Source organism: Kitasatospora sp. NPDC088861, assembly GCF_044750105.1.
GTDB lineage: Bacteria > Actinomycetota > Actinomycetes > Streptomycetales > Streptomycetaceae > Kitasatospora.
This window is the reverse complement of the sequence record NZ_JBIVJF010000016.1, coordinates 54937-149380: the sequence shown is the minus strand read 5'-3', so window position 1 is coordinate 149380 and position 94444 is coordinate 54937. Positions and strand designations below refer to the sequence as shown.

Annotated in this window: 77 protein-coding genes (1 of these 77 cut by a window edge); 32 read left to right on the top strand and 45 right to left on the bottom strand. The window is 74.7% G+C overall.

The window, feature by feature from the left end; translation table 11 throughout:
* Window positions 1-84 precede the first annotated feature (84 nt).
* From ACIP37_RS24960 to ACIP37_RS24895, 14 genes are all read right to left on the bottom strand, one after another.
* Window positions 85-2841, bottom strand: a complete 2757-nt coding sequence (locus ACIP37_RS24960) for a BTAD domain-containing putative transcriptional regulator (protein ID WP_400810248.1) — start codon at window positions 2839-2841, stop codon at window positions 85-87.
* Window positions 2842-3057: 216 nt separating this feature from the next.
* Window positions 3058-3900, bottom strand: a complete 843-nt coding sequence (locus tag ACIP37_RS24955) for a hypothetical protein (RefSeq protein ID WP_400810220.1) — start codon at window positions 3898-3900, stop codon at window positions 3058-3060.
* Window positions 3897-5777 carry a GMC family oxidoreductase gene (locus ACIP37_RS24950; RefSeq protein WP_400810218.1) on the bottom strand — a complete coding sequence of 627 codons (1881 nt, stop codon included), beginning with the start codon at window positions 5775-5777 and terminating at the stop codon, window positions 3897-3899. The genes ACIP37_RS24955 and ACIP37_RS24950 overlap by 4 nt, the downstream gene beginning before the upstream one ends.
* Window positions 5774-6133 (bottom strand): hypothetical protein, encoded by a 360-nt coding sequence (locus ACIP37_RS24945; RefSeq protein WP_363585548.1) that lies wholly within the window; start codon window positions 6131-6133, stop codon window positions 5774-5776. The genes ACIP37_RS24950 and ACIP37_RS24945 overlap by 4 nt, the downstream gene beginning before the upstream one ends.
* Before the next feature lie 305 nt (window positions 6134-6438).
* On the bottom strand, window positions 6439-7485 hold the full coding sequence (locus tag ACIP37_RS24940) for a TIGR03617 family F420-dependent LLM class oxidoreductase (protein ID WP_363585549.1): 1047 nt from the start codon (window positions 7483-7485) through the stop codon (window positions 6439-6441).
* 83 nt (window positions 7486-7568) lie between these two features.
* Window positions 7569-8726: an NADase-type glycan-binding domain-containing protein gene (locus ACIP37_RS24935; RefSeq protein WP_400810215.1), complete on the bottom strand. Its 1158-nt coding sequence runs from the start codon at window positions 8724-8726 to the stop codon at window positions 7569-7571.
* Window positions 8727-8729: 3 nt separating this feature from the next.
* Window positions 8730-9338, bottom strand: coding sequence for a phage tail protein (locus ACIP37_RS24930; RefSeq protein WP_363629714.1), 609 nt, complete (start codon window positions 9336-9338; stop codon window positions 8730-8732).
* A complete protein-coding gene (locus ACIP37_RS24925; protein ID WP_363585552.1) occupies window positions 9335-11296 on the bottom strand; it encodes a putative baseplate assembly protein in 1962 nt (653 codons plus the stop codon). Before ACIP37_RS24925 ends, ACIP37_RS24930 begins: the two co-directional genes overlap by 4 nt.
* Window positions 11296-11751, bottom strand: coding sequence for a GPW/gp25 family protein (locus tag ACIP37_RS24920; RefSeq protein WP_350881814.1), 456 nt, complete (start codon window positions 11749-11751; stop codon window positions 11296-11298). Before ACIP37_RS24920 ends, ACIP37_RS24925 begins: the two co-directional genes overlap by 1 nt.
* Complete coding sequence (locus ACIP37_RS24915) at window positions 11748-12059, bottom strand: PAAR domain-containing protein (protein WP_363585553.1); 312 nt, start codon at window positions 12057-12059, stop codon at window positions 11748-11750. The genes ACIP37_RS24920 and ACIP37_RS24915 overlap by 4 nt, the downstream gene beginning before the upstream one ends.
* Before the next feature lie 60 nt (window positions 12060-12119).
* The gene (locus tag ACIP37_RS24910) at window positions 12120-13901 is read right to left on the bottom strand and encodes a VgrG-related protein (RefSeq protein ID WP_400810212.1); all 1782 of its coding nucleotides are present in this window, start codon (window positions 13899-13901) and stop codon (window positions 12120-12122) included.
* Window positions 13898-14617 (bottom strand): peptidase M23, encoded by a 720-nt coding sequence (locus ACIP37_RS24905; protein ID WP_363585555.1) that lies wholly within the window; start codon window positions 14615-14617, stop codon window positions 13898-13900. Before ACIP37_RS24905 ends, ACIP37_RS24910 begins: the two co-directional genes overlap by 4 nt.
* A gap of 58 nt (window positions 14618-14675) precedes the next feature.
* Entirely contained in the window at window positions 14676-15104 is a 429-nt protein-coding gene (locus ACIP37_RS24900) for a phage tail protein (RefSeq protein WP_363373130.1), read from the bottom strand.
* Window positions 15105-15171: 67 nt separating this feature from the next.
* Window positions 15172-15447, bottom strand: coding sequence for a hypothetical protein (locus ACIP37_RS24895; protein ID WP_363585556.1), 276 nt, complete (start codon window positions 15445-15447; stop codon window positions 15172-15174).
* Between the two features lie 2368 nt (window positions 15448-17815).
* Between ACIP37_RS24895 and ACIP37_RS24890 the strand changes: the two genes are divergently transcribed.
* Window positions 17816-18349: a hypothetical protein gene (locus ACIP37_RS24890; protein ID WP_400810209.1), complete on the top strand. Its 534-nt coding sequence runs from the start codon at window positions 17816-17818 to the stop codon at window positions 18347-18349.
* Between the two features lie 582 nt (window positions 18350-18931).
* Here the strand turns inward: ACIP37_RS24890 and ACIP37_RS24885 are convergent.
* From ACIP37_RS24885 to ACIP37_RS24850, 8 genes are all read right to left on the bottom strand, one after another.
* Window positions 18932-19090: a DUF6760 family protein gene (locus ACIP37_RS24885; protein ID WP_347878560.1), complete on the bottom strand. Its 159-nt coding sequence runs from the start codon at window positions 19088-19090 to the stop codon at window positions 18932-18934.
* A complete protein-coding gene (locus ACIP37_RS24880; protein ID WP_363585558.1) occupies window positions 19087-19575 on the bottom strand; it encodes a hypothetical protein in 489 nt (162 codons plus the stop codon). Before ACIP37_RS24880 ends, ACIP37_RS24885 begins: the two co-directional genes overlap by 4 nt.
* Window positions 19572-20012: a phage tail protein gene (locus ACIP37_RS24875; protein WP_063346012.1), complete on the bottom strand. Its 441-nt coding sequence runs from the start codon at window positions 20010-20012 to the stop codon at window positions 19572-19574. Before ACIP37_RS24875 ends, ACIP37_RS24880 begins: the two co-directional genes overlap by 4 nt.
* A gap of 38 nt (window positions 20013-20050) precedes the next feature.
* The gene (locus ACIP37_RS24870) at window positions 20051-21598 is read right to left on the bottom strand and encodes a phage tail sheath family protein (RefSeq protein ID WP_400810206.1); all 1548 of its coding nucleotides are present in this window, start codon (window positions 21596-21598) and stop codon (window positions 20051-20053) included.
* Window positions 21599-21794: 196 nt separating this feature from the next.
* Window positions 21795-23945: an AAA family ATPase gene (locus ACIP37_RS24865; protein ID WP_400810204.1), complete on the bottom strand. Its 2151-nt coding sequence runs from the start codon at window positions 23943-23945 to the stop codon at window positions 21795-21797.
* Window positions 23942-24685: a DUF4255 domain-containing protein gene (locus ACIP37_RS24860; RefSeq protein ID WP_400810202.1), complete on the bottom strand. Its 744-nt coding sequence runs from the start codon at window positions 24683-24685 to the stop codon at window positions 23942-23944. The genes ACIP37_RS24865 and ACIP37_RS24860 overlap by 4 nt, the downstream gene beginning before the upstream one ends.
* Window positions 24682-27942, bottom strand: coding sequence for a hypothetical protein (locus tag ACIP37_RS24855; protein WP_400844556.1), 3261 nt, complete (start codon window positions 27940-27942; stop codon window positions 24682-24684). The genes ACIP37_RS24860 and ACIP37_RS24855 overlap by 4 nt, the downstream gene beginning before the upstream one ends.
* Before the next feature lie 135 nt (window positions 27943-28077).
* Complete coding sequence (locus tag ACIP37_RS24850; RefSeq protein WP_400844553.1) at window positions 28078-28803, bottom strand: LuxR C-terminal-related transcriptional regulator; 726 nt, start codon at window positions 28801-28803, stop codon at window positions 28078-28080.
* Between the two features lie 239 nt (window positions 28804-29042).
* Between ACIP37_RS24850 and ACIP37_RS24845 the strand changes: the two genes are divergently transcribed.
* Together ACIP37_RS24845 and ACIP37_RS24840 are read left to right on the top strand one after the other, a co-directional pair.
* The gene (locus ACIP37_RS24845) at window positions 29043-30359 is read left to right on the top strand and encodes a hydrolytic protein (protein WP_400844540.1); all 1317 of its coding nucleotides are present in this window, start codon (window positions 29043-29045) and stop codon (window positions 30357-30359) included.
* 420 nt (window positions 30360-30779) lie between these two features.
* Window positions 30780-32246 (top strand): carboxylesterase/lipase family protein, encoded by a 1467-nt coding sequence (locus tag ACIP37_RS24840; protein ID WP_400844537.1) that lies wholly within the window; start codon window positions 30780-30782, stop codon window positions 32244-32246.
* Between the two features lie 109 nt (window positions 32247-32355).
* Here the strand turns inward: ACIP37_RS24840 and ACIP37_RS24835 are convergent, their stop codons facing one another.
* From ACIP37_RS24835 to ACIP37_RS24825, 3 genes are all read right to left on the bottom strand, one after another.
* Window positions 32356-32811 carry an archease gene (locus tag ACIP37_RS24835; RefSeq protein WP_363621797.1) on the bottom strand — a complete coding sequence of 152 codons (456 nt, stop codon included), beginning with the start codon at window positions 32809-32811 and terminating at the stop codon, window positions 32356-32358.
* Between the two features lie 100 nt (window positions 32812-32911).
* Entirely contained in the window at window positions 32912-34216 is a 1305-nt protein-coding gene (locus tag ACIP37_RS24830) for a styrene monooxygenase/indole monooxygenase family protein (protein WP_363629705.1), read from the bottom strand.
* Between the two features lie 105 nt (window positions 34217-34321).
* Window positions 34322-35074, bottom strand: a complete 753-nt coding sequence (locus ACIP37_RS24825) for an alpha/beta fold hydrolase (protein WP_350881847.1) — start codon at window positions 35072-35074, stop codon at window positions 34322-34324.
* 229 nt (window positions 35075-35303) lie between these two features.
* On the opposite strand from ACIP37_RS24825, the gene ACIP37_RS24820 reads away from it, so the two are divergent.
* Window positions 35304-36254 (top strand): SDR family NAD(P)-dependent oxidoreductase, encoded by a 951-nt coding sequence (locus tag ACIP37_RS24820; protein WP_363629703.1) that lies wholly within the window; start codon window positions 35304-35306, stop codon window positions 36252-36254.
* A gap of 77 nt (window positions 36255-36331) precedes the next feature.
* On the opposite strand, the gene ACIP37_RS24815 is transcribed toward ACIP37_RS24820, so the two are convergent.
* Complete coding sequence (locus ACIP37_RS24815; RefSeq protein WP_363585569.1) at window positions 36332-36994, bottom strand: AAA family ATPase; 663 nt, start codon at window positions 36992-36994, stop codon at window positions 36332-36334.
* A 175-nt stretch (window positions 36995-37169) separates the two neighbouring features.
* On the opposite strand from ACIP37_RS24815, the gene ACIP37_RS24810 reads away from it, so the two are divergent.
* Together ACIP37_RS24810 and ACIP37_RS24805 are read left to right on the top strand one after the other, a co-directional pair.
* Window positions 37170-38711: an AMP-binding protein gene (locus ACIP37_RS24810; RefSeq protein ID WP_400844534.1), complete on the top strand. Its 1542-nt coding sequence runs from the start codon at window positions 37170-37172 to the stop codon at window positions 38709-38711.
* 151 nt (window positions 38712-38862) lie between these two features.
* Window positions 38863-39042, top strand: a complete 180-nt coding sequence (locus tag ACIP37_RS24805; RefSeq protein WP_363621809.1) for a hypothetical protein — start codon at window positions 38863-38865, stop codon at window positions 39040-39042.
* Window positions 39043-39088: 46 nt separating this feature from the next.
* Here ACIP37_RS24805 and ACIP37_RS24800 read toward each other — a convergent pair whose 3' ends face one another.
* The 3 genes from ACIP37_RS24800 to ACIP37_RS24790 all read right to left on the bottom strand — a co-directional run bounded on the left by ACIP37_RS24800 (window position 39089) and on the right by ACIP37_RS24790 (window position 46342).
* On the bottom strand, window positions 39089-40078 hold the full coding sequence (locus ACIP37_RS24800) for an ABC transporter ATP-binding protein (protein WP_363621811.1): 990 nt from the start codon (window positions 40076-40078) through the stop codon (window positions 39089-39091).
* Between the two features lie 142 nt (window positions 40079-40220).
* Window positions 40221-43025 (bottom strand): hypothetical protein, encoded by a 2805-nt coding sequence (locus ACIP37_RS24795; RefSeq protein ID WP_400810193.1) that lies wholly within the window; start codon window positions 43023-43025, stop codon window positions 40221-40223.
* Window positions 43022-46342 carry an ABC transporter permease gene (locus ACIP37_RS24790; RefSeq protein ID WP_400810191.1) on the bottom strand — a complete coding sequence of 1107 codons (3321 nt, stop codon included), beginning with the start codon at window positions 46340-46342 and terminating at the stop codon, window positions 43022-43024. The genes ACIP37_RS24795 and ACIP37_RS24790 overlap by 4 nt, the downstream gene beginning before the upstream one ends.
* A 394-nt stretch (window positions 46343-46736) precedes the next feature.
* Here ACIP37_RS24790 and ACIP37_RS24785 point away from each other — a divergent pair, with 394 nt between their 5' ends.
* Entirely contained in the window at window positions 46737-47462 is a 726-nt protein-coding gene (locus ACIP37_RS24785; RefSeq protein WP_400810189.1) for an ABC transporter ATP-binding protein, read from the top strand.
* Window positions 47463-47592: 130 nt separating this feature from the next.
* Here ACIP37_RS24785 and ACIP37_RS24780 read toward each other — a convergent pair whose 3' ends face one another.
* The 4 genes from ACIP37_RS24780 to ACIP37_RS24765 form a co-directional block, all read right to left on the bottom strand.
* Window positions 47593-47868, bottom strand: a complete 276-nt coding sequence (locus ACIP37_RS24780) for a hypothetical protein (protein ID WP_400810187.1) — start codon at window positions 47866-47868, stop codon at window positions 47593-47595.
* A gap of 57 nt (window positions 47869-47925) precedes the next feature.
* Window positions 47926-49548: an FAD-dependent oxidoreductase gene (locus tag ACIP37_RS24775; RefSeq protein ID WP_400810185.1), complete on the bottom strand. Its 1623-nt coding sequence runs from the start codon at window positions 49546-49548 to the stop codon at window positions 47926-47928.
* Window positions 49549-50019: 471 nt separating this feature from the next.
* Window positions 50020-51639 carry an alpha/beta hydrolase gene (locus tag ACIP37_RS24770; protein ID WP_363585578.1) on the bottom strand — a complete coding sequence of 540 codons (1620 nt, stop codon included), beginning with the start codon at window positions 51637-51639 and terminating at the stop codon, window positions 50020-50022.
* A gap of 302 nt (window positions 51640-51941) precedes the next feature.
* The gene (locus ACIP37_RS24765; protein ID WP_400810245.1) at window positions 51942-52181 is read right to left on the bottom strand and encodes a hypothetical protein; all 240 of its coding nucleotides are present in this window, start codon (window positions 52179-52181) and stop codon (window positions 51942-51944) included.
* A 142-nt stretch (window positions 52182-52323) separates the two neighbouring features.
* Here ACIP37_RS24765 and ACIP37_RS24760 point away from each other — a divergent pair, with 142 nt between their 5' ends.
* From ACIP37_RS24760 to ACIP37_RS24725, 8 genes are all read left to right on the top strand, one after another.
* The gene (locus ACIP37_RS24760; RefSeq protein ID WP_363373080.1) at window positions 52324-52845 is read left to right on the top strand and encodes a MarR family transcriptional regulator; all 522 of its coding nucleotides are present in this window, start codon (window positions 52324-52326) and stop codon (window positions 52843-52845) included.
* Between the two features lie 124 nt (window positions 52846-52969).
* On the top strand, window positions 52970-53452 hold the full coding sequence (locus ACIP37_RS24755; protein ID WP_400810182.1) for a hypothetical protein: 483 nt from the start codon (window positions 52970-52972) through the stop codon (window positions 53450-53452).
* Window positions 53449-54315: an NmrA family NAD(P)-binding protein gene (locus ACIP37_RS24750; RefSeq protein WP_363585580.1), complete on the top strand. Its 867-nt coding sequence runs from the start codon at window positions 53449-53451 to the stop codon at window positions 54313-54315. Before ACIP37_RS24755 ends, ACIP37_RS24750 begins: the two co-directional genes overlap by 4 nt.
* A gap of 438 nt (window positions 54316-54753) precedes the next feature.
* On the top strand, window positions 54754-58680 hold the full coding sequence (locus tag ACIP37_RS24745) for a Pls/PosA family non-ribosomal peptide synthetase (protein WP_400810179.1): 3927 nt from the start codon (window positions 54754-54756) through the stop codon (window positions 58678-58680).
* The gene (locus ACIP37_RS24740) at window positions 58677-60041 is read left to right on the top strand and encodes a M1 family metallopeptidase (RefSeq protein WP_363585582.1); all 1365 of its coding nucleotides are present in this window, start codon (window positions 58677-58679) and stop codon (window positions 60039-60041) included. The genes ACIP37_RS24745 and ACIP37_RS24740 overlap by 4 nt, the downstream gene beginning before the upstream one ends.
* Before the next feature lie 233 nt (window positions 60042-60274).
* Entirely contained in the window at window positions 60275-61654 is a 1380-nt protein-coding gene (locus ACIP37_RS24735; RefSeq protein ID WP_400844529.1) for a serine hydrolase domain-containing protein, read from the top strand.
* A 350-nt stretch (window positions 61655-62004) separates the two neighbouring features.
* Complete coding sequence (locus tag ACIP37_RS24730; RefSeq protein WP_363585584.1) at window positions 62005-62841, top strand: GNAT family N-acyltransferase; 837 nt, start codon at window positions 62005-62007, stop codon at window positions 62839-62841.
* On the top strand, window positions 62838-63650 hold the full coding sequence (locus tag ACIP37_RS24725) for a lysophospholipid acyltransferase family protein (RefSeq protein WP_363585585.1): 813 nt from the start codon (window positions 62838-62840) through the stop codon (window positions 63648-63650). Before ACIP37_RS24730 ends, ACIP37_RS24725 begins: the two co-directional genes overlap by 4 nt.
* A gap of 50 nt (window positions 63651-63700) precedes the next feature.
* Here ACIP37_RS24725 and ACIP37_RS24720 read toward each other — a convergent pair whose 3' ends face one another.
* Window positions 63701-65371: an MFS transporter gene (locus ACIP37_RS24720; protein ID WP_400810176.1), complete on the bottom strand. Its 1671-nt coding sequence runs from the start codon at window positions 65369-65371 to the stop codon at window positions 63701-63703.
* A gap of 170 nt (window positions 65372-65541) precedes the next feature.
* Between ACIP37_RS24720 and ACIP37_RS24715 the strand changes: the two genes are divergently transcribed.
* From ACIP37_RS24715 to ACIP37_RS24705, 3 genes are all read left to right on the top strand, one after another.
* Window positions 65542-66219 (top strand): TetR/AcrR family transcriptional regulator C-terminal domain-containing protein, encoded by a 678-nt coding sequence (locus ACIP37_RS24715; RefSeq protein WP_363585587.1) that lies wholly within the window; start codon window positions 65542-65544, stop codon window positions 66217-66219.
* A 119-nt stretch (window positions 66220-66338) separates the two neighbouring features.
* Entirely contained in the window at window positions 66339-67292 is a 954-nt protein-coding gene (gene pip, locus ACIP37_RS24710; protein ID WP_400810173.1) for a prolyl aminopeptidase, read from the top strand.
* A gap of 94 nt (window positions 67293-67386) precedes the next feature.
* On the top strand, window positions 67387-68385 hold the full coding sequence (locus ACIP37_RS24705) for a YdcF family protein (protein ID WP_363585589.1): 999 nt from the start codon (window positions 67387-67389) through the stop codon (window positions 68383-68385).
* Window positions 68386-68505: 120 nt separating this feature from the next.
* On the opposite strand, the gene ACIP37_RS24700 is transcribed toward ACIP37_RS24705, so the two are convergent.
* On the bottom strand, window positions 68506-69090 hold the full coding sequence (locus ACIP37_RS24700; RefSeq protein ID WP_400329178.1) for a PaaI family thioesterase: 585 nt from the start codon (window positions 69088-69090) through the stop codon (window positions 68506-68508).
* Window positions 69091-69290: 200 nt separating this feature from the next.
* On the opposite strand from ACIP37_RS24700, the gene ACIP37_RS24695 reads away from it, so the two are divergent.
* Window positions 69291-70733 (top strand): PHB depolymerase family esterase, encoded by a 1443-nt coding sequence (locus ACIP37_RS24695; protein WP_400844526.1) that lies wholly within the window; start codon window positions 69291-69293, stop codon window positions 70731-70733.
* A 23-nt stretch (window positions 70734-70756) separates the two neighbouring features.
* Here the strand turns inward: ACIP37_RS24695 and mca are convergent, their stop codons facing one another.
* Window positions 70757-71710, bottom strand: coding sequence for a mycothiol conjugate amidase Mca (gene mca / locus ACIP37_RS24690; RefSeq protein ID WP_400810169.1), 954 nt, complete (start codon window positions 71708-71710; stop codon window positions 70757-70759).
* 126 nt (window positions 71711-71836) lie between these two features.
* Here mca and ACIP37_RS24685 point away from each other — a divergent pair, with 126 nt between their 5' ends.
* From ACIP37_RS24685 to murQ, 4 genes are all read left to right on the top strand, one after another.
* On the top strand, window positions 71837-72604 hold the full coding sequence (locus ACIP37_RS24685; protein WP_363585593.1) for a helix-turn-helix domain-containing protein: 768 nt from the start codon (window positions 71837-71839) through the stop codon (window positions 72602-72604).
* 96 nt (window positions 72605-72700) lie between these two features.
* Window positions 72701-73381: a DUF6445 family protein gene (locus ACIP37_RS24680; protein ID WP_363629678.1), complete on the top strand. Its 681-nt coding sequence runs from the start codon at window positions 72701-72703 to the stop codon at window positions 73379-73381.
* A gap of 157 nt (window positions 73382-73538) precedes the next feature.
* Window positions 73539-74156 carry an HAD family phosphatase gene (locus ACIP37_RS24675; RefSeq protein WP_363621849.1) on the top strand — a complete coding sequence of 206 codons (618 nt, stop codon included), beginning with the start codon at window positions 73539-73541 and terminating at the stop codon, window positions 74154-74156.
* 170 nt (window positions 74157-74326) lie between these two features.
* On the top strand, window positions 74327-75229 hold the full coding sequence (gene murQ, locus ACIP37_RS24670) for an N-acetylmuramic acid 6-phosphate etherase (protein WP_363629676.1): 903 nt from the start codon (window positions 74327-74329) through the stop codon (window positions 75227-75229).
* A 25-nt stretch (window positions 75230-75254) separates the two neighbouring features.
* Here the strand turns inward: murQ and ACIP37_RS24665 are convergent, their stop codons facing one another.
* Window positions 75255-75902, bottom strand: a complete 648-nt coding sequence (locus ACIP37_RS24665; RefSeq protein WP_363585597.1) for a TetR/AcrR family transcriptional regulator C-terminal domain-containing protein — start codon at window positions 75900-75902, stop codon at window positions 75255-75257.
* A 122-nt stretch (window positions 75903-76024) separates the two neighbouring features.
* On the opposite strand from ACIP37_RS24665, the gene ACIP37_RS24660 reads away from it, so the two are divergent.
* A complete protein-coding gene (locus tag ACIP37_RS24660) occupies window positions 76025-77335 on the top strand; it encodes an MFS transporter (protein WP_400810165.1) in 1311 nt (436 codons plus the stop codon).
* A gap of 38 nt (window positions 77336-77373) precedes the next feature.
* Here the strand turns inward: ACIP37_RS24660 and ACIP37_RS24655 are convergent, their stop codons facing one another.
* Window positions 77374-77901: a YcxB family protein gene (locus ACIP37_RS24655; RefSeq protein ID WP_400810163.1), complete on the bottom strand. Its 528-nt coding sequence runs from the start codon at window positions 77899-77901 to the stop codon at window positions 77374-77376.
* A 207-nt stretch (window positions 77902-78108) separates the two neighbouring features.
* Here ACIP37_RS24655 and ACIP37_RS24650 point away from each other — a divergent pair, with 207 nt between their 5' ends.
* Complete coding sequence (locus tag ACIP37_RS24650) at window positions 78109-78573, top strand: hypothetical protein (RefSeq protein ID WP_400810162.1); 465 nt, start codon at window positions 78109-78111, stop codon at window positions 78571-78573.
* Window positions 78574-78660: 87 nt separating this feature from the next.
* Here ACIP37_RS24650 and ACIP37_RS24645 read toward each other — a convergent pair whose 3' ends face one another.
* Window positions 78661-80130 (bottom strand): glutamate synthase subunit beta, encoded by a 1470-nt coding sequence (locus ACIP37_RS24645; RefSeq protein WP_363585601.1) that lies wholly within the window; start codon window positions 80128-80130, stop codon window positions 78661-78663.
* Window positions 80131-80367: 237 nt separating this feature from the next.
* Between ACIP37_RS24645 and ACIP37_RS24640 the strand changes: the two genes are divergently transcribed.
* Both ACIP37_RS24640 and ACIP37_RS24635 read left to right on the top strand, forming a co-directional pair.
* Complete coding sequence (locus tag ACIP37_RS24640; RefSeq protein ID WP_363585602.1) at window positions 80368-81048, top strand: response regulator transcription factor; 681 nt, start codon at window positions 80368-80370, stop codon at window positions 81046-81048.
* Complete coding sequence (locus ACIP37_RS24635) at window positions 81045-82436, top strand: HAMP domain-containing sensor histidine kinase (protein WP_363585603.1); 1392 nt, start codon at window positions 81045-81047, stop codon at window positions 82434-82436. The genes ACIP37_RS24640 and ACIP37_RS24635 overlap by 4 nt, the downstream gene beginning before the upstream one ends.
* A gap of 130 nt (window positions 82437-82566) precedes the next feature.
* Here ACIP37_RS24635 and efeB read toward each other — a convergent pair whose 3' ends face one another.
* The 3 genes from efeB to ACIP37_RS24620 all read right to left on the bottom strand — a co-directional run bounded on the left by efeB (window position 82567) and on the right by ACIP37_RS24620 (window position 86495).
* Window positions 82567-83895: an iron uptake transporter deferrochelatase/peroxidase subunit gene (gene efeB / locus ACIP37_RS24630; protein ID WP_363585604.1), complete on the bottom strand. Its 1329-nt coding sequence runs from the start codon at window positions 83893-83895 to the stop codon at window positions 82567-82569.
* Window positions 83895-85964, bottom strand: a complete 2070-nt coding sequence (efeU, locus tag ACIP37_RS24625; RefSeq protein WP_400810159.1) for an iron uptake transporter permease EfeU — start codon at window positions 85962-85964, stop codon at window positions 83895-83897. Before efeU ends, efeB begins: the two co-directional genes overlap by 1 nt.
* A 207-nt stretch (window positions 85965-86171) precedes the next feature.
* On the bottom strand, window positions 86172-86495 hold the full coding sequence (locus ACIP37_RS24620) for a hypothetical protein (RefSeq protein ID WP_363585606.1): 324 nt from the start codon (window positions 86493-86495) through the stop codon (window positions 86172-86174).
* A 395-nt stretch (window positions 86496-86890) separates the two neighbouring features.
* Between ACIP37_RS24620 and ACIP37_RS24615 the strand changes: the two genes are divergently transcribed.
* The gene (locus tag ACIP37_RS24615) at window positions 86891-88513 is read left to right on the top strand and encodes a cytochrome bc complex cytochrome b subunit (RefSeq protein ID WP_400810243.1); all 1623 of its coding nucleotides are present in this window, start codon (window positions 86891-86893) and stop codon (window positions 88511-88513) included.
* Between the two features lie 78 nt (window positions 88514-88591).
* Here ACIP37_RS24615 and ACIP37_RS24610 read toward each other — a convergent pair whose 3' ends face one another.
* On the bottom strand, window positions 88592-88990 hold the full coding sequence (locus ACIP37_RS24610) for a cytochrome C oxidase subunit I (RefSeq protein ID WP_350881931.1): 399 nt from the start codon (window positions 88988-88990) through the stop codon (window positions 88592-88594).
* Window positions 88991-89246: 256 nt separating this feature from the next.
* Here ACIP37_RS24610 and ACIP37_RS24605 point away from each other — a divergent pair, with 256 nt between their 5' ends.
* The 3 genes from ACIP37_RS24605 (at window position 89247) to ACIP37_RS24595 (ending at window position 91943) form a co-directional block, all read left to right on the top strand.
* Window positions 89247-89858: a TetR family transcriptional regulator gene (locus ACIP37_RS24605; protein ID WP_363585607.1), complete on the top strand. Its 612-nt coding sequence runs from the start codon at window positions 89247-89249 to the stop codon at window positions 89856-89858.
* A gap of 27 nt (window positions 89859-89885) precedes the next feature.
* A complete protein-coding gene (locus ACIP37_RS24600) occupies window positions 89886-91436 on the top strand; it encodes an FAD-dependent monooxygenase (protein ID WP_363585608.1) in 1551 nt (516 codons plus the stop codon).
* Between the two features lie 69 nt (window positions 91437-91505).
* Window positions 91506-91943, top strand: coding sequence for a YchJ family metal-binding protein (locus ACIP37_RS24595; RefSeq protein ID WP_363585609.1), 438 nt, complete (start codon window positions 91506-91508; stop codon window positions 91941-91943).
* A 27-nt stretch (window positions 91944-91970) separates the two neighbouring features.
* On the opposite strand, the gene ACIP37_RS24590 is transcribed toward ACIP37_RS24595, so the two are convergent.
* Entirely contained in the window at window positions 91971-92894 is a 924-nt protein-coding gene (locus ACIP37_RS24590) for a polysaccharide deacetylase family protein (protein WP_363585610.1), read from the bottom strand.
* Window positions 92895-93159: 265 nt separating this feature from the next.
* Between ACIP37_RS24590 and ACIP37_RS24585 the strand changes: the two genes are divergently transcribed.
* The gene (locus tag ACIP37_RS24585; protein ID WP_363585611.1) at window positions 93160-93681 is read left to right on the top strand and encodes a GNAT family N-acetyltransferase; all 522 of its coding nucleotides are present in this window, start codon (window positions 93160-93162) and stop codon (window positions 93679-93681) included.
* An 8-nt stretch (window positions 93682-93689) separates the two neighbouring features.
* Here the strand turns inward: ACIP37_RS24585 and ACIP37_RS24580 are convergent, their stop codons facing one another.
* Window positions 93690-94444: the 3' portion of a carbohydrate kinase gene (locus ACIP37_RS24580; protein WP_363585612.1), read on the bottom strand. The gene runs 136 nt beyond the window's last position; the window shows 755 of its 891 coding nt (coding positions 137-891); its start codon lies off the right edge, out of view — the gene reads right to left on this strand; the stop codon is at window positions 93690-93692.

Below are 94444 nucleotides of genomic sequence, written 5' to 3'. Positions count from 1 at the left end.
CCCCGGGGGAGCGCACGCGGGGGGCTGGTGCCGGGGCCGGCGGTGTGGCGGCGGGGGGGGGCCGCCCCCCGGGGCCGGCAGCCGCTAGCCGTTCCCGCAGGTCCGTACCGCGGCGGCGCGCGCGTAGTAGTCGGCGGCGTCGGCGGTGAAGCCGTCCTGTTCCGCTAGGCGGCCCGCGCGGTCGAAGTGGTGCCACGCCTCGCCGTTGCGGTCCAGGGTGGCCAGCGCCCTCCCGCAGATGTCCAGGAGCATCGCGCGGCGCGCGACGACCTGGTCCTCCGGGGCGAGGTCGAGCGCGTGCCGCGCGAGGGTGAGCGCCTTCGCCGGTCGCTCGTTCAGCAGGTGGTACCGGGCCAGGTAGTAGGTCGTGAGCATCTCGGTCTGCGGGCTGCCGGCCCTGCGGGCGAGCTGCGCGGCCCGCTCGTAGCCGAGGCCGGCCAGGTTCGTGTCGCCGAGTGCCTCCCGGGCCTGGGCCAGGTTGGCGGTGGCGATCGCCTCGCCCTCGGTGTCGTCGGCGCGCCGGGCAAGGTCGGGTGCGCGCAGCAGGTGCGGCAGGGCCTCCTCGTACCGGCCGTTCTGCCCCAGGACCCAGCCGAGCAGGCTCCTGACGCGGGATTCCGCGTCGGCCTCGGCCAGTTCGACGGCGGAGCCGAGGGCGTGGCCGAGCGGAGCCTCCCAGTCGGCTCCGGGCTGCTGGACGACCAGGGGCCACAGCAGCAGGGCGAGTCGCCACGCCCGGTGGTGGTGCCGGCCGGCGGCGGCCGCCGCGGTGGCGGCGACGAGGTTGCGCCGTTCCCTGGCGTACCAGGCCATGGCCTCCTCCCGGTCGGCGAAGACGGGCGTCGACACCGGCGTCCGGAAGTCCTCCGGGAGCCGGCAGCAGGGTTGGCTGCCCGCCACCGCCGCGCTCGCGGCGGCCAGGGCGGCGTACAGGTAGTGGTCGAGGAGCGGAAGGAGGCGGTCGCCCCCGGGGGCGGGGCCGAGCGAGCGGGCGAACAGCCGGATGAGTCCGTGCAGGGCGTAGCGGTCGTGCCCCCGTTCCTCCACCAGGTTGGCGGCGACGAGGCGTTCCAGCACGGCGCGGCTGCCGGCCGGGCTGTCGTCCGCCAGCGCGGCGACCGCTGCCACGTCGATGTCGGGGCCGAAGTGGTGGGCCAGCAGCCGCAGGACGGCGACCGCGTCGGGCGGGAGGTGGTCCACGCTGACGCGCAGGACGGAGGCGAAGTCGATGCCGTCCACCGCGAGGAACGAGATCCGCCGCTGCCCGTCGCGGAGTTCCTCGACCGCGTCGCCGAGCGAGCGCTCGGGCCGCACCGCCAGCCGGGCCGCCGCCAGTCGCAGGGCCAGCGGCAGCCCGTCGCACAGCCGCACCAGGCGCCCGGCCGCGTCCGGCTCCGCTCCGACCCGGTCCGGGCCGAGGATGCGGGCGAACAGTGCCTCGCCCTCCCCCGGCCCGAGCCGGTCCAGCAGCAGCGGGCGGGCGCAGTCGCCGGCGACCAGGCTCTCCAGCCGGTTGCGGCTGGTGACGACGGTGGCGCAGCCGTGGGCGCCGGGGAGCAGCGGGCGGACCTGGTCGTAACTCAGCGCGTCGTCGAGGATGACCAGGAGGCGGCGGTTCCGGAGCAGCGAGCGGTAGAGCGCCTCGGCTGCGGCGGTGTTCTGCGGGATGTCGTCGGGCTGGATGCCGAGCGCGCCGAGGAAGTCCCGGATGACGAAGGCGGGGTCGGCGATCGGGGCGGTGTCGACGAAGCCGCCGAGCCGGGCGAAGAGCACGCCGTCCGGGAAGTCCGCCGCGGCCTGTTGGGCCCAGTGGGCCACCAGCGCGCTCTTTCCGATCCCGGCCGGCCCGGTGACCAGACAGATGGGCGAGTCGTGTGCGGTGTGCCGCACGGCCGCGTCGAGGGCGGCGAGTTCGCGCTTGCGCCCGGTGAAGCCGGCCGGCCGACGGGGCAGCAGGAGTGGTCGCCGCAGGTCGTTCGCGCCCGGCTGGACCGCGCCGCGGTATGCGTCCGCCTGACGGTGCGCGTCAGCTCGGCGGTGCGCGTCCGCCTGGCGGCGGGCGGCCTCCTGCCGGCCCGCGGCCTCCTGTCCGTGGGGGTCCCCGGGCCGGTGCGTGTCCTCCCGTCGGCGTGCGGCGCGTGGCGGGCCGAGGATCCGGTCGTAGGCCTCGACCATCGCGGGGCCCGGGTCGACGCCCAGTTCGTCACCGAGCAGTCGGGCCGTCCGGTGGTAGAGCTCGATGGCCTCGGCCTGCCGGTTCGTCGACAGCAGGGCGTCGAGCAGGAGCGCCACCAGGGACTCGCGCAGCGGATGCCGGTCCGCCGGGCCGCGCAGCACCGCGACGGCCTCTTCGGCGCGCCGGTCGGCGGTCAGCGCCTGGCCGAGCTCCTCCACCGCGCCGAGCCTCGCCTCCTCCAGTTCCGCTGCCGCGGCGACGACCGGGGGTGTGCCGCAGAGTCCGGCGAGCGCCGGGCCGCGCCAGAGCGCGAGGGCCTTGCGCAGCGCCGGGATCCCGGCCGGTGCGCCGTCGCCGGTGCGCGCTTCGGCGACGGCGGCGCGGAACCGCTCACCGTCGATGTGGTCGGACGGTACCTGGAGGAGGTAGCCGTCACAGGCGGTGGCGATGGTGACCGGGCCCACGGGGTGCAGCAGCCGGCGGAGTTGGGAGACGTGCCCCTGGATCACGGTCTTGGCGTGTCTGGGCGGCTGCTCGCCCCACAGGGCGTCGGTGAGGCGGTCGTTGGTGACCAGCGCGTCGTTGGCGAGGAGCAGCATCGCCAGCAAGGTCCGGCGTTTCGGTGGCCCGATCTCGACGAACTGCCCGTTGCACCGGACTTCCACTGGTCCGAGCAGCCGGAATTCCAACAAGGGTCCCTCCCCACTGCCGATCACCTGCGCAATGGGTAAGGCTACCCTTGTCAGTGGACACTCACGAGCACACCCCCAGCTGCGGAGGAGCGGTCAGGGGTGCACGCGAGAACGGCGCCAACGGTCCGCTGCCCGCCCACTCAGGTGGTGTCGACCCTGACCGTAACCCGCCCTCGGCGGGCGGGCACATCACCGGACGTAGTAGGCGCGGTTGTGGGCGGCGACCGGCGGGGATTGGTAGGTCCAGACCCCGGCGGCCGGGGCGTCGGCGATCAGGTGGGCGAGGTCGCGGGCGGACTCCTCCGCGGGGTTGCCGAGGTCGAGCCGGACGCGGTCGGCGGTGCGGTCGTCCAGGGCGTAGTAGCGGTAGGGGTGGTAGACGTTGAGCGGGCCGGCGAGCAGCTTGCCCTCGTCGTCGGTGCCGTAGCCGGTGATCGGGGTGTTGTTGACGGATTCGGCGGTGAGGCCGATCAGGTTCACGTCGAGGGCGAGGAGTTGCTCGTCGTGGCGGCGCAGCCCGTCCGCCCCGAGGGTGGCCCGGCGACAGGAGACGGACCAGCGCTCACGCACGGCGGGGGCGTTGAGCGAGGGCAGCGCGGTCTCGAACCAGCCGGGGTGCTTGGGCTCGGCGTACAGGCGGCGCCCGGCGTCGATGGCGAGCGGGTTGTCGCACAGGACGTGCAGGCGGGCGATGCCGAGCAGCTTGGTCTGGTCGTAACCCCGGGCGTACTGGCCGTAGTTGAGGACCGGCAGGCGGTCCCCGGCGAACATCGGGTGGGCGACCAGGTTGATCTCCAGCTCCTCGGTGATGCCACCGCCGTTCGGGTACTGGGCGAAGTACAGCTGGTAGTTGAGGGACACGCAGGCCCCGCCGTCGAACACGGCGGCGGTCAGGCCGGAGTGGCGCTTGCCGAGCAGCTCGCGCGCCCGCTCGGGCTGGACCAGGTAGTCGACGCCGATGTTGTGCAGCGCGCCGTAGTGGAAGGGCAGGTGGTACGGCTCCGGTACGGGCGGGAGCGGCAGGCCGGTCATGGTGTCTCCGGAAAGGCGGGCGAACGGGTGGCGGGCGAACGGGTAGCAAGCGAAGGAGCGACGCACGAAGGGGTGCCGGGCGAAGGGAGCACGGGCGAGCGAGGCGGGCCGGGGGTCGGCAGCCTGGTGCCGACGGACACCGGGCGGTGAAGGTCCAGCAGGTCCTGGTGGATCCGGTCGGCGCTGCGCAGGGCCAGGGCGGCCATGGTGAGCGAGGGGTTGGAGGTGCCGAGCGAGGGCATCGAGCCGCACCCGACGGCGTACAGGTTGGGGTGGTCCCAGCAGCGCTGCCAGTGGTCGACGACGGAGGTGGCGGGCGAGTCGCCCATGACGTGGGTGCCGCCGGCGTGGCCCGCGCCCCGGTAGCCGTAGGCGGTTCCCAGGTGTTCGAGGCGGCCCGGCCACTGCGGACCGGCCGGGTAGGAGGTGTGGTCCTCGGCGCCGAGCAGGGCGAACAGCTGGTCGGAGACGGCCCGGGCCGAGACCATGCCCGCGCGGACGTACTCGTCGAGGTCGTAGCGGACGGCCGGGCCGGGGAGGCCGAGCGGATCGCGCCGGTCCGGGTCGAGGGTGACCCGGTTGGCCGGGTCGGCGGGCTGCTCCAGTTCGAACTGGAGCGAGAACTGACGGCCGAGCCGGTCGCCGAGGCGTGCCCGCAGCTCCTTGCCGCGCAGCCCGGCGGCCAGCAGTGCGGCCGTCTCCGCCTCGGGGGAGCCACCGGCCCAGGACCAGCCCCAGTTTCCGATCTCGATCCGGAACGGGGCCCGGCGGGCACGGGCCGGGCCGAAGCGGAAGGCCTCCAGGCCGCTGGTGGAGCCGGGCCCCCGGTAGGGGCCGACCTGGCCGGGCATGAGCCCCCAGGTGAGCAGCGCCGGGTGGTCCATCAGGTTGCGGCCCACCTGGTCGCTGCGGTTGGCCAGGCCGGACAGGAGCAGCAGCCTGGCGTTCTCGACGGCGTGCGCGGCGAGGACGACCAGGTCCGCGTCCACCCGGTGGGCCGCGCCGCCGGCCAGGTACTCCACCCCGGTGGCGCGCCCGGTCACCGGGTCGGCGAGCACCCTGGCCACCACGGCCCCGGTGCGCAGTTCGACGCAGGGCGCCCAGCGGGCCTGGGTGCGCAGCGGCGTGTACTTGGCACCGGTCGGGCAGACCGGGACGCAGCTGGCGCTGCCCGCGCAGGGCTGGCCGAAGCTGTCGCCGGGCCGGGTGGGCAGGCCGTTGCGGGCGTGCGGGGTGCCGGTGACGGCGAGCCGGGCGGGGCCGGGCATGGCGGGGTCGCGGACGGTCCGGCCGTCGAGGGTGTGGGCGAGCCGGCGGTCGAGGTGGCTGGCCGGGATGGCCCGCATGGGGAAGGCGTAGTCGTCCGGGATCGGCAGTCCGACGGCGCGGCGCTGCTCCCCGGCGTCGGCGGCGACGCCGAGTTCGTGTTCGGCTGCGCGGTAGTACGGCTCCAGGTCGTGGTAGCCGATCGGCCAGTTGCGGCCGCGGCCGAGGTCGCCGGTGCGGAAGTCCTCGGGGTGCATGCGCGGGGTGAGGCCGGTCCAGAGCAGTCCGGTGCCGCCGTTGGCGCGCAGGTAGCCGCTGGCGTAGGGCAGCGGGCCGTCCTGCCGGAGGTGTCCCGTGGCGGTGAAGCCGCCGCCGGGGAGCCCGGTGAGGTCGGTGACGTCGAGGGACGGGGCGTCGGGGTCGTGCGGGTAGGGCGAGGTGGGCGGGCCGCCGCCCGCCGAGCGGAAGGCGGCGGCGGTCTCGGGCCCGGAGGGCGCGGCCCGGCCGGCTTCGAGGACGAGGACCCGCCGGCCCTGCGCGCCGAGGCGGTGGGCGACCAGCGTTCCGGCGAAGCCTGCGCCGACCACGACGACGTCCCAGCGGGCGGTCACCGTTCCTCAACCCCTCGGGGGGCCTCGGCCCAGCTGCCGTGGCCGGGGGCGGCGGCGCCGGGTGGGTCGGCGCGGAAGGTCCGCCAGGCCAGGCCCTGGTCGTAGGCGCGGGCGGAGCTGGGGGTCTCGCCCGGCCAGGCGCCGACGTACCAGAGGTGGACCAGGGCGTGGTCGTCGCGGACCCGGTGGGCCAGGGTGGTGCGGTGGTGTTCGTGCGCCATGCCGGTGGCGCGCAGCTCGGGCTCGTCGAATCCGGTCAGTTCGGCGCAGACGCGCAGGAACTCGTCGAAGTCGGCGAGGTCGTCGGGCGCCCCGAACTCGGCGAGGCAGTCAACGGCAGGATGGTCGTCTGGCACGGACAAGCGGGCACCCCCACGGTCGTCGACGGTGGCCAAGACATGACAGACCGTGGGGTGGGTGGAAACGGCGGCCCGTCACGGTCTGCCAGCGCGATCCTGCCGCCCGCCGTCGCCACCGGGAACCCGTTGCCCGAATGTGCCCGGTCTTGGCCGTCTCCTGCCCGATCTGCCGCCCACCGCGTTCGGTCGGCGGCTGTTTCCGGTCGGGCTACGGGGGCTGGCGCGGGTACGGCGAGGGGTCCGGCGGGACCGGGCGGAGGTCCGGCGAGGGTCGACGAGGGTCGATGAGGGTCCGACGGAGCTCAGCCGAGGGCGCGGACGGCCGCCAGGACGTCGAGGCCCAGCTCCGGGTCCGCCTCCTCCGGCAGGCTGACGGACAGCCGGTCGACCAGGCCCGCGTACCGCCGGGTCAGCTCGCGGGCGACGTCCTCGACCGGACCGGACACCGCGAAGGTGTCGAACACCTCGTCGTCGATCAGCGCGGCCATCTCCGCCCAGCGGCCGCGCACCGAGTGGGTGTGCAGTTCCTCCTGGAGCCCCTCCCACCCGTGCTGGGCCAGCACCGGGCGGTAGGCCGGGGTGGAGGCGTAGAACGCCAGCCGCTCCCGCACCCCCGCCCGGTTGGCCGCCAGTTCCTCCTCCGTCCGGCCGGTGGCGGTCAGCACGCTGCCGGCGACCTCGAACGGCCGCGCCGTCCACGGGGCGCCCTCGGCCTCGGCCTGCGCCCGGGCCCCGGTCAGACCGGGCAGCACCTGCTCGGCCAGGTAGGCGGGCGACGAGAACGGGTGGCTGAGGAACCCGTCGGCCACCGCCCCGGCCGTACGGGTCATCAGCGGCCCCACGCCGGCCAGCAGGATCCTCGGCACCCCGGCGGGGACGGGGTCGGGCGAGAAGACCGGCGTCATCATCGTGTGGGTGTAGAACTCGCCCCGGAAGCGCAGCCGTTCGCCGGTCTGCCAGCTGTGCCAGATCGCCCGCACCGCGTGCACGTACTCGCGCATCCGCGCGGCCGGCCGGTCCCAGGGCATCCCGAAGCGCTTCTCGATGTGCGGCTTGACCTGCGAGCCCAGCCCGATGACGGCCCGTCCGCCGGAGGCCGCGTGCAGCCCCCAGGCCTGGTAGGCCAGCGTCATCGGGGTGCGGGCGAAGGCCACCGCGATGCCGGTGGCCAGCTCGATCCGCTCGGTCCGGTCGGCGGCGCGGGCCAGCTGGAGGAACGGGTCGTACGCGGTCTCGGCGACCACCAGGCGGTCCATGCCCCGGCTTTCGGCCCGCTCGGCGGCGTCGAGGATCCCCGCCGGGTGCCCGGAGGCGGTGGCGTCGAGACGGAAGGCGGGGGGTCGGTGCATGGCGGTGCTCCTGGGCGCGGGCTGCGGCGGTACCCGGGTAGCCTCCCACGCCGGCGCCCGGGCCCACCCCCGCAGCCTGCCCCTCAACGCTTGAAGAACTCCACCTCGGCCAGCGCGATGGGGATTCCGGGCCCCGTCCCGGCGGCGGCGCGGACGACCAGCGTCACCTTCACGACGTCGCTGACGCCGGTCAGCACCGTCTGCGGGCCCGGCTTGTCGTTCAGTGTCACCTTCTGCTCGTGCACCTTGCCGTCCGAGGTCGTCATCCGGAGGTCCAGGGCGGTGGGCCGTGCCTGCTGCTGGAACTGCTGCGGCTCGGTGGAGGAGCCGGTGTGGATGATCACGTCCACCAGCCGGAACGGTCGGGCGAAGGGGAAGCTGATCGAGTCCCCGACGTTCGGCGCCGCCCAGTAGGTGTTGCTCAGCCCGTCGACGGTCAGTTTCGCGGGATGGCCCTCGACCTCCGCGCTCGCCGCCGCCCCGGTGGGGGAGATCGCCGAGGCGTCGCGGAGCTTGTCCAGCACGTCCTCGTAGATGTTCCGCCCTGCCGGGTAGAACAGCACGCCCGCGACCACCAGCGCCGCCAGCACGAGCAGCGCGATCATCCGGCGCAGGGTGCTGCCGGAGCCGCCGATGCGCACGCGGCGGCGGAACGGCCAGCGGGTGCGCCACCACGGCAGGGCCGCCACGAGTTCGGTGGGGGTCAGCGGCTCCGCGCACCGCCGGCAGAACTTCCGGTCGGGCCGGTTGGGCGTGCCGCACCGGGGGCAGGGTGGGCCGACCTGGGCCTCGTCGGCCGCGGCCGGGCGGACGGTCGGGCGGGGCGCGACGGGCTTGGCGGGCTGCACCGCCACCGGGTCCGCCGCCGGCTGCCGGGCGGCCGTGGGCTGCGGCGGCACCGCGCCGGGGCGGACCGGCGGCACCTCGGAGGCGGGTGCGGGCTTGGGCGCGGGCGCAGCAGCGGGCGCGGCGGCGGACGGCCTCGCCGGCTCGGCGGGCCGCGCGGCAGGCGGTTCGGCGGGCGCCGCGGACGGCCGCACGGGCGGTTCCTCGCGGGCCGCCCCGGCGGGCGGAGCAGCGGGCGACGCAGCGGGCGGAGCGGCGGCAGGGCCGGGTGCCGCGGAGGCGGGAGCCGCCGAGGTGGCGGCAGCCGTCCCCGACCAGCCGAGGTAGGCACCGCAGTTGCCGCAGAAGTCGTCCCCGTCCTCGTTGGCCACTCCGCACTCGGGACACGTACGCATTGCTCAGCTCTCTTCCGCACCGAGTGGACCGAGTGGACCGGATGGACCAGGTGAACCGGATGGACCAGGCGGTCCGGGCAGGACCTCCACCCGGCAGGTGAGGTGGACCGGGCAGGACGCCCGGACGACCGCCAGCACCTGCTCCTCGTCCACCGCCGGGGTGCGCTCGGGCCAGACCCGCACCAGCAGTTCCCCGGAGGGCGCGGGCGGCAACTCCGCGCCCGCGGTGGTGGACCAGGCCACGCCGCCGCCGTCCACGATCTGCGCGCCGACGCCGAGGATCAGCCGCAGCCGTTCCCGGAGCCCGCGCCGGGTGCCCCGCCACCGGTGCAGTTCGACCGCGCGGCCGACCACGGCCCGGCGGACCTCCTCCGGCCAGGCCGGGTCGGTCTCGACGGCGACCCAGTCCGCCAGCCACTCGACGAAGTCGGCCGGGGCCAGGCGCGGTTGGAAGTAGGCGGGCAGGTTGTCCAGGGTGGCGAAGACCGGGGCGAGGACGGTGTCCAGGCCCGCGGTGAACCGTTGGGCGAAGTCGTCCTCGGCGTAGAGCGCGGGCAGGAGTTCGCCGATCGGATGCGGGCTGGGCAGCCCGGGGACGGCCGCTCTGCTCATCGCGGACCGTCCGCCGGGAGCGCGGCGACCACGACCTGGTGCTGGTGCGAGAAGACCAGCGCGTCCGGGGCGACGTCGACCCGTTCGGCGGGCGCGCCCCGGCGCCCGGTGATCGGATCCGCCGGGAAGAGCCGCAGTTCCTCGACCGCCGTGACCCCGGCCACCTGCTGGAGCACCGCGAACACCTCCCCGTACTGCACGGCCCGGCCGAACGGCCAGCCCCTTCCGTCGGCGCCGCCGCGCAGCGGGTTGAGGTGCCGGAACAGGGCCGCGAGCGCCGCCTCCCGGACCCGGTCGCCGTCCGGGGAGCGGGTCGCGAGCCGGGCGACCACCGTCACCCCCTGGTAGTCGGGCGGTTGGACGACGAGCCGGGTGCCGACGAGCCGCCGCTCGTCCAGGGCCGTCGCGATGGCCGACAGCACCTGCTCGCCGGGGATCAGTTGCTCGAACCGCAGGCGGTCGCCCTCGTCCGCGACCGCGTCGGGGACCACCAGCACCCGCACCGCGCCCGCCTCCCCGGCGACGGCCGGCGCGCAGCGCACCCGGGCCGCCGAGGGGGCGGCCTGCCGGGCGATCAGCTCGAAGTCCCCGGCCGTGACGGCCCGTTCCTGGAGCCGCAGCAGGTGGGGGGCGCGCACCTTGGCGTTCTCCACCGTCTCGCCGTCGACCCCGCCCCTGGCCGCTTCCCGGTTGTCGACCCTGGCCACGTACGGGACGGAGCTGCGCAGCACCGTGATCGTCGCCCGGGCGACGTTCCCGGCCGTGCCGCCGCCCGTGCGGTAGCGCGGTACCCGCAGGTGCGCGCCCTTGGGCGGCACCGCGCCGAAGGCGTGCAGGCCGCCGTCGGGTTCCCGGACGGCGGGCGGGAACGCGAACTCGCCCGTGGTCGCGTCGATCACCACGTGCCGGTCGGTCGGCGCCGAGTCACCGAAGTGCTCGACGGCCGTCCACCGCTCCCAGCCGTCGCCGGCCGCGACCTCGACCACCGGGGGCCCGCCGTCGAGCAGGACGGGCGGCCTGGCGAGCCGGAAGCGCTGGCCCGCGACGCCCTCCGAGGTGCCGAGCGGCGCGTCGGTCACGGTCTGGGCGTGCACGACGGTCGCGGTGCCGCCGACGGTGAACACCTCCGCCCGGCGGATCGTCGGGGACTCCGCGTAGAACGGCTGGCCCGGCTCCGGCGCGGACACCCGGCAGCGCAGCCAGCCCGCCCGGCGCCCCGCGACCACCGAGGCGACCTGCCCGGCGGGCACGAACACCACCACCTCGCCGGGCCGGTTGAGGCCGCCGGTGGTGTCGGAGCCGGTCTCGCAGGCGATCCACCGCGCGCCGTCCCACACCTCCCACGCCAGCGGGGGCTGGCGCGGGTCGACGCCGACGCCCTCGACCCGGCTGTCCAGCCGGACGACGAGGATGCAGCGCGGCACGACGGCCGGCAGCGCGAACAGCATGGCGTCCCCGACCTGGGGGCGCGGCTGGAAGCACGGCACGTCCACGCCGTCGGCCAGCCGCGCCGTGGCGTCGGTCTGCTCCCCCGCGGCGGAGACGGTGACCAGCCGGTCGAGGGAGCTGGGGACGACGGGCAGGTCCTCGGCGGTGGAGAACACCACCGCCTCCTCGGTCTCGGTCCGCAGCGTGGACACCTCGGTGCCCGCCCGCAGCAGCACCGTCTCGGGCTGCGGGGCCGACAGCCAGAAGTCGACCTCCGCGGTCGCCGCGGCCGGCGGGAAGAGCCGGACGCCCAGCAGGTCGAGGAAGGCGGAGTAGTTCTTCTCCGGCACCCGGTTCAGCCGGTAGAGCAGCTGGTCCACCATGTACGCGAAGGTCTCGATCAGGGTGACCCCGGGGTCGGACACGTTGTGGTCGGTCCACTCCGGGGCCCGCTGCTGGACGAACCGCTTGGCCTCGTCGACGAGTTGCTGGAACCGGCGGTCGTCCAGGTTCGGGGAGGGCAGCGCCATCAGCTCACTCCCCCGGTCACGGCGCCCAGGGCACCCGGGACGTCCTGGACATCCGGGGCGTCCGGCGAGCTCGGGATGGTGTAGAAGGGGAAGACCAGGTTGCGGCGGTCGTTGGTGGACCGCACGGTGTAGTGGACGTCGATGTAGAGCGTGCCGTCGTCGACGGTGTCGAAGGCGATCACGACGTCGTCCACCTCGATCCGCGGCTCCCAGCGTTCCAGCGCGGTGCGCACCTCGCGCGCGATCCGGCCCGCCGTACCGCCGTCGCTCGGCGCGAACACGTACTCGTGGATGCCGCAGCCGAACTCCGGGCGCATCGGCCGCTCCCCGGGGGCGGTGCCGAGGATCAGCCGGATGGCCTCCTCGATCTCCCGGTCCCGGTCCACCATGCCGATGCCGCCGGTGGCGTTCACCCGCAGCGGGAAGGCCCAGCCTCGCCCGATGAAGCCGCTCACGCGACGCCCCCGATCAGCACGTTGAACGCGCCGGTGACGATCTTCGCGCCGCAGGCCGTCTGGTCGCCCACCCGCGCCGCGGGCAGCCCCCCGATCAGGACCAGGCCCCCGGCCGCCGCCTTGGGGCTGGGCATGACGACGTTGCCGGGCCCGAGTTCCACGTGCGGCACGCACACGTGCAGGCTGCCGGTGACGGCGGCCGGGCGGCCGCCGATCAGTACGGTCGCCGCCGCGAGGGCGCCTGGCGGCGGGGTGGTGATGGCACCGCCGTCGCTGGTGGTGTCACCCATCCGGGCTGCGGGGGGCATCTGCGTTCTCCAATCGGGTGGTTCGAGGGGGCCGGAGGGCCGGGCCGTGCCGACGGTGGTTCAGTTGATGCGCACGAGGGCCGCCTTGAGCACCGCCAGCGCTCCGCCCTCCACGGTGACCTCGGTGCGGCCGGTGACGTTCACCGATCCCCCGCGCAGGTTCACCGCCCCGGCGCCGGCGTCGATGGTGATGCCGGTGGAGGACAGCCGCACCGAACTCGCCGCCGCCGCACCGGCCGCGCCGAAGACGGTCAGGACGATCTCGCCGCGCTGCTCGTCCAGCCGCACCTCCAGCTTCCGGTCCCCGCTGGCCAGCCGGACGCCGGACTGGCCGCCCGGCACGTCCAGCAGCTCCAGGCGGTGGCCCGAACGGGAGACCAGCGAGCGGCGGTTGACCTTCCCGCCGGCCGGGTCGACCAGCGGCACCTCGTGCGGCGAGGGCTTGTCGACGCCGTTGTAGAGGCCGCCCAGCACGTACGGGCTGTCCAGGCTGCCCTGCTCGAAGCCGACCAGCACCTCGTCGTTCACCTCGGGGCTGAACACGCCGCCGCCGCCCTGCCCGCCCCACTGGACGGTGCGCACCCAGTCGGAGACGTAGGTGTCGTCCAGCCACGGGAACTTCAGCCGCACCCAGCCGCGTTGCGCGCCCCCCGGCTCCCGGACGTCGGTGACCACGGCGATGGCCAGACCGGGCATCCGCGGCCCGCGCGGCACCGCGCCGCCCCCGGCGACGAGCCCCGCGAGGGAGCGGTCCGGCGCCGCGCTGACCACGACGGTCGTCCGGTAGCCGCGGTAGGGCTCCAGCAGGTGGCGCACCGCGGTGGCCGTGTAGCGGCCCGAGAAGGCGGCGCCGACGTTGCCCAGGGCGACCGGAACACCCGCCCGCAGTTTCGGGTTGCCCTCGACGACCGCCTCCAGCTCGCCGAACCCGGCGGCCACCGAGGCGGCGACCGACCCGGCCGCGGCCGCCGTCTCCGCCTGCGTGCGGTACGGGGTGTCGGTGACGGTCATCCGCGCCTTCCCGGCGAAGGCGGCGGCCGCCGTCGACGGGCTCATCCCGGGCCGCACCGTCTCGCTGGCCACCGACGGCTCCGTGGCGACCAGGGCCTTCTTGGTGAGGACGTTCCAGCCGCGCACCTCGACGGTGTCCGCCCCGCCGCCGCCCGTCAGCACACCGCGCAGCTCCAGCAGGTTGCGGCCGTACTCCAGGACCATCGGGTTCTGCGGAGCGGGCGTCGAGGGGGCCGGGGCCGAGGAGGCCTGCTCGGGCTTGACGAACTCCAGCAGCCCCTCGTCGTCCGCCCGCACCTGCGCGCCGCTCTCCTGCGCCAGGTACTGGAGGAACTCCCAGTCCGAGACGTTGGCCTGCGACAGCTGCTCGTGGACGACGGGGAACGCGTCGACCCGGCCGCAGCCGAGCCCGGCGCCCGCGGCGACCTGACGGACGATGTCCGCCGTCGACATGTTGCGGAACGCCTTCACCCGGCGCCCGCGCATCAGCCGGTGGGTGATGGCGGACGCCCGCACCACGGTGAACGAGCCGGTGGTGTCCACGTCCAGCTCCAGCGCCGTCACCTCGCCGGTGAACAGCCGCACCTGCGCGTTGCCCTGCACCGTCATCACGGAGACCCGCAGCCGGGTGCCGATGGTGACCCCGGTCGCGGACAGGAAGGTGTGGTCCGCGTCGCGGAACATCAGCACGGCCGTGTCGGGCAGGCCCGTGCTCTCCTCGATGTCGCAGGAGACCAGCTGGGCCGCCCAGACCGGCGGCAACGGGCCGGGCGCCTCGACGATCGGATCCGCGGCGAAGGAGCGGCCGCCGCGTGCCTCGGGAGTGGTCATGACCGCCCTCCTCGGGTGGGCTCGTCGATCCCCGGCACGATCAGTTCCACCCCGGGGACGAGCACCATCGGGTCGTCGATGTCGTTGGCCTCGGCGATGGTGCGCCACGCCGTCGCGTCGCCGTACTCGCGCCAGGCGAGCAGCGGCAGGCTGTCGCCCGCGATCACCCGGTGGGTGCTGCGCGCCTCCATCGAGCCGGAGGTCGGGTTCTGGCCCGGCGTGTCGACACTGGCCTCGTCGATGGTGAACGAGCAGGTGGCCCGCAGCGGCTTGCCGTCGACGTCGAAGAGCGAGTAGGTGACCTGAAGGCCGGTCAGCACCCCGTTGAACGACGTCGTCGACGACGTGCCCCAGTCCAGCCGTATCCACGGGCTCGCCGGCTTCTTGCGCGCCAGGCTCGCCGGAGTCGGCACACAGGCCGTCATCAGCTGCTCCACCGCCTTTTCCACGGAGTCGTCATGGGTCGCCGTCGCATCGAGGAACACCTCCATGGACAGCGAGCGGGGCCCGCTGCCGACGAACTCGGGCAGCGCGGACTCGGCGGCCATCCGGGACGGGGTACGGCGCCACTCCGAGGACTTCCGCAGCACCAGACTCGACGGGTTGAACTGGAGCGGGAGCCGCGCGATCACCCCGCCGGGCTGGGCGCCGACCGTCGCCGGCGGCTCCATGATGGCCAGTTGGGCCCGGGTGACACTCGCGGGGACCTCTGACATCCCGCACCTCCTTCCGTTCGTCGTCCGATGGGTGGCCTGCGCCGGGTGCGACGCGCCGTCACGATGACGGGCGCAGCCCGGCGTGGGCGATCTCCAGGGACTCCGTCGCCGCCTGCGAGTTCGCCGGGTCGAACGACGGGCCCTGCCAGCGGACGGGCACGATGCCGAGCACCTGCCAGCTGACGATGGGACTCAAGTCGGGCCGCAGGGCCACGATTTCACCGTTCTTGGGCTGGACCCGCCGCACGGTCTCGTCCAGCCAGCGGGCGATCTTGACGGTGTCCGCGGTGACCGCGCGGGTGAGCGTGATGTTCGACCAGGTGATCCGGCCCGGCAACTGCCAGGAGAAGCCGTTGTTGCCGCCCTCGGCGTACTGGTGGATCTCGACCTCGGCACCCAGCCCCGAGCACGTCGTGAACTCGCCCAGGTCGTTGCCGCCGATCGTGAGCTTGAAGAACACGCTCGTCGCGAAGATGTTGTCGGTCATTCCTGCCTCCGTCGCCCTGCCCACCTGCCACCTGCCACTGCCCGTCTGCCCGCCGCGCCCCGAGCGCTCAGCGACGGCCGTCGTACGGCCGCCCGGCGCGCTCCCTCCCCCTGCGCAACTCCACGCGCAGCAGCCGTCCGACGGGCTCGATCAGGCGCCGGGCCAGTTCGTCGAGGTCGGCCCCCGACGGGGACCCGGTCGACGATCCGCCGCCCGGCTGCGGGGGCGGGGCCGCGGTCGGCGGCGGGGACGAAGCGGTCTGGACGGTCACCGGGGTGCGGGCCGGTACGGCGGTCAACGGCACCCCGGACAACCCCGCCTGCTCCGCCACCCGTTGCAGCACCCGGGCCGTCTCCGTCGAAGGCCGCGCCGGCCCGGACGGCCCTGAAGACGGGCCCGTGCCGGCTCGGGACGGCGCGGTCCACGACCACGACCCGGTGCGCAACGGCGACTCCCCGCCTGCCCCCGGTCCGCCGAAGCCGCCCCCCGCGACGCCCGGCGCCCAGGCGCCACCGCTCGGCAGCGGCGGCGTCGCGGACGCGGGCACGGCGGGGCCGGCGGGCCCGGCGACCGGCAGCCGCTGGACCATCGCCGGAGCCGCCGGGGACGCCGGGGCGCTCGGCGGGGTGAGTCGTACCAACGGCACGCTGGGAACACGGCCGCCGGAGGAGGCAGCGGGCGCGGACGCAGGACGCCCCCCGCGACCGGCGGGGACGGTGGGGACGGCGGCAGGCGCCGACGCGTCGTCGGAGAACGCCGGTCGCACGGCCGCCTCGACCGGGCCGGGGCCGGGGGCGAGGGCAGGGCCCGCGACAACAGGGCCGGCGGACACCGAGCGCTGCACGCTCGCAGCGCGCCCGACACGAGAGGCGCCCACGGCCGCCGGGCCGGCATCGGCCACGACGACCGGGGGTGCTGGACGCTCCCCGCGCCGCACCCGCCCGGCGGGAACCACGACAGGCACCACAGCACCTCGCGGCTCCGCCGACCGGACACCCGGCTCGACGGGCCTCGGGCCGCCGGAGACCGACCGCTGCACCGCCGGACCACGGCCGCCACGCTCCACAGCCGGCGGCGGCACGGGAGTCTCCCCGCGTCGCGCCCGCCCGGCCGGGGCGGTGTCCGGCGCTACGGGCTGCCCGTCCGACGCCTCCGGGCGAGGTCCCCCGACGGTCGTCGAACGCTGCACACCGGCCCGCCCCGCAGGAGGACCGCCGTGCTCCGACCGGCGCGTATCCGCCTCCATCGGGCCGGTACCGGGGCCGACGGCCACCGGACCGGTGCCATCAGTCGCCGGACCCCGCACACCCGCACGCCCCGAGGAGGCCCCACCGCGCTCCGACGGCCGCGGCCCCCGCGCCGCCGAGCCTGCCGACGCCGATGAACGCGCATCCGCCTTCACCGGGCCGCCGCCGCCGGCCGCCGAACGCTGCACGCTCGGACGCCTCACGGCAGCAGAACGCCCTACCGCGCCCGAGCCGGCAGGGTCGGCGGAGCCGCCGGACGCCGGTCCCCGCGCACCCGCACGCGCCACCACACCACCCCGCGCCGCCGGGCCGGTGCCTTCCGGGTCCGCCGGGGACGCCGGTGCCGCTGGGGACGCCGGGCGCGCAGCGTCGGGTCGGCTCGCCTGTGCCCGTCGGGGCAGGCGCAGGACGGCGGCGGCCCGGTGCCGCCAGCTCGCGGGTGCCACCGGTTCCGGGGCCTGCGGCACTTGGGTGCGCGCGGGCGGCTCCGGTGGCCAGGCGGCCCTGACGACGGGTGGGGCGGGCGTCGGCGCCGGCGCTCGGCCGGACACCGGTGCGGGCGCCGTCGCCGGTGCGGCGAGTGTGGACGCCATGCGGCGCTCGCCGAGCAGGCCCAGCGTGCGGTGGCCCGGGCCAGCCACCGGACGTGCGGCGGTGCCGCCGATCGGCGAGCGGGCCACGACCAGCGGGCCGGGCTCGCCCGGCGAAGCGATGGGCCGCACGTCCCGGGCGCCATCGGTACCCCCCGTACCACCGGTACCACCGCTGCGCCGGGCCCGGCGGCCCGCGTCCTGCGGTGCCGTCCCGGGGGGCGACTGCGGCCCGACGGCGGGGCCGGGCTCGGTGGAGCCGCCCTGCCCGCTCGTGTCAGCGCTTCGCGCGCCGGGCGCAGCCGCACGCTGGACTGCCGTGGCGCCCGGCTCGGCGGGGGCCGTGCCCGTGGCGCGAGGAGCGCTTTCCGGGCTCGGGGCCGCCGCGCTTCGGCCGGTCGGCTGTGGTCGTGCGGAAGTGACGGGGGTGGCGGGAGTCCGTGGGGTGTCGGGAGTCGCGGGGGCTCCGTGGCCCGGGGCCGTGGTCCGCCGGACGGGGCCGCGCCGGCCGTCGGCCGTACCGGCGGCCCGTGCTCCGGGTGCCGCGCCCGCCGTCGGCGGCAGCGCGGTCAGCGGCGCACCCAGGCCGCCGTGCGTGCGGGCGTTGGACGATTCGGGGCGCGCCTGCTCGGTGCGCGGCTGTGTGGCACGCCGCACGGCGGTCGGACCGCCGCCGGTCTGGACGGCGCGCTGCACAGGGGCGTCCCCGCGCCGTCCGGGCTCGGGACGGGCAGGGCGAGCCGAGCGCGCCGGGCTGCCCGGTGCCGACGGCTCCACACCGTCCGGCCCGCTCCCCGCCGGAGCTTCCTGCTGCGCGGGCGGGGAGACGATCGGCATCGGTCCGTGCCCGGCCTCGGGGCCTTGACCAGGGACGATGCCTGACGCGCCGTCGGCGTTGAGCCGTGGCGAGGCGCTGGCGGGCAGCGAGGTCAGCGGGGCACCGAGCACGGGTCGGCCCGGTGCGGCGCCTCCCCTCGCGCTGCCTCCCCTCGCGGCGCGCTGCACGGCGTTGCCGGTGCGCGGGGTCGGGGCATCGGTCGGCCGCACCGGAGCCGGCTCGGAGGTCTCGGACGGCCGCGCAGTGGCACCCGGCTCCACGACGGGCGGAGCGACGGCGGCGGAATGCTCCACCGTCGGCGCGCTCGCGGGCCGTTCCACCGGGGCCGCGCCCTCGGACCGCTCCACCGGCTTCACACCGTCGGACCGCTCCACCGACGCGACGGCAGCGGCACGCTCCACCGTCGTCGCGCTCGCGGCACGTTGCACCGGCCGGGGCGGGATCACGGCCACCGCGCGCGTCGGCAGCGACCGGGGGCGGGGTGCGGTGGTCAGCGGCTTCCCGACGCGACGCGACGGGACCGGCCTGGCAGTCCTGGCCTGCCCGGCAGACGGCACCTCGGAACCGTGAGCGGGCGCGGCGGCAGCCTGCGCGTCGCCGCCCTCGGCAGCCACCGCCCGTACGGGCAGCCGTCGCACCACGGCGCCGGACCTCTGCACCTGCCGCACCTGACCGAGCCCGCCCGTCGCGCCCGGCCCGCGCCCCACCGAATCCGAAGCCGAGGCCGGTACCGGATCCGCAGCCTCCGACGGCGCCACCGCCGGTGCGGCGTACGGCAGCACGGGCCCGTCCGCCCCGGCGGAGACCGCCGGGCCGAGGGGCCGTGCCACCGCCCGCAGGATGCCCGCCGGGGCGGACGGCAGGACCGCGTGCCCGAGTGCGCCGGTCAGCGAGGGGTTCTGCCAGGAGGCGAGCCGGGACCGGAACCGCAGGCCGTCGCTGACCCCGCCCGCCGCTCCCGCGAGGGTCGGGGTCAGAGGCGCGACCGCGCGCCAACCACCGTCCGGGGCGGGCGCGTCGGCCCGGGGCGCGGGAGCCGCGTCACCCGTGCCGCCGGCAGCACCCGAGGTACCCGGGGCACCCGAAGCGCCCGCCTCGCCCGGACCGCCGGCCTTCCGGCGCCCGAGCCGGTCCCGAATCCCCATCCCGCGCTCACCCGCCTTCGTTGACGCGGGTGTTGATCCGCGCGATCTCCCGCACCCACGCGCGGCGTTCCTGGTGGGACAGGTCGAGGATGTCCTCCCGCTGCCAGTGGAAGTGGTAGGCGATGTACGCGACCTCCTCGTACAGCCGGGTGGTCGCGTACGTCACCATTCCCCCAGGCGCCCACCAGCGAGGTCGACTTCGAAGGAGCCGTCGCAGTGCGGGCAGGTCACCGCGGCGCGGGTGTGGCCCTCGCTGTTGATCCGCTGGTAGAAGTCCTGGAGGAACGCGACGTCGGTGGCGTACATCTGCTCGACGACGCCGGCGTGCACGTCGGTGACGGTGCCGAGCCGGGTGATCACGTGGCTGAGCAGCACCACGCTCAGGTACGCCGGGTTCTCCTTGACCCGCAGGTCGATCTGGGGCATGAGTTCGTCCCGCGCGGTGGCCAGGCGCATGGCGCCGTGCCGGTGCAGGACGCCCTCGTCGTCCAGGTACCCGCGCGGGAGCTCGAACTCGAACTCCGTGTGCAGTCCGTGCCCCTGGGGGCCCCGCCCCCGCTGCGGCGCGGCGGCCTGCGGGGCCGCGGCGGGAGCGGGGGCGGCTGCCGGAGCCTGCTCCAGGAGTTCGTCGAGGCTGATCCGTCGTCTCATTCGACGGTGATCTCCTCGAACACGATGGTCACCGTCTCGGTCGCGGCGCTGGACTCACCGGCGGTGAGGGTGGGGCCCTCCCACCGGCTGGCCCAGGCGTTCATCAGCTGGATCCGCCGGAGGGTGGCACCGGTGGTGTCCTTGACCTCGATGGTGAGGTTCTGCCGCGCGGTGTTGATCGCGCCGTTGTTGAGGGTCTCGTTGATCCACTTGGTGAACGCCCCGCTCTTGTCGAGCCCGCGGGTGATCGTCACCTCGCCCGGCAGCCGCGCGCCGGGCTGTTTGCGGACGATCAGCTTGCCCTGCTGGGTCACCTGCTTGTACTCGACGACGTCCTGGTCGACGGTCAGGTTGCTGATCTCCTTGACGGACTCGACGTTGTAGCCGCCGAGTTGGACGCCGAATATGTGTGTGGAGAGCGGATCGCCTTCAGCCATGACTTCCTGTCACCTTCCGGTCTGTGCTGGCCTGCTGGTCACTCGTTGACGAGGCTCGTGCTGTCGGAGAACTGGGACAGCCGGAACACCACGAACTCGGCGGGCTTCACCGGAGCGACCCCGATCTCGCACACCACCTGCCCGAGGTCGATGGACTCCTGCGGGTTGTTCTCACGGTCGCACTTGACGTAGAAGGCCTCCGCGGCCGTGGCGCCGAACAGTGCCCCGCGCCGCCACTCCTCGGTCAGGAACGCCGTGATGTTGCGGCGGATGCTGGACCACAGCCGGTCGTCGTTGGGCTCGAACACCACCCACTGGGTCCCCAGGAGGATGGACTCCTCCAGGTAGTTGAAGAGCCGCCGCACGTTGAGGTAGCGCCACGCCGGGTCCGAGGAGAGGGTCCGGGCGCCCCAGATTCGGATGCCGCGCCCGGGGAAGGCCCGCACGCAGTTGACGCCGATCGGGTTCAGCAGGTCCTGCTCGCCCTTGCTGAGGCGGATCTCCAGGTCCACCGCGCCGCGGATGACCTCGTTGGCCGGCGCCTTGTGCACGCCGCGCTCGGCGTCGCTGCGCGCCCACACCCCGGCGGCGTGCCCGCTCGGCGGGACCATCGTGTTGCGGCCGGTCGCCGGGTCGAACACCTTGATCCACGGGTAGTACAGGGCCGCGTAGCGGGAGTCGAAGCCCGCCTCGTTGTTGCGCCAGTTGCGCACCTGCTGGGCGCTCAGCCCGGGCGGGGCGTCCAGGACGGCGATCCGGTCGCCCATCTGCTCGCAGTGCGACATCACCGCGAGCTGGACGGTCCGCACGCCCTCGGCGTCGATGTCCCCGCGCTGGTAGGCGCTCATCAGGTCGGGCACCGCGACCATGGTGATCTCGTCGATCGCCTCCAGGCCGGAGAACCCGGTGCGGGCCGAGGCGTCGCCGACGTACTCGGCGGGGCTGATCCGGGTCGTGGCGGCGGGGGCGACCGGCCCGGGCGCGGGGGCTGCGGCGAGGGCGAGCGTCTGGCGCTCCGGGCGGCTCGGCGCGGTGCCCGGCTGCTCGCTGACCGCGACGAGCTTGGACTCGCGCAGCTGGGTGACGACGTAGCCCTTGGTGTTCTTGCGGGTCGAGACGTCGTACGTCTCGGCGACCTCGGCGCCCTTGCGGAGCACCAGCCGGAACCGGTCGTCGGGGACGTTGTCGCCCTCGACGTCGGCGATCTCGACGGTCAGGTCGGCGCCCCCAGCGGGCAGGGCCGTGAACAGGAAGCCGGCGTGGGCGGTGGGCGCGGGCGCCGATCGGGCGACCGGCGGCCAGCCGCCGGCCGTCTCGCCGGCGGGCTCGCCGATCCGCACGACGTAGACGGCGCCGCCGCCGTTGGCGAAGAAGCCGTAGACGGCGTGGGGCAGGTAGGTGCCTTCGGAGAAGCCGCCGAACTGCTGGACGTACTGGTCCCAGTTGGTCACCAGGGTGGGCTCGTGGAAGGGGCCGGTCTGGGCGAAGCCGACGAGGGCGGCGACGGCCGTGCCGACACCCTCGATCGGCCGGGCACCGGACTGGACCTCCTCCACGTACACGCCCGGGGTGAGGTACGACGGCATGCTCGCTCCTTCGGGGTGGCCGATCATTCGCCACCGAGTCTGCTGCCGGGCCGCCACCCGCGACATGTCCGCAGGTCCCGGACCAGGGGCAGAGCCGCTGCCCCGGCGGGCACCCCGGCAGGGCCTCACCGGTCGTCAGCCGGTTGTCAGTCGGTCACCGGCCGACCGTCGGCCGGGTGGTCGCCCGGCCGCGCGCTCAGGCCCGCCCGGCGCCCCCGGAGGCACGCGACCACGGCCCGAACTCGCTCTCCAGGACGAGCCGGCCCAGCTTGCGGTACTCCCGCTCGACCGCGAACACCAGCTCCGCCATGCCCAGCGGGCGGCCCGTCTCGGCGGCCAGGTAGGCCGCGGTCACCGCGCAGGCCCGGATGGAGCCGCCGGCGAGTTCGAAGTGCCGTGCGCAGAACGCCAGGTCGAGGTCGTCGCCGCGGGGGATCCGCGGGCCCAGGCAGCGCTCCCACAGGGCGTGCCGCTGTTCCTCGTCCGGCACCGGGAACTCCGCGATGACGTCCAGCCGCCGGGTGAACGCCTCGTCGAGGTTGGCGCGCAGGTTGGTCGTCAGCACGGCGATCCCGTCGAAGGACTCCATCCGCTGCAACAGGTACGCCGACTCCACGTTGGCGTGGCGGTCGTGGGCGTCCTTGACCTGCGACCGCTTGCCGAAGATCGCGTCGGCCTCGTCGAACAGCAGGACGGCGTTCACGTGCGAGGCCTCGGTGAAGATCCGCTCCAGGTTCTTCTCCGTCTCGCCGATGTACTTGTCCACGACGGTGGACAGGTCCACGACGTACAGCTCCATGCCGAGTTCGGCGGCGACCACCTCGGCCGACATGGTCTTCCCGGTGCCGGACTCCCCCGCGAACAGCGCGATCACCCCGCGCCCGCGCCCTCCGCCCGGCCGCATCCGCCACTGGCCGAGCACCTGGTCGCGGTGCCTGGCACGCAGCGCGAGCTCGTGCAGTTGGCGCGCGGTGGGCTCGGGCAGCACCAGGTCGTCCCACCCGACGGCGGGCTCGATCCGGCGGGCGAGGCGGGCGAGCCCCGCCCCGTTCTGCGCCCGTACGGCGGCCCGCAGGTCGTCGGCGGTCACCGGGCGGTGTTCGGCTGCGGCCGTCCTGGTCGCGACCCCGGCGGCCCTGGCCACCTGGTCCTCGTCCAGCTGGTACGGGGCGACGGCCTCGGCCAACTCGGGTCTCAGCACGCCCTCGTACGGCCCTTCCGCAGGGCCTTCCCCGGGTTCACCCGAAGGCTCACCCGAAGGCTCGTGCGAAGCCCCGCCCAGCGCGTGCGCCCAGCGTTCCGCGCGCTGCGCCGGGTCCAGCGGAGGGGCCACGAGCACCACCGGGCTCTCCTGCGCCCACGTCGGATCCCACGGGCGCGACCCGTGCACGAGCAGCGGCACCTCGGCGAGTTCCGCGCACAGCTCGCGCAACAGCCCGGCCCGCTCGGGGCGTTCGGGTTCGAGCCGCTCCAGCGGGCCCAGCACCACACCGCTGCCGCTCAGCCGCGCCTCCCGGGCGAGCGCCCGGACCACGGCCTCCGGGGGGCGGGCGGCGAGCGCGGTGACGTCGACGACCAGGGCCCGGCGGCCGAGGCCCGCGAGGGCGTCGACCGCGAGCCGCCCGGCGTTGCCGCCTCGGTCCAGCAGGTGCACCAGTCCGCCGCCGTTGGCCACGGTGGCGCGCAGTCGGCGCGCGGCCTGCGGCGGGGTGCCGACGCCGGACCGGCCGACGCGGACCAGCCCGCGCAGCGCGCCGTCGGGTTCGTCCGAGCCGAGCAGATGGGCCGTCACCCGGTCGGGCAGGCGCAGGCCCCGGGAGAGCAGCGGGCGTTCCGGTTCGGTGATCTCCAGCAGGCCGCCGGCGACCAGCGGGGCCTGGGCGGAGAAGCGGAACCGGCCGGCGCCCGCCCCGGACAGCCCGCACAGTTCGAGCGCGAGCCCGATGGTCGGCCGGCGCAGGGTCAGGTCGTCGTTGAGGTAACCGTAGAGCCGTTCGAAGCGGGTGTCGAGGTCGGGGGCGAGTGCCACCAGCAGGAGTTCGAGGTCCAGCGGGAGCAGTCCGAAGCCGTCGACGAGCCGTTCGGTCCTCGATCCGGGCGGTGGCGGCGGCGGTTCCCCGAGGTCGGCGCCGGCCCGGCCCGTCGCGGCGGGCGCCGCGAGGATCCGTTCCGCCGCCTCCGGGGTGAGGTACTGGCCCCGGTACGGGTCGTCCGGGTCCGGGTCGTCGGCCCTGCGCTCGCGGACGGCGGCCCGGATCCGCTGTTCGAGGCGGCTCAGCCGCTCCCACAGGTCGTCCAAGTCGGCGGCGGGCCCGCTGGTGGCCGCCGCTTCCAGGTCGAGGGTCATCGCGGCGCACCGCCGCGCCGTCTGCGGCCCGGCGGCAGCTGGCGTTCCCGGGGCGCGGCGAAGCCGTCCGCGCCGGGGTCCGTGCCGCCCTCGTAACGCAGCCGGCGGCCCGGGTCGTCCGTGGCCTCCGGGGCGTCGTCGCCGCTCTCGCCGCTCTCGCCGCCCTTGTCGCCCTTGTCGACGGCGCGCAGCACGAGCCCGTCGGTGACCGGGGGCCCCGCCTGGGCCCGCCGACCGGACAGCGGGGCGAGCACCCTGAGGTCGATCGAGGGTTTCAGCTCACCGCCGAGGGCCGACCACACGTCGGACACCGACGGCATGCCCTCGCCGCGCCCGGCGGTCTCCAGCCCGACGGTGAGCCCGAGTTCGGCGAGCGTGCCGGTGAGCAGCCGGGCGGGCAGCGCGTCGGCGGCCGTCAGGCAGCGGAGCACCTCCGACAGCAGCCGGTGCTCGTCCTGGGCCCGGTTGGTCCACGCCGTCACCAGGTAGGCCAGTTCGAACCAGCGGGGCGCGCTGCGCCAGGCCACGACCACGCCGTCGGCGTCGTGCTGCTCGGCGGCGCCGGCCTGGCGGCGGGACACGTCCTCGCGGATGCCGTAGAGGAAGACGCTGACGGTGGGGGCGTTGCGCCGGGCGGCCCAGTCCCGGGTCGGCGATTCGAAGACCAGCTCGATCCCGCGTTCCTGGAGGCCGCTCTCGACGAGCAGGAGCCGCAGCGCCTCGTCGACTTCGTGGATCACCGCCGCTGCACCTCCCCCGGCGGGCCGACGCTGCCGGTCACCACGAGGAAGGGGGTGGTCACCGGGGAGAAGCCGGGGCCGCTCGCGGTGATGGTCCGGGGGCCGGTCTCGTCCTTGGCGAGGATGAGCAGCTGGCCCGCGAAGGTGCCGTCGGTCTTGGGGACGGTGGGCGCCGCGGCGGCGGTGATGCCGGGCGTCCAGGTGAGGGTCACCGGTGTGCCGGGCGGGAAGTCCACGCCGCGGACGGAGGTCACGAAGCCGGGCTTGCCGATCGGCGGCACCGCGACGATGCGGGGCTGCAGGATGCGCAGCGGGGTCCGCGCGACGTGGTCGCCCGGGTCGGCGTCCGTGCCGGTGGTGGTCAGGACGGAGGTGATGGTGGTGTCCAGGGTCGCCTCGGGGGCGAGCACCACCTGCACGACGGCGCTGCCGCCCGGGGGCAGGTCGGCCACGTCGCAGACGCCGCCGGTGCAGCCGGGTGGCATCGGCCCGGTGGGGACGCCGGCGGGCAGGCCGAGCGAGACGCGCAGTCCGGTGGCGAGGGCCTGGCCGTCGTTGCGCACGGTGTAGGTGACGGTGACCCGGCCGCCGACGTATCCGGGGTTCGGCTGGGCGCCGACCGTCACGGCCGGTCCGGCCTTCGGCGCGGGCGGCGCCGGCTGCGGTGCGGGGGCCGGGGCGGGCGGCGGTGGCGGCGGGGCCGGGGGTGAGGAGACGGGCGGTGTCGGGGTCGGGGTCTGGGTCGGGGTCTGGGTCGGTGTCGGCGAGGCAGTCGGGGTCGGAGACGGGCTCGGGGACGGCGACGCGGCCTGGACGGGTACGACCGTCTGCGCGATGTTGTCCTCGGGCTTCGGGTCGACCACCGCCCCGGTCACCCACCAGCCGAACCGCTGGTCGCCGGCCACGGTCCCGACGACGGTGGCGGTCACCTGGACGACCGCGCCCGGGGCCAGGGTGCCGAGTTCGCACCGGAGGGCGTCGGCGGCGCAGGTGCCGGCCGTGGCCTTGAGCCCGGTGAGCCGGGCGCCCGTCGGCACCGACGCGGTGAACGCGGTGCCGGGCGAGGGCGCCGGGCCGTGGTTGGTGACGGTGATGGCCACGGTGGTGGAGCCCCCGATCTGCATCGGGATGGTGGCGGCCGGCGCGCTCAGCGACAGGTCGACGGACTGCTGGACGCTCGGTTCCTTCTGCCGCCCCGGCAGCCTGGAGTTGACGGAGGTGAGCCGGCCGGTCGCGAAGTCGTAGCTCTGCAGCGCCTCCGGCGAGTTCGCCGGCAGGGCCCGGCGGGACGTCAGCACCAGCTGCCCGCCGTCCGCCGTCCAGGCGACGTCGCGGGGCTGGAACGGGCCGGTGGCGGAGGTGTCCGGCAGCGGGCGGCGGCAGGCGTTCCGGTCCTGACTCAGTCCGGCGGGCAGGACCACCGTGCAGCCGTCGCCGGTGGCCGAGCTGACGAGGACTCCGTTCTGCTGGTTGAGCCCGCCGTCGCCGGTCTTGCGGTTGAAGGCGACGCGCCGGCCGTCGGGCGAGAACGCGGGGCTGTCGTCGATGACGTCGCAGGCGCCCGGGCAGGCCCTGCGGCTGAGGTCGGTCGGCCGGTCGAGGGCGTTGGCGGGCACGGTCCACACGTGCTTGTTGCCGCCGTTGCCGTTGACGACCTCGGTCCTGGTGTAGGCGATCAGCTTGCCGTCCGGGGACCACGAGGGCTGGGCCATGGACGCGGCCGGCTGGCCGTTGGTCGGTTCGACGGTGCCGACGATCGCGCCGGTCGACACGTCCGCGATCAGCACCCGCCCGGGGCCGGAGGCCGCCCCGACGCCGCCGGGCGAGGTCCTGGTGAAGGCCATCAGGCGGCCGTCGGGCGAGAGCTCCGGGTCGGTGTCCCAGTCCTTCGGTCCACGCCCGGCGAGGTTCATCGGCTTCGGGTCTGAGCCGTCGGCGCCGGTCTGCCAGATCCGTTCGATCCGGCCGGCGGGCGAGTCCTCGAAGCGGGTCAGCACGATCCGCCGGCCGTCCGGCGTGTAGGTCTGCCGTTCGAACCACGGGTCGTAGCCGGGGCGGGGGTTGAACAGGGGGTCGACCGCGGGGTCGGTGTCGGTGTCGGCGGCCGGGTCCTCCCGGAGCACGCTGACGCCCAGGTCGCGCGGGTCCGCTCCGTCGGGGCGGATGTCCGACAGGTCGGCCACGTTGGGGGTGTCGGCGCTGTTGCGGTCCACGACGGGCCCGCCGCCCTTCTGGGGGCCGAGCCAGACCGGTGTGCGGACGGCACGGTCCTCGCTCGCCACCAGTTCGGCCCCGCCACAGAAGCAGGTCAGGGCGCGGTACACGTTCTCGTACGGCGTCGGGTCGGCATTCTGCCGGTTGGGGCTGAGGAAGAGCACGCCGCTGCCGTCGGGCAGCCAACCGGCGGACCTGGTCCGCCAGTCGCCGCCGACGCCGGGGAAGAACGCCCGGTCGTTGGTGCCCTCGGGCGAGATCACCCGCAGCTGCGGCCCGGTCTGGCCGGCCTGGTCCCAGGTGTAGACGATCTGGTCGCGGAGGTCGGGCGCGTCCACCGGGTTCCACGCCGGCTCGACGGCGTTGCCGGCGGTCACCGCGGTGATCCGCCGCGCCGCGCCGCCGGCCAGCGGCATGACGTAGACCTGGGTGTGCGCCGGGTCCACGTCGCAGGTGTACGCGACCCACTTGCCGTCGGGCGAGACCGTCGGGTGCGCCTCGGAGTCCGCGGTGTCGGTCAGCCTGCGCAGGCCGGTGCCGTCGGTGTTGACCACCCAGAGGTCCCGCTGGGTCTGCCCGTTGCGCCCGCCGGGCTCCACCGCGTCGAACACGACGGTCCTGCCGTCCGGGGCGAGCGTCGGCTCCGCGGTGTCCATGTCGGTGGTGAGCCTGCGCACCGCGCCCGACGCCTCGCGCAGGTAGACCTGGGGCAGCGGGCCGTCCCGCAGGCTGGTGAACACCAACTGGTCGCCGCGCGCGGAGGGTTCGGTGTCGAAGTGGACGGGGCCGGGCCCGAACAGCGACGCGCTCGACGTCGGCCCGGTCAGCCGTGCCAGGCTGCGGTGGCCGGTGCCGGCGTAGACGATCCGTCCGCTCTCCGCCGTGGCCCCGGCGGCCACCGGGGCGGTGCCTCGTCCGTCGCCGTCGGAGTTCGCGGTGCCCAGCGTCACCACGGCCACGGCCAGGGACAGCAACGTCGCGACGGCGGCTCGCGCCGAGCGCCGCAGGGGGCGGGGAGTGCCGGTGGCGCCGATCACGCTCAACCTCACAGACCGAGAAGGGTACGTCCGGCAGTCTCCCCGGCCCGGGCGCCGGGGCGACAGGCCCCGGGCACCCGAGCCGGGGGTAGCGACCGGTGCCCCTGAGGGCAATCCGGCGCCGACGCTCCGGCGGCGTCCTCAGATGAGGCCGTGGCGCATCGCGTACCCGACGGCGTGGGCGCGGTTGCGCAGTCCCAGCCGGGTGGTGATCTCGTGCAGCACGTTCTTGACCGTGCGTTCGGAGTACGAGGTCTCGGCCGCTATCTCACTGGTGTCGAGGCCGTCGGCGACCAGCCGGAGCATCTCCGCCTCGCGCGCGGTCAGGGTCGACAGGGTCAGCCCGCGCGGGTCGAGCATGGTGCGCTGGAGGCTGCCGACCCGGTCGAGCAGCTTGCCGAGGAGGTCCCCCGGCATGACGCCCTCGCCGTTGGCCAGGGCGGTGATGAGGTGGACGAGCCGGTCCTGGTCGGCGTCCGAACGGCGCAGCACGGCGCCGACGCCGCACTCGATGATGGTCTGCAGGCCGCCGGCCTCGAAGTGGCCCACGACCAGCCCGGTCCGGCTCTGCGTGTTGAGGCGGAGCCGGCGCAGCCGGTCGGTCACGGCGTCGTTCAGCCCGTCAACCACCATCAGGGAGACCTGTGCGCGCGCGACGTCGCCCTCGGCGAGCAGTTCCACCTCCGGCCGGTGCCTCAGCTGCTGGACGACGCCCGTGTGCAGGATGATGTCCTCCGCGTACACCGCCACCTGGACCCGGCCCGGCTTCACGTCCACGCGCACCGCGGCGGGCTCGGCCGATCCACGCGGTCGGGCCTGGACGGACCTGGTCGCCCCGACGGCCTCATGGGTGGTGGTTTCGATCATCGTCATCCAACTGTTCCGTTCTGCTTCGTCTGCGTCACCGGACGCATGGTGAGGACGGCCGGGCGCCATGTCATGGAGCCGGCCGCGGGTGTTGCCGGGGGGACGGGGTGGGGAGCGTTGGCTGGGGACGGGGCATCAGCCCCGGGCAGGGCCCGGTTGTTCCCGCGGGCAAGGGGTGTGCCCGCGGCTTGCCCGCGGGGCTCTCTCCTGGGGATGTCCTCCGGTCCTACCGTCACGGCATGACCGCATCCGCCGAACTCGGCCTTCCCGCGCTGACGGTGTCGCCCGGAGACGTGGCCACGACGACCCTGACGGTACGCAACGACACCGATATCGTTGAGGCGTACTCGCTGGAGGTGGTCGGGGCCTGCGCTCCGTGGACGACGGTCGAGCCGGCCCGTCTCTCGCTCTTCCCGGGGACGTCCGAGACGGTGACGATACGGCTCGCCCCGGCCCGCTCGCACGAGGTGCGGGCGGGTGAGTTCCCGCTCGGCATCCGGGTGTTGCCCGCCGAGCGCCCCGAACTGGTGACCGTGCCGGAGACGACCGTCACCGTGACGCCGTTCCGGGAGCTGCGCGCCGCGCTCGCTCCCCGGCGCCGCCGGGGCTGGCTCCGCGCCCGCTACCGGACGTCGGTGCGCAACCTCGGGAACACCGCGGCCGTCGTGACGTTCGCCCCGGCGCAGCCCGGCGAGGAGCTGCGCTTCGGGTTCGCCCCGGAGCGGCTGCGACTCGCACCGGGCGAGTCCGCCGAGACCCGGCTTCGGGTGCGCGCGCGCAAGTTGATCTGGTTCGGCAAGCCGGCCACCTGGCCCTTCGAGGTCACCGTCGGCCAGGAGGGCGAGGCCGCCAAGACGGACGGCCCGCAGCCGGCCGAGCGGCCGCACGTCCTGGAGGGCGAGTTCGTCCAGCACGCGCTGCTGCCCAAGTGGCTGCTCGCGCTCATCGCGGCGCTGCTCGCGCTGCTGCTGGCCTGGCTCACGCTGGTCCGGCCGGCGGTGCGCAGTTCCGCGAAGCAGGCCGCCGACAAGGCCGTCGAGCAGAAGGTCGCCTCGTTCACCCCGGCCCCCGTCCCGGCTCCGCCGGCCCCGGTCCCCGGGGCGACTCCGAGCGGTCAGGGGCAGCAGGGCGGCGCTGCGGGCGGCGGCTCCGGCGGTGGTTCGGGCGGCGGCCCCGGCCGCTCGGTCCCGGGGACGGAGCAGCAGTTCTCCACGACGGTCGACGTGACCACCAACACCGGCGGCTCCGCGGTGGGCGCCTACCGGGTGGACCACGGCAAGGTCTTCCGCATCACCGACATCGTCGCCGCCAACTTCCAGGGCGACCAAGGGCTGTTGACCATCAAGTTCGGCGAGCAGACGATCACGACCATCGCCTTGGAGACCTTCCGTAACCAGGACTATCACTGGGTGACTCCCATCGAGGTCCCCGAGGACCAGACGGTGACGGCGAGCGTTGTCTGCCAGCAGCCGGGTACGCCCGCCTCGGGGAAGCAGGCCACCCAGTGCCACGAACTGCTGAACGTCAGTGGGCAGTTGAGCGATATCAAGCGCTGAAACCGCACCTCTCCCTCACTTCTCGTTCACACCATGCACCTGTCAATGGAGTGCGACATTACTGGCGGGTTCAGTAGTCGTTTCTAACACCAACCCGGCCTTGATGGGACAGAGAGTGACGTGAGTGACACCCGCCCGGAAGCCCGGCGGACGCCATAGGGCCCGCCAGGACCGGTCATCCGCCCGAACGGGCAAGCGGAGCGGCCCGTTCGTACAGTGGATCCTGCCCTTTCGCCCATGCCTGACACCTCGTCAACCACCGCGCCCGGAAACAGGATCGCCGACCGGTCGGTCGGTCGGAAACGGGCGAACGGCCCGTCCGGGTGCCGGTCGAGGGCCGTCGATTACCCTGGAGGCGGTCGGAGCAGCCGGACCGAGGAGGGGCCCGTACCGGAGCACGACCTGCCCACCCACCCGACCGTGCGCACCGCCGAGGGCCTGCTGCGCGGCCGCATCCTCGGCCGGCACGCCGTCTTCCGGGGCGTCCCGTACGCCCGGCCCCCGGTGGGAGCGCTGCGCTTCGCCGCCCCCGCCCCGGCCGATCCCTGGGACGGCGTCCGCGAGGCGGCACGGTTCGGCCCGACCCCGCCGCAGTCCGGGCCGACGGCCGCGAGCCCGGCCGGGGACACCGACTGGCTGACGCTCAACGTCCACACCCCCGACCCGGGCGCGGCCGGACTGCCCGTCCTGGTCTGGATCCCCGGCGGCGGCTACGTCACGGCGGCCTCGGACGACCCCATGTACGACGCCACGGCCCTGGCCTCCGCCGGACTCGTCGTGGTCAGCCTCAACTACCGGGTGGGCGTCGAGGGTTTCGCCCGGCTCGACGGCGCCCCGGCCAACCGCGGCCTGCTCGACCAGGCCGCCGCGCTGCGGTGGGTCCGGCGCAACATCGCCGCGTTCGGCGGCGACCCCGACCAGGTCACCGTCGCCGGCCAGTCCGCCGGGACCGGCTCGATCGCCGCACTGCTCACCATGAAGCCGGTGCGCGGCCTGTTCCGACGCGCCGTCACCCACTCGGTGCCGGGCAGCCACTGCACCCCCGCCCTGGCCGCCGACGTCACCGCCGCACTGGCCGGCCGGCTCGGCACCGCGCCCACCGCCGCCGCCCTGTCCGCGGTCGACCCCTGGCGCCTCGCCGGGGAGCTCACCGCCCTCAGCGCCGATCTGCCCGGACACGGCGAGCGCTGGGGGGCCTTCGCCCAGTCCGGCCTCGCGGTCTGCCCGGTCGTCGACGGCGACGTCCTGCCCGAAGCACCCTGGCCCGCCCTGGCCGCCGGCCGGGCCGCCGGGATCGACCTGCTCGTCGGCCACACCCGCGACGAGTTCCGGCTGTTCACCGTCATGGCCGGCCTCCTCGGCACCTTCACCGAACAGGACGCCCGCACCGCGCTCGACCTCTTCGCCCCGCAGCCGCACGGCCCCGACGCCTACCGCGCCGCGTACCCGCGGGCCACCCCGGACGAACTGCTGGAGTCCGTCCGCTCCGACGCCCTGTTCCGAATGCCCTCGCTCCAGCTCGCCGAGGCCAACACCGCCGCCGGCGGCACCTCCTACCTGTTCGAGCTGGCCCTGCCCGCGCTCGGCGGGGTCCTGGGCGCCTGCCACAGCCTCGACGTCCCCCTGGCCTTCGGAACGCTGGACAGCCCGATCGGGCGGCAGCTCCTCGGCGACACCCCCTCGCCGGAGGCCGTCGCGGTCTCCCACGAGCTCCACCGGGCCTGGGTCTCCTTCGCCACCACCGGCGATCCCGGCTGGCCCGCCTTCCACCCCGACGAACAGCTCACCCGCGTCCTGGACGCCCGCCCCCGCACCGTCCGCTACCCCGAGCAGACCGCCCGCCGGATCTGGACCGGACACCACCCCGCCGCCTTCGACCTGCGCTGACCGCCCGGGACGCCGCCGACCAGTGCGATCTCCACTTCGCTCACCCCGTTCCGTGCCCGTTGCGCGTTCCGTGCCCGGCCCGTCCCGCTCGGTGCCGCCCCCGGCCCGCTCAGACGTCCACCGTCACCCGGCAGGTCCAGCCGTCCGGGCCGGCGCGCAGGTCCAGGTCGTGCAGCGAGACCGCCTTCGGCACGGCGCCGACCAGGGCCGCGGTGGCGGCGTCCGCCATCCGGAAGCGGACCTCGACCGTCCGGGCGCCGTCCAGACCGCGGATCGGGCCGAGCGCCAGCCCGGCGGGGAGTTCGCCGTCGGCGTCCATCCGGTAGACGACCTCCTCCAGGACGCCCGCGAGCAGGTCCGCGTCGCTCGCCGCGAGGACGGTGCAGCCGCGCTCGCCGACGATCCGCGCGCCGGAGAGGTCCGCGAAGCCGCCCACGACGGCGTGCACCAGCTCGCCGATGCAGCCCTCGGCCGTCGGCGCCCAGGCCTCCACCCGCAGGTCCGCCGTGTGCGGCACGGTCCGGTGGCCGCTGCCGGCACGCCCCGCGGGTCCGCGACCGTCCACGAGTGACGCCTCCCGCCCCCGTTGACGTTCCCCCTCCAGCCTCGTCCCGTGGGGCACCCGGAGGCAACCGCGGAGGCTCCCGGGGCGGGTCGGACACGACCTAGTCGCGGACCGAGGCGAGGTAGGCGGCGGTCAGGTCGGGGGTGGCCAGCCAGGCGGCGTGGTCGCTCGGCTCCGCGTAGGTGTTGGCGAGCCGGCGGGCGACCGGCTCGTGCTCGGCGGCGGCCGCGAACACACCCCGCACGTGGTCCGGCACGGTGAGCATCGCGGCGGTGAACTCGACCGCGTGCCGGGCGTGTTGCCGCCAGAAGCGCTCTGCGGTGCGGCACATCCAGTCCGCGGTGTAGGGGGCCTCGCCGTGCTCGACGATCGCCCGCAGGTACGCCTGCGCCGCCCGCGCGGCACTGTTGGCGCCCTGGCCGGCGATCGGGTCGTTCACCACCACCGCGTCGCCGAGGCCGAGCACGTGGACGGCGTCGACGCCGGTGCCCAGCTCCGCCACCGGCCGCCGCACCACCGGGGTGACGGCGCCGGACAGTCCGGCCCCGGCATCGGTCGGCTCGGCGTCCGCCCACAGCTCCGCCTCCCACGGCAGGTACTCGCGCAACAGGGCTCGGATCCGGGCGAGTTGGGCGTCGGGCGCCGGGGCGTCGCGGAACGCGTCCAGCGGCCCGCCGGGCAGCGCCTCCCACAACAGGATCGCGCACGGGCCGGAGAGGGTCAGGGCCGGTTGCAGGTACAGCTCGCCCAGGCCGGGCAGCGCGTGCATCCGCGCCCGCGGCTCGGTGGCCGGATCCGGCGAGCCCACCCCGTGGACGTACAGGCAGGACAGCGCCCGCTGCGGCCGGTCGAACGGCGAGCGGGCGGCGTCGCGTTCGAAGACCCCGGCCAGTTCGCCGCGCCCGGCCGCGACCACCGTCAGCTCGTGCCGGCGGGCGAGCTCGCACAGGCCGTCCCGGTCCAGCGAGCGGTACTCGACCCGGCCGCCGCGCTCTTCCAGCAGTTCCAGCCAGCGCGCCAGTTTCAGCCGCTGGTCCACCGACTGGGCGGGCTCGTCGAGCGTCATGGTGAACTCCAGCGCCCGCACCCCGGGCGGCACGGCGAGCACCGACCGGACGGCGCGGACCGCCGGCGCCTCCCCCGCCCACAGGTCGAGCCCGGCCGCCGCCTCGGTCCGCAGCGCCGGTCCGAACATCGCCTGGGTGGACAGCACCCGCCCGCCGCACACCTGCTCGGGGGTGCGCTCGGCGACCAGCGTCACCTGGTAGCCGGCCGCCACCAGCCCCAGCGCGAGTTGCAGGCCGGCCTGGCCCGCTCCGACGACGGCGATCCGGCGCATGGCGGCCTCCAGGGTGGGTGGTCTCGGCTGACGGCGCCGCCGGCGGCCCGGCTGACGGCCCGTCACGCAGGCACAGTAGCCGAGCCGCCGGGGCGCGTCACCGGGGCCGGGCGGGCCCGGCCGCTCGGTCCGGGGCTCCACCAGCGCCGACTACGCCCCGGCGCGGCCGGCTCAGCCGCGCAGGTGCGCGGTGAGCACCTCGACCACGGCCGCGGTCTGGTCCGCCACGTAGAAGTGCCCGCCGGGGAAGACCCGCAGGTCGAAACCGCCGGTGGTGTGCCGGTCCCACTGGGCGGCCTGGTCGACGGTGGCGTTCTGGTCGGTCTCCCCCACCAGCGCGGTGATCGGCTGCGGCACGGTCGCCTCCGGCGCGCAGCGGTACGTCTCGATGGCGGTGTAGTCGGCCCGCAGCGCCGGCAGGATCAGCTCGCGCAGCGCCGGGATGGTGAGGATCCGCTCGTCCGTCCCGCCGAGGCGCACGATCGTGTCGAGCAGCCCGTCGTCCGGCAGCCGGTAGACGGCGGTCTCCCGGGGCAGCGAGGGCGCGCGGCCCGCCGAGACGAACAGCCGCTCGGGCCCCGGAAGGCCGTCGCGGGCGAAGCAGCGGGCGGTCTCGAAGGCGACGGCCGCGCCCATGCTGTGCCCGAAGAAGGTCAGCGGCCGGTCCGTCCACTCGCGCAGCTCCCGGTAGAGCTGCTCGGCGAGCTCCAGCACCGAGTCGATCGCCGGTTCGGCGAAGCGGTTCTGACGGCCCGGGTACTGGACGGTGAGCACGTCGGCGTAGGGCGCGAGCGCGTTGGCGTACTCCATGTAGTAGCTGGCGGAGCCGCCCGCGTGGGGGAAGATCACGATCCGGGCGGGGGCGGAGTCGGACGGACTGAAGCGGCGGAACCACGGGTTGTCGACGGCGGCACTGCTGGACATGCGGATGCGGACCTCTCTCCGTGACGAACTCTGCTGACCCCAGTCTCGCAGGGCCCCACCCGACGCGGGCCCGAAACCCGGCGGTTCGACGATCTTGAGGCCCGACGGCGGTGACGGCGATCTGTCAGCGATCTGCCGGTCAGGCCTGTGATCGTGGGGCTGCCGGCGGGGCCGCGGTCTCGAATCGCGGGTGTCCCGGCGGCCCCGAATTCGCCAGGAGGTCATCAGCATGTCGTCCACAACCCGCAGCCGGCCGTGGGACGTTCACCGGCCGCCGGCCGCCGCCGGGAGGAGCGTCCTGGTCACCGGGGGCAACGCCGGTATCGGCTACTTCGTCGCCGAGCAGCTCGCCGGGACCGGCGCCACGGTCGTGCTCGGCAGCCGGGACGCCGGTCGGGCCGGGGCCGCCATGGCGTCGATCCGCTCCCGCGTCCCCGGCGCCGTGGTGCGCCACCTCCCGCTGGACCTCGCCGACCTGCCCTCCCTGCGGGCCGCCGTGGACGGGCTCGCCCTCGACCGCCTCGACGCGGTCGTCCACAACGCCGGGGTCGCGCTGGACGATCCGCCGCGCCGGGAGACCGGGGCCGGGCACGAGCTGATGTTCGCGACCAACCACCTCGGGCACGTCGCGCTCACCCGCTGGCTGGCCCCCCTGCTCGCGGCCGCACCGGCGGGCCGCATCGTGACGGTCGGCAGCTTCGCGGCCCGCTCGGAGCGACTGGACCTCGACGACCTCCAGTCGGCCGTGGACTACCGGCCCAAACGCGCCTACGGCCGCTCGAAACTGGCGCAGATGACCTTCGGCCTCGAACTCGACCGACGCCTCCGCGCCGCCGGCAGCACCGTGCTCAGCCTGCTGGCGCACCCCGGCGGCGCACTCGACTCGCTCACCCCGCCCCGCCCGCCGGTCCACACCCGGACCGTCGGCGAAGGGCTGCGCGGCCTGCCGGCCGGGCTCCTCCTCCAGGGCAAGGACCACGGCGCGTGGCCGATCGTCCGGGCCGTCCTCGACCCGCAGGCGCAGGGCGGCCAGCTCTGGGGCCCCCGCGTCTTCGGCCTGCGCGGCGCCCCCCGCCTCGAACCCGCCCAGCCCCACCTGACCGACCGCGCCGTCGCCGACCGCCTCTGGGACGCCACCTGCCGACTCGCCGCCGTGGACCCCCACCTCGGCCTCCTCTGACCACCGCTCCGGCCAGGGGACTTCACCGCTCCCGGCGGCTCAGGCACTGCTCCCGGTCACCGCCTCCGCCGGGGGCCTCACCGGGCCGGGCCGAAGTGGACGGCTGTGGCGCGGGAGCGGGAGGCGGTGTCGAGGAGCAGGACGGACGCCGCTTCCGGGGCCGGCGTCGGCGCGCCGGAGCGCGTGTGGCGGGTGAAGGCGGCGAGCAGTTGGTCCAGGCCCCGGCGGTGGCGGGCGAAGACCCGGGCGGAGGCGTGGCGGCCCCGGGCGCGCTGGCCGTCCAGCGCGGTGGCGGCACCGACGTCGAGCAGCACCAGGTGCAGTTGCCGGCCCTGCCGGGCGGCCTCGCGGGCGAGCCAGCGTCGCATCCAGGCGCGGCTGCCGCAGTCGTGCACCAGCAGTGGCCCGCCGCGCCGCACGGAGGCGCGCAGCAACCGGACGTGCTCCAGTCGGGCCCAGGGCCGGTAGACCGCGTACGGCAGGCGCGCGGGCATGACCGCCTCGCAGGCCTCGTGGACGGCGCGCGGGTCGACGGTCGGCACCGCCCCCGCCCCGGACCAGCGCCGCAGCAGCGTGCTCTTGCCCGCGCCCGGCAGGCCCGACACGACCACGACGGCATCGGGCGGGTAGCCCACGGTGAACGCCGCCCCCGCGACGCCCCGCAGGTCGAGGACGCCGTGCGGGCGCTCCTCGGCCCCCTGCCCGCCCGGCGCCTCGGCCGTGCCCGTGCTGGTGCCCACGTGTCCCCCGTCCCTGTCCGACGGGGAACCCTAACAACTCCCGGCCGCGGGTACGGCACTCCGGTCCGGTCACGGCAGGACGCCCCGGCAGCGGCCCCTGCACCCGGGATCCCCGGCACCACTCCACCACCGCGCCCGCCCTAAGCTGACGTCCCATCAGACAGGAGGCCGCAGCATGGCGGAGTCGGGGCCGACGTACACCGGGCTGGTGTTGGCGGGGCTGGAGCGGGATCCGGGGCGGGTGGCGATCCGCTGGGGGGAGGAGGCGCTGACCGCCCGGGAGTGCCTGGACGGGGTGTACCGGACGGCGCGGGCGCTGGCGGGTGCCGGGCTCGGGCGCGGGGACGGGGTGACGGTGCTGGCCGGGAACCGGCCGGAGGCGGTGCTGGTGCGGTTGGCCGCGAACCTGCTGGGGTGCCGGGTCGCGATGCCGCATCCGGACGGCCCGGTCGGGGAGTCGGTGGCGCTGGCCGGGTTCGCCGGGACGTCGGCGCTGGTCTTCGATCCGGCCCGCTGCCGGGCCGCCGCCGCGGGGATCGCGCGGGCGCTGCCCTCGGCGGGCCTGTTCGCGCTGGGGCCGTCGGCGCTCGGGGTGGACCTGTCGGCGTCGGCCGCGTCCTGCTCGCCGGAGCCGCTGGCCCCGCGGTTCCGCCCGCAGGACGTGATGGCGGTGCGGTTCACCGGCGGGACGACGGGCCGGCCGAAGGGTGTGCTGCGCCGGTTCGCCCGGCCGCCGCGACCGGCGCTCCTGTCCGGTTCGACGTTCCTGCTCTGTACGGAGCTGTGCCACGGCGGCGGTACGACGGCGGATCTGGCGCTGGCGGCGGGCGGCACGGTGGTGTTGCAGGAGGCCTTCGCCGCCGAGGCGGTGCTGGCGGCGATCGAGCGGTTCCGGGTCTCCCGGGTGTATCTGCCGCCGCACCTGCTCTACCACGTGCTGGACCATCCGCAGCTGCGCGCGACCGACACCGGCAGCCTGCGCCGCGTCACGTACACCGGCTGTCCGCCGTCGCCGCGCCGGTTGGCGGAGGCGACGCGGCGGCTGGGCCGGGTGCTGCACCAGACGTACAGCCTGACGGAGTGCGGGCCGGTGACGAGGCTGGGCCCGGACGAGCACCTGGACCCGCGGCTGCTGGCGACGGCCGGGCGTCCGTTCCCGGACACCGAGGTGCGGATCGTGGACGAGGAGGGGACGGTGCTGCCGACGGGCCGGACCGGGGAGATCTGCGTCCGCACCCCGACGGCGATGGTCGGCTACTGGCGCGACCCCGAACTGACCGCCCGGGTGCTGCGGGACGGCTGGCTGCACACCGGCGATCTGGGCAGCCTGGACGCGGCCGGCTATCTGACGGTGGCCGGGCGCCGCCCGATGGCGATCGTGGACGGGCACAACGTCTTCCCCCGGGACGTCGAGGAGCCGCTGCGCGCGCACCCGGAGGTGCGGGAGGCGGTGATGTTCGCGACGGCCGGCCCGGACCGGCTGGAACGGGTGCACGCGGCCGTGGTCACCGGGCCGGGATCGCGGGCGACGGCGGAGGATCTGCGCCGCTGGGCCCGGGAGCGGGTCGGGCCACGGTGCGCGCCGGACTCCGTCCTGGTGCTGCCGGGGATCCCGCTGACCGGGGCAGGGAAGCCGGACCTCGACGCGCTGCGGGCGTTGGCCACGTCCTCGGAGGGCCGGACCGTCACCCCTACAGGGGCGCGCGAGGGAGTGTGACGCGCCCTACTGATGCTTCGAGCGCCCGCGCGGGCGACCTCTCGCGCGGCGGACGACGGGAAGAACCGCCTGTGGACACTCGACCGTGCGGACCGAACTGCCGATACAACCCCGGCGGCGTTCCTCCGCACCGTCCCCAGGAGGCACTTCCTTGACCTGGCTACGCGTCCTGACCGCACTCGGAATCCTCGCCGTCGCGGCCAGTGCAGTGCTCGTCTTCGCCCTCTGCACCGCCACCGCCCGGGGCGAGCGCGCCGGTGAGGACGCACCCGACCTGCGCGCGGACGCCGAAGGCAGCGGGCTCTTCCAGCGGATGGGCGGCGACAGCTGACGGACCCGACGGCCGCCGCCCACCCGCTTCCTCGGTGCCCGCCGCCTCAGTGCCCGGCGATGTCGTCCGGACGGACCTCGATGTGGTCGGCCGCGAGGTCGACCGCCACCCGGTGCTCCATCCCGAGCGCCTCCAGGAACTTGACCGGCAGCTGCACCCGGCCGGTGCGGTCCAGCATCACGTACTCGCGCTCGTTGACCGACTCCTCGCCGTGTTCGTCCGTGACGGTGCGGCGCAGCACCTCGCTGCTGGTCCGGCCGTCCCGGATGGCGACCGTGCGGCGCACCTCGCCCGCGACCATCGGGTCGTGGGTGACGATGACGACGGTGGCGCCGAGTTCGCGGTTGACGGTGCGGAAGGACTCGAAGATCACCCCCGCGGTCTCGGAGTCCAGTTCGCCGGTGGGCTCGTCGGCGAGCAGCACCGGCGGGTTGTTGGCCATCGCCACCGCGATCGCGACCCGCTGCTGCTGGCCGCCGGAGAGCTCGTTGGGGCGGCGGTGGGCGAGGTCGCCGATCTCCAGCGCCTCCAGCAGCTCGGCCACCCGGTCGGCCTGCTGCTTGGCCCGCCCGGCCCCGGCCCGGCGCCCGCGCAGCTGCATCGGCAGGGCGATGTTCTCGGCGGCGGTGAGGAAGGGCAGCAGGTTGCGGGCGGTCTGCTGCCAGATGAAGCCGACCACCTCGCGCCGGTAGCGCAGCCGCTCCCGGGCGGACATCTCCAGCAGGTCGCAGCCGGCGACGGTGGCGCTTCCGGCGGTCGGCACGTCGAGCCCGGCCAGGATGGTCAGCAGGGTCGACTTGCCGCTGCCGGAGGCACCGACCAGGGCGACCAGGTCGCCCTGCTGGATGGTCAGCTCCAAGCCCTGCAACGCCTGGACCTCGACGCCCTCGGCGCTGAAGATCCGCACCAGCCGGTCGCAGACGATGGCCGCGCCCTCGCCGTACGCCTTGGGCGAGGCGGCGGCGAGGGCCCGCTGCCGGAGCTCCTGCAAGCTGGGGGCCTCGGCGACCGGCTGCTCCTGGGGAGTGCTCTTCACCGCTCGTCTCCTGTCTTGACTGTCCTAGAGGTCCTGGCGGTCCTGAAGGTCCTGACGGTCCTGAAAATCTCGACGACCTTGACGGTCCCCACGGTCCCGGCGGCCGGCGCCGGTGTCACGGCCCGTACCGCTCCTCCCGCCCTCACCGCTGGTCCCCCGCCCGCAGTTCGGTGGCGATCTGGCGCCGGCCGGAGACGGCCGTCTCCAGGACCACCCCGAGGCAGACCACCAGCGCCAGGCCCGCCGTGGGCAGCAGCACCGGCAGCAGGACGGGGGTCAGCACGTCGCCGACGTTGGCGCCGACCAGCGCCGACAGGTCGAAGGCCGACCCGAGCAGTCCGACCGCCGCCAGCGCGACCAGCCCGCCGCCGACGGCCGCCACCAGGGCCTGCGGCAGCGTCTCGGTGATGATCAGCGCCAGCCCCTGCCGGGGCCGCAGGCCCATGGTGCGCAGTCGGGCCAGCAGGGCCGTGCGCTCGGGGGCGGCCCGGACCAGTGTCAGCAGGACGGCCAGCAGGGCGAACCCGGCGCCGGCGGCACCCGAGTACCAGAACAGGCGTTCCGCGGAGCGCTGCAGCGGGTCGGCGGCGAGCGTGGCGGCCACCTCGTGGCTGCTGCGGACCGTGTACCCGGGGGGCAGCCCGTAGCTGCCCTTGCCGGCGGCCACGGCCTCGTCCCGGATCAGCTTGGCGAGGCCCGTGGCGGTGGTCAGGCCCCGGTCCAGGAGCAGGTTCCTGACCTGGCCGGCGTCGACGTTGCCGGCGGAGAGCCACTTGTTCGTCCGCTTGAGCTCCGGAAGGCGCTCGGAGGCGGGCCCGACAGGCACCACCATGAACGGCTTGCCGGGGTCCGGCAGGGCGGGGGTGCCGGTGACGATCCCGGCGACGGTGGTGCGCAGTTGGCCCCCGTTGGGCGTGCGCAGCCGGGGCGGGCCGCCGGCCAGTTGCTTGGACAGGCCGCTGCTGAACAGTGCCGGCACCGGGGTGTCCGGGCCGCCGGGGGTGCCGGCGAGCACCGCCGGGTCGAACTCGCCCACCCCGAAGGTCCGGGCGATCTCGGCGTAGGCCTTCGGCTCGGCCACCACGAGGATGGCCGAGGTGGAGTCGCCGTCGGCGCCGGTGAAGAAGGCCCCGGGCTCGACCCACACGCCGGTCGCGGCCCGTACGCCGGGCAGTTCGGCGGCGGCCGTGGTGAACGCCTCCGGCAGGGTCGCGTAGACCGGCAGGGTGACGGAGACGTCACCGCCGGTGGCAATCCGGCCGGCGCGCAGCCGGACGCTGTCCACGGTGTCGAGCACGGTGGCGCCGAAGCCGGTCGTGGTGACGGCGATCACCAGGGCGAGCAGCGGCAGCGCGGAGGGCCGGCGGCGGCCCGAGCTGTCGCGGGCGGCGCGGGCCAGGCCGAGGAAGCCGATCAGGCCGCGGCCACGCCCGGCGAGGGCGGCCAGCCAGCCGACCACCAGCGGCTGGATCCGGGCCAGCAGCAGGCCGCCGGTGAGGGCGAGCATCAGCGGGGCGGCCACCAGCAGCGGGTCCAGGCCGTTGCCGGGGGCGACGCCGCGGCGGCGGACCTCGGCCACGGCCGCGGCGGTGACGGCCAGGACGGCGAGTTCGCCGACGAGTCGGCGCCAGCCGGCCACGGCCTTCGGCGGGGACAGCAGTACGGCGGCGCGCGCCGGGAAGGCCAGCACGGCGATCAGGGTGACCGCCAGGGCGGTGAGCAGGGCGTTGCCCCACCGGGGGGTGGGCAGCAGCACCAGGGCGAGGGCCGTTCCGAGCAGGGCGGAGGGCAGCACGGTCGCCGCGCCCTCGCCGAGCAGGCGCAGCAGGATGCCGCCGCGCGAGCCGCCGCGGGCCTGGAGCAGCCGGAGTTCGGCGGTGCGCCGGTCGGCGGTGAGGGCCGCCGCGAGACACAGCACCACGACGGCCACCCCCGCCACTCCGGCCGGTCCGATCGCGGCCAGCGGGGCCGCGGCGTCGTAGCGGGCGGTGGCCCGGGTGAAGACGTCGGGCAGGAGCGAGGTGACGTGCAGGTCCGGGCGCTTGGTCACGTCGGCGAGGGTGGTGGCGCCGCGCCCGACCAGGTAGGAGCCGACGGTGGCGCGGGTCTCGGCCAGCTGGTCGGCGCGCAGGGCGCCGGAGTCGACGGGCAGCCGCCAGAAGTTCACGCCGCCGTTGCCCCAGAGGATCAGCTGGTGCAGGCCGCTGTCGCCGACGAAACCGGTGGTCGCCCAGTGGAGCTCCGTGCCCTGGCCCTCCAGGCAGGCGCGGGCGGGACAGCCGATGTCGTCCCAGGTCGGGTCGGTGGGGTTGTTGACGCGGTAGAAGCCGACCACGGTGGACCGGGTCCGGCCGGTCAGGTCGCTGCCGTTGTCGACGACGTCACCGAGCTTGACGCCGATGGTCTCGGCGGCCTTCTGGCTGACGATCATCGGCAGGGGTGCGCCCTCGGCCGCGGGGCCCGGCCAGACGCCGTCGGTGAGGGTCACGAGCTCCTTGAGCCCGTGCAGGTACAGCAGGCCGAGCACCGGCGGATGGTCGGAGAGACGGGCGTAGCCCTCGTTGAACATCTTGCGCGGGGACTTGGCCCGGCTGCCGTAGAGCTGGCTGGTCTCGGTGAGCGGCAGGTTCCGGCCGATCTCCGCGGTCAGCTTCTGCTGCACGTCGTCGAGAGCGGAGGTCGGGTCGCTCAGGTTCGGCTCGGAGGTGGCTTGCAGGCTGGTCGCGTTGACGCCCTTCTGGTGCACGAAGTCCCGCAGGGCGCTGTCCGCGCCCCGGTCGACGACGCGCGGGAAGGCCGCCGCCATGAACACGGTGACGAAGGCGAGCGCCGCCATGAGCAGGGTGGCCAGCGGCGTCGCGCGCAGCCGGGTGCGGACCCAGGGCGCGGGGCCGTGGGCGGGCGCGGGCGAAGGGGTGGGCACGGTGGTCCCGGCCTTGGTGGTCACATCTCCTCCACGTGGCGCAGCCGGGCGGCCACGTCTCGACGGCGGCGTCCGATCAGGAAGGCCGACAACAGGGGAACGACGGCGATCGCGGCCGTGAGCAGTAGCGCCTGGCCGAGCGGCAGCTCGATCAGCGCCCCGGGCGTCGGGCGGCGGGCGGCCGGCGTCAGCACGACGAACGGCACGATCAGGTGGACGAGCAGCGTGCCGAGGGCCAGTCCGACGGCCCCGCCGAGGGCGACCAGGAGGGCCTGTTCGGCGGCCATGGTGCGGGTCACCTGCTTGCGGCGGGCGCCCAGCGCGAGCAGCAGGGCGGAGTCCCGGGAGCGTTCGCGGGCGGAGGCGGCCACGGCGGCGCCGAAGCCGATCGCGGCGAGCACCCCGGTGACGACCGCGATGACCATGAGCGCGCTCTGCGGAGCGGCGCCGACCGGGTCGCTGAGCAGGTCCTCGACGGCCTCCTCGTAGAGCTGGACGTCCTGGGCGCCGGGGGCGGCGCGCAGTGCGGCGGCGGCCTCGGCGGGGGTCCGGTCGCCGGGGCCGGTGGCGGGCAGCCACCACTCGGCGCGGTTGGGCAGTTCGCCGCCCTGTGCGGCCAGCAGCCGGGCCGTGGTGGAGAGGTCGACCATGAGCGCGTTGAGGCCGGCCGCCGGCAGGGCGTCGACCACGGCGGTGATCTTGACCGGCAGGACGGTCCCGGAGAACGGCACCTGGATGGTGTCGCCGACGGAGCCGCCGACGACCTTCAGGTAGTCGCGGGTGACGATGCCGGACACGGTGGCCGGCACGCTCGTCCCGGTCGGCTGGAGGACGGCGCGGACCATGTCCCCGAGGCCGTTGGCGAAGCGGTAGCGGATGGTGAACAAGCGGTCGGCGCCGGTCGGTTCGGATCCGAGGACGGCGGCCGGCCCGGGCACCACGTCGCCGATGGCCCGGACGGGGGGCGCGGTCGCCGTCCAGCCGAAGCCGGCCGGCACCTGGACGGCGGTCGCGGGGCCGTCGGCGCTGTCGGAGACGGACAGCCGGTGGACGGTCAGCTCCCCGTTGGACCGGTCGCCGAAGGCGACGATCACGCCGACCACGGTCAACGGCGCGGCGGCCGAGCCGAGCGGGGCGTCGACCAGCGTGGTCAGCGAGGCCGAGACCTTGGCGTCGCCGGTCAGCGGGAGCGTGCCCAGCGAGACCTTGTGGATCATGCCGAAGCGGTCGCGCAGCAGCAACCTGGCCTCCGGGTGAAGCGACGGACCAGTCCTGCCGCCGGGCGTCCCGGCCTGCTGCTCCGGCTGCTGGACGGTGACCTCCGCGTCGATCCGCAGCGGGTGGCCGGGCAGTTCCAGGCCGGCCTGCGGCCCGGTGGGGGCGGGCTGGGCGAGCGACCCGAACAGGTCCTCGCGGGTGCGCCCGCCGAGCAGGTCGGAGCGGACCGGGACGCGCTCGGCGAAGGCGGCGGTGTCCACGGCGAGCAGTTGCCCCTTGCCGTTGGGCAGGGACTGCTCCTCGCGCACCAACGGGACCAGCCGGTCGCCGCCGGGCAGCGCGCCGTAGCGGCCGCCCTGGCCCATCAGGGCGTTATGCGAGGCGGAGATCCGCAGGCCGCCGAGCGTGTTGAAGGCGGCCTGGTCGCGCTGGGAGGCGGTCCAGGTGGCGTGCTGGCCGAGCGCCAGCACGCCGGTGGCCACGGCCATCACCAGCAGCAGCACGGGGCCGGTGGCACGGGCGGGCCGACGGGCCAGCTGCCAGCCGACCAGGGCCGGGCCGAGGCCACGGCCGCGCGCGGCCACCCGGGCACCGAGCCTGGCGGCGAGCGGCAGCAGGCGCAGCACCACCAGGGTGCCGGCGCAGAGCGCCAGGGTCGGGGTGGCGACCAGCAGCAGGTCCACGCCGAGCCGGCCGGAGGAGTCTGTGGACAGCCCGCCGCCGTACTGGCTGAGCTGCTGGTAGGCGAGCACGGCCAGGGCGAGCACGGCGAGGTCGCCGCCGTTGCGCGCGATGCCGGAGACCAGGGCCTGGCGGCGGCCGGAGCGGCTGCGCAGGGCGGCTCCGGCGCCGCGCAGGAGGCTGGGCAGGCTGGCCAGCAGGACGCAGGCGAAGGCGCAGAGCACGGCGATCGGCCAGAGCGACCAGCTGATGCCGGTGTCCAGGGGCACCTGGTGGTCGCTCCCGAAGCCGGCCAGGGCGCGGACCAGGAACGGAGTCAGCAGGGGGGCCAGCAGCGCGGCGGGCAGGGCGAGCAGCAGCGACTCCGTCGCGGTGAAGGCGCCGAGCCGGGCGCCGGAGGCGCCGCGGGCGGCGAGCAGCTCGTTCTCGGCCGTCTGCCGGGTCGCGATCAGGTTGACGACCAGCAGCAGCGCCGCGACGGCGAGCACGGCCAGCTGGAGGGCGCCGATCAGCAGGGTGGTCCGGGCGACCATCATGCTGGAGGACAACTCGCGCAGGATGTCTGGCAGTTCGGTCCGCGAGCTGATGCTGGCGCGGGTCTGCAGGTCGTCGGCGAGGCCCTGGGCGCGGTCGCCCATGGCCTCCGCCGCGGAGCGACCGATGCCCGCGAAGTCGGCGTCGAGCAGCCAGCTGCGGCTGCTCTGCACCAACCCACCGGTGGTGAAGGCGCTCTGGTCGACCAGCATCGGGCCGTAGGTGGTGAAGCCGCTGACCTCGACCTCGTGGCCGCCGACCGGGTCGATGCGCCAGTACGCGTCGGTCGGGTCGACGGCCCGGTAGACGCCGGTGACGCGGACGGTCAGCGACTTGCCGCCGAGGCGGTCCGCCACCTGCACATCGGCGGGCAGGGCCTGGTCGGTGAGGCCGAGCCGCGCCAGCATGGTCTGCGGGACGGCGACCTGCGGGGCGGCGGCCTGGACCGGGCCGGAGGCCGCGGCGGGCCACGCGCCGGCGAGCAGGCGGGTCCGGTCGCGGTCGAGGTCGGCGAGGACCGTCAGGTCGGGCTGGGTCCCGGGTCCGGGGACCGCGGACCCGGGGGCGCCGCTGGTACCGGTGGTGCCGGCACCGTCCGGCAGGCCGTAGGAGCGGCTGCGCAGCAGGCTGTCGGTGCGCACGGGCAGGTCCCCGAAGAGCCTGCCGCGGTAGGCGGCGAGCTCCGCCTCGTCCTTCGCACGCTGGTCGAGCCCGTGTTCGGCGGTCACCACGACCGTGGTCCGAGCATGTCCTGGCCCCTGGAGCGCCTGCCGCAGACCGGCCTCGCCGACACTGCGGTTGAACGCCACCAGCGCGGTCAGCACGGCCGTGGTGATCAGTACAGCGAGCAGCACGGCGGCAGCCAGCGGCAGTCGCCCGCGCAGTCGGCGCACGACGAAGCCGAGCATCAAGTTCCTCCCCGGTCTTTACGTCCCCAGGTCGCGTCCCAGCCCCGTTCATCGATCCGATTCGGTCACAACTCGGCCACGAATGGACACACTTAGGGCACATCAACGCAATGATCACCGGCATTTGATCACCGGATAGCGGACGACTCTGTCAGATTCGATCCAGGAACGGAAGGGACTTGCGCTAACAAGTAAGTAATGAGCAAATTCCTTGCATTGGCAGCACCCGCACTTCGGGCGCCCGCCAGAATGCCATGCACATTTCATAACTCAGGCTCCACAGCACGCCTTTGGGAACGCCGACCGGCACCCCGGAAATCGCCGCCCGAAACCGTGAACCCGTGGCGCCACCCGTCCGTAGACACTGGGTAGACACACACAGGGGGAAGCCTCAATGACGCAGCCTCAGGCCACCGCCACCACCAACGCCCCGATGGTGGCCGTGACCGACCTCCGGCGCAGCTTCGGCACCGGCGAGCGGACCGTGCACGCGCTGCGCGGCGTCTCCTTCACCGTCGGCCGCGGCGAACTCGCCGCGCTCAAGGGCCGGTCCGGCTCCGGCAAGACCACCCTGCTCAACCTGGTCGGCGGCCTGGACGCCCCGACCGCCGGCAGCATCGCCCTGGACGGCACCGACCTCGCCGAACTGGACGAGGACGGCCGGCTCGCCCTGCGGCGGGAGCGGATCGGCTTCGTCTTCCAGTCCTTCGGGCTGATCCCGATGCTCACCGCCGCCGAGAACGTCGGCGTGCCGATGCGGCTGCGCAAGGTCTCGGCCGCCGAACGCGAGGAGCGCGCGCACACCCTGCTGGCCCTCGTCGGCCTCGCCGACCAGGCCAACCAGCGGCCCGGCGAGCTCTCCGGCGGCCAGCAGCAGCGCGTCGCGATCGCCCGCGCGCTGGCCAACGAGCCCGGCCTGATCATCGCCGACGAGCCGACCGGCCAGCTGGACTCGGAGACCGGCCGCTCGATCATGCAGCTGCTGCGCGCCGTCGTCCGCAGCGAGGGCGTCACCGTGGTGGTCGCCACCCACGACCCGACGCTGATGGAGCTCGCGGACCGGGTGATCGAGCTGCGTGACGGGCGGATCGCCGAGGAGGCGGCGAAGCCGGCCGCGTAGGGGTGGCCCGGGGGTGCGCCGGCCTGTCCGGCCTGTCCGGGCCGTTCGGTCGGGCGGGCCTGTCCGGTCGGGCGGGCCCGCGCTCCCGGGCGCGGCCGGTGGTGGAACCGGCCGCGCTCCGCGAGCCCGTTCAGGGTGCCTTGAGCACCGCCTCGCAGGCTCGGCACCGCCGGGTGCGCTGGGACGGCGGGTACCACGGCCCGCCGGGCCCGGCCGGGCGGTAGGGCTCCCGTTCGAGGTCCGCCGTGTCGAGGCCGCAGAAGGTCACCGGCCCCGGATCCTCCGGCACGTCCGGATCCGTCGGCGCCGCGTGCACCCAGCGGATCCGCGCGCCCACGTCGACCTCGCCCGCGTCCAGCACCTCGGTGGACGGCTCCAGCTCGACCAGCACGACCACTCCGCTCATACCTCGACCCTGCGCCCCTACGGCGGCTCGCGCATCCGGTGGCGGGCCCCCTCCCGGTCAGGCCCCGGGGAGGGTGATCGACTGAGCGTGGTGGAACACCTCCGCGCCGTCCCAGTACGCCTTGGTGCGCTGCAGCCGCGGGTAGTTCCCCTTGTAGTAGAGCCGCTGGTAGGCCGGGTCCGGCTGGTCGGCCGTGCCCAGGTCGACGTCCGGGTAGTTGACGTAGGCGCCGTCCGTCGCGGTGTCGATCTCCGGGACACCGCCGGTCTCCCGGTAGACGTCCCGGTAGAGCCCGCCGAGGTACGCCAGGTGGTCGGCGTCCTGGGCCTCGTCGATCCAGTACGTCTGGTACTGGAGCTTCATGATCGAGTCGCGCTGGGGGACGGCGGTCTCCTCGGGCCCGCGGGTGTTGATCCGGCAGCCGTAGGAGTCGATCTGCACCAGCGTCTTCGTGAGGTCCACGCCCTCGACGTCCCGCACCAGCCAGTCCCAGAAGGTGGCGATCTGGGCCCGGCTGAACGGCTCGCGGTGGTAGGCCGACTTGTACTTGCCGCGCTGGTTGTCGCCCGACGGGTTGAGCGTCATGGTGGCCTGGAACCAGGGCAGTTGGCGACGCTTCTCCGGGTAGGGCAGGAACAGCCCGCCGGCGCTGTGGGTCTGGACCACCGACCGCGTCGCCATCCCGCGCTCGACGGCCGCCAGGAACGCGTCGAGCGGCCCCGGGTCGTCACCGTCCCACTGGCTCACCAGGACGACGTTCCCGTTCGAGCGGTGGGTGAGCTTGAGGATCGCGAACAGGCCCTGGTAGGTCGGCTCCCGCGGGCCGCTGTGCTCGGCCATGAAGGCGCCGAAGTTGCGCACCAGGGTCTCGAAGTCGCCGGGCCGCTCCACCAGTTCGCCCCAGGGCCAGGCGACGCTGCTGAGCCAGACCCGGGGCGGCGGCTTCGGCACGCCGACCGCGAAGTGGTAGCGCAGCACCACCCCGAAGTTCCCGCCGCCGCCCCCGGTGTGGGCCCAGAAGAGGTCCGCCTCCGGGGAGCCCTCGCCGTCGTCGCGGTGCGCCCTGGTCACCACAGCGGTGCCGCCCCGCACGGTGACCACGTCGACCTGGACCAGGTGGTCCACGGTGAGCCCGTGCCGCCGCGAGAGCAGGCCGAACCCGCCGCCGCAGATGTGCCCGCCCGCGCCGACCGAGTAGCAGGACCCGGCCGGCAGCGTCACCGCGTACGCGCGGAAGAGCGTGGTGTAGACGTCCCAGTTGGTGGCCCCGCCCTCCACGCAGTACGTCGGACGGCCGAACTTGTCCGTGGCGGCGACGACACCCCGCATCATGCTGAGGTCGAGGATGACGCCCCCGTCGTTGTCGACGAAGCCCTCGTAGCAGTGGCCGCCGCCGCGGACGGTCGGCCGCATCCCGTGGTCCAGCGCCCGGTTCAACTCGCCCACGGCGTCGGCCTCGTCGGCCACCAGGCGGATGTGGGCGGGGCTGCTGCGCCAGCGCTGGTTGAAGCCCTGGCCGAGCGTCCGGTAGCGGGGATCGCCCGGCCGGACCGACCGCCCCTCCGGCGGCTCCCGGCGCGCCCCGGCCGCGGGCGCCGTGCCCGTCGAGCCGGCGGACACCCCGGCCGCCGCCGCACCGGCGGTGCCCAGGAATCCCCGTCGGGAGAATGCGCCCTCCATGGCCCGACCTCACTTTCTCGGCGATGAGAGAAGCTGGCGGCGGCACGCTAACACAGGTATTCGAGGGTGGGAATCCTTTAACGAACTAGTGTGACAGTACGTCATTTTCTGCGAATCAGCGCAGGTCCCAGGCCGCTGCGGGCCCGGCGGCCGATTGTCAGTGGTATCGGCTACGGTCCCCGACATCCGAGAAGAATCCGAGATGAACTCGTTTCCGAGGAGGGCCGGATGGCGATCCACCGCCGCATTCACGCCGCATACCCGGTTCGCGCCGTCATCCGCTTTCGCACGGCCGTCCGCGTTCACGCCGTCCTCCGGGGGCTCGGCCGGAAAACGCGGATGTGGTGGCCGGCGCCGCCGACCACCACATCCGTTCACACGTACCTCAGGCCTCCGGGGGCCGCGCGGCCAGTCCTGCCGGGCGGGCCTTGCGGGCCGCGCGGGCCGGCACCGGCCAGCCGCTCGGCCCCGTCAGGCCGCCGGGAAGATCGCCGCGTCCGGCTTCAGCAGCTGGCCCGGCTTCGGCGCGGTGCCGTCGACCAGGTAGCGGGTGACCAGCGCGTTCAGCGCCTGGCTGCGGCCGACGGCGCAGTGCTCGATCGAGTCCACGCTGACCAGCACGGCGTTGCCCAGCTGCTGCTGCATCCGCTGGGCGAACTTGTACTGGGTGGCCGGGTCGTAGAGGTTGCCGATCACCATGACGGTGTTCGAGGTCTTCTTGTTCCACGGGCCGCTGAAGCGCTCGGCGTCCCGGGCCGGGGCCGGCCAGCTCGCGCAGGCGGGCGCGTCGAAGGCCTGGTAGCGGCCGAAGGTCGGCGACTCCTTCTCCCAGGCCTTGGCGACGTTCGGGAAGACCCGGTCGTTCGACGGGTACGGCTTGTCCTGGCAGTTGACGCCCATGTAGGAGTCGTCGGCGGTGTACTCGGAGTCGGCCGGGGCCTCACGCAGCGCCCGCGGGGCGTTCACCGCGAGGATGTTGGCGTCGTCGTCCGAGACGGTCGCCTTCGGCGCCATCAGCGTGTTCGCGGCCGGCTTCTGGACCAGCTGGTACGTCGCCTGCAGCGACTTGGCCAGCGGCGCCAGCTTGGCCTGCGAGTACAGCGCGCTGGCCACCTCGCTGGTGAAGGTGCTCAGCGTCACCTGGGAGCCGTTCGGCAGGGTGACCGGGCTGGTCCGCAGGTGGTCGCGGAGCTGGTCGAACTTGGCCCGGGTGTCGCCCTCGCCGAAGGCGCAGCGCGGGGCGCCGGCGGCCTGGCAGCGCTTCAGGAACTCGTCCAGGGCCAGCTCGAAGCCGCCCGCCCGCTGACGGTCGTACTCCAGGCCGTCGTGCAGGCGCAGGTTCGGGTCGACGTTGCCGTCGACGATGATCGTGCGCACCTTGTTCGGGTACATCCCGGCGTAGGTCGCGCCGATCAGGGTGCCGTAGGAGAACCCGGCGAAGTTGAGCTGGGAGTCGCCGACGGCGCGGCGCATCCGGTCGAGGTCGCGGACCACGTTGATGGTCGACATGTGCTCGATCAGAGGGCCGGCGTTCTTGCTGCACGCGTCGGTGTAGTCCTGGTCCGCGTCCAGCGTCTCGTTGATCTCGGCCTTGGTGACCGGCACGCCGACCATGCGGCCGTTGACCGCGTCGGCGTCCTCCTGGGTCTTGAAGCACTTGAGCGGGTTGCTCCGGGCCACGCCACGGGGGTCGAAACCGACCAGGTCGAAGCGCGACTGCACCTCGGTACCGAACCGGGTGGTGGTCGCCCACAGGTAGCCGCTACCACCCGGGCCGCCCGGGTTGAGGAACAGCGAGCCGATCCGCTTGGACGGGTCGCTCGCCCGCCGGCGCATCATGGCGATGCCGATCTTCTCACCCGACGGGTTGTCATAGTCCAGCGGAACCGGGTACACGGCACAGTCGTAGATACCTGGGTCCGGCTTGCTCGGGTCGGGGTTACACGGGGTCCAGTTGACAGCGGCGACCTTCGCCTCGGCCGCCGCACCCGGCGCCAGGTCTATCGGCGCTGCCGATGCCGCGACAGCACTACCGGTGACGAGGGCGAGGGCGCAGGTGACCGCTCCGGCCAGCGTGGATATACGGGACAAGGAACCTCCTCAGTACTGAAAGGGCGGCCCCAGCCTGTCAGTCTGAGATCTCCATGTGAAGACCTGGAAGCAGCGTAAATGTTTCGATGCCGTCCACTTTGCGACCGGATTATTCTGTGAATGAACCAACTTGACGGTTGATTGACCTGATTGCTCGTCACCACCGAGCCACCACCCCGGCCACCGCCGCATCCGGGCCGCCGGAGCGCCGCCCTACGGCATTTCGTGCGGCGAGGCCGCCACACCCCGCCGGGGGTTCCGTTTCAAACTGCCTCCAAGCGACGGGAGTTCGAAGAAACGCCCTACCGTCCGGCCGCCCCGTGCAGCGCAGCCGCCACCAGCCCCTGGACCTCGTCCACGCGGACTTCCCCGCCGCCCACCAGCCGGTCGAAGACCAGTCCGTCGACCCAGGCCAGCAGGGTGGCGGTCCGCCCGTCGGGGTCGGGCACGCCCTGGTCGGCCAGGAAGGTGCGGACGGCGGCGCGCGCCGCGCCGCGTAGGACGTGTCCCGCCGTTCCCGCCGGGCGCGCGACGCCGGGAATGACGAGACTCGCCCTGGGCGCACCGCCCGGCCACCCTCGACCCCGGAGGGACCGGCGTCACCGCGGCCCGCACCGTCCGGGAACCCGGTCGGTGCGGGCCGTCGACTTGACCGGGAAACTGATGAGGCGCCATATTACTTTCATGACACAACGCCCCGACGCCGGCAGCGGCGCCCCCACACTCGACCAGGCGCGCCGCCAGATCGCCCGCTACGGCCTCACGGCCGACCCGCAGGCGATCCTGGTCGCGGCCCGGCTGATGGCGGCGGGCGCCCGGATCGGCCAGGCCGGGGAGGTGCACTTCGCCCGGTTCGGTCTCTCCACCGGCCGCTACCGACTGCTGGCCGACCTGGAGGACCACGGCGGCGAGAAGTCGCCCTCCCAGCTCGCGGCCGGCCTCGGCGTCTCGCGGGCGACCGTGACCGGCCTGGTGGACGGCCTGGAGCGGGAGGGCCTGGTGGTCCGCCGTCCGTCCGCCGAGGACGGCCGCGCCAACGTGGTGGTCCTCACCGCACGCGGCGCGCAGCGGCTGCGCGATCTGGCGCCCGAGCACTTCGCCCGGATGCAGGCACTGGTCGGCGGGCTCTCGGTCGAGGAGCGCGCCACCTTCCTCGACCTCCTGGCCAGGGTGGTCGAGGGTGCCGACGCGCTGACCGCGGACTGACCCGGTCGAGAACGGCGGGCCGCGCAAGGCGGCCCGCCGGCTTCACGACCCAATAGTTAGGCACCTAAGCACTAATAGTTAGCCACCTAATCACTTCACCCCAACACCTCCGCAGGAGAAGCCCATGAGCAAGAAAGCACCCGGCGCACCGCCCCCCTTCACCCTGTGGCGGGAGGTCCTCGTCGCCTACGCGATGCCCGCCGTGATGGCCGGCATCGGCGGGGCCGTCACGCACCAGCCGCAGCTGATGATCGCCGCGGCCACCACGATCGGCGGCACCTCGGCCGTCGTCGCCACCCTGGTCGGCTCCGCCCTGCGACGCCGGCCCGACCGCTCCCCGGGCGGCCGGGCACCGCGCGCCCTGCTGGCCCCCGCACTCGGCCTGGCCGCCGCGGCCGTCGCACTCACCGTCGGCCTCGCGGCCGCGCACTGGCTGCCGCAGATCCACGGGCTCGCCACCAGCCCCTGGCCCGGCCGCCTTCCGATCGACCTGCCGGTCTCGTCGGCGATCGCGGCCACCGTGATCACCTGGCGCTGGCGCGGCAGCCGCCGGACCCGATCCCCGCAGCACCGACTCTCCACCCGACCGGAAGGACAGACCTCATGATCGTCGTCATGGGCGCCGGAGGCGCCACCGGCGGTGCCACCCTGCGCAGCCTCGCCGCCCTCGGTGCACCGAGCCGCGCACTCAGCCGCGACCCCGCCCGCCTCGCGGCCGGCCTCGACGACCGGACCCTCGCACTGACCGAGACGCTCCCGGCCGACGCCGCCGACCCGAACTCCCTGCGCGAAGCCTTCCGTGGCGCGCACCAGCTCTTCCTCACCATGGCCAACGGCCCGCACCAGGTCCAGCACGAGCTGGCCGCGATCGACGCTGCGGTCGAGAGCGGCGTGGAGCACATCGTCAAGATCTCCGCACCCGCAGCCGAACCGGACTCCCCCGTGGCCGTCTCGCGCGGCCACCACCTGGTCGAGGAGCGCCTGCGCACGTCCGGCGTCACCGCGACGGTGCTGCGGCCGTACGCGTTCATGCAGAAGCTGCTGCTGCTGGCCCCCGGCATCGCCGCCGCCGGGGTGGTGCACGGCGCCATGGGCCAGGCCCGCTGCAACTACGTCGACGCCCGGGACATCGGCGACGCCGCGGCCGAGGTGCTCACCCGCCCGGAGCTCGCCGGCGGAACGTATCCGCTCACCGGCGGCCGGGCGTACAGCTACCCGGAGCTCACCGGGCTGCTCGGCGAGCTGCTCGGCCGCCCGGTCCGCTACCTCGACCTGCCCCCGGCCGGGCTGCACACCCACTTGGTCGAGCGGGCCGGGATGCCGCCCTGGCTGGCCTCCCACGTGGTGGAGATCCAGCAGCTCGCGGCGGTCCGCCGGGAGGCACCCGACGGCACCCTCGCCCACCTCACCAGGCGCGCCCCGCGCACCCTGGAGGCGTTCCTCCAGGAGTACCTGCACCGCTTCCGCTGACCGCCCTGACACCATTCGGGCGCCATTCGGGTCTCTCTCCGGCGCCTCTCGGACACCGCTCCGACGCCTTGGCGGGCCCGGCGGCCGGGCCGGAACCGGGCCGGGAAGCCGGGCCCGCCACCCGAAGGGAGCAGCATTCGCTGTGGCGTGGATCACGATCGAGAATTAGGCCTGACGATCCGTCAATTTGACTGACATCCAGTCACATGACTGCCAGGCCCACCCAGTTGTTGACTGACACAACGTCAGCTCAGGCCATTTCCGGCCTAGTTGAGCCAAGTGTCGGGCCGTACGGCGCCTCGCACCCGGGGCTACCATCAGTCGGGTTGTCCGCTCCGGCCCCGGAGTGGGGTCACCCGGTCAGGCGAGTGCTCCCACCGCCCCGAAGGGCCGGGCATCAGTCGGAACGGGGCGAGGACGAGGAGCGTACGGGCTGCCATGACAGCTGAACCGAGCACGGAGCAGTCCGCCACGCCGCCCCACGCCACACCACCACAGGCCCCACCGCCACAGGCCCTCTTCCCGGGCCGTCCGGCCGCCGCACCGCGCACCCTGGTCGACGTCCTGGACGCCACCGTCCGCACTCACCCCGACGAACCGGCCCTGGACGACGGGCGCACCGTGCTCGGCTACCGCGCCCTGGCCGCCGAGGTCGAGCAGCTGCGCCGCCGGCTGGCCGCCGCCGGGATCGGCCCGGACGACCGGGTGGGCGTGCGGGTCCCCTCGGGCACCAACGACCTGTACGTCTCGATCCTCGCCGTGCTCGCCGCCGGCGCCGCCTACGTGCCGGTCGACGCAGAGGACCCGGACGAGCGCGCCCAGCTGGTCTTCGGGGAGGCCGGCGTCGCCGCGGTGCTCGGCGCCGACCGCGCGCTGACCGTCCACCGCGAACGCCCGGTCCCCGACCCCGGCGAGGCGGCCGCGGACCACCGCCCCCGCCCGACGCCGGCCGACGACGCCTGGATCATCTTCACCTCCGGCTCCACCGGCCGCCCCAAGGGCGTGGCCGTCACCCACCGCAACGCCGCCGCCTTCGTCGACGCCGAGGCGGCGCTCTTCCTCCAGGACGAGCCGATCGGCCCCGGCGACCGGGTGATGGCCGGCCTGTCGGTGGCCTTCGACGCCTCCTGCGAGGAGATGTGGCTGGCCTGGCGCCACGGCGCCTGCCTGGTGCCCGTCCCCCGCTCCCAGGTGCGCAGCGGCGCCGACCTCGGCCCCTGGCTGGCGGAGCAGGAGATCACCGTGGTCTCCACCGTCCCGACGCTGGCCGCGCTCTGGCCGGCCGAGGCGCTCAACGAGGTGCGGCTGCTGATCTTCGGCGGCGAGGCCTGCCCGCCGGAGCTGGTGCAGCGGCTGGTCACCGAGGGCCGCGAGGTCTGGAACACCTACGGCCCCACCGAGGCCACCGTGGTCGCCTGCGCCGCGCTGCTGACCGGCGACGGCCCGGTCCGGATCGGCCTGCCGCTGGACGGCTGGGACCTCGCCGTGGTCGACGAGACCGGCGAGCCGGTCGCGGCCGGCGGTACCGGCCAGCTGGTGATCGGCGGGGTCGGCCTGGCCCGCTACCTCGACCCGGAGAAGGACGCCGAGAAGTACGCGCCGCTGGCCTCGCTCGGCTGGGAGCGGGCGTACCGCAGCGGCGACCTGGTCCAGGCCGACCCGGCCGGCCTGCTGTTCCTCGGCCGCACCGACGAGCAGATCAAGCTCGGCGGCCGCCGGATCGAACTCGGCGAGGTCGACGCGGCGCTCCAGGCCCTGCCCGGCGTGGCGGGCGCGGCCGCCGCCGTCCGCACCGCGCGCGGCGGCAACCAGCTGCTGGTCGGCTACCTGGTCGTCCAGGACGGCTTCGACCGCGAGCAGGCCGTCGAGAAGCTGCGCGCCGAGTTGCCGGCCGCCCTGGTGCCGCTGCTCGCGCCGGTCGACACCCTGCCCACCCGCACCTCCGGCAAGGTCGACCGGGCCGCCCTGCCCTGGCCGCTGCCCGAGCTGGAGAACGCCGGGCCGAGCGAGCAGCTGTACGGCACCGAGGCCTGGCTGGCCGAGCAGTGGACCGAGATCCTCGGTGTGACGGTGAGCGGCCCGCGCGACGACTTCTTCGGCATCGGCGGCGGCAGCCTGGCCGCCGCCCGGCTCACCACGCTGCTGCGCACCCGCTACCCGAACGCCGCCGTGCTGGACGTCTACCAGCACCCGACGCTGCGCAAGCTCGCCCGGCACCTGGAGCGCACCGCCGCCCAGGGCGGCCAGGCCCGCACCATCGCCCTGGTGCCGACCCGGGCCAAGCTGCTCCAGCTGCTCCTGCTGATCCCGCTGTTCACCGTGGTCGGCCTGCGCTGGACGGTCGCCCTGCTGGCGGCCGGCAACCTGCTCTCCCACCTCGGCGACTACCCGTGGGCGCCCACCGCCTCCTGGTGGGCGGTCGGCGCGGGCGCCCTGGCGCTGTACACCCCGGCGGGCCGGCTGGCGATCGCGGCCGGCGGCGCCCGGCTGCTGCTGCGCGGCCTGCGCCCGGGCAGCCATCCACGCGGCGGCGCCGTCCACCTGCGGCTCTGGACCGCCGAGCGGCTCTCCGAGCTCAGCGGCGCCACCGCGCTGTCCGGCGCCTGGCTGGTCCGCTACGCCCGGGCGCTGGGTGCCAAGGTCGGGCCCGAGGTCGACCTGCACTCGCTGCCGCCGGTCACCGGGATGCTGAAGCTGGGCCGGGGCTGCGCCGTCGAGGCCGAGGTGGACCTGTGCGGCTACTGGCTGGACGGCGACCGGCTGGAGGTCGGCCAGGTCAAGGTCGGCTCCGGCGCCGTGGTCGGCACCCGCTCGACCCTGCTGCCCGGCGCCCGGGTCGGCAAGCGCGCCCAGGTACTGCCCGGCTCCAGCGTCACCGGGCACGTGCCGACCGGCCAGCGCTGGGGCGGCGCGCCCGCCGTCAAGCTGGGCCGCGTCGAGCGGGCGTGGCCCAAGGAGCGCCCGCCGCACCGGGTCTTCTGGGCCGCGCTCTACGGTGCCAGCGGCACGGCGCTCGGCCTGCTCCCGGTGGCGCCCGCGCTGGCCGCGCTCGCGGTCCTCGCCGGTTTCGTCCACCAGGGCGACGGCCTCGGCGCGGCGCTCGGCGGCGCGCTGCTCGGCCTGCTGCCCGCCACCCTGGCGTACGGCGCGGTGTACGCGGCGCAGCTGGTGGCCGCCGTCCGGTTGCTGAGCCGCGGTCTGGTCCCCGGGGTGCACCCGCTGCACGGCCGGGTCGGCTGGCAGGCGTGGACCGTCACCCAGCTGATGGACCGGGCCCGGGAGGTGCTCTTCCCGCTGTACGCGGGGCTGGTCACGCCGCTGTGGCTGCGGGCGCTCGGGATGAGGGTCGGCCGGGGCGCGGAGGTGTCCACAGTGCTGGCGCTGCCCAGCCTGACCACCGTCGGCGACGGCGCGTTCCTGGCCGACGACACCCTGATCGCGCCGTACGAGCTGGGCGGTGGCTGGGTGCGGCTCGGCGAGGCGAAGGTCGGCGAGCGGGCGTTCCTCGGGAACTCGGGAATGACCGCGCCGGGGCGGGCGGTGCCCAAGCGGGGCCTGGTGGGCGTGCTGTCGGCGACGCCGGAGAAGGCCAAGAAGGGCGGCTCGTACCTGGGCATGCCGCCGATGCGGCTGCCGCGCGCGGCGGACGAGGCCGACCAGGGCCTGACCTACGAGCCGCCGGCCCGGCTGCTCTGGGCGCGCGGACTGGTCGAGCTGGCCCGGCTGCTGCCGGTGCTCGCCTCGGGGGCGCTCGGCGTGCTGACCGTCGCGGTGCTGTCCCGGCTGTCCGTCTCCTGGTCGGCGGGCGTGGCCGCGCTGCTCTCGGGCCTGGTGCTGCTGGGCGCCGGCGCGGTGGCCTGCCTGGTCGCGGTGGCGGCGAAGTGGCTGCTGGTCGGCCGGTTCCGGGCGGTGGAGCACCCGCTGTGGAGCAGCTTCGTGTGGCGCAACGAGCTCGCGGACACCTTCGTCGAGGTGCTGGCGGTGCCGTGGCTGGTCGGCGCGGTGCCGGGCACGCCGGTGCTGAACCTCTGGCTGCGGGCGCTCGGCGCGCGGATCGGCCGCGGCGTCTGGTGCGAGAGCTACTGGCTGCCGGAGGCGGACCTGGTCACCCTCGGGGACGGCGTCACCGTCAACCGGGGCTGCGTGGTGCAGACGCACCTCTTCCACGACCGGATCATGCGGATGGATACTGTGGTCCTCCGCGAGGGCGCCACCCTGGGCCCGGGCGGCATCGTGCTGCCCGGCAGCACGGTGGGCGCGCGCAGCACGCTGGGCCCGGCCTCGCTGGTGATGCGCGCCGAGTCCGTCCCCGCCGACACGCGGTGGCTGGGCAACCCCATCGAGGCGTGGCAGCCCACGTCATGACCACCCGTCCCGGCCCGCAGGAAGTGCCCGCCCCCGTGAAGCCCAAGCACGTCCCGGCGACCGCCGGCGCCCCCGACCCGTACTTCCCGGCCAACGGCGACCACCGCTACCGGGTCCACCGCTACGAGCTCGTGCTGGACTACCGGCCCGGGCCGAACCGGCTGGCGGCCTCGGCCCGGCTGAGCGCCGTGGCGGACGCGGCGCTGGCCGAGTTCGCGCTGGACCTGGCCGAGTTCCGGATCGGGCGGGTGCTGGTCGACGGCAAGGCCGCCCGTTACACCCACCGCGCCGGCAAGCTGCGGATCCGTCCGGCCAGGGCACTGGCGGCGGGGGCGGCGTTCACCGTCGAGGTGCACTACACCGGCAACCCCCGTCCGGTGCGCAGCCCGTGGGGCGGCCTGGGCTGGGAGGAGCTGACCGACGGCTCGCTGGTCGCCAGCCAGCCGATCGGCGCGCCGTCATGGTTCCCGTGCAACGACCGGCCCGCCGACAAGGCGACGTACCAGATCGCGGTCACCACGCCGTCCCCGTTCACCGTGCTGGCGAGCGGCCGGCTGCTGACCCGCACCACCCGGGCGTCCAGCACCACCTGGGTGTACGAGCAGAGCGCGCCGACCTCGCCGTACCTGGTGACGGTGTCGATCGGCCACTACCGGCCGGTGCCGCTGGCGGCCCGCCCGGCCGTGCCGCAGACCGGCTACGTGCCGGAGCGGCTGGTCCCCGCGTTCACCCGGGACTTCGGGCGGCAGCCGGAGATGATGGCGTACTTCGGCGAGGTGTTCGGGCCGTACCCGTTCGGCGAGTACGCGGTGGTCGTCGCGGACGAGGAACTGGACGTCCCCGTGGAGGCGCAGGGCGTCGCCACCTTCGGGACGAACCACCTCGGCGGCGGCTGGGAGCGCGAGCGGCTGATCGCCCACGAGCTGGCGCACCAGTGGTTCGGCAACAGCGTGACGATCGCCGACTGGCGGCACATCTGGCTGAACGAGGGCTTCGCCAAGTACGCCGAGTGGCTGTGGTCCGAGCACGCCGGCGGCCCGGCCGCGGCCACCCACGCCGCCGCCGCGCACGGCCTGCTGGCCGGGCTCCCGCAGGACCTCAGGCTCGCCGACCCGGGCCGCAGGCTGATGTTCGACGACCGGCTGTACCAGCGCGGCGGCCTCGCCGTGCACGCGCTGCGGCGGGCGCTGGGCGAGGACGCCTTCTTCGCGATGCTGCGGGACTGGACGAGCATCCACCGGCACGGCGTCGTCGGCACCGCCGACCTGCTCGCGCACGCCTCCCGGTACGCGGCCGCCCCGCTGGCCCCGGTCTTCGAGGCCTGGCTGCAGCGGCCCGAACTCCCGCCGCTGCCGGGCTGACCGGGCCGGCGGCGACATCGCGAGGCGTTCAGGGGGCGATCGCGGGGCGTTTGCGGAGATAACGGGTGGATCCTTCGGAGCGGCCTGGCTAGGTTGGGTTCGTCTGCTGCCCGTCCGTGTTGGCCGGCGGCCCTCGCCTGCGGACCTCGCCGACGGTCTCGTCGGCGGACCTCGTGGCAGACCACTCCGACGGGCCTCCCCGCCGGACCACGCCGAAGGATTCAGAGGATCAGATGACCGATCAGTCCGACGAACTGCTGCCGACCACCCGCCGCGCCCTGCTGCAGCGGATCGCCGTCGCCCAGGCCGAAGGCCGCACGCCCTCCCTGGCCGCCGGAGTGGTCCGGGACGGCCGACTGGTCTGGAGCGGCGCCCGCAGCATGATCGACGGACACGCGCCGACCCCCGACGTCCAGTACCGGATCGGCTCGCTCACCAAGACCTTCGTCGCCGTGCTCGTGCTGCGGCTGCGCGACGAGGGCCTGCTCGACCTCGCCGACCCGCTCGCCCGACACCTGCCCGGCACCCCGGCCGACGGCGCGACCGTCGCGCAACTGCTCGCCCACACCGCCGGACTCGCCGCCGAGACACCCGGGCCCTGGTGGGAACGGACCGACGGCTCCCTGCGGCCCGGACTGGACGACCTGCTGGAGCCCGGCGCCGCGATCAAGCACCCGGCCGGGCGCCTCCACCACTACTCCAACCCCGGCTACGCGCTGCTCGGCGCGCTGGTCGAGCGGCTGCGCGGCGAGCCCTGGGGCGAGGTGCTGCGGCGCGAGGTGCTGGCACCGCTCGGCATGGACCGCACCACCCTGCTGCCCGAGCACCCGCACGCCGGAGGCTTCGCCGTCCACCCGTGGGCCGACGTCATGCTGCCGGAGCCGCTCACCGACACCGGGCTGATGGGCCCGGCCGGCCAACTCTGGTCCACCGTCGCCGACCTGGCCCGCTGGGCGGCCTTCCTCTCCGCCGGGGACGACAAGGTGCTGGCCGCCGACTCGCTCGCCGAGATGCGCCGGCCCGCCACCGGCCCCGACGACACGGCCTGGACCTCCGGATACGGCCTCGGCCTGCAACTGCGCCGCCACGAAGGCCGGGTGCTGTACGGCCACACCGGCTCGATGCCCGGCTTCACCGCCGCACTGTGGGTCAGCGATGAGGACGGCCTGGCCGCGATCGCCCTGTCCAACGCCACCACCGGCGCCGGCACCACCCTGGTGGCCGCCCAGTTGATCACGCTGACCGCCGAGCACGAGCCCCGGCTGCCCGAACCCTGGCGTCCGCTGCCCGAGGTCGACGAGGAGCTGCTGGCCCTCACCGGCCCCTGGTACTGGGGCACTTCGGCGCAGGCCCTGCGGCTGCGGGCCGACCGCGGCCTCGAACTGACCTCGCTCGTCGGCGGAGCCCGCAGCTCCCGCTTCCGCGCCGAGCCGGACGGCACCTGGACGGGGCTGGACAACTACTACACGGGCGAGACCCTGCGGGTGCTCCGGGCCGCCGACGGCACCGTCAGCCACCTGGACCTCGGCTCCTTCGTCCTCACCCGCGAACCCTACGGCCCCGCGCCCGTCATCCCGGGCGACGTCGACCCGCAGGGCTGGCAGGCCCTCTAGGCCCCGCCGGGGCGCGCGCTTCTCGGAGCACGCCGGTCGCGCGCAACACCACACCCGTCCACGGGAGTTCCGGGGGAATCCCGGGGGAGGGTGGCAGGCCCGGGCGCACAGGCGCCCGGGCTGTCCACCCCCGGCGGGCGAGCGCCCGGTGCCCGGCAGATGACCGGGAGGCGACGGGTGGTCCCATTCAGCAGTTGCACATCTGCGCTCCGCCGCGCCGCAACATGGATGCCAACCGGCTCGGAGAGATATACGGGGACCGGTTCGCGTGCAGGCCCAACGCCTGCGGGCCGGGCCGGTGCCCTGGCGATCCAGGGCGCCGCCGATCGTGCTGCCCTGGAGGGTCCGCCATGACCACCGTCCCCACGTACGCTCCGACCGCAGTAGCCCCCACCCAGGACGCCCCCGCCGTCCCCGCCCCCCGCCGGCCGCAGGCCCCGGCCGCCTACACCGTCTCCCTCGCCCGCGACGCCGACGACGTGCGCGCCGCCCAGCGGCTGCGCCACCAGGTGTTCGCCGCCGAGCTCGGTGCCGTCCTGCACAGCCCGGTCGCCGGCCTCGACGTCGACCCCTTCGACGAGTTCTGCGACCACCTCCTGGTCCGCGAGGGCGAGCACGGCGCCGTCGTCGGCACCTACCGGCTGCTGCGCCCCGAGGCCGCCCGGCGGGCCGGACGGCTCTACTCCGACGGCGAGTTCGAGCTCTCCGCCCTGGCCCCGGTCCGCCCGGGCCTGGTGGAACTCGGCCGCTCCTGCATCCACCCCGACCACCGGGGCAACGGCGCCGTCATCAACCTGATGTGGGGCGGCATCGCCCGCTACCTCGCCGACACCGGCAACACCTGGGTCGGCGGCTGCTGCTCGATCCCGCTGGACGACGGCGGCGCCACCGCGGCCCGGGTCTGGGACACCGTCAGCGCCAAGTACCTGGCGCCCGAGCAGTACCGGGTCACCCCGCGCCGCCGCTGGGACGCCACCGGCGTGCCGCGCGCCGAGCGCGGCGCGCTGCCCGCCCTGCTCCGCGGCTACCTGCGGCTCGGCGCCTGGGTCTGCGGCGAGCCCGCGTACGACCCGGACTTCGACTGCGTCGACCTGTACGTGCTGCTGTCGCTGGAGCGCACCGACCCGCGCTACCTGCGGCACTTCCTGTCCGGACTGCCCGCCCGGCCCCTCGGCGCCTCATCATGAGCGTCTGGCTGCCGACGGCCCCCTGCCGGCCCGAGACCTGCCTGGCCGAGACGGCGCCCGCCGTCTCGCACCCCCGGCGGGCGCTGCGGCTGGCGGCCTGCCTGGCGGCGGTGCTGGCGGGCGTGCTGCTCAGCCTGCCGCTGCGCCTCCTCCCGCACGGCACCCGGGAGCGGCTGATCCGGCTCTGGGCGCGCGTCCTGTTGCACACCCTCGGGGTCACCGTCCACCTCGGGACGCCGGGCGGCGCGCTCGGCGGCGGGACGCTCGTGGTGGCCAACCACGTGTCCTGGCTGGACATCCCGCTGATCGCGGCGGGCCGCCCGGGCCGCTCACTGGCCAAGACCGAGGTCCGCCGGTGGCCGGTGCTCGGGCCGCTGATCGCCTGGGGCGGCACCGTGTTCCTGGACCGCGACCGGCTCCGCGCGCTGCCCGACACCGTGGCGACGGTGGCCGAGGTGCTGCGCGCCGGCCAGCCGGTGATCGTCTTCCCGGAGGGGTCCACCTGGTGCGGACGGGAGAGCGGCCGCTTCCGGCCCGCGCTGTTCCAGGCGGCGGTGGAGGCGGGCGCCTTCGTCCAGCCGGTGACGATCCGCTACCGGCTGGCGGACGGACGGCCGACCAGCGTGCCCGCCTTCATCGGCGACGACGGACTGCTCACCTCGCTCGCCCGGGTGGTCGCGGTGCGCGGTCTGGTCGCCGACGTGACGTTCCTGCCACCGATTCCGCCGCCCGCGCCGCAGGCCACCCGGGCGGGGGCGCGCCGGGAACTGGCCCGCACGGCGCAGGCGGCGGTCGAGGGCATCCGCTGACGTGGCGTCGGCACGCGGATCGGTCAGACCGATCAGGTCGGCCGGACCCGTCAGGTCGGTCGGACCGTCCGGGCCTCGGCCAGCGGCTCCGGACCGGAGTTCGGGTCGAGGTCGGGGCCAGGGTCGGAGTCCGGGCCGGGGCCGGAGTCCGGGCCGGGGCCGGGGGCCGACGCCGAGTCGGGGGCCGATTCCGGGAGGCCGGTGCCGCTCTGGGCGAGCGGGCGGGCCCGGCCCAGCAGGACGGCGACCAGGACGGCGGTGACGACGAGCGCGGCCGCACCGCAGCGCGCCGCGAGGTGGAGGCCCTCGATGAAGGCGCCGTCCACCGCGTCCTGGACCGGGCCGGGCAGCACGGCGGCCGCGCCGCCACCGCCGTGCCCCGCCCCGGCGGGCGCGTCCGCGATCGGGCCGACGGCGTCCGGCGGCACGCCGAGCCGGTGCAGGGCGGCGGTCAGGCTGCCGGTCATCCGGTTGGTCAGCACGGCGCCGAGCACCGCGATCCCGAGGACGCCGCCCAGCTCGCGCAGGGTGTTGATGCTCGCCGAGGCCATCCCGGTCTGCGCCGGGGCGACCCGTTGGAGCACCGCGATCGACACCGGGGTGAAGGTCATCCCCATCCCAAGGCCCATCGCGAACAGGGTCCACAGGTACTCGACGTAGTGGGCGTGCTCGCCGTAGAGGGACAGCCCGCCGAGGCCCGCCGCGCACAGCACGAGACCGAGCACCAACGGCAGCCGGGGCCCGTACCGCGAGGTCAGCCGGCCGGAGAGCGGGGCGGCGACGACGATCATCCCGGTCATCGGCAGCCCGGCGTAGCCGGCGTCGGACGGGGACCAGCCGAGCGGGCCCTGCATCAGCAGCGGCAGGAAGAAGAGCGCGCCGAAGATCCCGAAGCTGACCATGAAGCCGCTGAGCAGCGCGCCGCCGAGGGCGCCGTCGCGGAACAGCCGCAGCTCCAGCATCGGTTCGGCGAGGCGCAGTTCGAGCACCAGGAAGGCGGCCAGCAGCACGAGCGCCGCAGCGCCGCAGAGGAGCACCCGGGTGTCCGTCCAGCCACGGGTCGGCCCCTCGATCAGCGCGTAGACCAGCAGGCCGAGGCCTGCGGCGGAGAGGACGAGGCCGCCGAGGTCGATCCGCCGGGCACGCGGGGGGATGTCCGGGAGCACGCGGGCGGCGAGCACCAGTCCGGCCACGCCGATCGGCACGTTGATCCAGAAAACGCTGGCCCACCCGAGGTGCTCGACCATCGGCCCGCCGACCACCGGGCCGATCGACAGACCCAACGCGGAGACCCCGGACCAGAGGCCGATCGCCCTGACGCGCTCGCGCTCGTCGGTGAAGACGTGGCGCAGCAGGGCGAGGCTGCCCGGGGTGAGCAGCGCGGCCCCGACGCCTTGCAGCATCCGGGCGCCGACCAGCAGGCCGATCGTTCCGGCGAGCGCGGCGAGCGCGGAGCCGACCGTGAACAGCGCGAGGCCGAACCGGAACATCCGGGTGCGGCCGTGCCGGTCGCCGAGCGCGCCGCCGGTCAGCACGAACCCGGCGTAGACGAGGCTGTATCCCTCGACGACCCATTGCAGGCCGCTGATCCCGGCGTCCAGGTCCTGGCCGATGCGGGGCAGGGCGTTGTTGACGATGACGTTGTCCAGCATGGACATGAACATGGTGACGCAGAGCGTCAGTAGCGCGAGCCGTTTGCGCCGGGCGCTCGACTCCTGCATGGGAACCCTCCCGATTCCTGGCCCCTAACAGCGTTAGGGAGTGGTGCGGCACGCACAGAGTGCCCCTAACGGTGTTAGATTGCAAGCGGGATCTCGCGACGGGCACTCGCCACGGACAGTCGCCACGAGACTCGCGACCGGATGAGACCGCTGGAGGCGTCCGCACAGCCATGCCGGAGAACGACGACACGACACCGCCGCTGACCAGGGACGCGCTGACCCAGGCCGCGCTGCGGGTACTGGAACGGGACGGCCTCGACGGGCTGTCGATGCGCAAGGTCGCCGCCGAGGTCGGCGTCAAGGCGGCCTCGCTGTACTGGCACGTCCGCAACAAGCAGGAACTGCTCGACCTGCTCACCGACGCGGTGATGGCCTCGGCCGAACCCCCGCCGCGCGAGGGCGGGTGGCGCGAGCAGTTCCACGCCTACTGCTGGCGCTACCGCCGACTGCTGCTCGACAAGCGCGACGCCGCCAAGGTCGTCTCGGGCCGCCTCTCCCCCGGCCCCCACCTGCTCGGCCTGATGGAGGACCAGCTCGACCGGCTCCGCGCGGCCGGCTTCTCCGACGCCGACGCCGCCATGGCCACCTACCTGCTGGGCGCCTTCGTCCAGGGGTTCGTCCTCCAGGAACAGTCCCCGATCTCGGCCGCCGAAGTCCTCGGCACCAGTCGCCGGGACATCGCCGACGCCACCGGAGACCGCTTCCGCGCCCTGCCCGCCGACACCTTCCCCAACCTCGTCGCCCTGGCCGACGACCTCACCGAACCCGACATGGACACCCGCTTCGAGTTCTGCGTGCAACGCGTCCTCGACGGGCTCGCGACCCTGCTGCCCGCCGAACGGCGCTGACCCCACCACCGCGGGCCCGGCCGACCGGGCCCCGCCCCGGGCCCGCCGAAAATCCGCGGCCCGGCCTGCGAGCGCCCGCTAGGGTCTGTCCGGCCGCACGTCCACGGAGGAGTTCCGCGATGCCCGAGCTGCACCCCCACTACGAGCCCTACGCGCAAGGCCTGCTGGACGTCGGAGACGGTCAGCGGATGCACTGGAACGCCTCCGGCAACCCGGCTGGCAAACCCGCCGCGATCGTGCACGGCGGGCCCGGATCCGGCCACCGGCCGGGCACCCGGCGGTACTTCGACCCCGAGCGGTACCACGTGGTCCAGTTCGACCAGCGCGGCTGCGGACAGAGCCTGCCGCACGCCGCCGACCCGACGACCGGGCTGGAGCACAACACCAGCGAGCGGCTGATCGCGGACATGGAGCGGCTGCGCGAACACCTCGGCATCGAGAAGTGGCTGCTGTACGGCGGCTCCTGGGGCTCGACGCTGATCCTCGCCTATGCCCAGGCCCACCCCGAGCGGGTCTCCGAGATCGTGCTCTGCGGCGTCACCACGACCCGCCCCGAGGAGACCGACTGGCTCTACCGGGGCGTCGCCCGCTTCCTGCCCGGCCCGTGGGAGGAGTTCCGGAACTTCCTGCCGGCCGCCGACCGCGACGGTGACCTGGTGGCCGCCTACAGCCGGCTGCTCAACAACCAGGACGAGACCGTCCGGCGGGCCGCCGCGAACGCCTGGGCCACCTGGGAGGACGCCGTCATCGCGCACGAGGCGCTGGGCAAGCCGAACGCCTACAGCGACCGCCCCACCGACGCGCTGATGGCGTTCACCCGGATCACCGCGCACTACTTCGCGCACCACGCGTTCCTGGCCGACAGCCAACTGCTGCGCGACGCCGGACGGCTGACCGGCATCCCGGGCGAACTGATCCACGGCCGCCTCGACCTCGGCTCGCCACTCGACACCGCGTGGCGGCTGGTCCAGGCCTGGCCGGAGGCCCGACTGACCGTCATCGACGAGTCCGGGCACACCGGGAGTCCGGCGATGACCGAGGCGGTCCTCACAGCGATCGAGCGGTTCGCCTGACCGGTCCGCTCGGCCAGTCCGCCCGGCCGGTTCGGGCGGACGGTTCGGGCGGACGGCCGGTTCGCGCTAACGGCCTCCGCCTACGATACGAAGCATGATCGCCTATGTCCCAGCCGCCCTGTTCTTCCTGTTGTTCGGAGTCGGGGTACTACGCGACCGCCGCCAGTTCAGCAATGCCGTCCTGCTCGGCATCGCCGTCTCCCTGCTCGCCCTCGCCCTGCTCGCCGAGCTGCGCAAGGCGCCCACGCTGGTGATGGGACTGGCAGCGGTGGCGATCATCCTGCTGCCGGCCCTCGGCACGGCGGCCCTGGTCTGGTTCCTGATCGCCAACGGCCTGACCATGATCCGCAAGGAGGGCAGACGGCCCGCCAACCTGCTGTCCCTCCTCGCCGGGCTGGGCATCCTCGCCGTCATCGCGCTGCTGCTCGCGGCCCTGGCCACCCGCTCGCACCAGCTGGGCGTCCTGGCGGGCACCGCCGTCCTGGTGGTCGGCTACATCTCCTTCCTGTTCGTCTGCTTCGTCGGCTACGCGTTCCTCTACGGCCGCCACCGGCCGCGCCGGAACGTGGACTTCGTGGTCGTCCTCGGCTCCGGCCTGATCGGCGGCGAGCGCGTCCCGCCGCTGCTGGCCAGCCGGCTCGACCGGGGCCGGGAGGTGTACGACAAGCAGGCCGCGCGCGGCAACCCGCCGGTGCTGATCACCTCCGGTGGCCAGGGCCCGGACGAGAAGCTGCCGGAGTCCCACGCGATGGCCGACTACCTGACCGGGCGCGGCTTCCCGGCCGAACACATCGAGCGCGAGGACCGCTCCCGCACCACCGAGGAGAACCTGCTCTTCAGCAAGGCCATCATGGAACAGGCCAAGCCCGACTACCGCTGTGTCGTGGTCACCAACAACTTCCACGCCTTCCGGGCGGCGCTCACCGCCCGCAAGACCGGCGTCAACGGGCAGGTGTTCGGCTCGCCGACCGCCGCGTACTACTGGCCGAGCGCGACGATCCGCGAGTTCGCCGCCGTGTTCCTCTCCCACAAGCTGGTCAACTTCGGGATCTGCGGCCTCCTCGCGCTCTGCGGGCTGCTCGCGGCCCTCTGAACCGCAGCCGACCCCGGGCCCCGGCCGCCGCAGCGACCGGGGCCCGGCCGCACCTTCAGCCGAACCTCAGCCCAGACCTCCGACCAGGCCTCCGATCAATCCACCGGTCAGGCCATCAAGTCAGGCCACCGGGCGGGGCGCCAGGATCGCGCAGGTGGTGGTGGCGTGCGCGTAGAGCTTGCCGTTCTCCACCCCGACCACCCTAGCCTCGGCCGTCGCCATCGTCCGGCCCAGATGCAGCACCAGCCCCTCGCAGCGCAGCGGCCCCGAGTCGGCGAACAGCGGGCGCAGCATGTGGACGTTCAACTGCGTGGTGGTGTAACCGATCCCGGCGGGCAGCCGGCTCAACACGGCGCAACCGAGCGCCGAGTCGAGCAGGGTGGCGAGGTAACCGCCGTGCACGGTGTTCATCGGGTTGTAGAGGTGGTCGCCGAGTTCGCCCTCGAACACTGCCGTACCCGGCTTCACCTCGGTCAGGTGGAACCCCAGGGTGCTGCAGATCGCGGGCTCCTGAATCCGGCCCGCGAGGATCTCGTGCAGAATCTCCTCTCCGCTCAGGTGTGGGAAGGCGGAGATCGGCGGGCCTGCCGTCCAGGTGTGCGTCCGGGTCCGGGGCGCCTGGCCCTCCAGGGACTGCTGGCCTTCAAGGAGCTCCTGGCCCTCCGGGGACGTCGCGCCGCCGGGGTCTGCCTCGTTCGTCGTCATGGGATCAACCTGCCCTGTTCGCGCACGCCCCTCAAGTGCCTTCCGGGGTACGGCCGGCGCGCGTCCCCCTGGCATCGGACCATGGCGGTCCACGCCATGGCGGCGCGGTGGACCTCGGGTGGCCGTCACATGGCACCGGGGCGCGGGGCGCGCCACGCTGCACGGCATCCGCCCCCACTCCTCCCCACCCAGGAGCCCTCATGTCTCTCCGTCCTGCCGCCGCCGCGTTGCTGACGGCCGCCGCACTCGCGATCGGCACCACCGCACCCGCCCCGGCTGCGGCCGACACCGTGAGCGGGACCTTCCAGCAGGTCACCGGATTCGGCGCCAATCCGGGAAACCTGGCGATGTACTCCTACACCCCCGCCGGACTGCCGAGTGGCGCGCCGCTGGTGGTCGCGCTGCACGGCTGCCTGCAGACCGCCAACGACTACTACCGCAACTCCGGTTGGACGACCTTCGCCGACCGGTACGGCTTCGCGGTCGTCTTCCCGCAGACCAGCAGTGCCAACAACAGCCTCTCCTGCTTCAGCTGGTTCGACGCGACCAAGGACGCCCGGGGCGCCGGCGAGGCCGAGTCGGTGATCGAGATGGTCGCCAAGGCCAAGGCCCTGTACGGCTCGGACGACCGGCGGGTGTTCGTCACCGGACTGTCGGCCGGCGGCGGGATGGCCTCCGACCTGCTGGCCGACTACCCGAACGTGTTCGCCGGCGGGGCGATCGACTCCGGCCTCCCGGCCCAGTGCGCGACCACCCAGGGCGCCGCCTCCGGCTGCCAGAACTCCGACCAGGGGCTCACCCCGGCCCAGTGGGGCGACAAGGTCCGGGCCGCGTACCCGGGCTACGCCGGGCCCTGGCCCCGGGTGGCGATCTGGCAGGGCAGCGCGGACACCGTGGTCAGGCCGGTGAACGCGACGGAACTGCGCGACCAGTGGACCAACGTCCAGGGTGTCGGCCAGAGCCCGACCAGCACCCGGAGCCTGCCGGGCGGCACCACCGAGGAGGTCTACGCCGACGCGGGCGGGCGGCCCGCCGTGGCGCTGTTCACCATCGCCGGGATGGGCCACGGGCTGGCCGTCAACCCCGGCTCCGCAGCCGACCGGTGCGGGGCCACCGGCAGCTACTTCCTCAACACGATCTGCTCCAGCTACTACACCGCGCAGTTCTGGGGCCTCGACGGCGGCACGGGGCCCACCAACCCCGGCCTGCCCGCCCCGACCGGGCTGACCGCGACCCCGGCGGGCCAGGGCTCGATCGCCCTCGCCTGGCAGGCCGTCAGCGGGGCTGCCTCCTACCAGGTCTACCGGGAGGGCGCGATGGCGGGCAGTGCCACCGGCCCGTCCTTCACCGACACCGGGCTCGCCCCCGGCACGTCGTACGGCTACACCGTGGCGGCGGTCGACCCGTCGGGGGCCGTGGGCACCCGATCGGCGGCGGTGACGGCGACCACCGGCGGCGGCGCCGCGCAGTGCTTCACCGACAGCAACTACAACCAGGTCCGGGCCGGGCGGGCCACCCAGAGCGGCGGCCTGACCTACGCACTCGGCTCGGGCCAGAGCATGGGCCTCTGGAACACCTTCGTGACGCACACCCTGAAGCAGACCGGCCCGGGCTACTTCGTGCTCGCCGACGGCCAGTGCTGAGCGGGCGAAACCCGACCTCCGGCTCATCCGTCCCCCTCTCCTTGGCGCAGCCCCGCCCCTCCTGAGCGCAGCCCGGCGAACAGGTCGGTCTCGGGCCCCTCGTCCTCGCTCTCGCTCTCGCCTGGCACCAGGCTCCGGGCGAGGTGGTAGTCCTCCGTCGGCCAGACCTCGCGCTCGATGTCCCGCGGGTGGGCCATGAACGCGACCCCGGGCTCGATCTGGGTGGCGTGCGCCAGCAGTGCCGCGTCCCGTACGGCGAACTGCTCGGCGCACGCGATCCGGGTGGTGGTGGCGAGGGCGGGCGGGGTGTCCGGCCAGTCCGCGAGCAGTGCGCCCATGCCCGAGGGAACACCCCGCTCCGTCATCGCGTCGTGCAGGGTCTGGAACCAGGCTCTGGAGAGCGCCAGGTGGTAGTAGAGCTTCGCCGCCTGCCAGGGCTCCCCCGCCTCGGGGTGGCGGCCCGGGTCGGCGGCGGCCTCGAAGGCCTCGACCGTGACCTGGTGGGTCATCACGTGGTCGGGGTGCGGATACCCCCCGGTCTCGTCGTAGGTGACCACCACGTGCGGACGGAACTCCCGGATCAGGGCGACCAGCGGCGCCGCGGCGGCCGCCACGGGCTGGTCGGCGAAGCAGCCCGCCGGCAGCGGTTCGCCCGGGCCCGGCATGCCCGAGTCCACGAAGCCGAGGAACTGCTGGCGCACGCCGAGGACGCCCCGGGCGACCGCCATCTCCTCGCTCCGGATCCGGGCGAGGTCCGCCCGGACCTCGGGGCGGTCCATGGCCGGGTTGAGCACCGAGCCGCGCTCGCCGCCGGTACAGGTCGCGACCAGGACGTCCACCCCCTCGGCCGCGTACCGCGCGAGGGTGGCAGCGCCCTTGCTGGACTCGTCGTCGGGGTGGGCGTGGACGCTGAGCAGGCGGAGCCGCCCGGCGTGCTGGGTGAACATGGCGCCTCCGTACGTGGCTGATGTGGTCATGCGCCCTCCCCTGGTCGTCCGTCCGGAGGCCGCTCCGACCGCCCGAAAGGAACTTAGGCCGAACCCAGCGATTAGGTCAAGCCTAATTTATGGGTCCGACCCAGCGAACTGCGCTACGCTGCCCCCATGACGGAACCCACGACGGAAACCGTGACGGAACCCACGATGGGCACGACGGGGCCCACGACGGGGCCCGGGGCCACCCCGACCCTGCGCGAGCTCAACAAGCGCCGCACCCGCGAGGCGATCTCGCACGCCGCGACCAGGCTCTTCATCGACCAGGGCTTCGATCGCACCACCATCGCCGAGGTCGCGACGGCCGCCGGCGTCGCCAAGATGACCGTCACCAACCACTTCCCGCGCAAGGAGGACCTCCTCCTCGACCTGCACGAGGAGATCGTCGGCCGGCTCGCCCGGGCGGTCGCCGAGCGTGCGCCCGGCGAGTCCGCCCTCGCCGCGCTGCGCCGCGACTGCCTGGCCGGCCTCGACCGGCACGACCCGCGGCTCGGCTTCTCCGGCCCAGCGTTCGCCCGCACAGTCGCCGACAGCCCCGCCCTGGTCGCCCGGCTGCGCGAGCTGCACGAGCAGAGCGAGGCCGCCCTGGCCGAGGCCCTGTCCGGGGCCACCCGCCCCACGACAACCGGCACTCCGCCCGACACATCACCCGACACACCGGTCAGCACACCGGCCGGCCCACCGGTCGACTTCGAGAGCCGGGTGGCCGCCGGGCTCCTCGCCGCCGTCGACCGCACGGTGTTCACCGAAGTGTTCCGCCGGCTGCTGGCCGGCGACGAGGCCGCCGCCATCGCGGCGGCGGTGCGCCCCTCGGCCGTCCGGGCCTTCGACCGATTGGAGGGCGCCCTGGGCACCTTCGCCGTCCGGCCGGGCTCCTGACCTGCGGCGCGAGGCGCCCGCCCATGGACAGCCCTTGACGAAAGGTTGACCTGCTCACGGCAGAAGGTTGACGACCGCCGCCCCTATCGTCGGCCCATGCCCTCACAGCCCATCAGGCCCACCACCCTGCCGGTCCTGCCCTACCGCAAGCCCACCCGAGGCCGGGACTACTGGGTCCTGGACAACGTCCTCACCGACCCGGACGCCGTCCGCGAACGCTGTCTGGCCCGCGGCGACTGGACCGAAGGCTACCCGTACCGCCCCGAGACCTGGCCCGGCCTGCGCACCATGCCCGGCCTGGAGCCCGACGAGCTGGCCCGGGTGGAGGCCCTGGTCCGCAAGGCCACCGGCGCCTCCCGGCTCTGGGTGCAGAGCGCCCCGGGCGGCGGCACGCTCAACCACAACTGCGTCCAGGTCGTCGGCGCCGGGGAGTCGGAGTCCCGCCCGCACACCGACTCCCGCGCGCTCTGCCGCTACGCCGCCGTGCTCTACCTCAGCCCGGGCGCGCCGAAGGACGCCGGCACCAGCTTCTTCCGCCAGCAGTTCCCCGGCGGACGCCTCGGCGGGAACCTCGTCAACGCGCCGCACAACAATCTGGTCGAGGCGCTCGGCACCCGCCACGTGCCCGCCGACCACTTCACCGAGGACGTCCGCGTCCCCAACCGCTACAACCAACTGCTCCTCTACCACGCCAACCTCATGCACAGCGCGACCTCCTACTACGGCACCGAGCTGCCGGAGCGTCGGATGACGGCCGTCTTCTTCTGGATGGCCTGACGGGCCCACAGCACGCCCTGCCGCCCGACGCGGCCACCGAACGCGCTCGCCGGAACCTCCGAGGACTCACCGCCCCCTTGACCCGGCCCCGCCCGCACCCCTGAGAGTGGCAGGTGCGGGCCGCGCCACGGCGGCCGCAACGGAGAGGGGACCACCCGTGAACGCACCCTGCCTCATCCTCGACATCGGCGGCGTCCTGGAGTACACGCCGAGGACGGGCTGGCCGGAGCGCTGGGAGCGCCGGTTGGAGCTGCCGCCGCACGCGATCGACGAGCGACTGCGGGACGTCTGGCGGGCCGGCGCGATCGGCGGCATCACCGAGCCGGAGGTGCGCGAGCAGGTGGCCGCCCGGTTGCACCTGGGCCCGGCCCAGGTCGAGGCCTTCATGGCCGACCTCTGGGAGGAGTACCTGGGCACGCCGAACGAGGAGCTCATCGCCCACGTGCGCGGACTGCGCGGGCGGGCCCGGCTCGGCATCCTCAGCAACAGTTTCGTCGGCGCCCGCGAACGCGAGGTCCCGCTCTACCGGTTCGACGAGCTGGTGGAGCACATCGTCTACTCGCACGAGATCGGGACCGGCAAGCCCGACCCGCGTGCCTACGAGATCACCTGCGCCGCCCTGGGCGTCAGCCCGGTCGACTGCCTCTTCGTCGACGACCACGCGCCCAACGTCGAAGCCGCCCGGGCGGTGGGCATGCAGGCCCATCTGTTCGAGGACAACGCACCCGCCATCGCCCGCATCGCCCGTCACCTCGGCGACGGCGACGCCCGTTGACGGGCTGAGCACTCACTCCGCACGTGGAGGGCATCACGGGCACACCGGTCGCTCCCACCGCGCCTTTCCCGGCGTCCGCCATGGCGCCGCCACGACCGAGGACCCGGAGACCACCACCACGCGCGGCCCCGCGCCGATTGGCGACCGCCATGTCCGGGGACGCTGGCCGCATGGACCAGGACGCCCTGCCGCCGACCGAGACGATCCGCCCCGACTGGGCCGGGATCGACCAGCTGCCGACCACCGACCTGCTCCGCCTGATGAACGCCGAGGACCGCACCGTCCCCGCCGCGGTGGCCGGGGAGTTGGTCCGGATCGCCGCCGCGGTGGACGCCACGGCGGCACGGATGGCGGCTGGTGGGCGGCTGGTCTACGCCGGGGCGGGGTCCGCCGGGCGGCTCGGAGTGCTGGACGCCGCCGAGTGCCCGCCGACCTTCGGCACCGATCCGGGCCTGGTGGTGGGCCTGATCGCGGGGGGCGGGACCGCCGTGACCGGGGCCGTCGAGGGCGCCGAGGACCGCCCGGAGCTGGCGGCGGCCGAGCTGGCCGCGCTCCGGCTCACCCCGGCCGACACCGTGGTGGGCGTCTCCGCCTCCGGCCGCACGCCGTACACGGTGGCGGCCGTCCGGACCGCACGGGCGGCCGGGGCGCTGACGGTCGCACTGGCGTGCAACCGGGGCTCGGCACTGGTGGCGGCGGCCGAGCTGGGGATCGAGGTGGAGGTCGGCCCGGAGGTGCTGGCTGGCTCGACCAGGCTGAAGGCGGGCACGGCACAGAAGCTGGTGCTCAACATGCTGTCGACGGCCGTCATGGTCCGGCTCGGCCGGACGTACGGCAATCTGATGGTCGACGTCCGGGCCACCAACGCCAAGCTCCGCGCACGGGCCCACCGGATCGTCACGGAGGCCACCGGCGCCGACGAGGCTGCGGTCCGCCGCGCGCTCGCCGCCACCGGAGGCCGGGCCAAGGACGCGATCCTGGTCCTGCTCGCGGACGTGGACGCGCCGACCGCCGCCCGGCAGCTCGCCGCCTCCGGCGGGCGGCTGCGCGAGGCGCTGCACGCCCACCGTTAGGCGCTGTCCGGCCGATCACGGCCGGTCACGCGGGCCCGTCCGTCCCGAGCGCCTCGCGCGCGATCTCGGCCCGGAAGCCCTCGATCAGGACGCGCAGCCCGTACTCGAAGTCGGCGTCGTGGTCGGTCATGCGCAGCACGTCGGCCGCCTCCCGCAGCAACGGAAGGTCGCGCAGGACCTCGTCCGGGAAGGGCGGCCGGGCGCGGTCGGCGGCGTCCTGTCGCCAGGCCTGCTCCTCGGTGACCCAGCCCATGATGTAGCGGTCGATGGTGAGCAGCAGCCGCAGCGCGGTGCGGGGCCGCAGGCCGGCCTGCCGGAGGGCGTCCAACTGGGCTTCGACGGCGGGCAGTTCGTCTTCGGTGGGCAGCGTTCCGGCGTGCACCCGGGCGCCGTCGCGGTAGGCGAGCAGGGCGTGGCGCTTGGCGCGGGCGTCGGCGGCCAGCCAGTCCGGCCAGTGCTCCGGATCCGGGCTGCGGTCGGCCGGGAGGGCCTCGGCGAGCATCGCCTCGGCCATCAGGTCGAGCAGTTCCCGCTTGTTCTTGAAGTGCCAGTACAGCGCGGGTGACTGGACGCCGAGTTCGCGGGCCAGCCGCCGGGTGGTCAGGCCGTCGATGCCTTCCTCGTCGAGTACGCGCAGCGCGGTGCGCACCACCTCGTCGCGTTGCAGCGCCACCGCCGACCACCTCTCCGTTATCCGCTTGCCCACTCCACCTTATCGCCGATAAGTTCCGAGCTGGAATTTATCAGCGATAAGGAGAGCCGTCGTGATCGACGGCCCGAAGGGACCACCACCCCATGACCCCAGGAACGGACCGTCCCAGGTCCCGACTGCTGCCGAACACCGCGCCCTGGCGGTCCTCCCGCGACTTCCGCCTCACCTGGACGGCCGGCACCGTCACCCTGCTCGGCTCCGTCCTCACCATGACGGCGATCCCGCTCCAGATCGCCGACCTCACCGGTTCACCGCTGGCCGTGGGCGCGGTCGGCGCCGTCGAACTCCTGCCGACCATCGTGTTCGGCCTCTACGGCGGCGTCCTCGCCGACCGTGCCGACCGCCGCACCGTCGCCCTGGTCACCGAACTCGCACTCGCCGCACTGAGCGCCCTGCTGCTCGCCAACGCGCTGCTCGGCACCCCCGCGCTCTGGCCGCTGTACGCGGCCGCCGGACTGGCAGCGGCACTGCAGGGCCTTCAGCAGCCCTCGGCGGAGGCGATGATCCCCCGGCTGGTGCCGCCCGACCAGCTGGTGGCGGCGGGCAACCTGCTCTCGCTGCGCTGGAGCATCGCCGGACTGGCCGGCCCGGCCGCCGCCGGGGTGCTGATCGCCACGGCCGGCGTCCCGGCCGCCTACCTGGTCGACCTCGGCACCTTCCTGGTTTCGATCGCCCTGCTGGCCCGGGTCCGGCCCGTCCCCTCGCAGCGGGACGCCGAGGCACCGCGGCTGCGGGAATTCGTCGACGGCGCCCGGTACGCGGCCCGCCGCCCCGACCTGCTGGGCACCTACCTCGCGGATCTCGCGGCCACCGTCTGCGCCCTGCCGACCGCGCTGTTCCCCTTCCTCGCCCAGGAGTTGGACGCGGTGTGGGCGCTCGGCCTGCTCTACTCGGCCGCTGCGGCGGGCGCCCTGCTCGTGGCCGCCACCGGCGGCTGGACCGAGCGGGTCCACCGGCACGGCCGGCTGGTGCTGCTCTGCGCCGCCTTCGTCGGCGCGGCGACGGCCGCGGCCTCGATCGCCCCCGGCCTGTGGGCCGTCCTGCTCTGCCTGCTCGTCGCGGGCGGCGCCAACCAGATCGGCGACACCTTCCGCAGCGCGATCTGGAACCAGTCCATTCCGGACGAACTGCGGGGCCGCGCCGCCGGCCTGGAGATGCTGATCGGCTCCGCCGGCCCCGCCCTCGGGGACCTGCGGGCCGGCGGCCTCGCCGCCCGGCAGGGCATCCGCGTCGCGCTGCGCACCGGCGGTCTGCTCTGCCTGGCCGGCACCGCCGCCCTGTCGGCCGCGCTGCCCGCGCTCTGGCGCTACGACCAGCGCGACCAGCTGAACACCCGCGACCAACCCGACCGACACCACCAGCCCGTCCGGCCCGACCAGCAGTCCACGCCATGACCGCCCACCTCGACAGCGGCGGACCGGGGCGCCGCCCCTCAGTCCCGGGCGGGCACCGTGGCGTGCCGGGCGATCAACGCGCCGAGCCGGCCCGGGTCGCCGGTGCCGCGCTTGGGCAGCAGGGTCAGCACGTGCGTCTGCTCGCCCCCGCCCAGCAGGACGAAGAGTCCGGGCGTCTCCAGGTAGTGCGGAAGCTCCCACCAGGCGATTTCGGTGCTGGACACCGCGTTGGTGACGGTCACCCCGGCCTCGCCGAGGACGATCCGGAACTCGCCCTTGTCCGCCGCCATCCGCCGCACCTGACGCAGTTGCAGCCAGGGCGGTCCGACCACCAGCAGCAGCGCGACCGCGAGCATCACCAGGGCCGGCGGGCCCACCGTCCGGTCGGCGACCGAGAGTACCACCGCACCGGCCCCGGTGCAGGAGGCGGTCAGGTACCTCGACCGCCGGGACCGTCGACCCGCCGCCGTACCCCGGGCCCGGGCCGCGAAGGCCGCCCGGAAGTCCGCGGTCGTCGGCGTGTAGCGGACCTCGACCGACTCCTCCACCCGCTTGCCACCGTCCACCCGAACCCCCTCCGACGCATCTGCCGCCGGATGCTAGCAAAAGCCGTGTGCACCCGATCCATCACCCTCTCCGTCTCCTCCCGGTGACGCGATTCCGCCGCTCCCGGGCGGGCATCGTTGACCTCCCGCCGCACTCGACGGTTGGCTCGCCACGAGCCGGCCGCCGGGGAATTCGACGCGGCCGGCCGCACCCAGGGGAGGAACCGGATGACTCGCACACGTTCCGCACCACACCTGCTGCGCGCGGCCGGCGCGCTGGCGGCGGCCGCGCTGGCCGCCGTCACGGTGGCGACGCCCGCCCAGGCGGACGCGCCGCGCGGCCGCACCGAACGGGTGTCCGTCGGGCTCGGCCAGAGGCAGCCCGACGGCGCCTCGAACGCCGCCGGTCTGAGCGCCGACGGCCGCTTCGCCGTCTTCACCTCGAAGGCCGCCAACCTGGTTCCCGGCGACACCAACGGCAAGTCGGACGTCCTCGTCCGGAATCAGTGGACTGGCCGCACCGAGCGGGTCAGCGTGGCGACGGACGGCTCGCAGGCCGCCGGCGCCTCGGAGCGGCCGTTCGTCGACGCCCTCGGCACCACGGTGCTGTTCACCTCCGAGGACGGCACGCTCGTCCCGGGCGACACCAACCAGGCCCCTGACGTCTTCCTCCGCCGACTGCCGCTGCTCTGACCCGGAGCCGACCGGGCCCGGCCGTGCCCAACGCGACGACAGCAGGTACCCCGCGCGCCCCTCAGCGCGTGAGCGCCCGCACGCCCCTCAGAGCGTGAGCGCCCGCGCCGACGCCCGGATCGGCGCCGGGAGTTCGGTGCCGCCGCGCAGATGGCGGTCCACCGCCGCGGCCGCCGCCCGCCCCTCGGCGATCGCCCACACGATCAGTGACTGCCCGCGCCCGGCGTCCCCGGCGACGAAGACGCCCGGCGCGCCGGTGGCGAAGTCGTCGTCCCGGGCCAGGGCGCCGTCCGGGCCGGTGGTGAGGCCGAGTTGGGCGATCAGCCCCTGGTCCGGCTCCGGGCCGCTGAAGCCCAGCGCGAGCAGCACCAGCTCCGCCGGGATGCTCCGCTCGGTGCCGGTCCGGGGGCTGCGGTCGGCCGGTTCGGCCTCGGCGAAGCGGACGGCGGCCAGCCGGCCGTCCGGTCCGGCCTCGAAGCCGACCGTGGTCGCCGCGAACACCCGGGGACCGGCCGCCGCGGCCCCCGACTCCTCGTGCGAGGTGGTCTCCCGGTACACCTTCGGGTGGACGGGCCAGGGCTGCTCCGGCGCCCGGCACACCGGCGGACACGGGTTGATGTCGAGCTGGGTGACGGAGGCCGCGCCCTGGCGCAGCGCCGTCCCCAGGCAGTCGGCCGCGGTGTCCCCGCCGCCGACGATCACCACGTGCCGACCCTCGGCGGACACCGGCGGGGCCGCGCGGTCGCCCTCGTCGACCCGGTTCGCCCAGGTCAGGTAGTCGATCGCCTGGTGCACGCCGGGCAGGGCGCACCCCGGCACCGCCAGCTCCCGGCAGGCGGTCGCACCGACCGCTACCACCAGCGCGTCGCACCCGGCCCGTAGTTCCCCGGCCGCGAGGTCCCGGCCGACGAACACCCCGGTGCGGAAGTCCGTGCCCTCGGCCCGCATCTGGTCGAGCCGCCGGTCCAGCCGGTGCTTCTCCAGCCGGAACGGCGGGATCCCGTAGCGCAGCAGCCCGCCGGGGCGGTCGGCCCGCTCGTACACCGTGGTGGCGTACCCGGCCCGGGTCAGCTGTTGCGCGGCGGCCAGGCCCGCCGGGCCCGAGCCGACCACGGCCACCCGCCACCCGGCGCCCCGCTCGGGCGGCTGCGGCAGGTCCCAGCCCTCTTCCCAGGCCCGGTCGGTGATCGCCAGCTCGACGTTCTTGATCGCCACCGCCGCGCCGTCGATCGCCAGCACGCACGCGCTCTCGCAGGGTGCCGGGCAGAGCCTTCCGGTGAACTCGGGGAAGTTGTTGGTCGCCAGCAGCCGGGCGGCGGCGGCCCGCCAGTCCGCGTCCGCCACCAGCCGGTTCCACTCCGGCACCAGGTTTCCCAGCGGGCAGGCGTGGTGGCAGAACGGCAGCCCGCAGTCCATGCACCGGCCCGCCTGCCCGCCCACCACCGGCAGCGGCGTCCGCGGCCGGTACACCTCCCGGGAGTCCCCCAGTCGCTGCTGTGCGTCCCGCCGCTCGCGCTCGGCGCGCGGGGTGGTGAGGAAGGCCATCCGGTCTGCCATCGCGGCCTCCGGCGGGGTGTGCCGACAAGGACCCGGCGGCGCCCCCGGCGGACACGCCACCGTGTGGCCACCGTACGCCCCTCCCCGGCGCTGCGAAAGCCGCGGCCGGCACGGCCACCGGCCGGGCCCGGACCCGCCGGACGCCGCCCTCGCCCAGACCCTTCCCCCAGACCCGTCACGCGCCGCCGCCCGGACCCGCCGGACGCCGCCGTGGGCGCGCCGGGGAGAATCGGGGCCATGACCCACACCGTGCTGATCGCCGAGGACGACCGGGCCATCCGCGACTCCCTCACCCGCGCCCTCCAGCTGGAGGGCTACCGGGTGAGCACCGCCGCGGACGGCGCGCAGACCCTGGCCGCCCTCACGGAGCAGCGCCCGGACCTGCTGGTGCTGGACGTGATGATGCCCGGCCCGGACGGCCTGGAGGTCTGCCGCCGCCTGCGCGCCGACGGCGACCGCATCCCGGTCCTGATGCTCACCGCCCGGGTCGAGGTCCCGGACCGGATCGCCGGGCTCGACGCCGGGGCCGACGACTACCTGGTCAAGCCCTTCGACGTGGACGAGCTGTTCGCCCGCCTGCGCGCCCTGCTGCGCCGCAACGCGCCCGAACCCGCCGGGGGCGTCCTCGCGGTGGCCGACCTGCGGGTCGAGCCGCACGCCCGGCGGGCCTGGCGGGCCGGGCAGGAACTGGAGCTATCCCGGACCGAGTTCGACCTGCTGGAGCTGCTGACCCGGCACGCGGGCTCGGTGCTCGACCAGGCCACGGTGTACGAGCGGATCTGGGGCTACGACTTCGGCCCCGGCTCGAAGAACCTCGCGGTGTTCATCGGCTACCTGCGCCGCAAGCTGGACCGGCCCGGCCTGACACCGCTGATCCACACCGTCCGCGGCGTCGGCTACACGCTGCGCGAGTCGTGACCGGCCGGGGCCGGTCGCGGCCGCGGCCGCTGTGGCCGCGCCCGGGGCTGCGCACCACCGTCTCGCTCGCCTTCGCCGCGATGGCCGCCCTGGTCGCGGTGCTGATCGGCGCGCTCGGCTACCACTCCGCCGCCCGGCTGATCCGGGACGACGAGGGCGCCGACTTCACCGCGGCCGTCCAGGCGGTGCACCAGCAGGTCGGCCGGGAGATGCTGTTCCCCGGCGACTTCAACGGCACGGGCGGCCTGAGCGAGGATCTGCTGCGCCCGATCCGGGTCACCTCGCAGTCCCTCGGCCCCGACGGGGAGGTGCTGCCCGGCACCGCCCGGATCGACCTCCGGCCGACCCCGGAGGACCGCTCCCTCGCCCGCTCCGACGACCCCGGCCAGACCTCGTCCGGGCTTCGGCACGTGCACGGCGACACCTACCGGGTGGCCGTGGTCTCGCTCGGCGGCGGCCGCGGCGCGGTCCAGATCGCCCAGCAACTGGGCCCCACCGAGCACCTGCTGGCGACGCTGCGGATCCGTACCGGGGTGTCGGTGGCGGTGGTCGCGGTGCTCGCGGGCGGGGCCGGCTGGCTGCTCGCCCGGCGGATCACCGGCCGGCTGGTCCGGCTCACCGACGCGGCCGAACTGGTCGCCGCCAGCGGACGGTTGGACGTTCCGGTGCCGGCCGCCGGAACGGACGAGGTCGGCCGGCTCGGCCGGGCCTTCGACCGGATGCTGGGCCGGCTCGCCACGGCCAAGGAGAACCAGCGCCGGCTCGTCCAGGACGCCGGGCACGAGCTGCGCACCCCGCTGACCAGCCTGCGCACCAACCTCTCGGTCCTGCCCAGCCTGGACCGCCTGCCGCCCGCCGAACAGGCCGCACTGATGGCCGATCTGGCCGAGGAGGCAAGGGAGTTGACGCTTCTGGTGGAGGAGCTGGTGGCACTCGCCGCGGACCGGAAGGCCGACGAGGAGCCGACCGAGCTGGTGCTGGCCGAGCTGGTGCGCGAGGCCGCCGCACAGGCCCGGCGGCGCAGCGGCCGGGAGATCACCGTGGACGCCGACGACACGGTGGTCACGGCCCGCCCGGACGCGCTGGCCCGGGCGGTGGGCAACCTGCTGGACAACGCCGCCAAGTTCGACCCGGCCGGGAAGGCCCCGATCGAGGTGGTGGTGCGCGGCCGCCGGGTCGAGGTGCGCGACGGCGGGCCGGGGATCGACGAGGCCGACCTCTCCCGGGTCTTCGACCGCTTCTACCGGGCCACCGCCGCGCGCAGCCTGCCCGGTTCGGGGCTGGGCCTGGCCATCGTGCACGAGGTGGCCGGCTCGCACGGCGGCGAGGCCTTCGCCGCCAACCGGGACGGCGGCGGCGCGGTGATCGGCTTCACCCTCGGCCCGTAGGGCGTGTCCTCGACCTCCCGTCCGCGTGGCGGCTCCGGGGCACGCGCAACGCCGCCGGGCCCCGGGCACGCGGCAGCGCCCGGGGCCCGGCGTCACGTCGGCCGCCGTGAGACCGCCCGTCAGACCGCCGTCAGACCGCAGCGAGCAGCCCGCGCCCGAGCCAGTCGGCGTTGTCCTTCACGCCCGGCAGGACGAAGAAGTACCCGCCGCCGGTCGGCGAGATGTAGTCGACCAGCGGCTCGTCGACGAGCCGGGTCTGGGTGGCCTCGAACTGCCGCACCACGTCCTGCTGGTAGCAGCAGAACACCAGGCCCATGTCCAGGTTGCCGGCCTGGTCGACGCCCCGGTCGTAGTTGAAGCCGCGGCGCAGGATGCGCGAGGTGTCGGTGTCGGCGGTGCGCGGGTTGGCGAGCCGGATGTGCGCCTTGAGCGGGATCGCCTTGCCCTCCGGGTCCTTGCCGTAGTCCGGCGCGTCGGTCTCCTGGCGGCCGTCCAGCGGCGCGCCGGTGTCGCGGCGGCGGCCGAACATCTTCTCCTGCTCGGCGAGGGTGACGCGGTCCCAGAACTCGATCAGCATCCGGATGATCCGGATCACCTGGTAGCTGCCGCCGGTCGCCCAGGCGGGCTCGCCCAGCCCGTCGGTGACCCAGATCAGCCGGTCCATCTCGCGGGCGGAGGTGGTGTCGGGGTTGACGATGCCGTCCTTGAAGCCGAGCAGGTTGCGCTGGGCGCCGTCCGGGCGGGACTCGCTCTGGAAGCCGTCGATCCGCCAGAGGATCTGCATCGCGCCGCGCGTGTGCCGGGTGATGTCGCGCAGCGCGTGCAGCACGGTGTCCTGGCGGTCGGCGCAGATCTGCAGCGAGAGGTCGCCGTGGAGTTCGGCGGCCTGGAGATTGTCGTTGGGGAAGGTCTTCATCGGGGCCAGCTTGGTCGGCTTGGCCTTGGCCAGCCCGTACCGGTCGTCGAACAGCGAGGCGCCGACGCCGACCGTGACGGTCAGGTTGTCGGTGGGCACGGTGGGGCCGAGGATGCCGCTGTCGGCGGGCGGCGCGCCGACGCCGAGGTCGGGCGGGGTGCCGCCGGCGGTGAGGAAGCGGATCCGCTCGGTCAGGGTCTTGAGGAGGTCCTCCAGGCCGTTGCGGTCCTGGGCTATCACCTGGCAGGACACGAAGGCGGCGTAGCCGGGGGCCGGGGTGGTGACGCCGGCCTGGTGGTCTCCGTGGAACGGGACGACTCCGCTCTTCGCCTGGCGGCTGTCCCCGGCGGAGGCCGGACCGGCGGCCAGGGTGAACGCCCCGCCCGCCATGACGGCCGCTCCGGCGCCGGCGCCGAGGGCGGTCCGGACGAAGCTGCGGCGGGCCGGGCCGGCCGGGCAGCCGCCCTCGGCGACGGCCGGGGCGGGCGCGGCGGCGTGCGGGAACGGGCAGGAGCCTCCGGTGGCAGCGGTGTGGTCGGTCATCAGGCGGCCTTCCGGATCTCGAGCAGGGCGGGGATGGGGGCGAGGTCTTCGAGCAGTTGGCCGGTGGCGCCGTTGAGCTGGCGGCGGGCGTCGGCGGGGAGCTGCTCCAGTGCGGTCCAGCCCTCGGGCTTGTGGGCGGAGGCGACCAGGTCGCCGACCCGCTTCATCCCGGCGTCGACGCGGGGGAGCAACTGCGGGTCGCGCTCGTCGAGCAGCGGCTGCAGGACGGTCAGCAGTTCCCGGGTGCCGGCCAGGTTGGCCTGGGTGGTGGCCAGGTTGGTGCCGCTGCCCTGGTCGGTGTCGCCGGTGAGCTCGAACTGGAGGGTGTTCTCCAGGATCTCGTGGGCGCGCAGCGGGAGGTCTCCGGGGTCGAAGTCCTGGCCGGGGAAGTCCTGCCCGAGCTTGGCGACGTCGGCGGCCAGCTGGTCGGCGACGGGCGTCAGGTCGGCGGCGGACTGGCCGTGCCACAGGCCGTACTCCAGGCGCAGGAAACCGGTGAAGTCCTTGTCCTGGGCCTTGTCGGCGAGCCCGTCGGGCCGGCCGTCGATCTTGCCGTCGAGGTCGGCGAAGGTGCCGTAGGCGGCGCCGAGCGAGGCGTACTGGAGGTGGGCGGTGAGCCAGTCGGCCTTGGCGGTGGCGAGGTCGCCGCCGTGGACGTCGGCCTGGAGCTTCTGGGTCTGCGTCAGCAGGGTCGCGAGGCCCTTGTCGACGTAGTCCTTGTAGGTGTCGAGCGGGCCCTTGAGGTCGTCCTCGGCGACCGGCTTGACGGCCTTGACCTGGCCGCCGCCGGTGACGTGCACGGCGGCCGAGGTGACGGACGTGCCGCCGGTGGGCACGCAGCGCCAGGCGTAGTCGCCGGAGCCGATGGTCGCGGTCAGCGCGCGGGTGGTGCCGGGGGCCAGACCCTCGATCTCGCCGTAGACGGCGCCGCTGGCCGGGTTGACCAGGTAGACCTCGGAGACCTTGTCCCCGGTGTTGTGCATCTGGAAGACCTGCTGGCCGGGCAGCGGGGTGCTGAAGCCCTTGCCGCACTCCTGCTCGGAGACGGACACGGTGGCGGAGCTGCCCTGCTTGCCGTCGCTGACCGCGATCACGGCCCCGGCGACCACCACCGGCACCGCGACCAGCGCGGTCGGCACGGCCCAGCGCGGCCGTCCGGACCGCGCCGGCCCGGCGGCCTCGGGCGCGGCCGCCCCGGCCTTCTCGCCCTGCGTCGCCTCGCCCTGCGCCGCCTTCCCGGCGGCCGGAGCGGTCTTGCCGCCGCGGACGCCCTCGACGAACAGCGTCATCACGATGCACAGGTAGGCGAGGTAGCCGACGACCTGGAGGACCGTCATGGTGACGGTCAGGTTGAGGGTGCCCTGCACCAGCGTGGCGTACCAGGAGGAGGCGTCCAGGTGGCCGCTCAGGTCGAAGGCGTACGAGCTGCCGCCGCCGACCAGCCCGGACTCCTGCAAGTCGCGCAGGCCGTAACCGAGCACGCCCGCCGCGACCACGATCAGGCCGACGCCGGTGATGGTGAAGAACCGGGTGAGGTTCATCTTCAGCGCCCGCCGGTACAGGCCCCAGCAGAGGCCGGCCGAGAGCACCAGGCCGACGGCCGCGCCGAGCAGCGGCCCGGTGGACTCCCCGGCGGTGCGCACGTTGGTCCACAGGAAGAGCGAGGTCTCCAGGCCTTCGCGGCCGACGGCCAGGAAGCTGGTGAGCACCAGCGCGCCGGCGCCCATCGCCAGCGAGGCCTGGACCTTCTCCTTCAGCTCGGCGGAGAGGGTGCGCGCCGAGCGGCGCATCCAGAACACCATCGCGGTGACGAAGCCGACCGCGATCAGGCTCAGCACCCCGCCGAACGCCTCCTGGGCGTGGCCGGAGAGGTTGGCGGCGGTGAAGGTGAGCACCGCGCCGAAGCTGAGGCTGAGCGCGATCGCCGCCGCGACGCCGGTCCACACCTGCGGCAACCGGGCCTTGTGCCCGAAGCGGACGAGCGTGGCGACCAGGATCGACACGATCAGTCCGGCTTCCAGACCCTCGCGCAGCCCGATCAGAAAGCTGGGAAACGCCTCATCCCACATGCAGCGGGCTCCTCCCCCGGTCACCCCGGGTCGTACCTGAACTCGGCGGCCCGCCGCGGGTGGCGGCGGCGCGGCACAGCCGAACGCCCCGGACACGGGGGTCCAGGGCGCTTCGACTTAGCTTAGGCAAACCTTAGAGCCGCCGTGGTCAACAGGACCCCCCGTTCAGGTAAGGGTTCGGTATGAGGGCTGCCGAGCCGGCCCGGCTCAGCCCCACCACTGCTCCGGCACCGTCTCCGGCTCCGCCGGCACCGCCACCGGTGCGGCGGCGGGCGTCACCAACAGCTCGCCGCCGGCCGTCTCGGCGACCAGGTAGCCGCACTCGCGCAGCACGACGGCGACCGCACCGCTGACCGCCTCGCGCGCCCCCCGGGAGGGCGGCCCGTCCGGCCCCTCCCCCGGCGACCAGCCGACCGCCACCCCCGGCGGCCGATGGCCGATCCGCAGCAGGGACGGGCCCGGCCCGGCGTCGATCCCGGCGCGGGCGAGGGCCGCGGTGACGTCCTCGAAGAGTTCAGGGTGATCCACCATTGGCGCAGCGTAGGCCCGGAATCGCGCGACCTCCGGACGCGGCGCGCGCCGAAACGGTTCAGCGGCACCCGGGCGCAGCACCGCCACCCGCCCGGCGGCCGATCGGACGTCAGGACCCCCCGTCCGGCCCGACACGAGCGGCCGTACGGACCGATGGACGTGCACAGTCGGCCCCCTGCCGACAGCATGACAGAGTAAGCGCTCCATCACCCTGAGCAACGGGCCAGTGGGTCACCCGCTCCGCGTGCCGGTTCAGCCGGCGGGCCCGTATCGAGAGGTCCCATGATCACAACACTTCGCCGGCCGGCGTCTTTGCCGGCGGGCCTCCAGCCCGGCACGCCGAGGACGCCGGGGAGTCCGTCGTGAGAACCGACCAGCAGTCGCAGCCGGGACCGGTGACCAGCACGCGCGCCAACCCCGCGAACAAGGCCGAGGCCCTGGCCGACTGGACCGACGGCCGGGTCGGCATCTACTCCCTGGCCAAGGCCAATCTGCGCAAGATCTTCCCGGACCACTGGTCCTTCATGCTGGGCGAGATCGCGCTCTACACCTTCGTCATCATCATCATCACCGGCGTCTGGCTGACCCTCTTCTTCAAGCCGAGCATGGGCGAGGTCATCTACGACGGCTCGTACGTCCCGCTCAAGGGCATCCAGATGTCGGAGGCCTACGCCTCGACCATCGACATCAGCTTCGAGGTCCGCGGCGGCCTGCTGATGCGCCAGGTCCACCACTGGGCGGCGATCGTGTTCGTCGCCTCGATGCTGACGCACATGATGCGCGTCTTCTTCACCGGCGCGTTCCGCAAGCCCCGCGAGATCAACTGGGTCTTCGGCGCGCTGCTGCTGTTCCTCGGCATGTTCGACGGCTTCATGGGCTACTCGCTGCCGGACGACCTGCTCTCCGGCACCGGCATCCGGTTCATGGAGGGTGCCGTCCTGGCCGTGCCGATCGTCGGCTCGTACCTGCAGTTCTTCATGTTCGGCGGCGAGTTCCCCGGCCAGGACATCGTGCCGCGGCTGTTCACCGTGCACATCCTGCTGATCCCGGGGGTCATGGTCGGCCTGCTCGCGGCGCACCTGATCCTGGTCTTCTACCACAAGCACACCCAATTCGCCGGGCCCGGCCGGACCAACGACAACGTGGTCGGCATGCCGCTGATGCCGGTCTACATGGCCAAGGCCGGCGGCTTCTTCTTCCTGGTCTTCGGCGTGGTCGCGTTCATGTCGGCGATCGCCACCGTCAACCCGATCTGGGCGTACGGCCCCTACCGGCCCGACCAGGTGTCCACCGACGCCCAGCCGGACTGGTACATGGGCTTCTCCGAGGGTCTGGTGCGCGTGATGCCCGGCTGGGAGATCAGCGTCTGGGGCGGCCACACCCTGAACCTCGGGGTGTTCGTCCCGCTGATGGTCTTCCCGACCGTGCTGCTGATCATCTGGTGCTACCCGTTCCTGGAGGCCTGGGTCACCGGGGACCGCGGCGAGCACCACCTCGCCGACCGTCCGCGCAACGCACCGGTGCGCACGGCCTTCGGCGCGGCCTGGATCGGCCTCTACCTGATCCTGCTGGCCGGCGGCGGCAACGACCTGCTCGCCACCCACTTCCACCTGTCGATCAACGCGATCACCTACGCGGTGCGCACCGGCTTCTTCGTCGTGCCGGTGGTCGTCTTCGTGGTCACCAAGCGGTGGTGCCTGGGCCTGCAGCGGCGCGACAAGGAGAAGGTGCTGCACGGCCGGGAGACCGGCGTGATCAACCGGCTCCAGCACGGCGAGTTCGTCGAGGTGCACGCCCCGCTCCCGCCGGGCCGGATGTACACCCTCACCGCGCACGAGCAGCCGCAGCCGGAGGACCTGCCGCCGGAGGTGGACGAGAACGGGGTGGTCCGCAAGGCCGGGCTGTTCGCCCGGACGAGGGCCAAGCTGTCCCGCGGCTTCTACGGCGAGGACAGCCAGATCGCCAAGCCCACCGCCGAGGAGCACCAGGAGATCAGCAGCGGCCACGGCCACCACTGATCCCCGCGCACGCCCGAGGGCCCGCTGCGCCGTCATCGGCGCGGCGGGCCCTCGGGCGTGCCGGCGGATCGGCCCGGCTCAGGCCCGCAGGGCCGCCGGGACGACGGCGAACAGCGCCGCCGCCAGGGTGACGGAGAGGCAGAGCGCGGCCCAGCGGGCGCAGATCCGGCGGCACTCGCTGCGGTAGCGGGCGGCCAGCCGGCGGCAGCGCTCGACGGCGCGGTCGACGACCTCCTCGGCGTAGCGCAGCCGGTCGGCGGCGTAGGCCTGCTCCAGGCTCTCCCGCTCCGCGGCGGGCAGCCACGGGAACTGCCCGGCGAAGGCCCGGGCGTCCCGCTCGGCCGCCGCGACCTCGGCCTCCCAGGCGAGATAACCCTCCAGCCGGGCGATCTCCGCCCGGGCGTTCACCCGGCCGCCCGCGACGGGCCTGCCCTGCCGAGGGGTCCGCGCTCCCGGCGGACGCTGTCTGCCACCCATGACCGCTCCTCATGTCCTGTCGAGGTGTGCTGTCGGGACGTCCTGTCGAACCGTCCCGCCGAACCGGCGCGGGAGACCGCTCCGCAACCAGGCCACTACTATCAGTGACCAACCGGGTGGGCAGGGCGACTCGCCGAGCCGCCGCGCGACTCCTCGCAACCCCGCCGGGGCGGATCCGCCCGGGGTGTCGGCTCCGAAAAAGTTGCGTGCCGCGCAGTCTTGCGCGGCGCGCAGGCTTCTGGGGAGAGTGGTGGTCATGACGAAGAGTCAGATCGGTCTGCGGGAACGGAAGAAGGCCGCGACCCGGGAGGCGCTGAGCTGGGCCGCACTGCGCCTGGCGGTGGAACGGGGCCTGGAGAACGTCCGGGTCGAGGACATCGCGGCCGCGGCCGGGGTGTCGCCGCGCACCTACAACAACTACTTCTCCAGCAAGGCCGAGGCCATCGTCTCCCGGCACTGCGACCGCATCCGGCTCGTCGGCGAGGCGCTGAGCGAGCGGCCCGCGGCCGAACCGCTCTGGGAGGCGCTCACCCGGGCCACCCTCGCGCCCTTCGACGGCGCGGCGGAGCAGCCGGACCCGCGGTGGACCGCCGCGGTGCGGCTACTGCTGCGCGAACCGGCCCTCCAGGCCGAGCTGGCCCGTGCCGGCGCGGACGCCGAGGCCGGGCTCACCGCGGCGGTGGCCGCCCGGACCGGGGTCGACCCCGGCGGCCTCCACCCCAGACTGGTCGCCGCCGGCGTCCTGGCCGCACTCAAGGCGGCCAGCGACGTATGGCTGCGCGCCGACCCGCCGGTACCGCTGCAAACGCTCCTGGCGGAGGCACTGCGGCAGCTGGCGGCCGGCCTCCCCGAACCGTCGTCTTCGTGAACTCACCGTCGCACAGGGGGATTTACCATGACCCACGATGTCATCATCGCCGGCGCCGGCCCGAACGGGCTGATGCTGGCCTGCGAACTGGCGCTGGCCGGAGTCCGGCCGGTGGTGCTGGACCGGCTGGCCGAACGTTCGTCGGAGCAGAAGGCGAACGGGCTGGTCGGCCAGGTGATCCGGCTGCTGGACCACCGCGGCCTGTACGAGCGGCTCGGCGGCCCGGGCGCCCCGGCCCCGGTGCCCCGCTTCGTGTTCGGCGCGTTCCCGCTGGACCTCCGGGAGCTCGACGGCAACCCGCTGTACGCCCTGCCGGTGCCGCAGCACCGGATCGAGCAGGCCCTGGCGGAGCGGGCCCGCGAACTCGGCGTGACCGTGCACCACGGCCGCGAGGTCACCGGCCTGAGCCAGGACGCGGCGGGGGTGACCGTCGAGGTCCTCGGACCGGACGGGCCGGAGCGGCTGCGCGCCCGCTACCTGGTCGGCGCCGACGGCGGCCGCAGCACCGTCCGCAAGCTGGCCGGGATCGGCTTCCCCGGGGTCACCTCGCCCGACCCCGTCGCGCGCATCGCCCACGTGCGCCCGCCCGAGGGACTGCGGGTGCTCGACACCGGCGAGGTGCTGCTGCCCGGCTGCCCGACGCCGTTCCGCCCGTTCACCCACACCCGCACCGCGCACGGCGTGTTCGTGCTCGCCCCGATGGGCCCGGAACTCGCCATGATGGCCACCATGGAGTGGGCCGGCCCGCCCGTCGACGAGACCGTGCCGGCCACGCTGGACGAACTGCGCGCCAGCGTCCGCCGGGTGACCGGCGCCGACCTGCCGCTCGCCCCGGCCGACACGCCCGGCGCGCACACCCCGCGCCGCCAGGTCGGGCACAACACCCGGCTCGCCGAGCGCTACCGCGAGGGCCGGGTGCTGCTGGTCGGCGACGCCGCGCACGTGCACGCCGCCACCGGCGGTCCGGGCCTCAACCTCGGACTCCAGGACGCCGCGAACCTCGGCTGGAAGCTGGCCGCCGACCTCCAGGGCTGGGCCCCGCCCGGCCTGCTGGACAGCTACCACCGCGAGCGGTACCCCATCGGCGAACGGGTCTTCATGCACTCGCAGGCCCAGATGGCCCTGATGTCCCCGGGCCCGGCCGTCACCGCCCTGCGCGCCCTGTTCGGCGAGCTGCTCGCGTACCAGGACAACCTCGGGCGGATCGCCGCGCTCATGGCGGGCAGCGACGTCCGGTACGACACCGACTGCCCGCACCCGCTCGCCGGCGGCTTCGCGCCGGACCTCCCGCTGACCACCGCCACCGGCCCCACCCGGCTCGCCGAACTGGCCCGCGGCGGCCGGGCCCTGCTGCTCGACCTCGCGGACGGCCCGCCACGGCTCGCCGACCTCGCGGCCGGTTGGAAGGGCCGGGTGGACGTGCTCACGGCCGACTGCCCGCAACCACCCGCCGGCGCGCTGCTGGTACGCCCGGACGGCTACGTCGCCTGGGCCGCCGCTCCCGGGGAGGAGGATCCGGACGGGCTGCTGCGCGCGCTGCACGCCTGGTTCGGCGAACCGGACTCCGCCCACTGCTGAGCACCCGCACCCGGACGCCCCTCCGGCCCCGGTCGGGGCGGCCGGGGCCGGAGGGAGAGAATGGACCGCATGTCCCGACGTCACCCCGCGCCCCGCGCCGCCGCCTCCGCGCCCCGGCTGCTGCCCTCCTCCCCCTGCCCCTGCGGCCTGCCCGCCGCCTACGGCGACTGCTGCGGGCGGCTGCACCGCGGCCAGACGGCGGCCACCACCGCCGAGTCCCTGATGCGCTCGCGGTACAGCGCCTTCGCCGCCCAGGACGAGGCCTACCTGCTGCGCACCTGGCACCCGGACACCCGGCCCGCCGAGGTGGACTTCGACCCGGCGCTGCGCTGGACCGGCCTGGAGGTGGTGGCCACCACCGAGGGCGGCGCCTTCCACGCGGAGGGCACGGTCGCCTTCCGGGCGCACTGGACCGAGGGCCGCGAGCAGGGCGTGCTCACCGAGCACAGCCGGTTCGTCCGGCACGAGGGCGCCTGGGTGTACCTCGACGCCCTCTCGCTCGGCTGATCCTCGGAGCCCTCGACGGGCGAACTCCTACAGGTAGTCGTCCAGCCGGCCGAGGGCGAAGCCCTGCGCGGTGACGTCGTTGACGACCTTGCGGAGCAGGTCCGGCATCGAGGCCTTCCAGAGGTCGGTGCCCCGGAAGTGGGTGAGGATGATGTCGCCCGAGTGGAGCTTGCGGTCGTCGTAGCGCCACTCCATGTGGTCCGGGAAGGCCTCCTCGTTCCACAGCGGCACCGCCTGGACCCCGCAGGACGCCGCCGCGCGCAGCGTGTCGTCGTTGTACTCGCCGTACGGGGGCCGGAACAGCCGGGGGCGGACGCCGATCTGCTTCTCCAGCTGGTCCTGCTGACGGCAGATCTCGTCGCGTTGGGCCTCGTAGCCGAGGACCTTCAGGTTGCGGTGGTTGATGGTGTGGTTGTTGATCTCCACCCCCTGGGCGTGCAGGTCGCGGAAGTAGCCGTAGTTCTCGCGGGCCAGGTAGTCGGAAACGTAGGTGCTGAGCGGGATGCCGAGTTCGTCGGCCATCCGGGAGAACTCCGGGTCCTTCTCGGAGCCGTCGTCGACGGTGAGGAAGACCACCTTCTCGTCGGTCGGCACCCGGTAGACCACCGGCGGCCGCCCCTCCTTGAGCTTCACGCCCTGCGACTGGGCCAGCACCGGCCTGGTCGCCGGGCGTGGCGGCGCCTTCAGCGGCGGGGCCTCCAGGCCCCAGCGGTGCGCGGTCTCCAGGGCCGCCCGGGTTTCCGAATCCCGGCGCGCGACCGCCTCGGTGCCGACCTCCTCCTCCTTGCGGGCCAGGCCCGGCAGCACCGGCAGCGCCTCGGGCGGGCGGCCGACCCCGTGTTCGACGACGGGCACGGCACCCGGCGCGGGCGGGACGACGGCCGGCCGCGCGGGGTCGGCCGGCCCCGCGCAGCCGGCGGCGACGGCGGAGAGGCAGACGGTGGCCAGCAAACCGGTCCGCACACCCGCCCGAGCACCGGCGCCGCGTCCCTGAATCCCTCTCAAACCCGCATTAATGCGATGATTTGATGATCTGTTCATAGACGCACTGCTCCCCCGCAGCGCACCCCCGCCAACCCCCTCATCACCCGTGCGGGGCAACGACGCGCCGGGCTCCTTGCCCTTCCTTTGCCGAACCGGCCGGGCACCCGAGCCGACCGGGCGGCCGTGCGAAACCCGATTGCGGACCGGGCCCGCGACCACCGATCATGCGCCCATGACCGACACCGCGCCCCGCACCGCCCGCCTCTGGTCCGTCGCCACGGCGGACGTCACCGCACCCGAGGCCCTGGCCCTGCTGCGCGAGTACTACTACGACGTGGCCAACCGCTACTACCGCCTGCACCTCGGCCGCGAAGGCACCCCCGAGGAACTGGAGTCGGGGCTGGCCGGCTCCCCCAGCGACGACCTCGCCGCACCGGACGGCCTCTTCCTGCTAGGCCACTACGACGGCGCGGCCCAGTCCTGCGCCGGGCTGCGCCGGCGCGACGCCGACACCGTCGAGCTGACCCGGGTGTTCGTCCGCCCCGGCCTGCGCGGCACCGGCGGCGGCGCCCGGCTGCTCGCCGCCGTCGACGAGGCCGCCCGCTCGCTCGGCGCCCGGCGGATCGTCCTCGACACCCGCCTCGACCTGGTCGAGGCCCGCGCGCTCTACACCCGCCACGGCTACCGCGAGATCCCCGCCTACAGCAGCGGCCCGTACGCCCAGATCTGGTACGGCAAGGAGCTGGCCGGCTAGAGCACGCCCTAACTCGCCTGCGCCAGGGCGGCCGTCAGCTCCGCCGTCGAGGGCGGGTTGGCGCCGGGGCGGGAGACGGTCAGCGCGGCGGCCGTCACCGCCTGGGTGAGGCAGCCGGCGAGGTCGGCGCCGGCCGCGCGGGCGTGCAGGAAAGCCGCCGTGAAGGAGTCCCCGGCGCCGACGGTGTCGGCGACCGGCACCGGAACGGCTGCGGCCCGCGCGTGCCCGCCCCCGGCGGTGAGCGCGAACGCGCCGTCGGCGCCCAGGGTCACCGCGACCACGGCCGGGCCGAGGGCGAGCCAGCTGCGCGCGACCGCCTCCGCATCCTCACCGGGGTAGAGCCAGGCCAGGTCCTCATCACTCGCCTTGACCACGTCGCTCAGCGCCACGCAGCGCTCGACCCGCCGCACGGCCCGCGCCCGCTCGCCCATCAGCGCGGGGCGCACGTTCGGGTCGTAACTGATCTGCGCCCGGCCGCGCCACCGCTCGACCAGCGCCAGCACCGCCGCCGCGCCCGGGTCGGTGACCGCCCCGATCGAGCCGAGGTGGATCGCGCCCGGCGCTTCGGCGAGTTCGGTCGGCGGCAACGTCCAGCCGATGTCGAAGGTGTAGCGCGCCCGCCCCTGCCCGTCGAGACGCACCACGGCCGAGGGGGTCCGCGCCACCCCGGCGGCCCGGACCACCACCCCCGCCGACTCCAGGTGCGCCCGGATCAGCCGGCCGTTGGCGTCCTCCCCGAGCTGGGTGAGCAGGGTGGCGGGCC

Coding starts and splice junctions, on each gene's coding strand:
- ACIP37_RS24730 (WP_363585584.1), top strand. CDS start 62,005: ATGACCACCGTCCCCACGTACGCTCCGACCGCAGTAGCCCCCACCCAG.
- ACIP37_RS24760 (WP_363373080.1), top strand. CDS start 52,324: ATGACACAACGCCCCGACGCCGGCAGCGGCGCCCCCACACTCGACCAG.
- ACIP37_RS24645 (WP_363585601.1), bottom strand. CDS start 80,130: ATGGCAGACCGGATGGCCTTCCTCACCACCCCGCGCGCCGAGCGCGAG.
- ACIP37_RS24790 (WP_400810191.1), bottom strand. CDS start 46,342: ATGCTCGGCTTCGTCGTGCGCCGACTGCGCGGGCGACTGCCGCTGGCT.
- ACIP37_RS24680 (WP_363629678.1), top strand. CDS start 72,701: ATGCCCTCACAGCCCATCAGGCCCACCACCCTGCCGGTCCTGCCCTAC.
- ACIP37_RS24745 (WP_400810179.1), top strand. CDS start 54,754: ATGACAGCTGAACCGAGCACGGAGCAGTCCGCCACGCCGCCCCACGCC.
- ACIP37_RS24700 (WP_400329178.1), bottom strand. CDS start 69,090: ATGACGACGAACGAGGCAGACCCCGGCGGCGCGACGTCCCCGGAGGGC.
- ACIP37_RS24750 (WP_363585580.1), top strand. CDS start 53,449: ATGATCGTCGTCATGGGCGCCGGAGGCGCCACCGGCGGTGCCACCCTG.
- ACIP37_RS24870 (WP_400810206.1), bottom strand. CDS start 21,598: ATGCCGTCGTACCTCACCCCGGGCGTGTACGTGGAGGAGGTCCAGTCC.
- mca (WP_400810169.1), bottom strand. CDS start 71,710: ATGACCACATCAGCCACGTACGGAGGCGCCATGTTCACCCAGCACGCC.
- ACIP37_RS24930 (WP_363629714.1), bottom strand. CDS start 9,338: ATGAGCAGAGCGGCCGTCCCCGGGCTGCCCAGCCCGCATCCGATCGGC.
- ACIP37_RS24845 (WP_400844540.1), top strand. CDS start 29,043: ATGACCGCATCCGCCGAACTCGGCCTTCCCGCGCTGACGGTGTCGCCC.
- ACIP37_RS24810 (WP_400844534.1), top strand. CDS start 37,170: ATGGCGGAGTCGGGGCCGACGTACACCGGGCTGGTGTTGGCGGGGCTG.
- murQ (WP_363629676.1), top strand. CDS start 74,327: ATGGACCAGGACGCCCTGCCGCCGACCGAGACGATCCGCCCCGACTGG.
- ACIP37_RS24825 (WP_350881847.1), bottom strand. CDS start 35,074: ATGTCCAGCAGTGCCGCCGTCGACAACCCGTGGTTCCGCCGCTTCAGT.
- ACIP37_RS24605 (WP_363585607.1), top strand. CDS start 89,247: ATGACGAAGAGTCAGATCGGTCTGCGGGAACGGAAGAAGGCCGCGACC.
- ACIP37_RS24775 (WP_400810185.1), bottom strand. CDS start 49,548: ATGGAGGGCGCATTCTCCCGACGGGGATTCCTGGGCACCGCCGGTGCG.
- ACIP37_RS24865 (WP_400810204.1), bottom strand. CDS start 23,945: ATGACCCTCGACCTGGAAGCGGCGGCCACCAGCGGGCCCGCCGCCGAC.
- ACIP37_RS24875 (WP_063346012.1), bottom strand. CDS start 20,012: ATGGCTGAAGGCGATCCGCTCTCCACACACATATTCGGCGTCCAACTC.
- efeB (WP_363585604.1), bottom strand. CDS start 83,895: ATGACCGACCACACCGCTGCCACCGGAGGCTCCTGCCCGTTCCCGCAC.
- ACIP37_RS24725 (WP_363585585.1), top strand. CDS start 62,838: ATGAGCGTCTGGCTGCCGACGGCCCCCTGCCGGCCCGAGACCTGCCTG.
- pip (WP_400810173.1), top strand. CDS start 66,339: ATGCCCGAGCTGCACCCCCACTACGAGCCCTACGCGCAAGGCCTGCTG.
- ACIP37_RS24925 (WP_363585552.1), bottom strand. CDS start 11,296: ATGGCGCTGCCCTCCCCGAACCTGGACGACCGCCGGTTCCAGCAACTC.
- ACIP37_RS24720 (WP_400810176.1), bottom strand. CDS start 65,371: ATGCAGGAGTCGAGCGCCCGGCGCAAACGGCTCGCGCTACTGACGCTC.
- ACIP37_RS24780 (WP_400810187.1), bottom strand. CDS start 47,868: ATGAGCGGAGTGGTCGTGCTGGTCGAGCTGGAGCCGTCCACCGAGGTG.
- ACIP37_RS24735 (WP_400844529.1), top strand. CDS start 60,275: ATGACCGATCAGTCCGACGAACTGCTGCCGACCACCCGCCGCGCCCTG.
- ACIP37_RS24905 (WP_363585555.1), bottom strand. CDS start 14,617: ATGTCAGAGGTCCCCGCGAGTGTCACCCGGGCCCAACTGGCCATCATG.
- ACIP37_RS24755 (WP_400810182.1), top strand. CDS start 52,970: ATGAGCAAGAAAGCACCCGGCGCACCGCCCCCCTTCACCCTGTGGCGG.
- ACIP37_RS24585 (WP_363585611.1), top strand. CDS start 93,160: ATGACCGACACCGCGCCCCGCACCGCCCGCCTCTGGTCCGTCGCCACG.
- ACIP37_RS24640 (WP_363585602.1), top strand. CDS start 80,368: ATGACCCACACCGTGCTGATCGCCGAGGACGACCGGGCCATCCGCGAC.
- ACIP37_RS24660 (WP_400810165.1), top strand. CDS start 76,025: ATGACCCCAGGAACGGACCGTCCCAGGTCCCGACTGCTGCCGAACACC.
- ACIP37_RS24935 (WP_400810215.1), bottom strand. CDS start 8,726: ATGCGTACGTGTCCCGAGTGCGGAGTGGCCAACGAGGACGGGGACGAC.
- ACIP37_RS24650 (WP_400810162.1), top strand. CDS start 78,109: ATGACTCGCACACGTTCCGCACCACACCTGCTGCGCGCGGCCGGCGCG.
- ACIP37_RS24600 (WP_363585608.1), top strand. CDS start 89,886: ATGACCCACGATGTCATCATCGCCGGCGCCGGCCCGAACGGGCTGATG.
- ACIP37_RS24595 (WP_363585609.1), top strand. CDS start 91,506: ATGTCCCGACGTCACCCCGCGCCCCGCGCCGCCGCCTCCGCGCCCCGG.
- ACIP37_RS24890 (WP_400810209.1), top strand. CDS start 17,816: ATGCCTGACGCGCCGTCGGCGTTGAGCCGTGGCGAGGCGCTGGCGGGC.
- ACIP37_RS24715 (WP_363585587.1), top strand. CDS start 65,542: ATGCCGGAGAACGACGACACGACACCGCCGCTGACCAGGGACGCGCTG.
- ACIP37_RS24850 (WP_400844553.1), bottom strand. CDS start 28,803: ATGATCGAAACCACCACCCATGAGGCCGTCGGGGCGACCAGGTCCGTC.
- efeU (WP_400810159.1), bottom strand. CDS start 85,964: ATGTGGGATGAGGCGTTTCCCAGCTTTCTGATCGGGCTGCGCGAGGGT.
- ACIP37_RS24910 (WP_400810212.1), bottom strand. CDS start 13,901: ATGACCACTCCCGAGGCACGCGGCGGCCGCTCCTTCGCCGCGGATCCG.
- ACIP37_RS24695 (WP_400844526.1), top strand. CDS start 69,291: ATGTCTCTCCGTCCTGCCGCCGCCGCGTTGCTGACGGCCGCCGCACTC.
- ACIP37_RS24610 (WP_350881931.1), bottom strand. CDS start 88,990: ATGGGTGGCAGACAGCGTCCGCCGGGAGCGCGGACCCCTCGGCAGGGC.
- ACIP37_RS24915 (WP_363585553.1), bottom strand. CDS start 12,059: ATGCCCCCCGCAGCCCGGATGGGTGACACCACCAGCGACGGCGGTGCC.
- ACIP37_RS24880 (WP_363585558.1), bottom strand. CDS start 19,575: ATGAGACGACGGATCAGCCTCGACGAACTCCTGGAGCAGGCTCCGGCA.
- ACIP37_RS24620 (WP_363585606.1), bottom strand. CDS start 86,495: ATGGTGGATCACCCTGAACTCTTCGAGGACGTCACCGCGGCCCTCGCC.
- ACIP37_RS24940 (WP_363585549.1), bottom strand. CDS start 7,485: ATGCACCGACCCCCCGCCTTCCGTCTCGACGCCACCGCCTCCGGGCAC.
- ACIP37_RS24740 (WP_363585582.1), top strand. CDS start 58,677: ATGACCACCCGTCCCGGCCCGCAGGAAGTGCCCGCCCCCGTGAAGCCC.
- ACIP37_RS24820 (WP_363629703.1), top strand. CDS start 35,304: ATGTCGTCCACAACCCGCAGCCGGCCGTGGGACGTTCACCGGCCGCCG.
- ACIP37_RS24785 (WP_400810189.1), top strand. CDS start 46,737: ATGACGCAGCCTCAGGCCACCGCCACCACCAACGCCCCGATGGTGGCC.
- ACIP37_RS24900 (WP_363373130.1), bottom strand. CDS start 15,104: ATGACCGACAACATCTTCGCGACGAGCGTGTTCTTCAAGCTCACGATC.
- ACIP37_RS24705 (WP_363585589.1), top strand. CDS start 67,387: ATGATCGCCTATGTCCCAGCCGCCCTGTTCTTCCTGTTGTTCGGAGTC.
- ACIP37_RS24955 (WP_400810220.1), bottom strand. CDS start 3,900: ATGACCGGCCTGCCGCTCCCGCCCGTACCGGAGCCGTACCACCTGCCC.
- ACIP37_RS24685 (WP_363585593.1), top strand. CDS start 71,837: ATGACGGAACCCACGACGGAAACCGTGACGGAACCCACGATGGGCACG.